The sequence below is a fragment of the Streptomyces sp. NPDC005374 genome (genome assembly GCF_042872225.1).
Lineage (GTDB): Bacteria > Actinomycetota > Actinomycetes > Streptomycetales > Streptomycetaceae > Streptomyces.
In genome coordinates, this window is record NZ_JBIAKA010000008.1 from 289,382 (window position 1) to 404,016 (window position 114,635).

The following is a 114,635-nucleotide window of genomic DNA, read 5'->3' on the forward strand; positions in this document are numbered from 1 at the left end:
ACCGCGAGGCCCGGTAGATGTGGGAGCCGTACTCGACCGGGCGGCCCGTGTCGTCGTAGGCCGTGCGCTGCATGGTCAGGACCGCCGCGCCCGCCTGTTCGTCGAGGCGGGCGGCCTCCTCCGGGGTGGCGGAGCGGGCGCCGATGGTCTGGCGGGCGCTGTGCAGGGTGATGCCCGCGGTGCGCAGCATCTTGTAGAGGCCGGTGGACTCGAGGCGGTCGCTGTCGAGGTGGAGGAGGGTGGTGGGGAGGTGGTTGCTGAGCAGGGCCACCGGCTCACCGTGGGCCAGCCGCAGTCGTTCCAGCAGCGTGACCTCGCTGTTCTCCGGGACGGACAGTGCGGCCGCCACCTCGGCGGAGGCCGGTACGGTCTCGTTGCGGACGACCCGGGTCGCCGGACCCTGCCCGGCCGCCTCCAGGTCGTCGTAGAGACTGCTGAGCTCCAGGGGGCGCTTGACCTGGCTGTGCACCACCTGGGTGCCCACTCCGCGCCGGCGTACCAGCAGGCCCTTCTCCACCAGGGACTGGATGGCCTGGCGAACGGTCGGGCGGGACAGGCCGAGGCGGACCGAGAGGTCGATCTCGTTGCCCAGGAGGTTTCCGGGGGCGAGCGCGCCGTGCTCGATCGCCTCCTCCAGCTGCCGGGCGAGCTGGTAGTACAGCGGCACCGGACTGCCCCGGTCCAGGGCGAAGTCCAGGGCGTCGAGGGCGGGGGGCGTTGCGGCACGTGACGTGTCGCGGATCTTCGCCATGGGGGTACCTCCCTCAAAGGGTCGCGGGCGGGGCGTCACAGGTGGGTGCGGCGGGCGGCGACCTGTCGGTCGTACTCCGTCCGTGCCTCCACGGCGGGCCCGCGCGACGCCGTCTGCGCGACCGGCACGTCCCACCAGGCCTCCGTCGGGGGAGCGGCCGGGTTCGTGGTGTCCGTCTCGACGTAGACGCAGGTCGGGCGGTCCGAGGCGCGGGCGGTGGCCAGGGCCTCGCGCAGCTCCCGCACGGTCTTGGCGCGCAGTACGTCCATGCCGAGGCTCGCCGCGTTGGCCGCCAGGTCGACCGGGAGGGGTGCGCCGCCGAAGGTGCCGTCGGCGGACCGGTAGCGGTAGGCGGTGCCGAAGCGCTCACCGCCCACCGACTCCGACAGACCGCCGATGGAGGCGTAGCCGTGGTTCTGGATGAGGACCAGGTTGATCGGCAGACCCTCCTGGACCGCGGTGACGAGTTCCGTCGGCATCATCAGGTACGTGCCGTCGCCGACCAGCGCCCACACCGGCGTGTCCGGGGTCGCCTGCTGGACGCCGATCGCCGCCGGGATCTCGTAGCCCATGCAGGAGTAGCCGTACTCCAGGTGGTACTGGCGCGGACTGCGGGCCCGCCACAGCTTGTGCAGGTCGCCGGGGAGCGAGCCCGCCGCGTTGATCACCACGTCCTCGTCGCCGACGACCGCGTCCAGCGCGCCGAGCAGCTGGGTCTGGGTGGGGACGGCGGTGTCGTCGGCGGCGCGGTAGGCCTCGGCCACCACCTGCTCCCAGCGCTCCTTGCCGGTGCCGTACTCGGCCTCGTAGGCCGTGCCCACACGGTGGCCCGCCAGCGCCGACGTCAGCGCCTCCAGACCTGCCCGCGCATCGCACACGAGGGTCCCCGCGGCCAGTTTGTGGGCGTCGAAGGCGGTGATGTTGAGGTTGAGGAAGCGCACGTCCGGGTTCTGGAAGAGGGTGCCGGAGGCGGTGGTGAAGTCGGAGTAGCGCGTGCCCACGCCGATGACCAGGTCCGCGGTGCGGGCGAGGTCGTCGGCGACCGCCGTGCCGGTGTGGCCGATGCCGCCCAGGTCGGCAGGGTGGTCGTGGCGCAGGGAGCCCTTGCCCGCCTGGGTGGAGGCGACCGGGATGCCGGTGGCGTCGACCAGGGCCTTCAGGGCCTCCTCGGCCTCGCTGTGGTGGATGCCGCCGCCCGCGACGACCAGCGGCCTCTCGGAAGCACGGATCGCCCGTACCGCCTCGGCCAGCTCCACCGGGTCGGGTGCCGGACGCCGTACCCGCCACACCCGTTCGGCGAAGAACTCCTCGGGCCAGTCGTAGGCCTCCGCCTGCACGTCCTGGGGGAGGGCCAGGGTGACCGCGCCGGTCTCGGCCGGGTCGGCGAGGACCCGCATGGCGTGCAGGGCGGAGGGGACGAGGGCCTCGGGGCGGTGGATGCGGTCGAACCAGCGGGAGACCGGGCGCAGGGTGTCGTTCACGGAGACGTCGGCCTCCGTCGGGTGCTCCAGCTGCTGGAGGAGCGGGTCGGCGGGGCGGGCGGCGAAGTAGTCGCCGGGCAGGAGCAGGACGGGGAGGCGGTTGATCGTCGCCAGGGCCGCGCCGGTCACCAGGTTGGTGGCGCCCGGGCCGATCGACGTCGTGACCGCCTGGGCGGACAGCCGGTTCAGCTGGCGGGCGTGGCCCACGGCCGCGTGCACCATCGCCTGCTCGTTGCGGCCCTGGTGGAACGGCATCGCGTCCTCGCCCGCCTCCAGGAGGGCCTGGCCGATGCCCGCCACATTGCCGTGCCCGAAGATCCCCCAGGTCCCGGCGATCAGCCGGTGCCGTACGCCGTCCCGCTCCGTGTACTGGACGGAGAGGAACCGCACCAGGGCTTGGGCGACGGTCAGACGGGTGGTGCTGCTCATCAGGACTTCTCCGGTGCCGTGTGGTGGTGGAGGGGGAGACGGGGGGTGCGGGGCCGCGTGTGGTCGGGGCGTCCGCGGATCGGGCGAACTCGCCTCGGCGGGGACAGGTCAGGACGGTACCGGGCGGGCGGGCGTCCGGCACCGCGGATGCCCGCGGGTGCGAGGGGTCCGGCGCCGGGCGCCGGGACCGTCGTACGGACATCCCGTGGCGGGTGCGCGAAGTCGCTGACGGGGATCAAGGCGAGGCTCCGTCCAGGAGGCTGTCGACCTGTGCCTGTGCCTGCGCCTGCGCCGGCATCACGGGAGTGCGGGCCATGTGGGCCGCGTCGGCGTACCGGAGGATCCGCTCCAACTCCCAGCCGGACAGCAGACCGTGGCACAGCGCGCCGCCGAAGGCGTCGCCCGCGCCGGGACCGTCGACCACCCCGGCGGGGACCGGCCGGACCTCGGCCGTGGTGCCGTCGCGGTGCACGGCGAGCACGCCCTCGGTGCCCTGCTTGACCACGGCCAGCGCCACGCCCGCCGCCAGCAGGGCATCGGCGCACGCCCGGGGGCCACGGGCCCCGGTGGCGGTCTCGCACTCGTCGAGAGTGCCGACGGCGACGGTCACGCGGCGCAGGGCCTCGGCGTAGTACGGGCGCACCTCGTCCGGGTTCGTCCGGGCCGTGTCGTTCCGGAGTGCCGGACGCCGGTCGAGGTCGAGGACCGTGGTGGCCGCCCTGTCGCGGCACTTGAGGGCGGCCAGCGTGGCCGACCGGCTCGGCTCGTCGCTCAGACCGGTGCCGGTGATCCAGAGGATCCGGGCCGCCCGGATGGCGAAGAAGTCGAGCTCGTCGGTGTGTATCCCGAGGTCGGGGGCCTCGGGGTGGCGGTAGGAGTGCAGCGGGAGGTCCTCCGGCGGCAACGCCCCGCAGAAGGTGACCGGGGTCGAGGAGGCCGCCACCGGTGTCACCCAGCGGTTGTCGACGCCGAACTCCGTGAGGGTCTGGTGGAGATACGTTCCGAAGGGGTCGGTGCCGGTACGGGTGATGACCGCGGCGGAGCGGCCGAGGCGGGCGACGGCGATCGCGACATTCGCGGCCGAACCCCCGAGGGACTTTCCGAAGGACCGGGCCTGCGCCGGCCGCACCCCCGTCTGCAACGGGTAGAGATCAACTCCGATTCGGCCCATACTGATCACGTCGAACTGCTGAACCGGTTCGGTCATGCGCGACGCTCCTCGATCCGACCTGGGGACGTGGGGGCCCGAAGGGCCCGCTGCACCCCCAGGTGTAGGACTCGGAGGGTGATGCTGTCAATAGTTTGTACTTACATTCGGACCTGCTCGTGAAATGATGTCTTAACAAAGTATTGACAGCGGACGCGCTCGGGGATTGGATTCCGTCCCAACGCAACTGCGTGATGTCGCGACCCCCGACCCGGAACTCCGAGGTCCCGGGCCCTGGATCCACCCCCTTTCCCGACGTTCTCCCCGTCGCACAGTGAGGTGCAAGGAAAGATGGACCGCTCTTCTCTCTCCCGATCGCGGAGATTCGCTCCCGCCGTAGCCCTGGCCGCGGCCGCGGCCCTGACGCTCGCAGGTTGCTCCAGCAGCTCCGGCGGCAAGAAGTCCGAGGAGAGCTCGGACGGCGCCTCGGCGGGCAAGGCCACCACCCCCCGGATGACCATCGCGCTGGTCACCCACCAGTCGCCCGGCGACACCTTCTGGGACATCGTCCGCAAGGGCGCCCAGGCCGCCGCCGACAAGGACAACGTCAAGCTGGTCTACTCGGCCGACCCGAGCGCGGGCGGCCAGGCCAACCTGGTGCAGAACGCCATCGACCAGAAGGTCGACGGCATCGCGATCACCCTGGCCAAGCCCGACGCCCTCAAGGACGTCGTGGGCAAGGCGAAGACGGCCGGCATACCCGTCGTCGGCCTCAACTCCGGTGTCAGCGACTGGCAGAAGCTCGGCCTGATGGAGTTCTTCGGCCAGGACGAGACGGTGGCCGGTGAGGCGCTCGGCAAGCGGCTGAACGAAGAGGGTGCCAAGAGCACCGTCTGTGTCATCCAGGAGCAGGGCAACATCGGCCTCACCCAGCGCTGCGACGGCGTCAAGAAGACCTTCAGCGGCAAGTTCCAGACGCTGAACGTCAACGGCGCCGACATGCCGTCGGTGAAGTCGACGATCACCGCCAAGCTCACGCAGGACAAGTCCATCGACTACGTCGTCGCCCTGGGTGCGCCCATCGCGCTGACCGCGTCGCAGGCGACGTCCGACGCGAGCAGCAAGGCGAAGATCGCCACCTTCGACCTCAACAAGGACCTGACGACCGCCATCAGCAAGGGCACCATCGCCTTCGCCGTAGACCAGCAGCCCTACCTCCAGGGCTACCTGGCCATCGACTCGCTGTGGCTCTACAAGAGCAACGGCAACTACATGGGCGGTGGCGAGCAGCCGGTGCTGACCGGCCCGGCCTTCGTCGACAAGTCCAACGTGGACGCGGTGGCCAAGTTCGCCGCGAAGGGCACCAGGTGATGGGTATGACCCAGCACGCCGAGCCGGCGGTGAGCTCACCGCCGGCCCCCGGCCCGGGCACGGCGAAGGACGGGCGGACCGCTGAACGGCCCCTGGCGCTGCGCCTGTTGGCCCGCCCCGATGTGGGTGTCTTCCTGGGTGCCATGGCGGTGTGGGTGTTCTTCCTGATCGCCGCGCCGCCGGTCCGTGAGGGCCACTCGATGGCGACGATCCTGTACCAGTCGTCGACGATCGGGATCATGGCCCTGCCGGTCGCGCTGCTGATGATCGGCGGGGAGTTCGACCTGTCGTCCGGCGTCGCGGTCATCACCTCGGCCCTCACGGCCAGCATGACCGCCTTCCAGCTGACCATGAACGTGTGGGTGGGCGTATTCGCGGCCCTGATCGTGTCGTTGGCGGTGGGCCTGTTCAACGGCTGGATGGTGGTCAGGACCGGCCTGCCCAGCTTCCTGGTCACCCTTGGCAGCTTCCTGATCCTGCAGGGCGCCAACCTCGCCGTCACCAAGCTCGTCACCGACAACGTCGCCACCGACGACATCAGCGACATGGACGGCTTCGGCCAGGCCAAGAAGGTCTTCGCGTCGTCCTTCGACGTGGGCGGCGTCCAGATCAAGATCACGATCGTGTACTGGCTGGTGTTCGCCGCGATCGCCACCTGGGTGCTGCTGCGCACCCGCTACGGCAACTGGGTCTTCGCGGTCGGCGGCAACAAGGACTCCGCCCGTGCGGTGGGTGTGCCGGTGACCTTCACGAAGATCTCGCTGTTCATGCTCGTCGGCCTCGGTGCCTGGTTCGTCGGCATGCACAACCTGTTCTCCTTCAACACCGTGCAGTCCGGCGAGGGCGTGGGCCAGGAGCTCATCTACATCTCCGCGGCCGTGATCGGCGGCTGTCTGCTGACCGGCGGCGCGGGCTCCGCGATCGGCCCGGTGTTCGGGGCGTTCATGTTCGGCATGGTCCAGCAGGGCATTGTCTTCGCCAACTGGAACCCGGACTGGTTCAAGGCCTTCCTCGGCGTGATGCTGCTCGGCGCCGTCCTGATCAATCTGTGGGTCAGCCGCACCGCGACCCGGAGGTAACCCAGCTATGACCACTGAAGAAACCGGCATCCACGGCGCCGTCCTGGCCGACGAGCCCCCGCGGAACGACGGGGTGATCGTCGAGCTGCGCAACGCCGGCAAGTCCTACGGCAACATCCGCGCCCTGCACGGAGTGAGCCTCGAGGTGCGCCCCAGCCAGGTCACCTGCGTGCTGGGTGACAACGGCGCCGGCAAGTCCACCCTCATCAAGATCATCTCCGGGCTGCACCAGCACACCGAGGGCGAGTTCCTCGTCGACGGCGTCCCGGTGCGCTTCTCCACCCCCCGCGAAGCCCTCGACAAGGGCATCGCCACCGTCTACCAGGACCTCGCCGTGGTCCCGCTGATGCCGGTGTGGCGCAACTTCTTCCTCGGCTCCGAGATGACCAAGGGCCCCTGGCCCGTCCGCCGTCTCGACATCGAGGCGATGAAGAAGACCGCCGACCACGAACTGCGTGAGATGGGCATCGTCCTGGACGATCTCGAACAGCCCATCGGCACCCTCTCCGGCGGCCAGCGCCAGTGCGTGGCCATCGCCCGCGCCGTCTACTTCGGCGCCCGCGTCCTCATCCTGGACGAGCCGACCGCGGCGCTCGGCGTCAAGCAGTCCGGCGTGGTCCTCAAGTACGTGGCCGCCGCCCGCGACCGCGGCCTCGGGGTCATCTTCATCACCCACAACCCGCACCACGCCTACATGGTCGGCGACCACTTCAGCGTGCTGCGCCTCGGCACCATGGAACTGTCCGCCTCCCGCGAGCAGATCACCCTGGAAGAACTCACCAACCACATGGCGGGCGGCGCCGAACTCGCCGCTCTCAAGCACGAGTTGTCCCAGGTCCGCGGTGTCGACACCCAGGCGCTCCCGGAAGAGGAGGACCTCGCCGCCCCCGTGGCCGGCGGCGGTGAGGGGAAGTCCTGACATGGCGGCCTCCCTGGACCGCATCCGTGTCGGTTCGGCCCCCGACTCCTGGGGCGTCTGGTTCCCGGACGACCCGCGGCAGGTGCCCTGGGAACGCTTCCTGGACGAGGTGGCCGAGGCGGGCTACTCCTGGATCGAGCTGGGTCCGTACGGCTATCTGCCGACCGACCCGGCCCGGCTCACCGACGAGATCGCGAGGCGACACCTCAAGGTCTCGGCGGGCACGGTCTTCACCGGCCTGCACCGCGGCCCCTCGGTCTGGGAATCCACCTGGGAGCACGTCAGCCAGGTCGCCGCGCTCACCCAGGCCATGGGCGCGCGGCACCTCGTCGTCATCCCGTCCTTCTGGCGCGACGACAGGACGGCCGAGATCCTGGAGCCGCCGGAGCTGACCCACGAGCAGTGGGCCCATCTGACCAAGGGCATGGAACGCCTCGGCCACGAGGTGAAGGAGGTGTACGGCCTGGACATCGTCGTCCACCCGCACGCCGACACCCACCTCGACACCGAGGACCACGTCGAGCACTTCCTGGACTCGACGGACTCCGACCTCGTCAACCTCTGCCTGGACACGGGCCATTACGCCTACTGCGGCGGCGACAGCGTCAAGCTCATCGAGACGTACGGCGAACGCATCGGCTACCTGCACCTCAAGCAGGTCGACCCGGGGATCCTCGCGGACGTCGTCAAGAACGAGGTCCCCTTCGGCCCGGCCGTACAGCGCGGGGTGATGTGCGAACCGCCGTCCGGCGTACCTGAGTTGGAGCCGGTCCTGGTCGCGGCCCAGCAGCTCGGCGTCGAGCTGTTCGCCATCGTCGAGCAGGACATGTACCCGTGCGAGCCGGACCGGCCGCTGCCGATCGCGGTACGCACCCGCACGTTCCTGAGGTCCTGCGGCGCCTGAAAGGACGATCATGACCGAGCGAGGCACCCTGCGCGTCGCCGTGGTCGGCACCGGCAAGATGGGTGCCGACCACGTCCGCCGTATCCACGAGACCGTCAGCGGCGCACGGGTGAGCGCTGTCGTGGACGTGGACGCGGAACGCGCCAAACAGATCGCGGCCCGCGTCGAGGGCTGCACCGCCTACACCGACCCGGCGTCCGCGATGGCGGCGGCCGACGTCGACGCCGTCCTGATCGCCTCGCCGGGCCCCGCCCACGAGGCGGCGCTCCTCGAGGCCTTCGCACACGACCTGCCGGTGCTGTGCGAGAAACCGCTCACCCCCGACGCGGCGTCCGCCCTGCGCGTCATGGCGGCCGAGCGGGAACTGGGCCACCGGCGCGCCCAGGTCGGCTTCATGCGGCGCTACGACGCCGAGTACATGAAGCTCAAAGCCCTGCTGAACACCGGTCAGTTGGGGCGGCCGCTCATGCTGCACAACCGGCACCGCAACGCCGCGAGCCCGTCCTTCTTCACCAGCTCCATGCTGATCAGCGACTCCGTGGCCCACGAGGCCGACGTGACCCGCTGGCTGCTCGGACACGAGATCACGGCGGTCACGGTACTGCGCCCGACGCCGTCGGCGAACGCCCCCGACGGCCTCCAGGACCCGCAGTTCGTCGTCTTCGAGACCGACGGCGGCGCCCTCTCCGACGTGGAGATCTTCGTCAACTGCGGCTTCGGCTACCAGGTCCGGGCCGAGGCGGTCTGCGAACGCGGCACCGCCCGCATCGGCGACGGCCACGCCCTGGTCACCGACATGGCCGGACGCTGGGGCGGCACCATCGCCCAGGACTTCGTCGAACGCTTCGCCGACGCCTACGACCGCGAGGTCCAGGCCTGGGTCGACACCACCCGCCGGGGCGAGGTCACCGGCCCGAGCGTCTGGGACGGCTACGCCGCGGCCGCCGTGTGCGAGGCGGGCGTACGCTCGCTGGACGAGGGCGGCCGGGTGACGGTGGAACTCGTCGAGCGGCCCGAGCTGTACGGCTGACTTCCGGCCGTACGGGAGGAGTTCCGCGAAGTTCCCCCATGCTCGTTACGTACAGGGGGAATCGCGGCATCGGCGTGACCCGCTGTGCAACCATGACGCGGCTGTCCCCGGCGGGGCGGCGAGGGGGTGCGTATGGGACTCGTACGGATACTGCTGCCTTTGCCGCGCGCGGCGGCCCGGTTGGCTCCGGCACAGGGCGGACCGCTGCTCGGGGCGGTGCTGCTGCACTGCGTCATGCCCGGCTGGGTTCTGCTGTGGATACCGTCGGCGGCCCGGAGGCTCGCCTGGGCCGAGGAGGCGGTCGCCGTGTACGGCTCGCTGCCCGGCCGGACCGACGGGCTCTGCCGGGCCCAGGCGCTGCGGGCCTACGCGCTCGTGCTCAACAACCGCGAGGAGGAGGCGTGCGAGGCCGCCGACGCCGCACTGGCCCTCCCGGACGCCCGGCTGTCACCGGCGCTGACCGCGTTCGTCACCCATCAGCGCGCGCAGGCGCTTCTGGGGGCCGGCCGGATCGACGAGGCCGTGACGGCCGCCCGGGAATCCGCGGAGTTGTACCGCGCCCGGTCCGCCCCGGGGCGCCGGGAGCGGTTGTTCGGCACCCTGCCCGGCGCGCTGCGGACATACGGTCTTGTGCTCGCCGCGGCGGGCCGCCGGCAGGAGTCCGTGGCCGTGTACGAGGAGTGCGCCGCGCTCCTCGCCGCCATGTCGCTGCGGGAGTCGGCACGCGTGGCGCTGGTGCGGCCGCGAGTCCTGGCCGAACTGGTCGGCGGGCTGGTGGCGTTGGAGCGATACGAGGACGCACTCGGCGTGGGCCCCGAGGCCAGGGAGGCCGCGCGGGGCGCCATCGCCTGGTCCGTGCCCGCGATCATGCTGCCGCTGCGGGTCCGGCTGCTGATCGACCTCGCCCGCTGCCACAGCGCCACCGGCGACCCGGCGGAGGCACACGCCTGCGCCGCGGAAGCGGTGGCCGAGGCCCGCAGACCGCACGGGGCGGCCGAGCTGCCGGCGGCGCTGGACTGCCTGGCCGATGTGCTCGGCCAACTGGGCCGGACGGAGAAGGAGTTGAGTGCCCGGCGCGAGCTGGCGGAGCTGCTCGAGACGTAGGTGCGTCACCTGACCGACCGCGGCCGCGGCTCGAACCCGGCCTCCCGGTAGGCGGCGTCGATCAGCGTCATCGTCGACACCGCGTCGTCCGCGTCCAGCGGCAGCGGCGCGCCCCCGCGCACCCGGTCCGCGAACGCCTCCAGCTGGTAGGTGTACGACGACCGGGTGCCGAGCCGCTCGGTGCGCTCGCCGTCCGCGGTACGCACCACGACCCGGTCGTCGCGCTGCGGCAGCACGAAGTTCGGCGCGAGCACCTCGCCCCGTGAACCGGTGATCCGGCAGCTCATCTCCAGCCGGTCGTACGCCATGTGGCAGCGCGCCGACCCGGTCGCACCGCCGGGGAAGGCCAGGTCGGCGTCCAGCCACTCGTCCACCCCCGGCGCCGCCGCCCGCTCCCCGCCGCGCGCGGCGACCAGCCGCGGTGCGCCGCCCGCCCACGGGGCCAGCATGCGCAGCGCGTGCAGGCTGTAACAGCCCAGGTCCATCACGGCACCGCCGGCCAGCGGCAGGGACCAGCGCGGGTCGGTGTCCGGTGGCGCGGGGATCGCCACCAGGGCCTCGACGTGCCGCAGTTCGCCGATCTCACCGCTCTCGAGGATCTCGTGCAGCCGCCGGGTGACCGGGTGGAACAGGTAGTGGAAGGCCTCCATGAAGACCGTCCCTGCCTTCGCGGCCGCCTCCCGCACCTCCGCGGCCTCCTCGGCGTTGCTCGCCGACGGCTTCTCGCTCAGGACGTGCTTGCCGGCGGCGAGTGCCGCCAGGTTCCACGGTCCGTGCAGACCGTTGGCGAGCGGGTTGTAGACGACCTCGACCTCGGGGTCGGCGATCAGCTCGGCGTACGACCCCGCCACCCGCTCCACACCGTGCTCCGCCGCGTAGGCCTCGGCGCGGGACCGGTCGCGCGCGGCCACCGCGACGACCCGGTGACCCGACGCCCGGGCCGGGCCGATCAGCGAGCTCTCGCTGATCCGCGCGGCTCCCAGCACTCCGATGCGCAGCGGTTCGCTCATGTCTGCGGTTCCTCCTCGATGGTGGCGGGACGGTGGTCCTGCCGGGTCAGTGTGCCCCGCACGGGCGGGAAGTGGCGGCGCGCGAGATCCTGGGCGTGGGCGACCGCGCACTCGACCAGTTCGAAGGCGGGCAGCGCGCCGACGTGGAAGGTGCGGTTACGGCCCTGCAGCGCGTCGAGCCGGTCCAGGGCCCCGTCCCTGAGGTCGTCGCCGCCGAAGTGCGGCATGAACGCCCACTCACGCCGCAGTCGCACCTCGCCCAGACGCCCGCCGAGCGCCGTGACGTCCCCCCGCAGCAGGGCGGTGGCGTCGTCGGGGCGGCCGTAGGAGTAGAAGGTCCGGGTGTCGCTGTCCGGGTAGCGGTGGTGGTACGAGACACAGTGACCGGCACTCGCGCGGCTCGCGGTGTGGCCGGCGAGGAAGTAGAAGGCGTCCTCGGGCAGGCCGGACGCGTCGGCGAGGGTGGTGCGGTACGCGTTGCTGCGGATCCGCGCGGCGAGGTCGCGCTCCTCGGCGGTGGCGTCCAGGGCGGGCAGGATCCGGTCCGGTGTGACGGCGAGGACCAGGTCGTCGGCCTCGACCGGGCCCGAGTCGGTGCACACCCGCACCCCGTCCGCGCCCCGCACGACCGACGTCACGCGCACCCCGCACCGCACGTCCTTCAGCTCCTCCGCGACCCGCCGCCACAGCGAGCCGAACCCGCCCATGACGGTGAAGTCGCCCGGGTGGCCCCGGAGTTCGGGTCCGGGGTCCAACAGCCCCGTCATCTCGACGTACTTGACGAAGTACAGAGCGGGTATGTCCTCGTCGAGGTGGCCGTATCCGGCTGCCGTGTACCCGGTGCCGAAGGAGTCGGCCATGGACGTCAGTTCATGTTCGGCGAGCCATTCGGTCACCGGAGCGGCGAGCGCCGGCGCCGAGTGGGCGAGCCCGGGTTCGGCGATACGGGGGAACTCCCGCTCGCGCAGCGCCCGGTAGCGCTGGAGGGCGCCGTCGCGCAGGAACTCCATCGACTGCCGGACCGCGCGCCCGTCGGTGTCGAGGACGCGGTAGCGGCTGGTGCGCTCCGTCTCCAGGCCCGTCTCGGTCAGCAACCGCGCGATCCGTTCGTATCTGTTGGTGCAGATATGGCCGCCGAGGTCGTAGGCGCGCCCGTCGACGTGCACGCTCTGGCACTTTCCGGCGACCGTGGCCTGCTCCTCCAGGACGGTCACCCGGTGCCCGGCCCGCTCCAGTTCACGGGCGGCGGCGAGACCGCCCGGTCCGGCGCCGACGACGGCCACGGTTCGGGGTCCGGCGGTGTCGCGTAACTCCTGCATGGTCGTGACTCCTGGATCGGTCGGGCGTGGGAGGCTCTCATGGTCGTACGGAGAGATCACGTGACCGTAAACGGGCGTCGGGGGCGGAGCGTTCACACACCTGTGTCCCGGGCCCAAGTGCGATGGCCCGGGACACAGGGCAGGGCTCAGGCGGAGCGGACCTCGGCGATCGTCACCGGGCGGTGCTCGTGCAGCGACAGCGTGCACGCCTCGGCGATCCAGCCCGCCTCCAGGGCGTCCGCGATCGTGCACGGCGAGGGCCGGGTGCCGGCCACGACCTCGGTGAACGCGGTGAGTTCGGCGCGGTAGGCGGCCGTGAAGCGGTCCATGAAGAAGTCGTGCGGGGTACCCGCGGGGAAGGTCACACCGGGCTCGACCGAGCGCAGCGGCAGCTTGTCCTCCAGGCCGACCGCGATGGAGTCCGTGAAGCCGTGGATCTCCATGCGGACGTCGTAACCCCGGGCGTTGTGGCGGGAGTTGGAGATCACCGCGATGGTGCCGTCGTCGAGGGTGAGGATCGCGCCGGTGGTGTCGGCGTCGCCCGCCTCCTTGATGAAGTCGGCGCCCCGGTTGCCGCCGACGGCGTACACCTCGACGACCTCGCGGCCGGTCACCCAGCGGATGATGTCGAAGTCGTGCACCGAGCAGTCCCGGAAGATGCCCCCGGAGGCGGCGATGTACGCGGCCGGCGGCGGAGCCGGGTCCAGCGTCGTCGAGCGCACGGTGTGCAGCTTGCCCAGCTCGCCGGACTGCACGGCGGCCCGCGCGTTGACGAAGCCGGTGTCGAAGCGGCGGTTGTAGCCGATCTGGATCGGCACGTCACTGCCCTCGACGGCCTTGAGGACCTGGACGCCCTCGCTCATGTGCTTGGCGACGGGCTTCTCGCAGAACACGGGGATGCCGGCCTCGACACCGGCCAGGATCAGCCCCGGGTGGGCGTCGGTGGCCGCCGCGACCACGATGCCGTCCACGCCGGCGGCCAGCAGGGCCTCGGGCGAGTCCACGACCTCGCCGCCGAACCGCTCGGCGGCCGACTTGGCGGCCTGCGCGAAGGGGTCGGTGAGGACGAGCGACTCGACCACGTCGAGTCCGGAGAGGGTCTCGGCGTGGAAGGCGCCGATGCGGCCGAGGCCGAGGATTCCGATGCGCATGAGGGTGCAGCTCCTAGAAAGCGGTACGTGCGAGCGGTTTTTTCGAGGGCACCCCAGTGAGCGGGGAGCGGGGAGAGCGGGGGAGGGGAGGGGTCAGTCGAGGCCGCCGAGGACGTTCTGGTCCCAGTCGATCACCGATCCGGTCACCACGCCCGACCGGTCGGACAGCAGGAGGACCACGAAGTCGGCGATCTCGTCCGGCTGGCCGAGCTTGCCCATGGGGAGTTTGGCGGCGGCCTCGTCGAGCCAGTCGTCACCGGCGCCGTGGAAGGCCTTCTGGGTGGCGTCCTCACCCTCGGTCGCCGTCCAGCCGATGTTGAGGCCGTTGATCCGCACCCGGTCCCACCGGTGCGCGTGCGCGGCGTTGCGGGTGAGCCCGATCAGGCCGGCCTTCGCGGCGACGTAGGGAGCGAGGAACGGCTGCCCGCCGTGCGCCGAGGACGTGATGATGTTGACGACCGTGCCGGGCGCCTTACGGCCGACCATGTCCGCGACCGCCGCCTGCATCGCGAAGAACGGCGCCTTCAGGTTGATCGCGATGTGCTGGTCGAACAGCTCGGGCGTGGTGTCGAGGAGCGTGCCCCGGGAGGTGAGTCCGGCGGAGTTCACCAGGCAGTCGACCCGGCCGTACGCCTCGACGACCGAGGTGACGGACGCCTTGGCCTGTTCGGCGTCGGCGAGGTCGGCGCGGACGAACAGCGCCTTGCCGCCGGCCTCCGCCAGCTCGGCCAACAGCGCCTCACCGGGCTCGGGCCGACGGCCGGTGACGGCCACGAGGGCCCCTTCACGGACGGCTGCGCGGGCGATGGCGGCACCCACGCCCTGACTGCCGCCGTTGACGAGGACGACCTTGTCGTCGAGAAGTCCCATGAATGTGCCAGTGCCTTTCGGATGGTGTGCGACTCGTGCCGGGTCAGCTCGTGCGCCGGTCGGCGCCTGCCCGCAGCGCGTCCCTGAGTACTCGCGCGTTCCAGCCCTCGGCGAGCGCGAGCCGTACGAGGTCCGCCTGCGAGGGCGGGGCCAGGCCGTCGACCGGCGGGTCGCTGTCGAGGTTGGTGGGGAAGGGGTAGCCCTCGGCGCTCGCGGCGATCACGTTGTCCAGCCACTGCGCGTCGGCGCCCTCGGCCCTGCGCCGCAGCAGCACCGGGTAGACGGCGTTGGACACCGCCTCCCGGTCCACGGTCTCCATGGCCCGCCCGAAGGCCGAGGACACCTGGAGCAGGTTGACCATGCGCCGCACGTTCGTGGTGCGGTTGGTCCCGGCCGCGTGGAACAGCGCCGGGTTGAAGAAGGCGGCGTCGCCCTTCGCGAGCGGCAGCTGGACGTGGTGCTCCTTGAAGTACGCCTGGAACTCCGGCCGCCGCCATGCCAGATAACCGGGCTCGAACATCTGCGAGAACGGCAGGTACAGCGTGGGCCCCGAGTCGACCGGCATGTCGCAGTGCGCGACGGCGCCCTGGAGCGTGAGCACGGGGGAGAGCCGGTGCACGTGCGCCGGATAGGCCGCGGCGACCTCGTCGGAGAGGAAGCCGAGGTGGTAGTCGCGGTGCACGGTCTGCGCGAGGCCGCCCGGGTTGACCACGTTGACCTGCGAGGTGACCTGGTAACCGGGGCCGAGCCAGGCCTCGCAGACCAGGGCGAGGACGGGATCGGCGTAGTAGTCGGCGAACGCCGAGGGGTCGTAGAGGGCTGCCTTCTCCAGCGCGTTCCACACCCGCTCGTTGGCGCCCGGCTTCGCGAAGTGGTCGCCGGCGGTCGTGCCCGCCGCGTACTGCTCGCGGATCAGTGAGTCGAAGACCTCGGTGAACCGGTCGACCACCCCGTGGTCGGCGAACGCCCCCCGGAAGATCACCACCCCGGGGCCGTCGGTCAGGGCCCGCACCAGCTCCTCCTGCACCTCCCGGCGGTCCTCGACACCGAGGACCCGCTCGGCGTCGTACAGCAGGACGTTCCGCTCCACGCCCGAGGCGTGCGGGTAGTCGGCGGGGTCGGCGGTCCGCTCGACGAGCGTGCGGAACGAATCGAGGTCGCAGTCCTGCGAGGACAGCCAGGCGCGGCGGTGTACGGCGGTGAAGGACATCGACGTCCTCTCGGTGACAGGGGCGACTCAGCGCTGTCATTCTTGTCATGACAAAGGCGTCGAACAACCAGCAGGCGGCCATCAAAAACCCCTCAAGGAGCACACACGTGGGACACCCGTTCCCGATCCGGGAAATCGCACGTCAGGCGGGGCTGAGCGAGGCCACCGTCGACCGGGTCCTGAACGGCAGGGGAGGCGTCCGGGAGAGCACGGCCCGCGAGGTCCAGCAGGCCATCACCGACCTGGACCGGCAGCGCACCCAGGTCCGGCTGGTCGGCCGCACCTTCATGATCGACATAGTGATGCAGACGCCGGAGCGCTTCTCCACGGCCGTGCGCGCCGCCCTGGAGGCCGAGCTGCCCGCCCTGCACCCCGCCGTCCTGCGCTCCCGCTTCCACTTCCGCGAGACGGGCCCGGTGGCGGAACTGACGAAGATCCTCGACCGGATAGCGCGCCGGGGCTCCCAGGGCGTGATCCTCAAGGCCCCGGACGTCCCCGAGGTCGCCGCGGCCGTCGGCCGCCTCGCGGAGGCGGGCATCCCCGTGGTCACCCTGGTCACCGACCTGCCCTCCACGGCCCGTCTCGCCTACGTCGGCATCGACAACCGGGCCGCCGGCGCGACGGCGGCGTATCTGACGGGCCAGTGGCTCGGCGACCGCCCCGGCAACGTCCTCACCAGCCTGAGCAGCGGCTTCTTCCGCAACGAGGAGGAGCGCGAGATGGGCTTCCGCAGCGCCATGCGTACCCGGCACCCGGATCGCACGCTCGTCGAGATCGCCGAGGGACAGGGACTGGACGCCACACAGTACGACCTCGTCCGGGCCGCCCTTGAGCGGGATCCGGAGATCCGCGCGGTGTACTCGATCGGCGGCGGCAACATCGCCACCCTCCGGGCCTTCGAGGATCTGGGCAGGGAGTGCGCGGTGTTCGTGGCCCACGACCTGGACCACGACAACGACCGGCTGCTGCGCGAACACCGGCTGTCCGCAGTGCTCCACCACGACCTGCGGCAGGACATGCGGGAGGCGTGTCACATCGTGATGCGGGCGCACGGGGCGCTGCCGCCGGCGGGGCCGACGATGGCCTCGCCGATCCAGGTGGTCACGCCGTACAACATGCCGTAGTCCACCTCGCTCCCCTCTCCGTCGGGACCGTCAGACAGACAGCTCCACCCACGAACGGCTCTCCGCGGACCGGGACATGGCGTCCAGTACGGCGGCGCTGTGTACGGCGTCCGCCAGCGTGGCCCCGTACGACGTGCCCTCGGCGACCGACCGGAGGAAGCGGTACGCCTCCACGACCTTCAGGTCGTCGTAGCCCATGGCGTTGGCCGCACCCGGCTGGAAGGCACCGAACTCGCCGTCGCCCGGGCCGACATGCACGGTGCTGACCGGCTGGTCCTGGTAGGCCGTACCGCGGCTGATGCCCAGCTCGCCCATGCGGCGGAAGTCCCAGAACACCGCGCCCTTCGTGCCGTGCACCTCGAAGCCGTAGTTGTTCTGCTCGCCGACCGAGACCCGGCAGGCCTCCAGGACGCCACGGGCGCCGGAGGCGAAGCGCAGCAGGCAGTTGACGTAGTCCTCGTTCTCCACCGGTCCGAGCTCTCCGGTCGCGAGGGTGTGCCCGGCGGTGGCTCCGGTGGGGCGGGCGCGCTCCGGCAGGAAGATCGCCGTGTCGGCCGTGAGCGAGACGATGTCACCGAGCAGGAAACGGGCCAGGTCGGCGCCGTGCGACGCGAGGTCGCCGAGCACTCCGCTGCCGCCGCGCTCCCGCTCGTAGCGCCAGGTGAGGGCGCCCTGCGGATGGGCCGCGTAGTCGCTGAACAGCCGGACGCGGACATGGGTGACGGTGCCGAGCTCGCCGGAGGCGATCAGCTCGCGAGCACTCTCCACGGCGGGCGCGTTGCGGTAGTTGAAGCCGACCGCGCTCTGTACGCCGGCCCCGGCCGCCGCGTCGGCCACCGCGCGGGCGTCCTCCGCGGTCAGACCCACCGGCTTCTCGATCCAGATGTGCTTGCCGGCCTCGGCCATCGCGACACCGATCTCGCGGTGCAGGAAGTTCGGCGCGGTGATGCTGACGGCCTGGACGCGCGGGTCGGCGGCGACCTCGCGCCAGTCGCGGGTGGCCGAGGCGAACCCGAACCGCGCGGCGGCCTCCTCGGCCCGTCCCGGCACCTCCTCGGCGACGGTCACGAGCCGCGGACGCAGGGCGAGTTCGGGGTAGTGGTGCGGAACCCGGGCGTACGCCTGGGTGTGCACCCGCCCCATCCAGCCGAATCCGACGACGGCGACACCGAGCGTATCGACCATGGGGGAGCCACCTTTTTGGACCGGTCCATATTCTGTCCAGGTCACCTTGGGTGCCGTCTCCGCTCGCTGTCAACCCTTTGACAAGCCGCACCGGCGCATGGAACGGTCCATGCTCATGAGACCGCCGACGATCCGCGATGTGGCCGGCCGGGCCGGTGTCTCGAAGTCGCTCGTCTCACTCGTGCTGCGGGGCTCCGACCAGGTGCGCCCGGAGAAGCGGGAGGCCGTGCTGCGGGCCGTGCGCGAGCTCGGCTACCGCCCGAACGCCGCCGCCCGCAGCCTCAGCGAGCAACGCACCCGCACGGTCGGTGTCCTCCTGAACGACCTGCGCAACCCCTGGTTCGTCGACCTGCTCGACGGCCTGAACTCGCTCCTGCACGACAACGGCCTGCGCATGCTCCTGGCCGACGCCCGCCTCAACCGCCGCACCGGACAGGACCCGGCGGGTCCCTTCCTCGACCTCGGCGTCGACGGCCTGGTCGTGGTCGGCACGCTGCCCGACCCCGCCGCGCTGGGCGCCGTGGCCGAGCAGCTCCCGGTGGTGGTGGCGGGCGCCCGCGAACCGGGACTGCCGGGCGTGGACATCGTCGCCAACGACGACGAGCGCGGCGCCCGTCTGGTCACCGAGCACCTGATCGGGCTCGGACACCGGCGCATCGCGCACATCGCGGGATACGGCGCGGTCGGCGAGCTGCGCCGGCACAGCTTCGAGGCGGCCATGCGGGCGCACGGTCTCGCGGGGGAGGCGGTCGTCGAACCCAGCGACACGACCGAGGAGGGCGGCTACCGCACGACGGTCCGCCTGCTCAGCCGCACGGACCGGCCGACGGCCGTCTTCGCCTTCAACGACATCGCGGCCATCGGCGCCCTGTCCGCCGCCGAGGAACTGGGCCTGAGCGTCCCGCGCGACCTCTCCGTCGTCGGCTACGACAACACGAGCATCGCCCGGCTGCGCCACGTCTGGCTCACCACCGTGGACAACGCCAGCCACGAGGTCGGCCGCCGCGCGGCACGCTGTCTGCTCGACCGGTTCGAGGGGCGCGGGGGGGCGGGCCGTACGGATCTCGCGACGCCGGTGCTGGAGATCCGGGGCACGACGGCGGGCCCGTTCACAGGTTGATCGCGTACGCCTTGCGCAGGGTCTCGTGCACCGTCCAGGTCGTACGGTCGCCTTCGCGCAGCACGGCCATGTCGCCGGGTCCCACGCGCAAGGTCTGTCCGCCCTCGATCTCGATGGTCGCCGAGCCGCTGACGACGACGAACAGCTCGTCCGCCTCCGTGTCCGTGACGACCCCCGGGGTGATCTGCCAGATGCCCCTCAGCTGTCGTCCGTCCTCCGACTCCCAGACCACCTTCCCGGTCACCTCGGGTGTTCCGGAGACGATCTGCTCCCGTGCGAGAGGCTCCGACTCGAGCTCGGCGTCGGGGATGTGGAGTACGAAACTGTGGTCCATGAGGCGACCCTAGCGGGGCGCTTCGCCTCCGGTCCGCCGACAGTGTGTGCAGTGTCGGCGCAGGTGGGAGGACATCCTGTCGTGGACTGGCGGCCTGCCGGGACACGGGTGATCGTGGTGGGCATGGCGGACACCGAGGCTGCCGCGTCCCGGCCGCACCAGCACGACACCCGTGAGGCCGTCCTCTTCGGCGGCGTCTACGGCTCGGTCCTGGCCTGCTCCATGGTCGCGGCCCTCACCCAGTACGGGCACACCTCACGGGACAGCCGCCGCTACGACGCCCTCTGGCTGCTGGTGACCGCCCTCGCCTCCGCCCTCGCGCACGGCTACGCCCACTACATCGCCGAGCGCGCCCCGCACCGCCGCTGGGACGCGCTGCGCACCCTCGCCGACGAGTGGCCCCTGGTCGCCGCGGTCCTGCCGACGGTCGCCCTGCTGGCCGGTGCCGGCTGGGGCTGGTGGCCGGCCAACGGCGTCGAGTACGCGGCCTTCGTCCTCAACATCACCCTCCTGTTCGCCCTCGGCCTGGTCACGGCCCGCTGGTCGCACCGGTCGTGGGCCGTCGCGGTGACCATCGGGGTGGTGGACGCGATGCTCGGAGTGGTGGTCGTGGTCGCGAACGCCCTGATCAAGTAGGCAGGCGTACGGAGCTGCCGTCATGCACGCCGAACGGCCGCCACCCCGAAGAAGGGTGACGGCCGTGCGACCCGGACCTACGCCTTGGCGGTGACCTCGGCGGGCTCCACCGGACCGTCGGCCGGGGCAGCCTGGGCCGCCTGCCGCTGACGCGGAATGAAGGTCGCGGCGAGGAAGGCGAGCAGCGCGGCCCCGGCACCGATCGCCATGACGACCTTGAAGCCGTTCTCCGAGGGCAGTGCGAACCCGCCGAAGTCGGTGGTCATCTGGGCCAGGATCACGCCGGCGAGGGCGCTGGCGAAGGAGGTGCCCAGGGACCGCATCAGGGTGTTGAGGCTGTTGGCGGCACCCGTCTGGGTGGGGTCGACGGCACCCATGATCAGGGCGGGCAGCGCGCCGTAGGTGAAGCCGATGCCGGCGCCGATGACGCAGGACACCAGGACCAGGTGCCAGACCTCGGACATCAGGAGGAGGTTCAGGCCGTAGCCGCCGGCCACGATCAGCGCGCCGATCATCAAGGTGACCTTCGGGCCCTTGGCCTTGGTGACCTTCGCAGACACCGCGGACATGACCATCATCACCAGGCCCTGCGGAGCCAGCACCAGACCGACGGTCAGCATGGACTTGCCCAGGCCGTAGCCGGTCTGCGAGGGCAGCTGGAGGAGCTGCGGGAGCACCAGGGACATCGCGAACATCGAGAAGCCGAGCGCGACCGAGGCCAGGTTGGTGAACAGGACCTGCGGCTTGGCGGTCGTACGGAGGTCGACCAGCGGCTGCGTGCTGCGCAGCTCCCACCAGCCCCAGCCGAGGAAGATCACGATCGCGGCGATGCCCAGGCCCAGCGTGGAGCCGCTGGTCCAGCCCCAGTCACCGCCCTTGGAGACGGCCAGCAGCAGGGAGACGAGACCGGCCGACAGACCCATGGCGCCGACGAGGTCGAAACGGCCTGGGGCGCGCACCTTCGACTCGGGGATGACCAGCAGGACGAGGGCGAAGGCGACGGTGCCGAGGCCCGCGGAGACCCAGAACAGGATGTGCCAGTCCCACTTGTCGGCGATGAACGCGGCGGCGGGCAGTCCCACCGCACCGCCGACACCGAGCGAGGCGCTCATCAGCGCGGTGGACCCGGCGAGCCGGTCGGCCGGCAGCGCGTCCCGCATGATGCTGATGCCGAGCGGTACGACCGCTGCGGCCAGGCCCTGCAGGGCACGTCCGATGATCATCGGGACGAGGGAGTCGGCGAGGCCGCAGACCACCGAGCCGGACACCAGCAGCACGATGCTGAGCAGCAGCATGCGGCGCTTGCCGAACATGTCGCCGAGCCGTCCGACGACCGGGGTGGCCACGGACGCGGCGAGCAGGGTGGCGGTGACCGCCCAGGCGGTGTCGGAGGCCTCGGCGTTCAGGAGCTTGGGGAGCTCGGGGACGATCGGGATGATCAGGGTCTGCATCAGCGAGACGACGATTCCGGCCAGGGCCAGCACCGCCACCACGGCGTTCGGCTTCGGCGGGGAGAACGACCCCGCTTCGGCGGGTCGGGCAAGGGCGTCGGACATGGCTGGGGCCTCCGTCGTGAACAAGGGATTGCTTGACTCACTCAAGTGAATCGCAATTGATTGACTTAAGCAAGTTGAATCTGATGTGCGCTGGGCTACACGGCTCGGCGGGCCGGTTCCTCCAGGCCGTACGGCAGCTCGACGACCACCTCGTAGCCGCCCTGCGGACGATGTCCCGTCCGGATCCGGCCACCGGCCGAGCGGACCCGCTCCCGCATGCCGATCAGGCCGTAGCCGTCGCCGGGGGAGAGGGGGCCGAAGCGCGCGCTGCCGTCGTTGGTGACGGATACGAGCACGCTGTCGGCGCGGTGGACGAGCCGTACCTCCGCCGTGTCGACCGCCGCGTGCTTGGTGATGTTGGTGAGGGCTTCCTGCACGATGCGGTACGCCGTGAGGTCGGTACCGGCGGACAGGGCCCCCGGCGGCCCTTCGGTGACGAGGGCGACCGTGAGCCCGGCGTGCCGGAAGGAAGCCGCGAGTTCCGGCAGCCGGGCGAGCCCCGGGGTGGGCTCCGGCGCTTTGTCGGCGTCCGTCTCACGGTCGGCGTGCTGCCGCAACAGGCCCACGGTGGCCTTGAGTTCGCGCAGTGCCGATGAGGTGGTGCCGGCCAGTTCGACGGCGATCCTCCCGGCCTCGCCCGGCCGCGCCGGCAGCATGCGGCTGACCGCGCCCGCCTGCATGTTGGCCAGGAGGAGGTGATGGGCGACCACGTCGTGCAGATCGCGGGCGATCCGTACGCGCTCGGCGGTGACCCGGTGCCGGGCCTCCTCCTCCCGGGTGCGTTCCGCGTGCTCGGCCCTGGCCCGCACGGCTTCCAGATAGGCGCCGCGCAGCCGGGCCGAGGTGCCGAGGGCGACGGGCAGCAACAGCCACGCGGTGGGACCGATCAGCTTGAGAACCAGGGGTTCGTCACCGGGGCCGGCCAGCAGGGCCGCCGACAGCAGACAGGCGATGCCCGCGAGGGCGAAGGTGTTCGCGGTCCTGCGGTTCGTGCGCAGGGCCAGGGTGTAGAGGGCGACCATGAGGGGGCCGAGCAGGAGGACGGTGACGATGTAGCCGCACGCGGACACGACGGTCGCGCAGGTGATGGCCACGGCGGCCGTGGCGCGAGGCCGGTTCCGGCGCCACAGCAGCGCGACACAGGACAGCCCGGTCAACAGCACACCCGGCCACCAGCTGACCACGGGATCCTCACCCGGCAGGGTGAGGAGACTCCCGGGCAGAGAACAGGCGAAGAGGGCGAGGAGGGACGCCGTGTCGGAGATACGGGGACGGTCGTGGGGGAGATCCTGCAGATTGTCGTTCATGGGGTGGGGGTCCCTGTCCGATGCGGTGCGCCCCCGCGCCCTCAAGGGGCGATGGGAACCGCGCGACAGGCCGCGACGGGGCCGCGGACACGCGACGGCACACCGCGGCGCTGTCGGACGTGCACCTATGCCTGATCGCCGTCAAAGGTCACGACCACCTTCTCCGCGGCCCCCGGCGTCAGCGCCAGTTCGAACGCCCGGCCCACCTCACCGAACGGCACCCGGTGGCTGATGAGCTTCGCGAACCGCTCCCGGTGCTCCACGAGTTCGGCGGTGACCTCGAAGATCTCGGTCGGATAGCCCTGCGAGGCGATCAGCGTGAGCTCGCTGCGCAGCATGCCGCCGAGGTCGACCTCCCCCTTCTTCTGCACGGCGACCATGACCAGCTTGGCGTGCCACTTGGCGTTGGCGATCACGGAGTCGAAGACCGCCGGGGCCCCTGCCGCGTCGAGGTAGATGTCCGTGCCGGCCCGCGGCTGGCCCAGCGCGTTGGCGGCCGGTCCGTGCAACTCCGTCAGCCGGGCCGTGAGGTCCTCCGTGGCGGAGTTGACGACCGCGTCGGCGCCGACCGCCAGCGCGGTCTCCAGGCGCCCGGGGATGATGTCGACCACGGTCACGTGCTCCACCCCGCGCAGCTTCAGCCAGATCGTGGCACCCAGACCGATGGGCCCGGCGCCGAACACGACCACCTTGTCCGTGGCCTTGGCCGCGGAGCGGTTGACGGCGTGCCGGGCGACCGCCATCGGCTCGTTGAGGGAGGCGACGTCGAAGGGCATGTCGTCCGGGAGGACGGCGACGCTCGTGCCGACTTCGGCGTTCTCGATGAGCAGGTACTCGTCCATGCCGCCGATGTCGCCGCCGCAGCCGATGATGCCCGAGGGCACGCCCTGCGGGTTGACGACGACGCGGTTGCCGATCTTCAGGCCCTGCACCTCGGAGCCCAGCGCGACGACCTCGCCGGCCGGCTCGTGGCCGAGCGGGATGGCCCGCATCGATCCGTCCGGGCCGGCGGGCATGCCGCCCAGATGGAGGAAGAAGGTGTCCGTGCCGCAGATCCCGCAGGCCCGGATCCGCACGAGGGCGTCCTTGGGGCCGGGTGCGGGCCGCTCGACGTCCACCACGTCGACCTTGTCCTTCGCGGCGAGGACGGACTTCATCGTGGCCATGGGGTGTCTCACTTTCTGGAGGGTGCTGCCGGATGGTGCCGACGGGCCCGGCGGCGGACAGGGGGGAGTGGTCCGTCCGCCGGGCCCGACGACCGCGCCGTTCCCCTGTCCCCACAGGTCGGGCGCGAGGGCCCGTGTCCGCTCGGCGCGGGCCCCGTCTGTGTTCGTCTTGCTTGACTTAGGCAAGCACATGCGAGTTACTTAAGTCAAGCAATCATCTGGAATTTGCTTAAGTAAGGCAACTACCTCTGAGGTGGCGCTCATGCCCGCACAGAATCCCGCGTCGGCGGCAGCCGTATCGGCGAACGTGGTCGAGATCGAGCACGTTCTCAGCCGAATGACCTACCTGGCCGGCAGGGCCCGGCAGCACGAGCGGCTGATGGCATTGGCCGGGCTGGATCTGGATCGGGCCGCGGTGGCGATCCTGCGCAACCTCGCCGCGAGCGATCCGGTGCGGCCGGGGGTGCTGGCGGTCCGGCTCACCGTGGAGGCCTCCCACGTCACCCGTCAGCTACGACAGCTGGAGCGGGGCGGGTATGTCGTGCGCGTCGCCGATCCCGAGGACCGCCGGGCCCAGCGCGTGCAGCTCACGGATGCGGGCCTGGCGGCGGTGGAACGCATACGGGAGGTGAGCCGCCGGGGCGTGGCACTCGCCCTGGCGGAGTGGACGCCGGAGGAGCTGGAGCATCTCGCCGTGCTCTTCCGGCGACTGGTCCACGACTTCCTCGTCCACACCGAGACTCCGCTCGACCTCCCGGCCCGGACGTCCGCCGTGAGCCCCATGTGACGGTCACGCCATGTACGCGAACGTCGGCGACGAACCCCGGTCGCCGGCCCGTCGGCATGTCCCGTCCGTTGTCGGTGACCTCCGCGAGACGAACAACTGCTCAGTGCGCGCCGAGCCGAGGCCGACGAGCCGGTCCGTGAGCTGACCTGACCTCGGGCCGTCCCTGGGTGTGCCGTGGGGTACCGGGTGCCGGGTGGCCGGTGGTGCGACTCGGTGATCGCGGTCCGTACCGGCCGCCGTGTGCGATGGCTGCCGATGCTTCGCCGAGCCCTCGGTGCCGCGACTTGGCGGCTGTGGCCCGGGACCGGCTCCGTGCGCGGTGCGGGACGCGCAAGCCGTACGGCACGTACAGCCCGCAGCCCCCTGGCATCACGGGGCGGTGTGTCGACGGTGCGACGGCGGCCATGCGCGGCCATGCGCGGGATACGGCGGACAAAATTGTTGACAATCTTGTTTGGCTAGTTTTAGGTTCGACAGGCACTCACTCAGGGAGGGCAACGATGCCGAAGGAAGCCCGTCCGAGCACCGGAGAGCAGGCCAAGCAGCATGCGTTCGCGCAGCTGCGGCAGGCGATCCTGCACGGCGAGATGGCGCCGGCGCAGCGGCTGGTGGAGAACGAGCTCGCCGAGCAGTTCGGTGTGACACGGGCCAGCATCCGGGCCGCGCTCATCGATCTGGAGGCCCAGGGCCTCGTGGAGCGGATCCGCAACCGGGGTTCCCGGGTGCGGGTGGTGACCGTCGAGGAGGCGGTCGCCATCACCGAGTGCCGCATGGTCCTCGAAGGACTGTGCGCGGCCAAGGCGGCGACCCTGGCCAGTGACGAGCAGCTCGCCGAGCTGACCGAACTGGGCACGGCGATGACCAAGGCCGTGGCCGACGGCGAGCCGGTGACCTACTCCGAGCTCAACCAAGCGCTGCACGCCAGGGTGCGGGAGTTCTCCGGCCAGCAGACCGCAGGGGATCTGCTGGAGCGGCTGAACGCCCAACTGGTGCGGCACCGCTTCCAGTTGGCGCTGAGGCCGGGGCGTCCGCAGCACTCCCTGAACGAGCATCTGGCGATGATCGAGACGATCAGGTCCAGGGATCCGCAGGCGGCCGAGAAGGCCGTCCGCGCCCACCTCACCAGCGTGATCGAGGCGCTGCGCGACTGAGCCGCGCGAGGCGGGCGCACATCTGTCGACGCCGAGGAGATTCGAGCAATGACGCAGTCAGGCGCGCCCGCCCGCCCACGTTCGACACTGGTCATCACCGCGCACGCCGGGGACTTCGTGTGGCGCGCCGCCGGTGCCGTCGCGCTGGCCGCCGCCCGCGGTGAGAAGGTCACCATCGCCTGTCTGACCTTCGGTGAGCGCGGGGAGTCCGCCAAGGCCTGGCGCGAGGGCAGGAAACTCGACGAGATCAAGGCGATACGCCGGGACGAGGCCGAGCGCGCCGCCGCCGCCCTCGGCGCCGAGGTCCGCTTCTTCGACGCGGGCGACTACCCGCTGGTCGCCACCGTGGAACTGACCGACAAGCTCGTCGAGGTCTACCGGGCCACCCAGCCCGACGTCGTGCTCACCCACGCGGTGGAGGACCCGTACAACGGCGACCATCCGGCCGCCAACCGTATGGCTCTGGAGGCCCGTGTCCTCGCGCAAGCCATCGGCTACCCGGGTGAGGGCGAGATCATCGGCGCCCCGCCGGTCTTCTACTTCGAGCCCCACCAGCCCGAGATGAGCGGCTTCAGGCCCGAGGTCCTCCTCGACATCACCGAGGTCTGGGACACCAAGCGCAAGGCCATGGAGTGCCTCGGTGCCCAGCAGCACCTGTGGGACTACTACACCGACCTCGCCGTGCGCCGGGGCGTCCAGCTCAAGCGCAACGCGGGCCCGAACCTGGGCCTGGCCCACAAGACCATGGCCGAGGCGTACATGCGTCCCTACCCGCAGATCGCGAAGGAGCTGGCATGAGCGGCGTGATCGTCACCAACCCGCCCAAGGCGGACCTGAAGGACGTCGACGCGCTCGCGCGGTTCGGCGTGGCCACCGTCAGCGAGGCGATGGGCCGAACGGGACTGCTGGGCCCGGACGTTCGCCCCGTCCAACAGGGCGTACGCGTCGCCGGGACCGCGGTCACCGTGATCGGCTGGCCCGGCGACAACCTCATGATCCACGCGGCCGTCGAGCAGTGCGGCGAGGGCGACATCCTGGTCGTCACCACCACATCCCCGTGCACGGACGGCCTGTTCGGCGAGCTGTTCGCGACCGCCCTGAAGCAGCGCGGGGTGCGCGGGGTCGTCACCAGCACCGGGATCCGCGACACCCAGGAGCTGCGCGAGATGGGCTTCGCCGCCTGGTCCCGCGCGGTCTCCTCGCAGGGCACCGTCAAGGCCACGGGTGGCTCGGTCAACGTGCCGATCGCCATCGACGGCCAGGGGATCCGCCCCGGCGACGTGATCCTCGCCGACGACGACGGGGTCGTGGTCGTCCCGCGTGAGCGTGCCGGCGAGACGGTGGAGCGGTCCGAGGCCCGGGAGGCGAAGGAGGCCGCCACCCGCGCCGCGTTCCTCGACGGCCAACTCGGCCTGGACCGCTACGGGTTGCGGGAGACGCTGAAGAGACTCGGTGTGGAGTACCGCACGTACGAGGAGTACGAAGGGGAGCGGCCGTGACCTCGCCACCCGAGGAGGTGCCCTGTCTGCTGATGCGGGGCGGCACCTCCAAGGGCGCCTACTTCCTCGCCGACGACCTGCCCGCCGAACCCGCCCTGCGCGACGACCTGTTGCTGCGGATCATGGGCAGCCCGGACGAGCGGCAGATCGACGGACTGGGCGGTGCGCACCCGCTCACCAGCAAGGTCGCCGTGGTCTCGGCGTCCGCCGATCCCGCGGCCGACGTGGACTATCTCTTCCTCCAAGTCGCGCTCGACCGGCCCGAGGTGAGTGACCGTCAGAACTGCGGGAACATCCTCGCCGGTGTCGGCCCGTTCGCCGTGGAACGCGGACTCGTTCCGGCGGGGGAGCAGGAGACCTCCGTCCGGATCCGCATGGTCAACACCGGGGACCACGCCACGGCGACCTTCCCGACCCCCGGCGGCCGGGTGGACTACACGGGGGACGCCGAGATCTCGGGCGTGCCGGGGACGGCCGCACCCGTGGTGATCGAGTTCCCGCCCGGTGCGGGGGAGTTGCTCCCCACCGGCAACGCCGTCGACGTCATCGCCGGCGTCGAGGTGACCTGCGTGAACAACGGCATGCCGACCGTCCTCATATCGGCCGGCTCCCTCGAGGTCACCGGCTACGAGTCGCCCCGGACCCTGGAGGAGGACGCGGCCCTGGCCGAGCGCCTGCACATCATCCGTCTGGAGGCGGGCCGCCTGATGGGCCTCGGTGACGTCTCCGAGGACACCGTCCCCAAGCTCACCCTGCTCGCCGCGCCCCGTGACGGCGGTGCTGTCACCACCCGCACCTTCATCCCGGTGCGCTGTCACACCTCCATCGGTGTCCTGGGCGCGGCCAGTGTGGCCGCGGGCCTTCGGATCGACGGCGGCGTGGGCGCCGGGCTCGCGGTGGTCGATCCAGACGACGACCGTGTCCGCATAGAACATCCCACCGGATTCCTGGACATCGAAAGCAGCCTCGGGACCACACCCGACGGTCTGCCCCGCGCCCGCCGGACCGCCGTGGTCCGTACCGCCCGCAAGATCTTCGACGGCACCGTCTTCCCCCGGGCCGCCGACCGACCCACAGGAGGTCGCTGATGACTCCGCCCCTCGGCGACATCGCCCACATCGGCCACACCCAGCTCTTCACCCCGGACCTGGACGCCAGCGTCGCCTTCTTCACCGACTTCCTCGGCCTCACGGTCAACGGCCAGGACGGCGACACGGTCTATCTGCGCACCTACGACGACTACGAGCACCACAGCCTGGTCCTCACCGCGCGCGAGCAGCCCGGCCTCGGCCGGCTCGCCCTGCGCACCTCCGCCGAGGAGGCACTTCACCGCCGTATCAAGGCAGTTGAGGAGGCGGGCGGCACCGGCAAGTGGGTCGAGGACGAACCCGGCCTCGGCAAGCTCTACGTCACCACCGACCCGGACGGCCACGAGCACGCCCTGTACTGGGAGAGCGAGTACTACCGGGCCCCCGACGAGCTGAAGCCCGCGCTGAAGAACCAGCCGCAGGCCAAGCCCAACAGGGGAGTCGGCGTACGGCGGTTGGACCACATCAACTTCCTCGCCGCCGACGTGCTCGCCAACGCCGAGTTCCAGCAGAACGTCCTCGGCGCCCGGCCCACCGAGCAGATCCGGCTGGACAGCGGGAGGATCGCGGCGCGCTGGCTGACGTACACGAACAAGTCGTACGACGTCGTCTGCACCTCGGACTGGACCGGCAGCGAGGGCCGGCTGCACCACATCGCCTTCGCGACCGACACCCGCGAGGACATCCTGCGCGCGGCCGATCTCGCCATCGACACGGGCGTGTTCATCGAGACGGGCCCGCACAAGCACGCCATCCAGCAGACGTTCTTCCTGTACGTCTACGAGCCCGGCGGCAACCGCATCGAGCTGTGCAACCCGCTCACCCGGCTGGTGCTGGCGCCCGACTGGCCGCTCGTCACCTGGACCGAGGAGGAGCGGAAGAAGGGACAGGCCTGGGGTCTGCAGACCATCGCGTCGTTCCACACGCACGGGACGCCACCGGTGGCCTGAGCTGAGCCTCGACCAGGCCTCTACCGGTTCTGTCGGGAGATCCTCGACGAGCACTTCGTCACCGACGAGATCTTCGCGGCCGCGCTCGGACACTTCGGCTTCAAGAGGCTGGTCGACTCCGTCGGCACGCTCGGCGACTTCACCGGGCCGGGGCGAACGGTGCCGACGGCGTCCACTACCCGGTACCCGGGCGAACGCGGCGCGGCCGTGGCTGTGGCCGACCCGCCTCGGAACTGGGAGTCGTCGTACCTGCCCAGAGGCGCGGGGCTCTCAGGCGACGCTCTCCCGGATCCGGCGGGCCATCAGCGCGTAGGAGACCCGGGCCTTCTCGTCGTCCTCCCCGTCATAGCCGTGGTCCGCGTCCGCGACGTCGAAGTGCTCGACCAGCGCGCCCACCGCAGACAGCCGCTCGGCATACCGGGCCCCCTCCGCGCGGAGCAGATCATGCGCCGCGGTGATCACCAGCGCGGGCGCGATCCCCGTGAGGTCGGCCGTGTCCGAGGGATGCGCGGGCGACACCAGCCGATCACCGCGCAGTCGCGCATCCGGCACGTACGAGGAGTCGAAGACGTCCGCCATCCAGGGCCGCAGCAGAGGCTTCTCGACGGCCGCCTTCTTGTCCCGCGCCCCCGTGGCCAGGTCCAGCGGCGGATAGTGCAGCACCTGGAGCGCGAGGGCGGGACCGTCCTCTTCCAGGGACTGCCGGGCCACCGCCGCCGCGAGCCCGCCGCCCGCGCTCTGCCCGCCCACGGTGAGCCGGTCGCCGTCCCAGCCCTGCTCGCCGCCGTGCTCGGCGACCCAGCGCACCACCTCGTAGGCCTGCCGGGGCGGCCCGGGGAACGGGTGCTGGGGAGCGACGACGTACTTCACGTTGACGACCACCACACCCGCCTCGGCGGCCAGGAAGCGGCACAGTCCGTCATCGATCTCCGGCATCGACATGACGTACCCGCCGCCGTGGAAGTTGACGTGGACGGGCGGGTTCGGGGCGGCGGACGCCGGCGCGTACACCGTCACGGGGGCAGGGGCCACGGACGTCGGAACCGTCAGTTCCCGGGTGTCTCGCGCGAACTCCGGGAAGCGGGCGAGGTGGTCGGCCGTCGAGCCGGGCCCGTGCGCCCGGCGGTTCGCCAGCGTGGTGGCGCGCTGCATCGTCTTGGCGGCGAGAGAGGCCACCGCGGGCCTGGCCAGGAAGGGCATGGGGCTGAACTTACTTGCGTCAGGCAAGAGAGGGACAGGCGGGTCCTGACTGGTGGGATTCAGCGGGACGTGCGCACCCCGTCGAGGGCGATGGACAGGACGCGATCGCGCTGGGCGTCGTCGTCGAACGCCGTCGCCATGATGCCGGCGACCATCCGCAGCAGGTCGACGAAGTTCATGTCGCTCCGCGCTTCCCCCGCCTCCTGGGCCCGGGTGAGCAGCGGGCCGCCCGCCGCGTACATCGACTCCCGGCAGGCGGCGAAGATCTCCGACTCGTCGTTGAGGGCCTCGCGCACGGCCCGCTTGGTGACCATGTAGTCCGCGAACTGGTCGAGCCACGCCGTCAGCGCCTGCCAGGGCTCCTGGTCGGCGACCTCCAGGGCCACCTGCACCAGGGTGTTCACCTCGTCCGCGTAGACGCTCTCGAAGAGATGGCGGCGGGTGGGGAAGTTCCGGTACAGCGTGCCGATGCCCACGCCCGCGCGCCGTGCGATGTCCTCCAGGGACGCCTCCGCGCCGTGCTCCGCGAACGCCTCACGGGCGGCGACCAGCAGGGCGTCGTAGTTGCGGGCGGCGTCCTTCCGATGCGGTCGGCGGGACGCCACGATCTCGCTGACGGGGAACGGCGACGGGGCGGTCACGACTGCCTCCCGAGGTTGAAACGGAGATGAACCTCCGGAACGAGTTGAAGCGGAGGCATGCCTCCGCTAGAGTGGAGGCGCACCTCCACTTTAGCAGTCGAGGTGCCTCCATCGCCCTTTCCGCGACCGCTTCCCCAGAGGCTCCGGCCGCACCCCGTTCGTTCGGAGAGGCTCTTCATGCCCCGCAAGTCCACCCGCCTCACCTTCGCGGTCCTCGCGACCGGTGCCGGCGTGTTCGCCATGCTGCAGTCGCTGATAGCGCCGGCCCTGCCGACCGTCCAGCACGCGTTGCACACCTCGCAGTCCACCGTGACCTGGGTGATGACCGCCTATCTGCTGTCCGCCTCGATCTTCACGCCGATCCTCGGCCGCGTCGGCGACCTGATCGGCAAGAAGCGCACGCTCGTCGGCGTCCTCGCGACGGTGGCCGTCGGCTGTCTCCTTGCCGCGCTCGCGCCGAACATCGGCGTCCTGGTCGTCGCCCGGGTGGTCCAGGGTGTCGGCGGCGCCCTGGTCCCGCTCTCCTTCGGCATCATCCGGGACGAGTTCGCCGCGTCCCGGGTGAGCGGCTCCATCAGCAACCTGTCCGCCGTGATCGCCGCCGGCGGTGGCGTCGGCATGGTCGCCGCCGGGCCCATCGTGACCGCGCTCGACTACCGCTGGCTGTTCTGGATCCCGGTCGCCATCGTGATCGCCGCCACGCTGATCGCCGTACGCTATGTGCCCGAGTCGCCCAACAGGGCGCAGGGGAACGTCAATTGGCTCGGTGCGGTCCTGCTGTCCGCGTGGCTGGTCGCGCTGCTGCTGCCGCTCAGCCAGGCCGGCCGGTGGGGCTGGGGATCGGCCCGGGTGCTCGGCCTCTTCGGCGTCGCCGTCGTGCTGTTCGCGTTGTGGCTGTACTCCGAGGCCCGCTCCCGCAGCCCGCTGGTCGACCTGCGGGTGATGCGCCTGCCGGCCGTGTGGACCACCAACACCGCGGCGCTGCTCTTCGGCGCCGGAATGTACTCGATCTGGTCCTTCCTGCCGGGCTTCGTCCAGACACCCTCGTCGGCCGGATACGGCTTCGGCGCGAGCGTCACCGCCGCCGGGCTGCTCATGCTGCCGATGCTGGTGGCGATGTTCCTCTCCGGTGTGCTCAGCGGCCGTCTGGAGCCGGTCGTCGGCGCGAAGGCCCTGCTCACCACCGGTGCCGCGCTGGGTGCGGTGGCCTGCGGGTTCCTCGCCCTCTGGCACGACGAGCGGTGGCAGATCGCCGTGGTCGCGGGCCTGTTCGGCCTCGGCATCGGGCTCGCCTTCGCCTCCATGGCCAACCTGATCGTGGGCAGCGTCCCGGCCGACCAGACCGGCGCCGCGACCGGTATGAACGCCAACATCCGCACCATCGGCGGCTCCATCGGCGCGGCGGTCACCAGCGTCCTGGTCACCGGTCACCTGCAGCCCTCGGGCCTGCCGTACGAGTCCGGATACACCCACGGCTTCACCCTGCTCGCCGTGCTGTGCCTGGCGGCGGCGCTGGCCGCCCTGCTCGTTCCGGTACGGCGGGCCGCGCGCCGGGTGGTCACCGGGGCCACGGACGTCCGCGAGACCGTCACCACCGGGGGCTGACCTCCGCCAGTCCGGCCGGCCGCGCGTGTGAGGTAGGGTTTACCTGCGCGATCACACGGAACACCCGTGGGAGACGCGGCCGGGACGTGGCGCAGCTTGGTAGCGCACTTGACTGGGGGTCAAGGGGTCGCAGGTTCAAATCCTGTCGTCCCGACTTGCATACGTGCAGGTGAGAGGCTGTTTCGAGGTGACTCGAAACAGCCTCTCGGCGTTTCAGGCCTCCGTGCGCACCAGCCCTCGGTACGCCTCGTCGAGCCTGTCGGTGATCTGCTCGACGCCGATGGTGTCAAGGCCCCTCTGACCGGCCAGGGCGGTCCTGGCAGCCGAGCGTGCGGTCGCGAACGGAGCCCATGAATCGGTCGTGTAGTCGGCCTGCTCCGGGCTGCCGATCGTCTTCAGTGCGGCACGAACCGGGCTCGTGTCGACCCGTCCGTCCACGTCGCCGGAGAGCGCGGTGAACGCGTCCAGCACGATCTTCCCGGACTTCAGGGTGAACGTCGCCGTGTGCCGTCCCTCGCGCAGGCCGCGCAGCGAGTACGTGGCCTGGCGTTTGTCGGTGGCGACGGTCCTCGCGTCCCGCGCGACCGGCCTGCCGTCCACGGAGACGTCGAGGACGGCGCTGCCGTCGTTGCCGCCGATCACGTCGATGCCCGTACCGGAGAACGGGACGGTGACGGCCGCGCCGGCTGTGGAACTGGTGGACGTCGAGCGGTACCAGTTCATCGCGTCGCCGAGGGCGGCGTTCCGGCTCCAGGTGCCGTCGTACGTGACCGTGCTGTCCATGTTGTCGGTCAGCGTGGTGGCGTACGGGGTGTATCCGGCGACCTTCTCGACCTTCAGGTTGTCGAACGCGGTCCGGTGGAAGTCGGTGCCGAGCTTGACGCGGCCCTCGGTCGCGGGCGTCGGGTCCAGGTAGGTGGCGACGGACTGTCCGTCGACGTACGCGGTGATGTTCGCGCCCTTTGCCTCGACGGCGAGGCGGTAGCCGTCGGACGCGGCGACCGTGCCGGTGCGGATCGCCGTGCCGTACTCGTAGAAGGTCCAGGTCCCGGACGGGCCGATCCCGATGCTGTACGCGGCGTCCGTCGCCGCCATGCCCTTCTGCTGGCGTACGCCCAGGGTGGCGAGGCCGCCCTGGGGGTCCGGGAAGGAGACGTCGACCGAGGCCCGGTAGTTCTCCCAACGGAAGTCGCCGACCGTGGTGTTGGGGGTGTTCCGGTTCCAGGCGCCGGTGTCCTTCATGGACTGGTCCAGGTACTGGTACAGCACGTTGTCGCCGCTCGCGTCCTTGCCGACCTCCCACGCGCCGGTCTGGTCGACCAGGTAACGGGGCTGGTTGCCACGGGACTTGAGATAGGGCTGGGACGCCTTGCGGGCGCCGTCGTCCGTGCCGACCTGGACCCGGCCCTCCTCCTCGTACCCGAAGTCGTCGGCGTACAGGACGCCGTCGCGGGTGTCGTGCCTCTTGCCGGTCGCGTCGGTGTCGAGCACCGTGCGGGCACCGGACTCGGGCAGGCGCTGCGTGGTCGCCTTGTCGTGGCTGCGGTCGAGCGTGGTGAACGTGACGATCGAGCGCGGCTGGACGGTGTAGGTGTAGAAGCCGTCGCCGTCGGGGCGGATCTGGGCAGCGAGGTGCTTGAAGTTCGCGTCGTAGGCCTGGCCGGGGTCGGCCGCGCGGGTCTCCCAGACCTCCATGGTGGGGTCGCCGCCCAGGTCCATGTTCTCGGCCTTGATGCGGTAACTCCTCGTCCGGTCACTGTCGTTGACGGCGATCGTGGAGAAGTCCTTCTTCTTCGGGTCGGCGAGCGTCATGTAGCTGGGGGCGCCGTTCGAGCCGTCGACGTTCTCGGTGCCGCTGACCCCGCTGTAGCTCGCCTCGGGCACGGTGCGCCAGATGCCGGCCGTGTTGGTGTCGTTCTCCCAGCCGGTCTTCGCGAACTGCGTGAAGTGCTGCATCACGTACACCGCGGCGTCGTAGTGGATGTTCCCGGACCACGGGTCACGGGCGCTGACCAGCTCCTTGTGGCTGTACTGGGCGCCTTCGTAGAAGGCTCCGATGGCCGGCTGGAAGATGTAGTGCGTCCGCTTGGAGTTGGCGTAGCTCTTCACGGACCGGTTGGCGATGTCGAGCGCGCTCTGTACGCCGCCGATCCCGGTGCTCGCGCCGCCCGGCCCCTCGGTGTTGGCCACCCGGTAGTCCGTCCAGCCGAAGGAGCCGACGCCCTCGCTGTACCAGACCTCCTTGTCCTGGCCGATGGCGTTGTCGCCGGTCGCCAGCTTCGTGTACGGCCGGTATGTGGCGCTGTCGGGGGCGCCGTCGAGCCGGTCGTCGGTGGTGTAGTGGTAGCCCACCGCGTCGACCATGCCGAAGAGTTCGGTGTCCGTGAGCATCGCCGGCCCGATGTTCTTGGTGGTGTTCTCGTCCGAGGCCACGATCTTGATGTCGTGGTAAGCCTTCGCGGCGGACGTCTGCTGACCCGGCGTCAGACCGTAACGGGGGTCGGCGAATTCGGTGTCGTTCGTCAGCGCCTTTTTGTACCACTTGACGAAGGAGAGGTCCGGCTTCGTGGTCTCGTTCGTGTCCGGATTCACGTAGTCGACCATGTACCCGTACTTCTCGTACGCGTCGAGGATCGTCTCCTTGTACCACTTGTACATCTCGTCGCTGCCGGTGCCCTTGTTCCACTCGGTCTGGACCCACTGGGGCATGACCCAGCGCAGGATCGACACCTTGAGGCCCGGATTCACCGTCTTGGCGTCGGCGGCGAGTTGGAAGCCGGGGGAGCGGGACGCGTCGGCGAGTTCGTCGGCCGTGCGCATGGTGGCCGGATCGGAACCGGTCGAGGTGTTCGTGTCCGAGCCCATCTCGACCTTGACGTGGTTGATGAGCGGGTTCCTGCCGCCGAACAGCACCCTCACGAGCTGCCAGTAGCGGTCGGGGTGCTCCGCCTTGTAGTCCATCAGCAGATTGCTCGTGCTGTTGCAGCTGAGCAGGCCGAGGCCCTTGTAGGTGAGGCCGTTCACGTTGTCGGCGCGTACGTCGTTCCCGTCGACCACGACCCGCACGGGGTCGTCCGCCGAGTCCGCGGAGTGGGCGGCCGGTGCCGTGACCACTCCTGCCGCCAGTGCCATCGTGGTCGCCGCGGCGAGGGACGCCCAGCCGAGTCTTCGCTGCATACCCATTCGGGGGACCGTAGGTGGCAAGCGCTTTCTACGTCAATCCCCTTGCGTCACTCGGGAATTGACGTTCCCCAGGGGCCGTCACCTGCCGGAAAACGCGTGGACTGCGCGGTCTCCGTCACGGGACACTGCCGAACTCGGACCGCAACTCCCCCGACACACAGGGTAAGAATGCAGACGCCAGAGCCACAGAAGACTTCGCCGCGCAGGGGCGCGGTGCTCCTCGCACTTCGTTACTACGGACGGGAGTTGGCCCGTCTCCGCCGACTCACCGTCCCCGCCATGCTGCTGTCGGCGCTGGGCAGCACCGGCATCTACTACATCGCGCCACTGATCGTCGCGAAGCTCGCCGGCGACATCGCCGACGGCAGTGAGTTCACCGTCGGTTCCGCGCTGCCGTACGTCCTCGGGTTCGCCGGTGTCCTGCTGCTCGCGGAGACACTGTGGCGGGTAGCCCTGCACTGTCTGAACCGGCTCGACGCCCTCGGCATCGAGCACCTCTACGTGATCGGTATGGACGAACTGTTCGCCAAGGACGCCTCGTTCTTCCACGACAACTTCGCCGGTTCGCTGACCAAGCGGGCCCTGAGCTTCGCCACCCGTTTCGAGCCGTTCGTCGACACTCTGGTGTTCCAGATCGTGGGCAGCTTCGTGCCGCTGCTGTTCGGCTCGGTGGTGCTGTGGCGCTACGAACCGCTGCTCGTCGTAGGGCTGTTGGCGATGATCGCGCTCACGGCGCTGTGTGCGGCACCGCTGATCCGGCGCCGTCAGGTGCTCGTCGCCGAGCGCGAGGCGGCGGTCGCCCGGGTGGCCGGGCACGTGGCCGACAGCCTGATGAACATGGACACGGTCCGGGCCTTCGGCGCCGAAAGGCGCGAGGCCGCCGAACACCGCTCCCGCGTCGCGGTCTCACGCCGGCTCACGCTCAGGTCCTGGGACTACGGCAACCTGCGCATCGACACCTTCGTCGCGCCGATGTCCGTACTGACCAACGCGCTCGGGCTGCTCCTCGCGGTCGCCCTCGGCGGGGGCGAGCACGGCGTCGAAGCGGTCGTGGTCGCCTTCACCTACTACTCCAACGCGACGCGGATCATGTTCGAGTTCAACCAGATCTACCGTCGCCTGGAAAGCTCGATGACGGAAGCCGCGCAGTTCACCGAACTGCTCCTGACCCCGCCGACCGTGCTCGACCCGCCGTCCCCCGAGCCACTGCTGCCCGGGGACGCCGACGTCCGCTTCGAGCGGGTGAACTTCGCGCACGCCGGCGCGGAGCCGCTTTTCGAGGGGCTCGACCTGGTCGTGCCCGGCGGGACGAAGGTGGGTCTCGTCGGCCGCTCCGGCGGTGGCAAGACCACGCTCACCCGGCTGCTGCTGCGGATGACGGACATCGACGGCGGCCGGATCATGATCGGCGGACAGGACATCAGCCGGCTGCGCCAGGCCGACCTGCGCAGCCTGATGGCCTACGTCCCGCAGGATCCGGCGATGTTCCACCGCACGCTGCGCGACAACATCGCCTTCGCCCGGCCGGACGCCACCGACGCCGAGATCCGCCGTGCGGCCGAGGCGGCGCACGTCACGGAGTTCGCCGACGCGCTGCCGGAGGGCTTCGACACCCTGGTCGGTGAGCGTGGCGTGAAACTGTCCGGAGGACAGCGCCAGCGCGTCGCGCTCGCCCGGGCGATCCTGCGTGACGCGCCGATCCTGCTGCTCGACGAGGCGACCAGCGCCCTGGACTCGGAGAGCGAGATCCTGGTCCAGGAGGCGCTGTGGCGGCTCATGGAGGGGAGGACGGCACTCGTGGTGGCGCACCGGCTGAGCACGGTCGCGGGCATGGACCAGCTCGTGGTCCTCGACCGCGGACGGATCGTCGAGCAGGGCAGTCACCAGGAACTCCTCGCGCTGGACGGCCCGTACGCGAAGCTGTGGCACCACCAGTCGGGCGGGTTCCTCGAAGACGACCCCGTGGAGGCCGAGTTGCGCTGAGCGGCCAGGATTTCTGGTCGACCTCCAGGGCTGCCGTACTGGCCCTGCGTTCAGGCCGTCGACGATGCTCCGGCCGCCCGGAGTTTCCCACCGGGAACGGTAAGGGCCGATCACGCCGGCCTCGAACGCGGCGCCACCATGTGCACGGTGATGCCGTGGGACGTCAGCGGGACCGGTGGCCCGCGGCGGCCGTCAGCTGAACTGGCGGGAACGCAAGGGCTGGTTCCACGCCCTGGCGGCTGAGCCGGCTCGACGTCCACCTCTCCACCGCGCCCACCCCGCTCCGTACGCCGACGGTGGCGCACTCGGTCGGGGGTCAAGGGGGCGCAGGTTCACATCCTGTCGTCCCGGCGGTGATGAGGGTCTTCGCAGGCGGGAGCCTGCGGGGGCCCTTTTCGTATGAGCCGTGTCCGGCCTTCGGCGGTCGGTAAGCGGTTGCCCACGAGGCCCCCTGCTGAGGCGAGTTGGACAAATCCGTCCGGCGGAGCCGCCGTACCCGGTCGCCGTCCCCGCCCCGCGGATCCCGGCTTCTTGATCGGCTGCGGCACCCGGCGGTCACCCCGCAGGACGTCATCCTGCCACCCGGGGCCCCGTCGTCGCAGGTCACGAGGCCCGCCTTCGTGGCGGGAGCACACGCCGCGGTGACGGCTCCGCTGACCCATCTCCAAATCGTAAGCACATATTCCACACATGCCCCCTTGCAGACGGGTCTCGATGGTCTAGATTGACCTTGCTGCCCATGGTGGGACACGGGGCAACAAATAGTGATCTATGGGTCTGGCGCTGCGAATACTGAGCAGAAACGTCTCGGCGGCAGGCTCGGGGGTGGTCAGTTCTTGGAACCCGAGGGGGGCTTCGGGTGCGGGGAGCATCCGGGGTTTCAGTAGGTTCCCGCGCGACTCGAGAGTCTGGCGGAAAAAAACACCTAAGTCTGCTGCTGCCAAGGCGAGTTGCTCATGCAATGTTGAAGTAGGCATGCCATGCCCGGGGGGTCGTGCCTCCCGGCGGAGGAAAAGTGCGGCGCAGGGCGGGGGGTCCTGCGAGGAACGGTGCGGGAGGCGGGGGCCTCCCGGGGGGAGGGAACGATGTCTGGCCATCACGTCGTACCACTGGGGACCGGGGGGGTTCTGTGCGGGAGGGGGGAATAGTCAAGCCCTTTCCGTCGGCGCAGGAGCGACTGACGGATGGGGCGACAAGCCAGTCGGCGAACGACTGGGAGCAGCGCTACCGCCGTACCGTGATCACCAGCGACACCGTGACCACTGCCATCGTGGTGGCGGGGATCGGCGAGTTCTTCGGGGCCCGGGACGCGGCCAACTGGCACGAGAAGTGGGGCATTCTCGCGTTCGGCACCGAACTGCTCGTGCTGGGAGCACTTGCGGTGGGCCGGGCGTGGGCACCGGCCGTGCTCGGCCAGGGTGCCGAGGAATTCCGTAGGCTCGGACGTTCACTCTTCGCGGCGACCGTCGTGCTCGCGCTCGGCGGGATCGCCCTCACCTCACGCAACATCAAGCTCTGGATCTTCGTCGCGATCCCCGCCATCGCGCTGGTCACCATGACCGCGCGCTATGTGCTCCGCCTCGGGCTGCACAAACAGCGCAAGGAAGGGCAGTGTCTGAGACCGGTGCTCGCCGCCGGGAGCCCGGCCACCGTGAGCGACCTGATCAGCCGCACCCGCAAGTTCCCCCACCTCGGTTGGCGCGTGGACGGGGTGTGCACGACGGAAGGCCGCGGGCTCGACGGTGACGAGCTGGACGGAGTGCCGGTCGTCGGCCAGCTGACGGACGTCGCCAAGTACGTGGAGAACGACGGCTACCGTGTCGTCGCGATCACACCGGACCCGTACTGGACACCGGACCGGCTGCAGCGGCTGGCCTGGAACCTCGAGGGCAGCGAGGCCGAGATGGTCGTGGCCCCCGTGCTGATGGAGGTGGCCGGCCCGCGGCTGCACGTCGACGCCGTGCTCGGGATCCCCCTGCTGCGGGTCAGCATGCCGACGTTCACCGGAGGCCGCCGGGCGATCAAGGCGGTCGCCGACCGGCTGGGCTCGGCGATCCTGCTGATCCTGTTCGCGCCGCTCATGCTCTGCGTCGGACTCCTCGTGGTGACGGACAGCCGGGGCGGGGCGTTCTACCGCCAGCGCAGGGTCGGCAAGGACGGCCGCGAGTTCACCATCCTCAAGTTCCGCACCATGACCGCAGGGGCCGACCGGGCACGTGCCGAGCTGATCGAGCTCAACGAGGGCGCGGGGCTGCTGTTCAAGATGCGCCAGGATCCGCGCGTGACCCGGGTCGGAACAGTGCTGCGCCGTTACTCGCTCGACGAACTCCCGCAGCTTTTCAACGTACTCACCGGATCGATGTCGCTCGTCGGTCCGCGCCCTCCGCTGCCGGAGGAGTCCGCCGCGTACGGCCCGGACATCCGGCGGCGACTGCTGGTCAAGCCCGGCCTCACCGGCCTGTGGCAGATCAGCGGACGCAGCGACCTGCCGTGGGAGGAGGCCGTGCGCCTCGACCTGCGGTACGTGGAGGACTGGTCGCTCGCCCTGGACGCGGTGATCTTGTGGAAGACGCTGCGCGCGGTGCTCTACGGCCAGGGGGCCTACTGATGTGCGGGGGGCGCCGGCCTGAGGGCGGGCAGACCGCAGGCCACAAGGGCCTGCCTGGGGGGAGGAACGGGTCATGAAGATCAGCGTGTTCGGGCTCGGCTACGTGGGCTGCGTGTCGGCCGCGTGCCTGGCCGGCATGGGGCACGAGGTCATCGGCGTGGACGTCAACCAGGTGAAGGTCGACCTGGTCAACGACGGCAAGGCCCCGGTGGTCGAGGAGCGGATCGGTGAGCTCACCGCGGAGGTCGTGCGGACCGGAGCGCTGCGCGCCACCACCGACGTCCGTGAGGCGATCATGGACAGCGAGGTGTCGCTGATCTGCGTGGGCACCCCGTCGGAGCCCAACGGCAGCCTGTGCACCACCTACTTGGAGCGGGTCACCGAGGAGATCGGCGCCGCGCTGGCGGAGCGGGGCGGGCGGCACACCGTGGTGTTCCGCAGCACCATGCTCCCGGGCACCTGCCTGAACCTCCTGGTACCGATCCTGGAGAAGAACATCGGCGGCACCGCCGGAGTGGACGTCGGGGTCGCGGTCAACCCGGAGTTCCTGCGCGAGGGCACCAGCGTGCGGGACTTCTTCGACCCGCCCAAGACCGTCATCGGCGAGCTCGACCCGGCCAGCGGCGACGTGGTGGCGGCGCTGTACGAGGGCCTGCCCGGCGAGGTGTTCCGGGTGCCGGTCCCGACGGCCGAGGCGATCAAGTACGCGGACAACGCGTTCCACGGCCTCAAGATCGGCTTCGCGAACGAGCTCGGCGCCGTGTGCCAGGCGTTGGGCGTGGACTCGCACCAGGTGATCGACGTGTTCCTGGCCGACCGCAAGCTGAACATCAGCCCCGCCTACCTGCGGCCCGGCTTCGCCTTCGGCGGCTCGTGCCTGCCCAAGGACCTGCGCAGCCTGGTGTACGCGGCGCAGCGGGCCGACGTCTCGGTGCCCATCCTCTCCCACGTGCTGGCCTCCAACTCCGACCATCTGCAGCGTGCGGTGGACCTGGTGGAGCGCACCGGCAAGCGCCGGGTGGGCCTGTTCGGGCTGTCCTTCAAACCCGGCACCGACGACCTCCGGGAGAGTCCGCTCGTCGAGCTGGCGGAGCGGCTCCACGGCAAGGGGTACGACCTGCGGATCCACGACGCCAACGTGAGCCTCTCCCGGCTGATGGGCGCGAACCGCGAGTACATCGAGACCCGGCTGCCGCACCTCGCGCAGCTGCTCGCGGACTCCGTCGAGGAGGTGCTCGACCATGCCGAGGTGTGCCTGGTCGGGACCAAAGACCCGGCTGTCCTCGCGGCGCTGCCTCACGGCGGCAGCCCGGTGATCGTCGACCTCATCCACCTTCCCGACGCCGAGACGCGCCGGACCGAACCGGGATACATGGGCCTTGCTTGGTAACGAAGTCAGCGGCGACGGCTCCGGCCGACGCGCGCTGATCCTGGTGGAGAACCTGTCGGTGCCGTTCGACCGACGGGTGTGGCAGGAGTGCACGACGCTGCGCGACGCGGGCTGGGAAGTGCACGTCATCTGCCCTCAGGGGGAGAAGCGGGACACGGAGCCGGAGGCGGTGATCGACGGGGTGCGGATCCACCGCTACCCGTTGAGCGCCGCCACCGGAGGACCGGCCGGCTACCTCAAGGAGTACGGAACGGCGCTCTGGCACACGGCCCGGCTGGCCCGCAAGGTCGGCCCGGTCCACGTGGTCCACGCCTGCAACCCGCCCGACCTGCTGTTCCTGTCGGCCCGTTGGCTGCGGCGGCGCGGCGCGCGGTTCGTCTTCGACCAGCACGACCTGGTGCCCGAGCTGTACCTCTCCCGCTTCGACCGCGGCAAGGACCTGCTCTACCGCGCCGTGTGCGCCGTGGAACGGCGGACCTACCGGGCCGCGGACGTCGTGCTCGCCACGAACGAGAGCTACAAGGACGTCGCCGTGAGCCGCGGCGGCAAGCGGCCCGAGGACGTCTACGTGGTGCGCAGCGCGCCCCAGATCGAGCGGTTCCAACCGGTGCCGCCCGAGCCGGAGTTGAAGCGCGGCAAGGCCCATCTGCTGTGCTACCTGGGCGTCATGGGCCCGCAGGACGGCGTCGACTACGCCCTGCGCGCCCTCGCCAAGCTGCGTGACGAGTTCGGGCGGACCGACTGGCACGCGGTGTTCGTCGGCTCCGGCGACGCCTTCGACGCGATGGTGGAGCTGTCCCGGGAGCTCGGGCTCACCGACCAGGTGGAGTTCACCGGGCGCATCCCGGACGCCGACCTGGTGCGCTACCTGTCCACCGCGGACGTGTGTCTCTCTCCCGACCCGCGTAATCCGCTCAACGACGTGTCGACCATGAACAAGGTCCTGGAGTACATGGCGATGGGCCGGCCGATCGTCTCCTTCGACCTGAAGGAGGCGCGCGTCTCCGCCGGTGACGCCGCCGTCTACGCGCCGGCCAACGACGAGGCCCGGTTCGCCGAGCTCATCACGGACTTGCTGGATGATCCGGACAAGCGGGCCCGGATGGGCAAGATCGGCCAGGAGCGCATCGGCGGGCAGCTCTCCTGGAGCAACTCGCAGGCGTCGCTGCTCGCCGCCTATACCGCCGCCTGCCGGGACCGCGAAGCGGTGTCGGCGAGCGGTCCGGTGCGCACAAGGAAGAAGAGGCAGCGCAGTTGAACGAAGACACCATCCGCCTCGTCACGATCGGGCGGATACTCCGGCGGCGGTGGCGGCTTCTGGCCGTCCTCGCAGTGGTGGGCGCACTGTTCGGTTACGGCACCTCGGTGCTGGTGTTCCCGCCGCGATACACCGCGTCGGCACCGGTACTGCTGCCAGGGGTGTGGGAGGAACGAGAGCTGCTCACCCAGGTCGACATCGTCACCAGTCTGACCGTGGTCGACCGTGCGGCCGACGCCCTGCACTGGACCGACGTCAGCCGCTCCGAGCTGCAGGACAACGTGAGCGCCACGGCCGCCGACGGGAACATCATCACGATCTCGGGTACGGCCGACACCCCGGAGCGCGCGCAGCGGCTCGCCGACGGGGTGGCCCAGCAGTTCGTGCTGTTCGCCGCGGAGGTCGCGGGCAGCGGCACCGACGCCTCGGTGGCCACGCAGACCGAGGCGCTGCGCAAGCAGGTGGCGGAGACCAACCGGCGCATCTCCGACCTGGCCAAGGCGGCCGATCCGGGACAGACCGTGGAGAGCGTGCAGTCCCGCACGGCGCTCGAGAACCTGCGCACCTCGCTGGAGGCGGCCATGAAGAAGCTGGCGGAGGCCGACCCGTCGACCAACAAGTCAGGCATGGTCGTCATGGGACAGGCCCCCCGGCCCACCGGTGAGGCGCCGCCGACGAGGATTCAGCTCATCGTCGGCGGGGCCCTGGTGTTCTTCCTGCTCGCGGTCCTCGGCCATCTCGTCGCCGCACGGATGAACCGCCGACTCCGCACCGAACCCGAGATCGCCGCGGCACTGGGCTCGACGCCGCTCGGCGCCGTGGACGTACCCGGCGAATGGCCCACGCGCACGGAAGGCGGGGGCCGGCGAGCCCGGATCCTCCGGCTCATCGGCGCCGACACCCCGTGGGACGCACCGGCCCTGCAGAAGTCCGGCGACGAGGCCGGCCGACGGCTCCGTTACCGGCGGGTGTGCGCCCGACTCCGGGAGCAGCTGCCGGCTCCCCGGCGGCTGCTGCTCGTCGTACCGGACGGCGACGAGATCGCCCGCCGGGCCGTGGGTCAGCTCCTCGCCGAGGCCAGGAACGATCCGCAACTGCGGGTGGTGGAGGTGTCGATGGACCGGCCGATCGTGCCGGACCGGGAGACGGAGAACGGTGCCGTGGTGGTCCTCAGCGCGAACAGGTGGACCACGGAGGAGCTCGCCGGCATCGCCGAGGCGTGCGCGGACGGCCGGCACGATGTCGTCGGCGTCGTCGTCGCGGGCCCGGTCCAGGCCCGCCCCACGCGTACCGCCGCCGACCTGCCGGACGATGCCACGCTGACCTTCGCGGTTCCCGGCCGCGCGACGGGAGGCCGGGCGTGACGACGAACACGACTTCAACGGAATCGGCCGCCACTCCGCTCCTGGACCTTCAGGCGCTGGTGGTATCGGTGCGCAGGCGCCGCCGCCTGTGGTGCGCCATGGCGGCCCTGGGCTTCCTGGCCGGCCTGGCAGTGGCGGTTCTGTTGCCGCCGCCGCCGAGCGCGATGACCAAGGTGCTGGTCGCCCACGCGGAGGACCAGCCGAACGACACCGGAACGCTGATCCGCACCGACGTCGCGCTGCTGCAGACCACGCGCATCGCCGACGCGGCCCTGAAGTCCCTCAAGTCCCCGGAAAAGCCCGAGGACTTCATGAAGGACTACCGGGGCACCGGCCTGACCAACAACCTGCTGCAGATCGAGGTGACGGGCGACGACGACGCGCAGGCGGTGGCCCGGGCCAAGGCGCTGGCCGACGCGTTCGTCGCGGACCACGTGCAGCGGATGAAGGCGACCGCGAAGGCCGAGTCCAAGGCCCTGCTCGACCAGCGTGACCGCACACGCGACGAGCTCGCCTCGGTCAACAAGGAGATCAACGAACGAGCCGTGACCGGCGATACGACGGGCGCGGCGACCATCGAGTCGCTCTACGCCCGCCGGGCCGAACTCAACTCGCGGATCGCCGACTTCGACCAGCGCGCCGCCGACGCCCGCACCGGCACGCCCGCGGTCGTCGCCGGCACGCAGATCGTGGACGACCCGAGCGCCGTACGGCACTCCCTGCCCAAGGCCGTTGCCACCGACGCCGGGATCGGGCTCGTCCTCGGGCTCTTCCTCGGGCTCGCGCTGGCCGCGGTCGGCGTGGTGGTCGCGGACCGCCCCGTACTGCGCCGGGACATCGCGGCGAACCTGGGTGCCTCGGTCATCTCGGAGCTGCCCCGCCGCTCCGGCAGGCCGTGGCAGCGCCGACGGACCCGGCTGGCGCGGGAACGGCTCACCGCGTCCCTGGCCCGCACCGCGCGCGGCTCCGCGGAACCGTTGTCGCTGCTGGAACTGGGCTGTGCGCGCAGCACGAGCGCGATCGCCCTGAACGTCGCCAGGGCACTGGCGGCCGACGGGCCCGTGGTCGTCGTCGACGGGCTGCCGGGCTCGGAGCTCTCCGGCCACCGCCCGAAGCCGGGGGACCCCACCGTGGTCAGCGGCCAACAGGCCACGGCCGTGCCGGATCACGGACGCCTGCTCGGCGTCGGCTCGGTGGCACCCGGCACCGCGTGGACCGACCTCCAGTACCTCGGTACCCGGACCGTGCTCGTCGTGCGCGCCGGGCACGGCAGCGCCGCCTGGCTGCACATGGTGGCGCGGCAACTCGCGGACCAGCGCATCGCGGTGGTCGGTGTGGTGCTGATCGACCCCGATCCACGGGACCGGACCGACGGCACGCTCTGGGACGGGCTGCACATCGCGCTGCGGGGACACAGCGAGCGGACGGCCCGGCAGAACGGTGGGGGTACCTCCCACGCCGTTCAGGCAGTGGGGGACGGCCAGGTGAAGACGGAGCGACAGCCGATGTGGGCCGCACGGATCCCGGACAGCGACCAGGAGGTGCGGTAGGACATGTGTGGCATCGCAGGGACGTACCGATGGCCGGACGGCAAGATCGTGACCGACCGGCTCACCGACACCCTCGCCCACCGCGGCCCGGACGGGGCGGGCCGCTACGGCCACCCCGTCGGTGACGGCGAGGTGCAGCTCGGGCACCGCCGGCTGTCCATCATCGACCTGTCCGAGACCGGCGCGCAGCCGATGGTCAAGGACAACCTCGTCCTGACGTACAACGGCGAGCTGTACAACGCGCCCGAACTGCGGGCCGAGTTGGAGGCCGCCGGGGTGCGCTTCCGCGGCACCTCCGACACCGAGGTGCTGCTCGAGGCCTGGCGGCGCTGGGGCACGGACTGCCTGCCCCGGCTGCGCGGCATGTTCGCGTTCGCCGTCTTCGACGAGCGCACCGGCGAACTGGTGCTGGTCCGCGACCAGTTGGGCATCAAGCCGCTGTTCCTGCTCCGGCGCGGCGAGGGCCTGGTGTTCGCCTCCGAGCTCAAGGCGCTCGCCGCCGCGACCGGCGGCAAGCTGGAGGTGGACCACGCGGCGCTGGTGGCCTCGCTCCTCTACTACTGGGTGCCGGACTCGCGCTGCGCCTACCGTGAGGCGGAGAAGCTGCCGCCGGGGAGCTGGCTGCGGTGCCGGCCCGACGGCCGGGTCGAGCGCGGCCGGTTCTGGAACCTGAAGGACGTCGCCGCCGAGGGCCAGGAACGAGCCCGGGCCGGTGAACGGCCGGACCTGGCCGCCATCGTCGAGGAGTCGACCCGTCAGCACCTGCTCGCCGACGTCCCCGTGGCGACCTTCCTGTCCGGCGGCCTCGACTCGAGCTGGCTGACCGCCCTCGCGGCCCGCCACCAGCCGGGGATCTCCGCCTACACGATCGGGTTCCGCGCCGAGGACGCCAAGTTCGAGGCCATGCCCGACGACCTGCGCTACGCCCGGCAGGTGGCCGAGCAGTTCGGCGTCGACCTCCACGAGATCGAGATCGCCCCGAACGTGCTCGATCTGCTGCCGCAGATGACGTACCACCTGGACGAGCCGATCGGCGACCCCGCCGCGATCAACACCTTCCTGATCTGCCAGGCAGCCCGGGAGGCCGGGGTCAAGGTGATGCTCTCGGGGATGGGCGCCGACGAACTGTTCGCCGGATACCGCAAGCACCTGGCCAACCTCCTCGCACTGCGCTACCAGCGCGTCCCGCGACCCCTGCGGCGCGGAGTGTCCGCGGCCGTGGACCGGCTGCCGGTCGCCACGTCCCGCCGGGGACTGCGCTCGGTGCGCTTCGCGAAGCGGTTCCTGTCCTTCGCCGATCTGCCGGAGGAGACCGCGTTCCGGCGCAGCTACACCATGTACGACCAGAACGAGCTGCTCGCCCTGGTCGATCCGGACCTGGCCGGGACGGTCGACGACGTGCTGACCGAGCACGCGGACACCTACCAGGACAACGAACTCGACGACTTCGTCAACCGCATGTGCCTGGGCGACGCCCGGATGTTCCTGCCGGGCCTCAACCTGGCCTACACGGACCGCTCCAGCATGGCCGCGTCGACCGAGGTGCGGGTGCCGTACGTGGACGTCGAGGTGGTCAAGGCGGCGTTCGCCGTGCCCGGTGACCGCAAGATCGTCGGACGACAGGGCAAGGCGGTCCTCAAGGAGGCGGCCACCTCGATCCTGCCCCGGGAGATCGTCTACCGGCCCAAAGGCCTGTTCAGCGCCCCGCTGCGGGCCTGGATGAGCAGGGATCTGGCACCGCTGGTGCGCGAGGTGGTCAACGACGGCGAGCTGGTGCGCTCCGGGTTCCTGCGCCGTGACGCGCTGAACCGGATGGTCGCCGAGGACGCCGCCGGACAGCAGGACTTCTCCAAGCATCTGTGGCATGTGCTGACCCTCGAGTACTGGTATCGCGACGCGACCTCCGGGTCCGGCCAGAGCACTCGGCAAACGGCTTAGGAATCAGGGGACTTCGGTGAAACAGGTCGTACAGAACTACAAGAGCGGCGAGCTGGCGGTGCTCGACGTTCCGGTCCCGGGGTGCAAGCCGGGCGGTGTGCTGGTCCGCAGTGCCTTCTCGCTGATCTCCACGGGGACCGAGCTCATGAAGGTCTCCGAGGCCGGCATGTCGATGCTGGGCAAGGCCCGCTCCCGCCCCGACCAGGTGGCCAAGGTCATGCAGAGTGTGGCCACCAACGGGGTGCCCGCCACCTACCGCAAGGTGATGGGCAAGCTGGACTCCTACACACCGCTGGGCTACTCGCTGTGCGGGGTGGTCGAGGAGGTCGGCGCCGGGGTCGACGACGTGAAGGTCGGTGACCTCGTGGCCTGCGCCGGCAACGAGCACGCGCTGCACGCCGAGCTGAACTGGGTGCCGAAGAACCTCTACGCACCGGTGCCGGACGGCCTCGCGCCCAGGCACGCGGCCTTCGGCACCGTCGGGTCGATCGCCATGCAGGGCGTCCGCCAGGGCGAGCCGCAGCTCGGCGAAGTGGCCCTCGTCATCGGCCTCGGCCTGATCGGGCAGTTGGTGGTGCAGCTCCTGGCCGCCTCGGGAGTCCGCGTCGTCGGCGCCGACCCCGACCCGGCGCGCTGCGAGCTCGCCGAGAGCCTGGGCGCCGCGGCCTGCGGCGACCCCGCCTCCGCAGCCGTGGAGAACGCCGTCGCCGAACTCACCGACGGACACGGCGTGGACCAGGTGTACCTGGCCGCCGGCGGCGGCAGCAACCAGCCCGTCGAACTGGCCGCCAAGCTGGCCCGGGACCGCGGCCGGGTCGTCGACATCGGCAAGTGCCGCCTCGACCTGCCGTGGAACGCGTACTACGAGAAGGAACTCGACGTCCGGTTCTCCCGCAGTTACGGCCCCGGGCGCTACGACCCGTCGTACGAGCTGGAGGGACGCGACTACCCGATCGGCTACGTGCGCTGGACCGAGCGCCGCAACCTGGCCTGCTTCCTCGACCTCGCCGCCCGCGGCAAGGTCGACGTGGAGCCCCTGATCTCCCACGTCGCCGACTTCGACGACGCCGTCGAGACCTACCAGCGCCTCAAGGACGGCGAGCTGAAGGCCATCACCGCGCTGTTCCGGTACCCCGGACAGGCGGGGGAAGCGAAGGCCCCTGTGGTCGCCGTGCCCGCGGTGCATGGGAAGACGAGTCCGGTCCGCGCCGTCACGACGCCGGTGAAGCTGGCGTTCGTCGGCGCCGGGAACTACGCGACGTCGATGCTGCTGCCGCACCTGGCACAGCGCGAGGGCGTCGAGTTGTCGACCGTCGTCACCACGACGGCGCTGTCCGGAGCCAACGCGCAGCGCAAGTTCGGCTTCGCCCAGGCGACCACCGACCTCGACGCCGTGCTCGGCGACAAGTCCATCGACGCGGTGTTCGTGGTCACCCGGCACAGCTCGCACGCCGAACTGACCCGGCAGGCCCTCCTGGCCGGCAAGACCGTGTTCGTGGAGAAGCCCCTGGCCCTCACCGAGGACGAACTGGCCGGCGTGCTCGCGGCGGTGGAGGAGTCCGGCAACGACCGGCTCCAGGTGGGCTTCAACCGCCGCTTCGCACCGCTGCTCCAGGAGGCCAGAACAAGGTTCGGCGCCCGGAGCGGTCCGGCGAACCTCCGCTACCTGGTCAACGCGGGCCGCCTCACGCACGGCAGCTGGTACCTCCAGCAGGGCACCGAGGGCTCGCGGTTCGCCGGCGAGGGCGGACACTTCATCGACACGGCGAGCTGGCTGCTCGACGCGGACCCGGTCTCGGTGTACGCGACCGCCACGTCCGGCAACGAGGACCTGCAGGTCGTGCTCCGCTACCCGGACGGCTCCACCGCCACCATCAGTTACGTCACCACCGGCCCGTCCGGCTTCCCCAAGGAGACGCTGGACCTGGTCGCCGACGGCCGCGCGCTGCGACTCGACGACTTCGTGCGTGCCTCGGTCTACGGCCCCAGGAAGTGGGTCAGTTCACGGCTGCCCAAGGCCCGGGACAAGGGCCAGAACGCCGAACTGGCCGCGTTCGTCAAGGCGGTTCGGACCGGCGGGCCGATGCCGGTGCCCCTGGAGTCGCTGGTCGCCACCACGGCGGCCACCCTTGCCGTGCAGGCCGGCCTGGCCGGTGGCGTGCCGGTGACATTGGCGAGGCCCTGATGACCATGAGCGTGGGCTGGTACCTCCGGCGGCTGTCCCGGATGGGGCCGCAGGAGGTCGCGGGCCGGGTGGGCGACACGGTGCGCAGACGGCGCTGGCGGTCGGCGCCGCCCGACTGCCCGAGCGTGACCGGCGCCCGGTTCACCGCCGTACTGCCCGCCGGGACGATCGCCGCCGTACCCGCCGACGCCGCGAAACGCCTCATCGCCGAGGCGGACCGGCTGATGGACGGGCACGCCGAGTTCTTCGGCGTGGTCCGCGACGACCTGGCCGACCCGGACTGGTGGCGCGACCCGAAGACCGGGCGCCGGGCCCCCTCGGGTTACGCCTTCGACGTGCCGTACCGCAGCGAGGACGCGGTCGGGGACATCAAGCAGATCTGGGAGCCGTCCCGGCACCAGTACCTCACCCAGCTCGCGGCCGCCTACGCGATCACCGGGAACGAGCGGTACGCCGAGCGCGTGGCCGAGCACCTGCGGTCGTGGTGGTCGGCCAACCCGCCGCTGCGCGGCGTCCACTGGATCAGCGGCATCGAGCTGGGCATCCGGCTGCTGTCCTGGGTGTGGGTCCGCCGACTGCTCGACGGCTGGCCGGGTGCGGCCGACCTGTTCGAGGACAACCCGGTGGCGCGGAACCAGATCTGGCACCACCAGCGCTGGCTGGCCGCCTTCCCCAGCCGGGGCTCCTCGGCGAACAACCACGTCATCGCCGAGACCGCCGGTCAGTTCGCCGCGGCCTGCGCGTTCGACTGGTTCCCGGCCTCGACGCGCTGGCGGGCCGACGCGCTGCGCTCGCTGGACCGGCAACTGCGCGGCAACACCTACGGCTCCGGCCTCAACCGCGAGCTGGCCACCGAGTACCACGGACTGGTCCTGGAGCTCGGCCTGGCCGCGCTGGCCGAGGCGGATGCCGCGGGCGTGCCGGTCCCCGCGACGACCCGTCTTGTGCTGCTGCGCATGACCGACGCGCTCGCGGCCGTCGTGGACAACCGGCTCCGGCCGCCGCGTCAGGGGGACGCGGACGACGGGCACGGACTGATCGTGGACGGCACGGGCACCGAGCGCTGGGCCTCGCTGCTGGCCACCGGGGACGCCGTGTTCGGCCGGCTCGACTGGTGGCCGCAGGTGACCGCCACCGATGTGCGCACCCCGCTGCTGGCAGCGCTCGTCAAACCCACCGAACCGTCCGTGACCCGCCCGGCGAGCCGGCCCGCCCACTTCGCCGACGCGGGCATGACGATCCTGCGCGGCCCGGAGGAGATCTGGTGCCGCTGCGACGGCGGGCCCCATGGCTTCCTGTCCATCGCCGCGCACGCCCACGCGGACGCGCTGTCCGTGGAGGTCCGGCACGACGGGGTCGACGTGCTCGCCGACCCGGGGACGTACTGCTACCACGGGCAGCCCGAGTGGCGGCAGTACTTCCGGTCGACCCTCGGCCACAACACCCTGCAGCTGGACGGCGCTGACCAGTCCGTCTCCGGCGGCCCGTTCCTGTGGACCCGGCATGCCCAGAGCAGGGTCCTGACGGCGGAGGACGCCCGCTGGAGCGCCGAACACGACGGCTACCAGGGCTCCGTGCACCGTCGGCAGGTGGAACTGACCGCCGGGGTCCAGGAGGTGAGGATCGTGGACGAGGTGAGCGGCCCGCGCCGGGAGGCACGCCTGGCGTTCCACCTCGGCCCGGCGATCACCGCCGACCTGGTCGGGAACCGGGCACAGCTCACCTGGACCCGCGACGGCGAGGACCGCTCCGCCGTACTCGACCTGCCCGAGGGGCTGTCCTGGCAGGCGCACCGCGGCGAGACCGAGCCGCCACTGGGCTGGTACTCCGCCGGATTCGGACGCAAGGAACCCGCCACCACCCTCATCGGCACCGGCCCCACCGACGGCACGGAGAGTTTCACCACCGTGCTCGGGTTCCGCGGCTAGGGGGGGCACGTGGGGATCAAGAGGCGGCCCTGGGCGCTGGCGATGGCACCGCTGGCGCTGGCCCTGCTGGCGGCGACCGGCTGTGACAGCAGCTCACCGGAAGCCGATGCGAAACCGACCGCCACGCCGACCACGTCCGGGGTCCGGTCCACGTCCGTGGCCCGGGTGTGCGCCAACCCCGCGGCCGGACCGACCAAGGCACCGGCGGGTGCGGTGACGGTCGCCCCCGGGAAGGTCGGCGACCTGGCGGCCAAGACCAAGAAACACCCCCCGAACACCACGTTCTGGCTCCGACCGGGCAAGCACCGGCTCGACCCGGACCGCTACGCCCAGGTCGTCCCCAAGAAGGGGGACCGCTACCTCGGCGCACCGGGCGCGGTCCTCGACGGCGGGAAGAAGAACCAGTACGCGTTCAGCGGCAGCGCCCCCGACGTCACCATCCGCTACCTGACCGTGCAGCGTTTCGCCGCACCGTCCGACGAGGGCGTCGTCAACCACGACTCGGCCGACGGCTGGGTGATCGAGGACTCGACGATCCAGGACAACGACGGTGCCGGGCTGATGGCCGGCGCCCGCCAGCAGGTCCGCGCCAACTGCCTGCGGAACAACGGCCAGTACGGCATGAACGCGTACAAGGGCAACGGCCGTATCACCGGCCTGGTGGTCGAGGACAACGAGATCGTCGGCAACAACACCGGCGACTGGGAGCGGCGCAAGCCGGGCTGCGGCTGCACCGGAGGCATCAAGTTCTGGGAAGTCGACGGCGCCGACGTACGCGGGAACTGGGTGCACGACAACCGGGGGACCGGGTTGTGGGCGGACACCAACAACAACGACTTCCTCATCGAGAACAACGTGATCGAGGCCAACGACGGTGCCGCGCTGATCTACGAGATCAGCTACAACGCGATCATCCGGAACAACACGATCCGGCGGAACAACTGGGTCGAGGGCCGCAAGGCGGCCGACAAGGGCGACAGCTTCCCGTTCGCGACGATCTACCTGTCCGAGTCGGGCGGCGAACCACGGGTCAAGGCCCGCACCGACAAGATCGAGGTCTACCGGAACGTGCTGGAGAACAACTGGTCAGGGATCACGCTGTGGGAGAACGCCGACCGGTTCTGCAACAGCCCGGCCAACACCTCGTCCGGTGACTGCACCTTGCTGGTGAAGAAGACCGGCAGCTGCAAGGAACCGGCGATCGCCAAGGCGCCGCTCTACGCCGACTGCCGGTGGAAGACCCAGCGGGTGGACATCCACGACAACCGCTTCGTGCTGGACATGTCCGTCGTCAAGTGCACGACCAAGTGCGACCGGATGGCGGTGCTGTCCAACTACGGCACCTATCCGGACTGGTCGCCGTACCAGGGCGAGAAGGTGGCCGACGCGATCACGCAGAAGCAGCACAACCGCTGGCACGACAACGTCTACGTCGGACCATGGAAGTTCGTCGCCCACGACCCGGCCCGCGTCCTCGACTTCACGCAATGGCAGGGCATGCCGTACCGGCAGGACACGGGCAGCACCCTCGACGCCGACCCGAAGGCCGGTGGTTGAGATGGAGGCAGAGCGCACACCGAAGATCGTCGGGGTGATCTGGGGGCTGCTGGTCCTCAACACGCTCGGCTCCGCCGGGGCGAAGACCATCGTCCCGCTGCCCCGCTCCCTCATCCAGATGGTCACCATGGGCGCGCTGGTCGCCGCGTTCACGCTGGCGCTCGCCATCAATGCCCGCTTGCGCATCCGAGCCAGCGCATACGTGTTCCTGCTCACCCTGCTCCTGGTGACGAGCGTGATCTCCAGCGCTCACCTGGAGTCCGGGTTCGGCGCGCTGTTCCGCTGCTTCCGGCTGACGCTCTTCGTCGGCACGCTGTGGCTGCTCAGCCGCTGGTGGGACGGCAGCCTGACCTTCGTACGGCACCACATCCGGATGTACTTCGCAGTGCTCGGGTCGGTGGCCCTGGGCCTTGCCGTCTCACCGGGCGCGGCCCTGCCCGACCTCTACGGCGGGCGCCTCGTCGGCGCGCTGTGGCCGCTCACCCCGCCGCAGATCGGCCAGTACGCCGCGGTGATCATCGGGCTCACCGTGCTGCTCCTCCTGGGCCGCCGGACCGACCGGACCAGCGCGGCGGTCATCATCGTGCCGTCACTCGTCCTGCTCGCGCTGACCCATACCCGTACGGCCACGCTCGGCCTGCTCCTCGGGCTGGTGCTGGCGATCGGATCGCTCCTGCTCACCAGCGCCGCGGCCCGCCGCTTCTTCACCTGGGCGGTGGCGATCGCCACGGTGGCCGCGGTGGGGTTCGCCTCCGCTCTGCAGGCGTGGTTCCTGCGCGGACAGACCAAGGACAACTTCTCCAGCCTCACCGGTCGCGCCAAGGTCTGGGACGCCCTGCTGGCCGCACCCCGGTCGACCGGGGAGAAGTGGTTCGGCGTCGGCCTGGGCGACAAGTCGTTCGGCGGGCTGCCGATCGACAACAGCTGGCTGGCCGTCTACAACGAGCAGGGTCTGATCGGCGTCGGCCTCGTCGCGGCGATCATCATCGTGCTGGGCGGCGTCGCGTTGCTGCGGCCACCGTCGCTGCAGCGGGCCTGCGCGATCTTCCTGATCAGCTACTGCGCGATCGCGTCGTACACCGAGGCCGGTCTCGGCGACGCCTCGCCGTATCTGCTGCATCTGGCCCTGGCCGTCTCGCTGTTGGCGGCACCTGCCGAGGCGAACCCCCTCGCGACGCCGGCCGTCCCGCGACCACGCGTCCCGCGCTGGGCCCAGAGATCGGAGGTGAGGTGAGCATGCACGTACTCGTGGTGCACAACCGTTACGGCTCGGCGCAGCCGAGCGGCGAGAACAAGGTCGTCGACCAGGAGGTGGAGCTGCTGCGCGAGGGCGGCCACCGGGTCGAGACGTTCGAGCGGCGCAGCGACGACATCGGCGCCATGTCCCTCCTCGCCAAGGTAGCGGTGCCCCTGCGGGTGCCGTGGAACCCGGCGGTCCGCACCGAACTCGCCACCCGGCTCCGCACCGAGCAGCCGGACGTCGTCCACGTCCACAACGTCTTCCCGCTCCTGTCGCCCGCGGTGCTCGCCGCCTGCGCCGACGCCGGCGTGCCCGCCGTGGCGACGCTGCACAACTACACCCAGGTCTGCCCGCCCGGCACCCTGCAGCGGGACGGCAGGCCGTGCACCGAATGCGTCGGATCGACGCCGCTGCCCGCCGTCCGGCACGGCTGCTACCGGGGCTCCCGCCTCGCGACCGTGCCGCTCGCGGTCAGCCTGTCGGCCAACCGGCGCCGGTGGTGGTCCGGCGTGGAGCGCTTCCTGTGCATCTCCGCGGCGCAGCGTGACGTCCTGGTGCGGGCCGGCATGCCGGCCGAGCGGCTGGCGGTGAAGCACAACTTCGTGCCCGACCCGGACGCGCGCCGAGAGGACGGGGGAGAGCATCTGCTCTATCTCGGCCGGCTCGCGGAGGCCAAGGGCGTACGGCTGCTCATGGCCGCGTGGGACGAGATCGCGGCGAGCGGCGGGGTGGGAGTACCGCTCGTGATCGCCGGCACCGGACCACTGGAGGCAGAGGTCATCGCCTGGGCGGCGGGCCGGGACGACGTGCGGTACGTCGGCCTGTACGACACGGCGGAGTGCCAGAAGGCCATCGCGCGGTCGGTCGCCGTGGTGGCTCCGTCGACGTGGCTGGAGGCGTTCGGCCTGGTGGTCGTGGAGGCGATGGCGGCCGGGGTCCCGGTCGTCGCCGCCGGCCACGGCGCCTTCGTCGAACTCGTCGAGGACGGGGTGACCGGGCTGCTGCACCGGCCGGGCGAATCCGCCTCGCTCGCGTCCTGCCTACGCCGGATCGCGGCCGAGCCGGCCCGCAACCGGGAGATGGGCGAGGCGGCCCGGCGCCGCTACGAACAGGGTTTCAGCCCGACGGTCGGCCTTGACCGCCTGGTTGACGAGTACCGCACCGCGATCGCGGGTCGGTCAGCGCTGACTCGCGGCGGGGACACCCGCGCGAGCTGGGGGGATGGGAACAGTAGATGACACGATGCCGACTGTGCGGCTCGGAAGCGATGGCGAGCGTCGTCGACCTCGGGGCGACGCCACCATGTGAGAGCTTTCTCGCCGCGGACCAACTCGACCAGCCGGAGCCCGCGTACCCGCTGCACCTGCAGGTCTGCACCGACTGCTGGCTCGCGCAGATCCCGCCGCTGATCACGCCGGAGGAGACGTTCAAGGAGTACGCGTACTTCTCCTCCTTCTCGACCTCCTGGGTGGAGCACGCGCGTACGTTCGTCGCCGACGCCGTACAGCGAGTGGGGATCGACACCGACGGATCCGACGGCTCCGACGCCTTCGTGGTCGAGGTCGCGAGCAATGACGGGTACCTGCTGAGGCATGTGGTGGACCGGGGGATCCGCTGCCTGGGCATCGAGCCGTCTGTGAACGTCGGCGCGGCGGCACGGGACAAGGGCGTACCCACACTCACCGAGTTCCTGAGCCCGGAGACCGGCGCGGCCGTCCGCGAGGAGCACGGCCCGGCGAACCTGGTCGTGGCCAACAACGTGTACGCGCACATCCCCGACGTGGTCGGCTTCACCCAGGGACTGCGCGCCCTGGTCGCCGACGACGGCTGGGTCTCCATCGAGGTGCAGCACCTGCTGACCCTGATCGAGGACAACCAGTACGACACGATCTACCACGAGCACTTCCAGTACTACACGGTCGCGTCCGCGATCCAGGCCCTGGCGAGCGGCGGACTCACGCTCGTGGACGTCGAGTTGCTGCCCACGCACGGCGGCTCCATCCGGCTGTGGTCCCGCCCGGCCGAGGTGGCCGGCGAGCCGACACAGCGGGTGGCCGACGTACTGGCCCGGGAGAAGGCCGCCGGGCTGCAGGAGCTGTCCGGCTACACCGAGTTCTCCGCCCGGGTGGCCAAGGTGCGCCGGGACCTCCTCAAGTTCCTCATCGAGGCGGCCGAGCGCGGCGAGACGGTCGTCGGCTACGGCGCCCCCGGCAAGGGCAACACCCTGCTCAACCACTGCGGCATCCGCCCCGACCTGCTCGCGTACACGGTCGACCGCAACCCCTACAAGCACGGCCGGTTCACCCCGGGCACCCGCATCCCGATCCTGCCGCCCGAGCAGATAGCCGAGGACAAGCCGGACTACGTGCTCATCCTCCCGTGGAACCTGCGGGCCGAACTCACCGAGCAGCTGTCCTTCGTGCACGAGTGGGGCGGCCGGCTTGTCTTCCCCATCCCGGAACTGAGCGTTGTCGAAGGCGCGTCCCGAAAGGTCACAGCATGAAGGTCGTTCTGTTCTGCGGCGGTTACGGGATGCGGATGCGGAGCGGTGCCGCCGACGACGTGCCCAAGCCGATGGCGATGGTCGGCCCCAGACCGCTGATCTGGCACGTCATGCGCTACTACGCGCACTTCGGGCACACGGAGTTCATCCTGTGCCTCGGCTACGGCGCCCACCACATCAAGGACTTCTTCCTCAACTACGAGGAGACGACGTCCAACGACTTCGTGCTGCGCAAGGGCCAGACCGAGCTGCTGTCCACCGACATAGCCGACTGGACGATCACGTTCGCGCAGACCGGCATCGAGTCACCGATCGGGGAGCGGCTGCGCCGGGTGCGCCACCACCTGGACGGCGACGAGATGTTCCTCGCCAACTACGCCGACGTCCTCACCGACGCCCCGCTGCCCGAGATGATCGAGAAGTTCTCCCAGCGCGACGCCGGCGCCTCGATGATGGTCGTGCCGCCCCAGTCCTCCTTCCACTGCGTGGAGTTGGGCGAGGACGGCCTGGTGGGCGGCATCACCGCGGTGAGCGACATGCCGCTGTGGGAGAACGGCGGCTACTTCGTGCTCCGCCAGGAAGTCTTCGACCACATACCGGAGAACGGTGACCTGGTGGCCGACGGATGCGGCCAACTCGCCAAGCGCGGGCGGCTGGTGGCGCACCAGCACCGCGGCTTCTGGAAGCCGACCGACACCGTGAAGGAGCGGGCCGCGCTCGACGCCGCCTACACCCTGGGCGACCGCCCGTGGGCCGTGTGGGAACGGGACGACGCCGGGGTGAGCGCGTGATCCGGCTCGGCGCCGGGCGCCCGGAGCGGATCGTCGCGGTGGGCGCGCACTGCGACGACATCGCCATCGGCGTCGGCGGCACACTGCTGACGCTGTGTCAGGCACGGCCTGGCCTCCGTGTCGACGCGCTGGTGCTCTCCGGCGGTGGCACCGACCGCGAGCAGGAGGAGCGGGCCGCGCTCGCCGCCTTCTGCCCGGGCGCCGACCTGCGGCTGACCGTGCTCAAACTGCCGGACGGCCGTATGCCCGTGCACTGGGACGAGGCCAAGGCCGCGGTCGAGGAACTGCGCGCGCAGACCGACCCGGACCTGATCCTGGCCCCCCGCACCGACGACGCGCACCAGGACCACCGCGGCCTGGCGCAGCTGATACCCACCGCCTTCCGCGACCACCTCGTGCTCGGCTACGAGATCGTCAAGTGGGACGGCGACCTCGGCCGTATGGCCGCGTACCAGCCGCTGTCGACGGAGATCGCCGAACAGAAGGTACGGCTGCTGCAGGAGCACTACGCCTCGCAGCGGCACCGGCCCTGGTACGACCGTGAGGCCTTCCTCGGCCTCGCACGGATCCGCGGCATTGAATGCCACGAGCGATACGCCGAGGCGTTCGCCGTCACCAAACTCACGCTCGACCTGGGGGCTTGAACCATGCGCGTACTACTGACCGGACACCAGGGATACCTGGGAACCGTCATGGCCCCGGTCCTCGCCGCCGCGGGGCACGAGGTCGTCGGCCTCGACGCCGGCCTGTTCGCCGACTCCGTCCTCGGCCCGACGCCCGCGGACCCGCAAGGGCACCGGGTGGACCTGCGCGACGTCACCGCCGAACACGTGGCCGGGGTGGACGCCGTGATCCACCTGGCGGCCCTGTCCAACGACCCGCTGGGCTCGCTGGCGCCTGAACTCACCTACGACATCAACCACCACGCGTCCGTCCACCTCGCCCGGTTGGCCCGCGAAGCCGGAGTGCGGCGCTTCCTGTACGCGTCCACCTGCTCGGTCTACGGCGCCGCAGGCGGCGACGACCTGGTGGGCGAGGACGCCCCGCTGCGCCCGGTGACCCCGTACGCGGAGTCCAAGGTCCGGGTGGAGGACGACCTGCACGCGCTGGCCGACGACGACTTCACCCCGGTGTACATGCGCAACGCCACCGCCTTCGGCTACTCGCCCCGGCTGCGCGCCGACATCGTGCTGAACAACCTGGTGGGCCACGCGCTGCTGTCCGGCGAGGTCCTGGTGCTCTCCGACGGGACCCCCTGGCGCCCGCTGGTGCACGCCGCCGACATCGCACGGGCCTTCACGGCCGCGCTGACCGCGCCTCGGGACGCGGTGCACGACCGGGCGTTCAACATCGGCAGCGAGACCAACAACGTCACGGTCGCCGAGATCGCCGAGCAGGTCGCCGAGACGGTGCCCGGCTCCAAGGTGAACATCACCGGGGAGAACGGCGCCGACCCGCGGTCCTACCGGGTGGACTTCTCCCGGTTCCGCGCCGCGATCCCCGGCTTCGACATCGAGTGGTCGGTCAAGCGCGGCGCGCTCGAACTCGCCGACGCCTACCGGAAGTTCGGGCTGACCAAGGAGAACTTCGAGCAGCGCTTCACCCGCCTGGCCGTGCTGCGCGCGGCGTCCGAGGCCGGCACCGTCGACGACACCCTGCGGTGGCGCGGATGACCGCGGGCGGCGAACAGCCGACGACCTCGGCCGGCGAGGAGATGTACGCGCTGGTGGAGCGGCTGTACCCGCTGTGCCGCAGCATCACCGGCGACGGTGTGCGCGCCACCCTGGACATCGTCGGCGAGTACATCCCGCTGCAGGTCCACGAGGTGCCGACCGGGACCCAGGTCCTCGACTGGACGGTGCCGCAGGAGTGGAACATCCGGGACGCGTACATCGCCGACCCCGCCGGCAACCGGGTCGTCGACTTCGCCGAGTCCAGCCTGCACGTGCTCGGATACAGCGTTCCGGTGTCGGCGACCATGCCGCTGTCCGAGTTGCGCGACCACCTGCACACCCTGCCGGACCAGCCGTCCTGGGTGCCGTACCGGACCAGCTACTACAAGCCGGAGTGGGGCTTCTGCCTGGCCCAGGACACGCTGGATGCGATGCCCGACGGCGAGTACGAGGTGCGCATCGACTCCACGCTCGCCGACGGCCACCTCACCTACGCCGAGCACGTGGTCCCCGGTCAGGTCGCCGACGAGGTGATCGTCTCCTGCCACGTCTGCCACCCGGCGCTGGCCAACGACAACATGGCCGGCGTCGCGGTGGCGGTGTTCCTCGCCAAGGCGCTGGCCGAGCAAACGCCGTACTACACCTACCGGTTCATCTTCGCGCCCGGCACCATCGGGGCGATCACCTGGCTGGCGCAGAACAGGGAGCGGGTGGAACGGGTCAAGCACGGCGTCGTGCTGGCCTGCGCCGGCGACCGGGGCCAACTGACGTACAAGCAGAGCAGGCGCGGCGACGCGGAGATCGACCGGGTGCTGCAGCACGTGCTGGCCGATTCCGAACGCCCGCACCGCGTCGCCGAGTTCACCCCGTACGGCTACGACGAGCGGCAGTACTGCTCGCCCGGGTTCAACCTCGGCGTCGGTTCGCTCACCCGGACCCCGTACGCGGGCTACCCCGAGTACCACACGTCGGCGGACAACCTGGACTTCGTCTCCCCGGAGGCGATGGCGGACACCCTCGCCGTCTGCCGCGAGGCGTTCGCCGTCCTGGACCGCAACCGGCGGTATCTCAACCTCAGCCCCTACGGCGAACCGCAGTTGGGCCGCCGCGGGTTGTACGACGCGCTCGGCGGCCGCAGCGACACCAAGCAGGCCCAGATGGCCATGCTCTGGGTGCTCAACCTCTCCGACGGCGAGCACAGTCTGCTGGACGTCGCCCAGCGGTCCGGGCTGCCGTTCGACACCGTCGCCGACGCCGCCGGGGCCCTGCACGGCGCCGGGCTGATCAAGGCCTGACGCCGATGACCACCGAGAAGGAGCAGACGACGGCGGCGGCCGGATCCGCCAAGAGGGCCCTCGTCGGCCGGCTGTCCTGGGGACTGGCCGACCAGGCGGCCTCCAGCATCAGCAACTTCGCGGTGGGCATCTACGTGGCCCGCTCGCTGGGGGTGACCGCGTTCGGCGTGTTCAGCCTGGCGTGGGTCACCTACGGCGTGGTGCTCAACGTCTCCCGCGGCCTGGCCACCGATCCGCTCATGGTGCGCTTCAGCGGCGTGCCGGAGGCCTCCTGGCGCGGGGCGGTGGCCCGGTCGACGGGTACCGCACTCGGCGTCGGTACCGCCATAGGTGCGGTGTCCGTGGTGGCCGGGCTGGCGCTCGGCGGCCGGCTGGGGCCCGCGTTCGCCTGCCTGGGCGTCATGCTGCCCGGACTGCTGCTGCAGGACGCCTGGCGGTTCTCGTTCTTCGCCGCCGGCGCCGGGCGGAAGGCCTTCGTCAACGACGTCGTATGGTGCGTGGCGCTCGTCCCGGCCCTGGTGGCGGCGGCCCACGTGGACACCGTGGCCGCCTTCGTGCTCGCCTGGGGCGCGTCCGCCGCGGTGGCCGCCGCGTACGGCTGCTACCAGTCCGGCATCCGGCCCCGGATGGCCGAGGCGCGCGGGTGGCTTCGCGAGCAGCGCGATCTCGGCTACCGGTACCTGGTCGAGAACGTCAGCCTCAGCGGCGCCAGCCAACTGCGGGCCTACGGGCTCGGCGCGATCGTCGGGGTCGGAGCGGTAGGCGCGGTGCGGGGTGCCGAGCTCCTGATGGGCCCCTTCCTCGCCGTACTGATGGGCCTGTCGCTGGTCACCGTCCCGGAGGCGGCACGGGTACTGCGGCAGGCCCCGCACCGCCTGGGCACGTTCTGCCTCCTGCTGGGCGGCGGACAGGCCGCCGCCGCTCTGCTGTGGGGCGGCTCGTTGCTGCTGCTGCCGAACCGGCTCGGCGACCTCCTGCTCGGCGGCGTCTGGCACTCCTCCTCGCATCTCATCGTGCCGATCACCCTCAGCGTCGCGGGCGCGGGCCTCGGCACCGGCGCGGCGGCCGGGCTGCGCGCCCTCGGCGCCGCCCGGCGCAGCCTGCGCTGCCAACTGTTCGCCTCCGCCTTCTACGTCAGCGGCGGGCTCGGCGGGGCGGCCCTGGCCGGCACGGTCGGCTCGGCCTGGGGCGTCGCCGCCGCGACCGTCAGCGGCTCGGCCGTGTGGTGGCTGCAACTGCGGTCCGCCCTGCGCGAGCACCGCCACAACCCCATCCCCGAAGTGAGGACCTCATGACCTCCCAACCCAGGCTGACCATCGGCCTGCCCGTGTACAACGGCGAGGAGTACCTGGCGGAATCGCTCGACGCGCTGCTCGGACAGACCTACGAGGACTTCGAACTGGTCATCTCCGACAACGCCTCCACCGACGGGACCGAGGACATCTGCCGCAAGTACGCCGCGCAGGACTCGCGCATCCGGTACGTCCGGCTGCCCCGGAACGTCGGCGCCACGCCGAACCACAACCGTGTGCTCGACGAAGCCCGCGGCGAGTTGTTCAAGTGGGCCTCGCACGACGACCTCTACGGCCGTGATCTGCTGCGGCGCTGCATCGAGGCGCTGGACGAGCGTCCGGACGTGATCCTCGCGCACACCGACCAGGCGGTCATCGACGGCGACGGCCAGGTCAAGGTCCCCTACGACTACACGCTCGCCACCGACTCGCCGCACGCTCCGGACCGCTTCCGCAGTCTGCTGTTCGAGCCCGGTGGCGACGACTTCTACGGGGTGATGCGGACCGACGTGCTGCGCCGGGTGAAACCGATGGACAGCTACCACCACGCGGACCGCACGTACGTCGCCGAGATCACCCTGCACGGGCGCTTCCACCAGGTGCCGGAGCTGCTGTACTTCCGCCGCGACCACCCCAACCGCGCCGAGCGGGCGAACCCGTCCAAGCGCTCCCGGTGCGTCAACCTGGACCCGCGCCGGGCCGGCCCGCTGCACCCGACGCCCCGGCTGCTCGCCGAGTACGTCTGGGGCTTCGCCTCGGCGATCCGGCGGGCCCCCTTGTCGCCGGCCGACCGGCGTGAGTGCTACCGCCACCTGGCCGCATGGATGACCAGCCGGGTCCGGCCGGGCGCCGGCGAGCGGGTCGAGGACCGCGCCCCGGTCGACCCGGCCAAGCTGACCGTCTCCGTCGACGCCCTCGTCGCGGGCCGTGAGGGGCGGCGGGCATGACGTCGGCGACACGCGTGGGAGTGTTCGGCCTGCTCGGCTCCGGCAACCTCGGCAACGACGGGTCACTCGAGGCCGTCCTCGGCTACCTCCGCGCCGAGCACCCGGACGCGAGCGTGGACGCACTGTGCGGCGGACCCGATGCGGTGACGGCCAGGTTCGGGATCCCCGCGACGCGGCTGCACTGGAACCGCGCGGAGTACGGGACCGCGTCCCGTGCGGGCGCCATCGCGTCGAAGGGACTCGGCAAACTCGTCGATATCTTCCGCACCGCCGCCTGGGTGCGTCGGCACGACGTGGTGATCGTGCCGGGCATGGGCGTCCTGGAGGCCACCCTGCCGCTGCGCCCGTGGGGCTTCCCATACTCGCTGTTCCTGCTCTGCGCGAGCGGCCGGCTGCTGGGGACCCGGGTCGCGCTGGTCAGCGTCGGCGCCGCCGGGATCCGCAACCGGCCCACCCGTGCCCTGGTGCGCTGGTCGGCACGGCTCGCCGCGTACCGCTCGTACCGGGACGACCAGTCCCGCGACGCGATGCGGGCGATGGGCGTGGACACCGCGCGCGACGAGGTCTACCCGGACCTCGCGTTCTCCCTGCCGGCGCCTCGGGCGAGCGAGCCCGCCCGCACACCGGGTTTAGTCTGCCTCGGCGTCATGGACTTCCACGGCAGCAACGACGACCGCGCCCGGGCCGACGAGATCTACCGGCGCTACCTCGACGGGACGATCACGTTCGTCCGCACCCTGGTCGAGGAGGGCAGACCGGTCCGGCTGCTCACCGGCGACGAGTGCGACCTGCCGGTGGTCGCAGCGATCCTCGACGCCGTCGACTCACCGATGGTCACCGCGGCCGAACCGGCCTCACTGGCCGACCTGATGAAGGAGATGGCGGCCGCCGACACCGTGGTGGCCGTCCGCTACCACAACCTGATCTGCGCGCTGAAGACCGGAACGCCCGTGCTCGCCGTCTCCTATGCGGCGAAGAGCGACGCCCTCATGGACCGGATGGGCCTCGGCGCGTACTGCCACCCGGCACGCGAGGTCGACGCCGACCGGCTGCTCGAACAGTTCCGGGACCTGGAGAAGCACGCGGTGGAGCTACGGCAGACCCTCGCCGAGCGAAACCGGGTCGCCGCACAGCAACTCGCCCAGCAGTTCACCGCCTTGACCACGACCCTGTTCCCGGCGAACTCCCACGCCCACGCCCCGCGGAAGGCCCGATGAAAGCGACCGAAGTCCCGGAGATCGCCGGCGCGTACCTGTTCGAGCCGACGCCGTACGCCGACGAACGCGGCTTCTTCTGCCGCACCTTCGACGTCGACGTGGTCCGCTCGGTGGGCCTCGATCCGCACGCCTTCGTCCAGGACAGCGTGTCCCGCTCGGTCCGGGGCGTGCTGCGCGGCCTGCACCTGCGCTCCGGCGCCGGCGAGGCCAAGCTGGTGCGATGCTCCTACGGGCAGATCTTCGACGTCGTCGTGGACCTGCGGCCCAACTCGCCGACGTACCGGAACCGGGCCTTCTTCGAGCTGTCCGGTGAGACGCAGAAGTCCGTGTACATCCCGGCGGGGTGCGCTCACGGCTTCCAGGCTCTTACCGAATTCACAGATACCTCTTACCGTATCGACAGGGAGCACGATCCTTCCGAGGACGTGACGATCGCCTTCGACGACCCGGAACTCGCCATTCCCTGGCCACTGCCCGTCACATCGATGTCCCAGCGGGACCGGGAGGCACCGAGCCTCGCCGAGGTCCTGAAGCACATGGAAAGGTGAAGTCGGCTTGCACAGCGAAGACTTCCAACTGCCCCGGTCGCGTGCGGCCAACGAACGGCTGCACACCCTGATCCCCGGGGGCGCGCACACCTACGCCAAGGGTGACGACCAGTACCCCGAGGACCTGGCCCCGGTCATCAGCCACGGCCGCGGTGCCCACGTGTGGGACGTCGACGGCAACCGGTACATCGAGTACGGCTCCGGCCTGCGGTCGGTCAGCCTCGGACACGCCCACCCACGCGTGACCGAGGCGGTCCGGCGGGAGATCGACCGCGGCAGCAACTTCGTCCGGCCGTCCATCGTGGAGGTCGAAGCCGCGGAGCGCTTCCTGGCGACGGTGCCGACCGCCGAGATGGTGAAGTTCGCGAAGAACGGCTCCGACGCCACCACCGCCGCGGTGCGCCTCGCCCGCGCCGCCACCGGGCGCCAGCGGGTGGCCCTCTGCGCCGACCATCCGTTCTTCTCCACCGACGACTGGTTCATCGGCACCACACCGATGTCCGCCGGCATTCCGTCGGCGACCAACGAGCTCACCGTGGCGTTCCCCTACGGGGACCTGGCCGCCACGGAGGAACTGCTCACCCGGTACCAGGACGAGGTCGCCTGTCTGATCCTCGAACCCGCCACCCACACCGAGCCGCCGCCCGGCTACCTCGCCGGCCTGCGCGAACTGGCCGACCGGCACGGCTGCGTACTGATCTTCGACGAGATGATCACCGGTTTCCGCTGGTCCGAGGCGGGCGCCCAGGGCCTGTACGGCGTCGTCCCCGACCTCTCCACGTTCGGCAAGGCGCTGGGCAACGGATTCGCCGTCTCCGCACTGGCCGGGCGCCGCGACCTGATGGAGCGGGGCGGGCTGCGCCACTCCGGCGACCGGGTGTTCCTGCTGTCCACCACGCACGGCGCGGAAACGCACTCCCTGGCCGCCGCGATGGCCGTGCAGGCCACCTACGCCGAAGAGGGCATCGCCGCGCGGCTGCACACCCTCGGCGAGCGCTTGGCCGCCGGTGTCCGCGACGCGGCGGCCGGCATGGGCGTCGGCGAGCACATCGTGGTCCGGGGCCGGGCCAGCAACCTGGTCTTCGCCACCCTCGACGAGAACGGGCAGCCGTCGCAGGAGTACCGCACCCTGTTCCTGCGCCGGCTCCTCGCGGGCGGGGTACTTGCCCCGTCGTTCGTGGTGAGCAGCGCGCTCAGCGACGCCGACATCGATCACACCGTCGACGTGGTGGCCCAGGCCTGTGCGGTGTACCGGAAGGCATTGGACGCCGCCGACCCCACCCCCTGGGTGGGCGGACGACCGGTGAAGCCCGTGTTCCGCCGCTCGGCGTGAGCAGACGTCAACGGCGCGCCCGCGGACCGGCGTCGGCCGACCGGTCGGTGATCCGGTCGGCGATCCGGTCGACCAGCCAGGCGGTCGCCGGTGTCACCGCCAGGGCGGTGCACCAGCCGCCGAGGGCGTCGGTCGGGTAGTGCGCCCCCAGGGCGACCTCCGCCCATCCCATCGCGGCGCCGGCGACCAGCGTCGCGGCGAGCACGAGTGACGTGCCGGCCGTGGCGCCGACGCCGAGCCGGTCGGTCGCGAGCAGCGCCGCGGCGAAGGCGAGCGCGGTGAGGAAGGCGGTGTGTCCGCTCGGGTAGGACAGGTTGTCGGCGCCGTGGATGGTGCGTCCCACCAGGTGCTTGAGCAGCGTCACCGTTCCCACGGCGAGGCCGGCGCCGGCAACCATGAGTACGGCCGCGCGAGGACGCCGAAGCAGCAGGCAGCCCGTCACGGCGGCCCCGACCACCATCACCGATCCCGCGGGTTCCCCCAGGAAGTCCAGGGTGTCGGCGACATGCCGCCACGGCGGCCGCACGCTGTCCGCCGTCGGCGGGAAGATCCACCTGTCCACCCTGCCCGGCTCGCTGTGGCCGGCGTACATGACCCCGAGTACGACGACCACCAGTGCGGCGAGGGCCGCGACCAGCCCGAGCCGCGCGCGCAGCGACGGGGGCAGCACCGCGGTCGACGGCCGGCCGGTCACATGCCCACCGCGTCCGGTCGACCCACTCTGCCCTTGATCTCGCCCGTGATCACGGACAAAACGTTATCGGAAGGTCCAGGCAGCCGTGGCCGGTCGGTCGCATCGACGGCACCGCCACGGGCGTTGTGGTGGAAACAGGCCTCATGCGCGCTCGACGAGGTGGCCGTCCCTCTCGTCGTACAGCGCACCCGACTCCGGGCACTCCCAGCCGCCCGGCTCGCCTTCCCGCCCCACCAGCCGGACGCCGGCCCGGCCGACCCAGCCGATCCGGCGCGCGGGAACACCGGCCACCAGCGCGAAGTCCGGTACGTCCCTGGTCACCACGGCGCCCGCCGCGACCAGCGCCCACCGGCCTACGCGCACCGGCGCCACACACACCGAACGGGCCCCCAGCGACGCCCCCTCGGCCACGATCACCGCCACGGCCTCCCAGTCGCCGCCACGCTTCGGCCGGCCCTGCGGGTCCACTGATCGCGGGAAGCAGTCGTTGGTGAGGACCGCGGCCGGGCCGACGAACACCCCGTCCTCGAGTACGGCGGGTTCATAGACCAGCGCGTAGTTCTGGAGCTTCACGTGATCGCCGATCCGCACCCCGGGACCGACATAGGCGCCCCGGCCCACGACGCACCCGCTCCCCAGCCGGGCGTCCTCGCGGATCTGGGCCAGATCCCAGACCGTCGTCCCGTCGCCGACCGTCGCTGTCTCGTCGACCTGAGCGGTCGGCTGCGCCTTGTAGTGCACCGGGACTCCCCCTGCATGAGAGACGGGATCAGATCACGTGCGGATCGACGTGGATCTTCGGGCCGTTGCCCGCTCCGGCCGGGCGCCCGCCCGCGAGTACGGCGCCGACCCCGTCCAGCCCCACGGTCGCGGCCACGAGCGGCCTCGGGTCGACGACCCCCTCGGCGTACGCCTCGATCGTGGCGTCGAGCCCCGGTGAGGCCGACAGGACCCCGACCGCCGTCACGTCCTTGAGGACGAGCGCGCGGGTGTCGATCCTGCTCGGTCCGGCGGCCAGACCGATGTACACGAGCCGCCCGCCGGGCTCTACCGACTCCACTGCACGGGCGGGCAGATGAACCGCGTTGGTGGCATCGACGACCGCGTCGAACGGCAGGTCCGGCAGAGTGTCCTCGCGCCAGGCGTGCGGGAAGCCCAGCGAGCGCGCGAAGGCGAGGGAGTCCTCGGTGGCGCCCATCAGATGCACCTGCGCACCGGCGGCCCGGACGAACAGCGCGACCAGCAGACCGATGGTCCCCGGCCCCAGCACCAGGACCCGGTCGCCGGGCCCCGCACCGGTGGCCCGCGCGGCCCGCAGGGCGTTGCCGCCCGGCTCGACGAGCGCGCCCAGCACCGGGTCCACGGAGTCGGGCAGGACGTGCAACGAGCCCACTGGTACGGCGAGTTGTTCGGCCAGGGCACCCGCTCGGCCACCCCGGATGCCCACCTCCTCGCGCTTCTCGCACACATGCTGCCGTCCGCGCCGACAGCGGCGGCAGGTTCCGCAGCCGAGCATGGTGTCGCCCATGACCCGGCGGCCGATCCAGACGGGATCGACACCGGCCCCGACCGTGCGGACCCGGCCGGCCCACTCGTGGCCCAGCCGCATCGGATAGGCGGCGTGTCCCTGGTGGAGATAGGTCATGGCCCCCGTGAAGAACTCCAGATCGGTGCCGCACACGCCGACCCGTTCCACCTCGACGACGACCTCACCGGGAGTGGCGACAGGTGCCGGCACCTCCCGCACCGCGAACTCGCCGGGGGCGGTGAGGACGAACGCGCGCATCAGAAGGGCTCCTTCAGGGGCCGAGCGCCTCGCGTGAGCTCGTCGAGCGCCACGCCGTCCGGATGCCGGGCGAGTTGCTTCAGCACGGCGAGCACCCGGTCCGATCCCACGAGGCGGTCACCCCCGGCGCCGTGCGGGACGGGGGCTGTCGAAGCGTGGAACGCCTGCGTAGGCTGCATCGCGTTCCGGATAGTAGACCGCCGTACCGATGACCGGAAAGAGCAGAGCGATGGGGCTTCGCAGTGCGCAGTGGTACGCGGGACAGGACCGCAACGCCTACATCCACCGGGCCTGGATGCGCCGCGGGGTACCGGACGACGCCTTCACCGGCCGGCCCCAGATCGCCATCGCCAACACCGCCTCCGACCTGACGCCCTGCAACGCGCACCTGGACGAGGTGGCGAGGTCCGTCCGCGACGGCGTGTACGAGGCGGGCGGCATCCCCCTCGACCTGCCCGTGGTATCGCTGGGCGAGACCAATGTGCGGCCCACCGCCATGCTCTGGCGCAACATGGCGGCGATGGCCACGGAGGAGATGCTGCGGGCCAACCCCATCGACGGAGTCGTCCTGCTGGGCGGCTGCGACAAGACGATCCCGTCCCTGCTCATGGCCGCCGCCTCGGTGGACCTGCCCGCCGTGGTGGTGCCCGGCGGACCGATGCTGACCGGCACCTTCCGCGGCACACCGCTGGGCTGCGGCACGGATGTGTGGCGGCTGTCGGAGGAGGTCAGGGCCGGCACCCTGTCCCAGGAGGAGTTCACCCGCTCCGAGTCCTCGATGATCCGCAGCCGCGGGCACTGCAACACCATGGGAACCGCCTCCACCATGGCCCTGGTCGCCGAGGCGCTGGGCACGGTCGTCCCCGGGGTGGCCGGCACGCCCGCTCCGGACAGCCGGCTGCTGGAGGCGGCGCACGGCACCGGACGCCTCGCCGTCGAGCTGGTGTCCGCCGAGCGGCGCCCGAGCACCCTCCTGACCAAGGGGTCCTTCCACAACGCGATCGTGGCGCTGGCCGCGATCGGCGGCTCCACCAACGCGGTCGTCCATCTCCTCGCCATCGCGGGCCGGTCGGGCATCGACCTCACCCTCGACGACTTCGACCGCATCGGCTCCCGGGTGCCCGTCCTGGTCGACCTCCAGCCCGCCGGACGCTTCCTCATGGAGGACTTCCACCGGGCCGGCGGTCTGCTCGCCGTGCTCCGCGAGGTCGCCGACCTCCTGGACCCCGAGGCGCTGACCGTCACCGGAAAACCGCTGGTGGACCATCTCGACGACGCCCCGATCTGGGACACCGAGGTGATCAGGACCCGGGCCCGGCCCCTGGTCGAGGAGGGCGGCATCGCCGTCCTGCGCGGCAGCCTCGCCCCCGACGGCGCCCTGATCAAACCCGCGGCGGCCTCACCGCACCTGCTGCGCCACCGGGGCCGGGCGGTCGTCTTCGACAGCATCGAGGACTTCCACGCCCGCGTCGACGACCCGGACCTGGACGTCGACGCAGACTCCGTCCTGGTGCTGCGCGGCTGCGGCCCCAAGGGCTACCCGGGCATGCCCGAGGTGGCCAACATGCCGCTCCCCACCAAGCTGTTGGAGCAGGGCGTGCGGGACATGGTCCGCGTCTGCGACGGCCGGATGAGCGGCACCGCGTACGGCACCGTCGTACTGCACGTGGCACCGGAAGCGGCGGCGGGCGGGCCCCTCGCGCTCGTACGGACCGGAGACGTCATCAGCCTCGACGTTGAGGCCCGCCGCATCGACCTGGAGGTGCCCGCCGAAGAACTCGCCGCGCGCACCCCGAACGCGGCCACCGTGGAGGGCTTCGCCGACCCGCGGCGGGGCTGGGAGCGGCTCTACGTCGACCACGTCCAACAGGCCGACACCGGCGCGGACCTGGACTTCCTCCTCGGCTCCAGCGGCTCGGAGGTCAGCCGCGAGTCGCACTGACCAGGGGGGCGATCGGCGGCACAGCCTGCCCGCGCACTGCCCGCCCACTGGACGCCCTCTTGACGTGTGCCCGTGGCAGATCGACACTCCAGATGGGAATCCTAGTGAACAGGTAGGGAAACATGGGGCGCCTTGAACCGGCCGTCGGCCGAGTGAGCCGTACGTCTCGGCCGTCGCCTCTTCTGACCTCCCGCCGGCACATCGATCTGCAGCGGGTCTGCAGCGCGATCAGGCCCCTGGGCTGAGCCCGGCCGCTCCCACCGTTCCGTACCCGGACCGCACGCCCTTGCCGTCGCGCACAGGGACGGCTGCCTGTTCCCGCCCGACGACGCTTCCGCCGCGCGTACGTCTGCGCACCGACATCCCGGGGAGACTCATGACCGTCACACCGCTCGCCCACGTCCCCACCACCCACCCGGCCCCCGCGTTTCGCGGCCGGATCGGCCAGGACGCGCGCAGTGGGCACTACGCCGTGCCGCTCCGCTACCGGCTCCATGTGGCCGCGGCCTGCGCCGACGGCCTGCGCATCGCCGTCGTGCACAGTCTGCTCGGTCTCGACGACGTCTGTCCCGTGACCTTCCTCGACCCGGTCCCCGACTGTCCCGACGGCGGGCACTCCGCGTTGCGCCCGCTCTACGAGGCCAGTGCGCACCGGTACACCGGCGCGGCCGTCGCGCCGGTGCTCAGCGACGCCTGGTCGGGGCGGATCGTCAGCACCCACGCCGCCGACATCACCCGCGACCTCGCCCAGCACTTCGGCGCCGGCCGGCCGGCGTTGTACCCGTGCGGGGCGGAGTCGGAGACCGAGGCCGTCGAGCGGATGTGCGCCGGCATCGAGCGGTCCGCCCAGCACGCCGGGTCCGCGGGCGGCGACGAGGCCGAGCGTGCCGCCGCGCTGGAGCAACTGCTGGACTCCCTGAGCTCGTTGGAGCGCTGGCTCATCGGACGCAAGTACCTGATCCGGGATCACGTCACCGCCGCCGACGTCGAGTTGTGGGTCACCCTGGTCCAACTCGACACCGTGCACCGCGACCACCTGGACGCCGCCGCGGTGCAGCGCATCGCCGACCACCCGACCCTGTGGGCCTACGCGCGCCGCCTCGCCGCACACCCGGCCTTCGGCACCCACCTCGACCTCGACGGCATCGCCCGCCGGCACCACGCCCACTGCCAGGGCCTGGAGGCCGCCGGAGCCGCCGTGCAGATCCTGGACTGGGCGTCGCACACCGGCCGCACGTCCTGACCTTTCAACTGATGGACCTGTTTCACCTGTTGGACCGGTATTGACATTCCTTCGGGCATTTGTCTTAACTACGGCTCAGAACGGTCATGAGTGTCAGCGACAAGCCCTGGCTTGCTGACCGGCAACCCTCGCTCCGCGGTGGGGTGCCCCAGGTGACGACCGGACCGGATCACTTTTCGGTAAGCGCGAGGGCCCAAGGGGCCGGAAGAACACGGTGACGGACATGTACGCAGCCTCCAGGACGGCCCCGCGCCGCGCCCAGAGCTGCGTACAGCCGTACACCGACGTGCTCGTGGCCGACCGGAGCGTCGATCTGCTCCGCGTCAGCAGCGCACTGTGTACCGCACCGGGCCGTGCCCGCTGTCGGGGCTGACGTTTCTCCTCTCCAGCCCCCGCGTTCCTGACGAACGCCGCGCTCGCGGTGTGCCGTCACCCGCCCAGCCCCGGTGCCCGTGCGTTCGCGTCCTACCGCCGTAGTACGCAGAGCCCGCCGTGCCCCCGGGGAACACCGACTCCGCCGGAGCCCCTCATGAGTGAGCCCCCAGGCGCCGCCGTGTCCGTCACCGAGGCACCGCCGCAAGCCGACACCCCGTCACAACCACTCGCCGCACAGCGGGTTCTGCCGCTCCGGCGGCCGGGACGCTGGATCGCCACCGCCGTCGTCCTGGTCCTGGCGGCGCAGTTCGTCCACGGTCTGGCGACCAACCCCTTCTACCAGTGGGACCGGTTCGGCTACTGGTTCCTGCGGCCGACCGTCCTCGACGGGCTCCTCATCACCCTCGAAGTCACCGCCTACAGCGCGGTGTTGGGGCTCCTGGGCGGAGTCCTGCTCGCTCTGGCCAGGCTCTCCAGGAGCCCGGTGCTGCGGGCGGTGAGCTGGACCTACGTCTGGGCGCTGCGCTCGATCCCCCTGATCGTGCTCCTGCTGTTCCTCTACAACTTCTCCGCCCTGTACCGGACGTTGAGCGTCGGCGTCCCCTTCGGGCCGGCCTTCTTCACCTTCGACGAGTCCCGGCTCGCCACCGACATGGTCATCGCGGTGATCGGCCTCAGCCTCAACGAGGCGGCGTACGCGGCCGAAGTCGTCCGCGGCGGCATCCTCTCCGTCGACCAGGGCCAGCACGAAGCGGCCGCCGCGCTCGGCCTGCCCAAGGGCTACCAGTTCCGCAGGATCGTCTTCCCGCAGGCGCTGCGCTCCATCACCCCGAACTACGTCAACCAGCTCATCGGCCTCATCAAGAGCACCTCGCTGGTCTTCTACGTCTCCCTGCTCGACCTGTTCGGCACCGTGCAGTCCATGGGCTCCACCTACCCCGGCGACATCGTGCCGCTGCTGCTGGTGGCCACCGTCTGGTACCTGATCCTGACCAGCGCCGTCTCCGTCGTCCAGTTCTACGTCGAGCGGTACTACGCCCGGGGCGCCACGCGCTCCCTGCCACCGACCCCGCTCCAGAAACTGCGGGCCGCCGTCACCGGTCTCGGGGCCCGCATCCGCAGGGAGACCGCCGTATGACCGTCACCGACATCACGCCCGTCGCGCTCGAAGTGCACGGCGTGCACAAGTGGTACGGCGCCCACCGCGTCCTGGACGGCGTCGACCTCACCGTGCGCCCCGGCGAGGTCACCGTGATCATCGGCCCGTCCGGCTCCGGGAAGTCCACCCTGCTGCGGGTCATCAACCACCTGGAGAAACCGGAGATCGGCCACGTCAGCGTCAACGACGAGCTGATCGGCGTCCGTCGGCAGGGCGACCGCCTCAAGGAGCTCAGCGAGCGCGCGATACTGACCCAGCGCAGCCGCATCGGATTCGTCTTCCAGAACTTCAACCTCTTCCCGCACCTGACCGTGCTCGACAACGTGGCAGCCGCCCCCGTGGCGACCGGGAAGCTCACCAAGGCGGCGGCCCAGGAACTGGCCCGCGAACTCCTCGACAGGGTCGGCCTCGCCGACAAGGCCACCGCCTACCCGCGCCAGTTGTCGGGCGGCCAGCAGCAACGCGTGGCCATCGCCCGGGCCCTCGCCCTGCGCCCCGGTGTGATCCTCTTCGACGAGCCGACCTCCGCCCTCGACCCCGAACTCGTCGGTGAGGTCCTCGCCGTCATCAAGGACCTGGCGACCAGCGGCACCACTCTCGTCATCGTCACCCACGAGATCGGCTTCGCCCGCGAGATCGCCGACCGGGTCGTCTTCATCGACGGCGGCCGCATCGTCGAGCAGGGCCCGCCCTCCGAGGTCCTCGACAAGCCACGGCACGAGAGGACCCGGGACTTCCTGAGCAAGGTCCTCTGAACCCCGTTCGCCCCCATCATCCCTTTCGGCCCAACTCCTAAGGACAGCCATGCCCCTTCACCCCTCCCGGCGCAGTCTGATACGCGGCATCACCGCGGCGACCGCCGTCGCCACCCTTGCCGGCGGGCTCGCCGCCTGCGGCGGTGACAGCGACGCCGCCACCCGGACGACCGACAGCGCCGGCACGGTCACCGTGGGCCAGATTTCCAACGGTGCCGCCAAGGAGACCGCCCTCAAGGTCGCCGAGGTCAAGTCCATCAGCGCCGAACTGCCCGACGCGGTCAAGAAGAGCGGCAAGCTCGTCATCGGCTCCGGCACCCTCCCCTCCGGCGCCCCGCCACTCGGCTACATAGGCAGCGACCAGAAGACCGTCACCGGCTCCGAGCCCGACCTGGCCCGCCTGGTCGCCGCCGTCCTCGGCCTCAAGCCCGAGGTCAAGCAGTTCACCTGGGAGAACCTCTTCGTCGGCATCGACAGCGGCAAGGTGAACGTCGGCTTCTCCAACATCACCGACACCGAGGAACGCAAGAAGAAGTACGAGTTCGCCTCCTACCGCAAGGACGACCTCGCCTTCGAGACGCTCAAGAGCGCGAAGTGGAGCTTCGACGGCGACTACGAGGCGCTCGCGGGCCAGACCGTCTCGGTCGGCGCCGGCACCAACCAGGAGCGGATCCTGCTGGAGTGGCAGAGCAAGCTGAAGAAAGAGGGCAAGAAGCTGACCATCAAGTACTTCCAGGACAGTGCCAGCCTCTATCTCGCCCTCAACAGCGGCAAGATCGACGCCTACTTCGGCCCCAGCCCGAACCTCTCCTACCACGCGACCCAGACCGCGAGCACGCCCAGCCCGACCAAGATCGCCGGTCAGTTCTCCGGTGCCGGAGAAACACTCCAGGGCCTGATCGCCGCGACCGCGAAGAAGGACAGCGGCCTCGCCAAGCCCCTCGCCGACGCGATCAACTACCTGATCGACAACGGCCAGTACGCCAAGTGGCTCGCCGCGTGGAACCTCTCCAACGACGCCGTCACCAAGTCGGAGGTCAACCCGCCCGGGCTGCCGCTCGACAACTCCTGACTCCCCGCCGAACAGCCCGGCCGACCCGCACGTCCATCGAGAAGGGGACTCCGCCTCAGTGGTTCAGCAGACCGAAGTCCGCAGCGGCGGAGCCCCCTTGGGGGACACCGCACCCGACACCACCGTCCTCGACACCACCGTCCTCGACAACGCCGTATGGGCCGCCCTCGACGGCCCGCACGCCCACCTCGCCGAACGTGTCGGCCGCGCCGCCCGCTACCCGAACGACGTCTACGCCTTCGCCGCGCTCGACGATCCCGGTGACCCTGCCGCGTGGGCCGACCTGCACACACTCGTCGGCCCGGGAACCACCGTACGGATCAAGCCCGTCGACACGGTCCCCGAAGGCTGGGAGATCGTCGGCGGGGGAGTGGGCGTGCAGCTCGTCGACACCGCGCTGCGCGCCGAACCGGCCCCCGAGGCGGTACGGCTCGGCCCCGACGACGTGCCCGAGATCCTGGACCTGGTCGCCCGCACCAGACCTGGCCCCTTCCTCCGACGGACCATCGCACTCGGCACCTACCTCGGCATCCGCGACGAGGGACGCCTGATCGCCCTCGCGGGCGAGCGGCTGCGGCCGCCCGGCTGGACCGAGATCAGCGCCGTCTGCACCGACCCGGCCCACCGCGGCCGGGGCCTGGCCACCCGGCTGGTCCGCGCGGTCGCCGCGGGCATCCGGGAGCGCGGCGACACGCCGTTCCTGCACGCGGCCGCGGACAACACGAACGCGATCCGGCTCTACGAGTCCCTCGGCTTCACCCTGCGCCGCCGCTCGCCGGTCCTCCTGGTCCGCAGCCCAGGAACATCCCGCGACGGTACGGCGTTGTGACTCACGACGAGATCCGCCGGGCGCTGTCGTGCGCCCAGAAGGAGGAGGTGACGGGCGTGCTCCGCACCCTGCGCTCCGCCCACCTCCACTCCCGGCCCCACATCGATCTCCAGCGTGTGTCCGCCGCGCTCTGTTGTTCCTGAACCGTCACCTGCCCCAGCAGCCGTGCCCCGCCCACCCGAGGGCCGGCCCTCTCGTACGGACTTCCAGGAAGGCACCCACTCGTGTCCCCTTCTTCTTCCCTGCATCTCGCCGTCGCCCTTGACGGCACCGGCTGGCACCCCGCCTCCTGGCGCGAGCCGGTGGCCCGGCCCGGTGAGCTGCTCACCGCCGGATACTGGGCCGATCTGGTCGCCGAGGCCGAGCGCGGCCTGCTCGACTTCGTCACCATCGAGGACGGCCTCGGCCCGCAGTCCTCCCACTTCTTCGAGCCGGACGAACGCACCGACCAGGTCCGCGGCCGCCTCGACGCCGTGCTCATCGCCTCCCGCATCGCCCCGCTCACCCGGCACATCGGCCTGGTCCCGACCGCGGTGGTCACCCACACGGAGCCCTTCCACATCTCCAAGGCCATCGCGACCCTCGACTATGTCAGCACCGGCCGGGCCGGGCTGCGCGTCCAGATCACCGCGCGCCCGAACGAGGCCGCGCACTTCGGCCGCCGCACCATCCCCCCGATCGAGGACTACGACAGCCCGGTCGTCACCGACCTCTTCGACGAGGCCGCCGACCACGTGGAGGCCATACGCCGCCTCTGGGACAGCTGGGAGGACGACGCCGAGATCCGCGACGCCGCCACCGGCCGCTTCGTCGACCGGGACAAGCTGCACTACATCGACTTCGAGGGCAAGCACTTCAGCGTCAAGGGCCCCTCCATCACACCCCGTCCGCCGCAGGGGCAGCCCCTCGTCACCGCCCTCGGCCACCAGAGCGTCCCCTACCGGCTCATCGCCCGCCAGGCCGACGTCGGCTACATCACCCCGCACGACACCGACCAGGCCCGCGCGATCGTCGCCGAGATCCGCGCCGAGCAGGCAACGGCCGGTCGTGCCGGCGAACCCCTGCACATCTTCGGTGACCTGGTGGTCTTCCTCGACGACGACCCGGCCGAGGCCGCCGCGCGCAGGGACCGCCTCGACACGCTCGCGGGGGAGCAGTACCGCAGCGACGCCCGTATCTTCACCGGCACTCCGGCCCAACTCGCCGATCTGCTCGGCGAGTTCCAGGCGGCCGGACTCAGCGGCTTCCGGCTGCGGCCCGCGGTCCTCGGCCACGACCTCCCGGCGATCACCCGAGGTCTGGTCCCCGAACTCCAGCGCCGGGGCGCCTTCCGCACCGCGTACGAGGCCGACACCCTGCGCGGTCTCCTGGGCCTCGCCCGCCCCGCCAACCGTTACGCCACCGCCTGAGCCACTGGGCCACTGGGCCATTGAGTGGCTGAGCCACTGGCCCACTGAATCAGTGGGCCAGCCACTGGGCCATTGAGTGGCTGAGCCAGTCGTCCGCTGAGCCAGTAGTCCACTGAGCCATTGGGCCACTGGCCCTCCGAGTCGTAGGAATGGACCGCAGACCATGAGTAAGCCGCTGAAGCAGATCCACCTGGCCGCCCACTTCCCCGGCGTCAACAACACCACCGTGTGGAGCGACCCCGAGGCCGGCAGCCACATCGAGTTCAGCTCCTTCGCGCACTTCGCGCGGACCGCGGAACGCGCCAAGTTCGACTTCCTGTTCCTCGCCGAGGGCCTGCGCCTGCGTGAACAGGGCGGGAAGATCTACGACCTGGACGTCGTGGGCCGCCCGGACACCTTCACGATCCTCGCCGCGCTCGCCGCCGTCACCGAGCACCTCGGCCTGACCGGCACCATCAACTCCACCTTCAACGAGCCCTACGAGGTGGCCCGCCAGTTCGCCAGCCTCGACCACCTCTCCGGCGGCCGCTCCGCGTGGAACGTCGTCACCTCCTGGGACGCCTTCACCGGTGAGAACTTCCGCCGCGGTGGCTTCCTCCCGCAGGACGAGCGCTACTCCCGCGCCAAGGAGTTCCTCGCGACGACACACGAACTCTTCGACTCCTGGCAGGGCGACGAGATCCTCGCCGACCAGGCGTCCGGGGTGTTCCTGCGGGACGCGAAGGCCGGCTCCTTCGTCCACACCGGTCGGCACTTCGACATCCACGGCCAGTTCAACGTCCCGCGCTCACCGCAGGGCCGCCCGGTGATCTTCCAGGCCGGTGACTCCGAGGAGGGCCGCGAGTTCGCCGCCTCCGGTGCCGACGCGATCTTCAGCCGGTACGCCACCCTCGAGGAGGGCCAGGCCTTCTACACCGACGTCAAGAACCGCCTCGCCAAGTACGGCCGCCGCCACGACCAGTTGCTGATCCTGCCCGCCGCTTCCTTCGCGCTCGCGGACACCGACGCCGAGGCCGAGGAACTGGCGAGGATCGTCCGACGCCAGCAGGTCAGCGGGGCCACCGCCCTCAAGCACCTGGAGTTCGTCTGGAACCGGGACCTGTCGTCGTACGACCCCGAGGGGCCGCTGCCCGACATCGACCCGGACGTCAGCGACAACCACATCTCCAAGGGCCGCGCCCAGGTCCGCATGTACCGGGACCCGCTGGCCACCGCCCGCGAATGGCGTGAACTGGCCGCCGCCAACAACTGGTCCATCCGCGACCTGGTCATCAACACGGGCAACCGACAGAACTTCGTCGGCTCGCCGGAGACGATAGCCCGCACGATCAACGAGTACGTACAGGCCGACGCGAGCGACGGCTTCATCCTCGTCCCGCACATCACCCCCACCGGACTCGACGACTTCGCCGACAAGGTCGTCCCGCTCCTCCAGGAACAGGGCGTCTTCCGCACCGAGTACGAGGGCCCGACCCTGCGCCACCAGCTCGGCCTGGCCCACCCGGACGACCTCCGGGGCGAGCAGCGGGCGGCATCGTGAAGTTCCTCGCGATCACGCTGATCGTGCACCGCCCCGATCCGGTCACGGGCGTTCAGAAATCGACGCACGACCGCTTCCACGAGGTGCTCGACAACGCCGTGCTCGCCGAGGAGTTGGGCTTCGACGGCTTCGGCGTGGGGGAGCGGCACGAACGGCCGTTCATCTCCTCCTCGCCGACCGTCGTCCTCAGTCACATCGCCGCCCTGACCAAGCGCATCCGCCTCTTCACCGCGGTCACCACCCTGAGCCTCCTCGACCCGGTGCGTGCCTACGAGGACTACGCCACCCTCGACCATCTCTCCGAGGGCCGCCTCGACCTCATCATCGGCAAGGGCAACGGCGCCGCCCAGCGTGACCTGTTCCAGGTCACGCCCGACGACCAGTGGGACCGCAACGCCGAGAGCTACGAGGTGTTCCGGCAGATCTGGCGCCAGGACAAGGTCACCGCTCGGACCCGCTTCCGGCCCTCGCTGAAGGACGCCGAGGTGTGGCCGCGGCCGTACCAGCGTCCGGTCCGGGTCTGGCACGGCAGCGCCACCAGCAAGGAGTCGGTGGACCTGGCGGCCCGCTACGGGGACCCGCTGTTCTCGGCCAACGTCACCAACCCCATAGAGCCGTATGCCGAGTTGATCCGCCACTACCGCGAGCGCTGGGAGTTCTACGGCCACGACCCCGCCGGCATCACCGTCGGCGCCGGCACGGCGGGGCTCCTGGTGACCCGCACCTCCCAGGAGGCACTCGACGCCTACCGGCCGGTCTTCGAGGCCAACCTCGCCTTCTACGAGAAGGCGGGCCTCCCCGTCGTCTTCGAGACGCTGGAGGACTTCGTCGAGCGAAGCTCCGCCCTGATCGGCAGCCCGCAGCAGATCATCGACAAGGTGCACCGCTACCACGAACAGTTCGGCCACACCGTGACCCATCTGCACGCGGACGCAAGCGGACTGACGGACCTTCAGCACCGCGACTCGCTGGAACTGTTCCAGTCCGAGGTCGCCCCCGTGCTGCGCCGCGACATCCCCGACCCGCCCTTCTCCTGGGGGCCGGTGGGGAACCGGCCCGCGGCGGACGAGCCACCACCGCAGAACCCCGGACCGCGAAACCTCGGACCGCAGAGCCCCCGACCGCAGAACCCCGGACTGGAGGAGCCGGCCCATGCCTGACATCCCCCTCGGCGTCCTCGACCTGGTGCCGATCTCCTCCGGATCCACCGCCGCCGACGCCCTGCGCAACTCCATCGACCTCGCCCAGCAGGCCGAACGCCTCGGCTACGCCCGTTACTGGTTCGCCGAGCACCACCTCAACCCCGGCGTCGCGGGTACCTCCCCCGCGGTCGTCCTCGCCCTGACCGCGTCCGCCACCTCGACGATCCGGCTCGGCTCCGGCGCGGTACAGCTCGGCCACCGCACCGCGCTGAGCACGGTCGAGGAGTTCGGTCTCCTCGACGCCCTGCACCCCGGCCGGCTCGACCTGGGCCTCGGACGTTCCGGCGGCCGCCCGCCGGGCGCGCCCAAGGCCCCGCTCCCCGACGCGACTCCGGTCGTCGACGGCCGCACCCCGAACGGCCTGCGCATCCCGCCCCGCTTCTCCTTCGCGTACCTGCTCGGCTCGCCCCGCATCGCCCTCCAGCGCAAGCTGCTCCTGCTGCCGGGCGCCGAGTCGCAGGACTACGCCGAGCAGATCGACGACGTCCTCGCCCTGCTCGCCGGCACCTACCGCTCCCCGGAGGGCGTCGAGGCGCACGTGGTGCCGGGTGAGGGCGCCGACGTCGAGGTGTGGATCCTCGGCAGCAGCGGCGGCGAGAGCGCTGAGGTCGCGGGCGCCCGCGGACTGCGCTTCACGGCGAACTACCACGTCAGTCCCGGCACCGTCCTGGAGGCCGCCGAGGGCTACCGTGCCGCCTTCAAGCCCTCCGCCATCCTCGACAAGCCGTACGTCAGCGTCTCCGCCGACATCGTCGTGGCCGAGGACGACGACACCGCCCGCGAACTCGCCACCGGCTACGGCGCCTGGGTGCGCAGCATCCGCACCGCCGAGGGCGCCATCGCGTTCCCCACCCCGCAGGAGGCCCGCGCCCACACCTGGACCGACGAGGACCGGGCCCTCGTCCAGGACCGCGTCGACACCCAGTTCGTCGGCTCGCCCGCTCAGGTCGCCGACCAACTGGAACAGCTCCAAGAGGCCACGGGCGCCGACGAGTTGCTCATCACCACCATCACCCACGACCACCGAGACCGGGTCCGTTCCTACGAACTCCTCGCCAGGGAATGGCGGAAGCGGGGTCACTCCTCCCAGTCGAGCTGATGCTCGGGCGTCCCCACCGACCGTCCGTACGCCACCGCTTCGGCGCGACCCGCCTCGTCGCCGCGCCGATAGCGGAACACCTTCCCGGCGAAGACCACCACCCGCTCGTCCCCGGCGGTGAAATCGGCGTACCAGCCGAGGTCCGGCTCCAACGCGTCGGCCAGCGCGTCCGCGAGGGCACCGATGTCCTCGCCGTCCGACTCCCACTCGACCAGCGTCCACACGGCCGGCTGCCCGCCGGCCACCGCGTCGACCCCGACCCTGCTGACCTTCCGCAACCGCAGCCCGCGCGGCTCGAACACCGCACCGGTCCGGAGGCTCTCGCCGATGACGTATCCAGTGATCACGTGCTGTCTCCCCGCAGATCGTGGCCTTTGCGGGTGACTCTACGACCGGGCCGGCGCGGGTACCGAACGGGGGTGAACGCCGTGTGGCCGGTGTTCGTCTCCCTCCCCCGAAGGTGACGAACACCGGCCATTCCCCCGGCGCCGGACAGGTGGTCCAGCCTCGCCCGTGTGCGGCCCGTATGTGCTGTCACCAGCACATGACCGCGGTTTCCCCCGAACCCCACGCGGAGTACAGGCGCACACGGACGAAGTATCGGCGGCCCTTGACGAGACGGGCCCTGATCGTTGCGTTGTGCGGAGTGCCTCCGTCGTCCCGGCCGGTGAGGTAGCGGGCTTCCCCGTCCCGCTCCTCGAAGACCACCACGACGGTGTCGCTGTCGCCGAAGGTGCCCACGGTGTACTCGCGGGTCTCCGGCGGTTCCACGGTGAAGTCGGCCTGCTCGCCCGGACCGAGCCCGAGCGGCGCGGACCGGAAGGGCACCAGCGCCGACGGCCGGGCCGACCCGGTCGGCGGATACCAGCGCAGGACGTACTCCTTGTCGGCGCCGGACAGGGTGCCGGGCGGGTTGAGGCCCGCGCGGAACTGCTCGGGCTCCAGGATCAGCCCCGCCTCGAACGGGTACTCCATGACGGACTGCGGGTCCCAGACGGAGCCGTTGACCTCGTCCGGGCCGAGCTTGCGCAGGATGTTGAAGAACGTCCGGTCCCGGCTCCAGAAGTTCGGCGGGCCCGCCAGATCGGCGTAGACGGCCTCGTCGTCCCAGTGGATACCGGCGAACGGACTCTGGTGCTCGTGCAGCATGCCGAGCGCGTGCCCGATCTCGTGCAGGGCCGTCCCGCGCTCCCCCGGCGCGGTCAGGTCCCAACCGAAGTTCATCGTGCGCTCGTTCAGACCCACCTGGAGAGCGTCCCTGCCCACGGTCGACCAGGAGCCGTCGCCCAGTTGGAAACCGATACGCAGTTCCGCCTCCGAGCGGTCACCGACCTCGGTGAACCTCACTCCGATACCGAGGTCCTGCCACTCCTTGAAACACTCGCGCACCACGTCCCGCTGCTCCTTGGCACCGACCCACGACACCTGCCGGGACTGCCCGGTCCCCGGAACAGGAATGACCGACCCGTCGGTGTCGCCGTCGAAGAAGCAGTAGTGCAGGACCGTGCCGTTGACCCACATCCGGCTTCCGCCGACGAGCGCACTCAGCCGCTCGGCGGCCAGCCCCGGGGCGAACACCGGAGCCGACTGCTGCGCGAGGGAGCAGTAGCGTGCGGTCATGGGGTTCAGCGTGCCGTCGGGCGTCTCGGGGCGCCTGAGTCGGGGGCTACTCAAGTCCCCGTGTATCAGGACTGAGTAGCGGTGCTCTTGCTTCCGTGACGACCTACGAACGGGACCCGAAGACCCTGGAGCTGCCCTGGCCCTTCGCCGGCCGGGAGGACGAACTCGCGCTGGTCCGCGGATCCGTGGCCGGGGGGCGGCACGGCATCGTGGTGACCGGTCCCGCCGGACGGGGCAAGACCCGGCTCGTCACGGAGGCCGTGCGCGGCACCGACTGCGCCAGGGTGACCGGGACGCCCGAGTCCCGCGGGCTCCCGTTCGCCGCCTTCGCACACCTCCTGCCCGACACGGTGTCCCTGCATCGCGCGGTCCAACTCCTCTCAGGCGTACGCCTTCTGCTCGTCGACGACGCCCATCTCCTGGACGACGCCTCGGCGGCCCTCGTCCACCAGCTCGCCGTGCACGGCCGTACCCGTCTCCTGGTCGTCGCCACCGACGGAGCGCGGACGCCCGGCGCTGTCAAGCGGTTGTGGACCGGCGAGCTCCTGCCGCGCCTCGCCCTGGAGCCGCTGCCCCGTGAGGAGACCGCGCACCTGCTCGCGGCCGGAGCGGGCCGCCTCGACGCCCTCACCGTGAACCGGCTCCACCGCCTGTGCCAGGGTGATCTGCGGCTGCTGCGCGAACTGGTGGGCGCGGTGCGCGAGCAGGGCCTGCTGGACCGTGTCCCGGACTCGGCGGAGTGGGAGTGGCGGGGTCCGGTGCCGGTCACCGCGACCGTGCGCGAACGCACCGCGCACCTCCTCGGCCGCACCGCTCCCGGCGAGCGGGAGACCCTGGAGCGCCTGGCCTTCGGTGAACCGCTGCCGCCGCACGCCGACAGCCTGGATCTGCACGCCCTCGAAGGCCTGGAGGCCGACGGCCTGGTGGACGTCGACGAGCACGGCACCGCACGCCTCGCCCACCCCCTCCATGGCCCGGCGCTGCGAGCGGCCGCCGGACGCCTTCGGGCCCGGCGCCTGGCCCGCACCCCGGACAGCTGCGCGGCCGCCCTGGAGGCCGAGACGGCCATGCTGGCCCGGGCGATCGGCGCGAAGGATGTGCGGGCCGTTCCGGCGCCGGTGGGGGAGTGGCTCCTGGACGAGGGCGCTGGCATCCCGGCCCGGCACGCCGCCGTGCGAGCACGGTTCGCGCGTCTGCGGGGGGAACTGCGGGAGGCCGCGGCCTGGGCGAGGCAGGGACTGCGGACCGCCACCGACGACCCGGCCTGCCGCCTCGAACTCACCCTGGCCGCGGCCCAGTCGGGAGACACGGAACTCGCGGCGACGCCGGCCGGCTCCGCCGACGACCGACCCGCCACATCCTCGGTCGGGCCCGGGAATGACCGGCCCGGCACATCCCAGGTCGGCTCCGGCGACTCCTTCTCCACCGTGGCGGTCGATCACGCAGGCGGGGGGCGGTTCGGTCACCGTCGACTTCCCGCTTGCTCGCCCGAACCCGGTCACAACGGTGCCGTGAGCGATCACGGACACACCCAACTCCCTCGGCCCACCACCGACTCCGGTACCTCCCAATCGGCCTCGCCCACACGCAACTCCGGTTCCCCCCGACCTGCCGGCGGCCCGACCCCGTCCGGCGGCGCGGCCAACTCCCGCGAGATCGCGGGCGGTTCGGCGGCCGCCTGGCGGGCCGCCGCGCGTGGTGATCTCGGCGCGGCGCTCGACACGGTCACCGAGGAGCCGTACGACGCCGTCCGACTCGGCAGGCCAGACCGGGCCGTCGGCCGGCTGACCGGTGTCTTCGCCGAGCACGCCGAGGCGCTCGCCCGTGGTGACGGCCCCGCTCTCGACCGCGCCGCACAGGCGCTGGAGGAGCGCGGTTTCCTGCTCTTCGCGGCCGAGGCGTACGCCCACGCGGCAGGGGCGCACCGCGACCCGAGCGCGGCCCGCACCTCACGCACCCGCGCCGTCGCCCTGGCCCGCCGCTGCCAGGGCGCCCGCACCCCGGCCCTGTCCGGGCTGGTCCTCGGCGAACTCACCGCCCGCCAGCGGCAGATCGTCACCCTCGCCGCCGCCGGACTGAGCAACCGCCAGATCGCGGAGAAGCTCACCCTGTCGATCCGCACCGTCGGCAACCACCTCTACGGCGCGTACGCCCGCCTCGGCGCGAGCGACCGCGACGCGCTGCCGTGTCTGCTGGAGCTGCCCGAGGCACAGCCGGCCTGAGCCGCACACCGGACCGGGGCGGTCTGACCCCCAGTATTCGGGGGAGGGGTCAGGCCGCCCCACACATCACCGACCCCTCCCGCGACACGCACGCCGCACGGATCACGCCGCCCCGAACGCCGAGAACGCCCACCCCGTCGCCCGATGCACCGAGTCCCCCGGCAGCGCGGCCCGCGCGTCACGCAGCGCCTCCGCCATCGACAGCCCCGAGCCGAGCCCCTCGTGCAGCGCGAGCATCAACGGCACCACCGCCTCGTCGTTGACCGGCGCACTGCACGCGACCACACCCGCCGTGCCGAGCGGCAGCAGCGCGGTGACCAGGCCGAGCAGTTCGTCCGCGCCGACCGAGGCGAACCGGGCCGTGTCGCAGCAGGACAGGATGATCCGGTACGGGCTGCGGTCCAGGCGCTCGAAGTCGTGGACGATGAGCGGCCCGTCGGCCATCCGCAGCGAGGAGAACAGCGGGCTGTCCGCGCGGAACGTGCCGTGCGCGGCGATATGGGCCAGTGCGGCCCCGTCCAGTTCCTCCAACACCCGTGACGCGCGGGCCTCGTCGTACTCCAGGACGGTCGCGGAGCCGTACCGTTCGGCGAGTTCGGGCACCTCGGCGCCGCCGGTCGCGAGCCCCGGCCCGCGCACCAGCACCTGTCCCGCGCCCGGCGGCGGCACGGTGTCCCGGGCGCGCAGCCAGCTGCTCGACGACGGCGACACGCTGAACACCCGCTCCCGCAACGCCGGAAGAAGCGCCCACGGCACCCGGTGCAGCCGTCCCGGCGGCACCACCACGACCGGCCCGTCGCCCAACCGGTCCGCGGCCGGCCCGAGCAGCAGCTCCTCCAGGCGCCGCCCGGCCGCCTCCACCACCGGAAGCCGCGCCTCCGCCCCGGGGTGCGCCAACCGCCGCAACCCCGCCTGGACGTGCTCCGCCTCGCGTTCCGCGTCGGCCAGCAGCCCGCCCTCGAACCGCCGCACCCGCCCCTGTCCGCACAGCAGCACCTGAACCCGCCCGTCGAGCACGGCGAGTTCGACCAGCCGTACGTCGTCACCCAGTCGTTCCAGCAGTCCGCCGGGGTCGAACCGGTAGCCGTCGCCCGGCGCGTCGCCGCGGATGCGGAGGGTGCGGGAGCGGATCTCCCGTTCCAGGCGCCGCTGGTCACGCTCCAGCGTCGGCACCGGCCGCCCCTCCATCCGGGCCGCCTCCGCGCGGGCCGCGATCTCCCGGAACGCCGTCAGCTCGCTGAGCAGCTCGGGGTCGGCCGGCGGGCGGGTCGGCGGCGCGGACAGCACGGTGGCCCGCCAGCGCTCGCTCCACACCAGCAGCCGCCGCGGACCGCCCGAGGTCAGCGAGGCCCGCGCCGCGAGACCGGCGAGCTCCGCGCCCTGCGCGGTGGCCCGCGCCCGCAACTCCGAGGCGCCCAGCGTCGTACGGTGGTCGTCGAGCACGTCCAGGCCCCGGCGGCAGGCTTCGAGGACCCCCCGGTCGGAACCCACGGCCCGCGCCCACAGCGCCCGCGCCGCCCAGCCCGTCATCCGCGCCAGCGGTGGCCCGCTGTGCCGGCTGCGGGCGGCGACCTCCAGATGCCGCTGGGCGTCCTCCCGCCAACCGAGGCCGAGCGCGATCCGGCCCGCGAGCAGCGAGGCCTCCGGGGCGGCGGGCGCCCCGAACGAGGCCAGCCGGTCGGCGACCGCGGCCGCGTCCGCGACGAGCCGGCCCGAGCCGCGCCCGGCGGCGACCCGCGCCTCGATCAGCACCAGCCGCGCGTGCGTCTCCCACCAGGTCCGCCGCTGCCCCGCGAACAGCCGTACGGCCATGTCGGCGCGCGCGATCGCGGTGTGCGCGTCGCCCGCGAGCCGGGCCGCCCGAGCGGCGGCGAGCAGCAGCTCCGCCTTGAGGGTGGACTGCCCGCCGATCCCGTCCAGCGTCCTGACGGCCGCGTCCGCCTCGGCGAGCGCCTCGGGGGCGAGCCCGGCGGCCATCAGGACCTCGCAGCGCCGGACGGTGAGCATGAACGTCGGTGTGCCGAGCTTGGCGTACCGCTCCTGGGCCTCGTCGAGCAGCCGCAGCGCGGCGGGAATGTCCCCCGACCGGTACGCGGCAAGCCCCCGGCTCTCCACCGCGTCGGCCTTGTCGTGCTCCTGGCCCGTGGTGTCCCACAGTGCCTCCGCCGCCGTGAAGTCGGCGTCCGCCCGCTCCACCGCGCCGAGCGCCAGATGCACAGTGGCCCGCAGGGTCAGCGCCCGCGCCGTCCAGATCACGTCGTCGGCCTGCCGCAACACCGGAACCGCCCGCCGTACGTCCTCCAGCGCCGCCCGGTGATGTCCGAGCACCCAGGACGCGTAGGCCCGCCGGAACAGGACGCGCGCGCGGGTGTGGCCGCTGCTGACCTCGACACCCCGCTCCAGCGCCGCGAGACCCTGCCGCGTCCGCCCCGCGTGCACCAGTGCCACCCCGAGCGCGGCCAGCACGTCCGCCTCCCGGTCGGCCGACTCCGAGCGCGCCGCGAGATCGCGGGCCCGGCGCAGATGGTCCAGGGCGATCCGCATGTCGCCCCAGTCCCGCTGCCAGATGCCGATCACCTGGTGGGCGACGGAGGCGTGCAGCGGTGAGGGATCCGAGCCGAGTACTTCCTCTGCCCTCGCCAGCGCCTGTTTGGGGGCGGCGAACACCATCGGCAGCAGTTCGAGAACCGTGTCGCTTCCCGCTGTCACTCCATGGATGGTAGTGGCCCAGGTGGCAGGCCACACCGGTTTGGCGCTGTATCAATCACCGGCCCCTCGGCTCTGACTGACGACCGCCGCCTCAGTGGGAGGAAACGCCATGGCCCCTCAGCGATTCCATGAGCAGTTCGACCAGATCCAGCGCTCCATGCCCGACGTCCCCCTCGCCCTGGGACCCGACGACGCCTCGGAGTTCATCTATGAGAAGGGTGTCGTCCTCGCCCGCGACGGCCACGACGCCGCACTCGTGGAACAGACCGTGCGCACCCACTTCACCGAGGCGACCGGCCTGACCGGCGACCACGTGCGCAGGGACAGCCCGGAGACCAACCGCTCGGGCATCACCCGGATCAAGGTCGGCGACCCGGGCCACGGCGACCGGCGCGGCGACCGCGCGGTCACCCACGCCCTGCGCGCCCTGAGCGAGCGCGAGGGACGCGCCGGACGCCGACTGGTCAGCCGCAACCACGTGGTGTCGATCGCGGTCAACTCCTGCCCCGGGGACGAGCCCGTGCCCGCCGCGCTCAGCCAGGGCACCAACCCGGCCCCCGCGGAAGCCGGTTACGACGCCGACACCGCCGTAGGGGTCCTGGTCGTCGACAACGGCCTCACCCACGACCACGGCCTGGTCCCGCTGCTCGCCCACGTCGAGGGCGACCTGCACGGCACCGAGACCGACGGGGCCGGCAACCTCCTCCAGTACGTCGGCCACGGCACGTTCATCGCCGGAGTCCTCGCGGCCGTCGCACCCAACACCGACATCACCGTCCGCAACACCCTCAACGACGCGGGCGCCATCCTGGAGTCCGAGCTCGGCGAGAAGCTCTTCGAGGCCGTCGCCGACGGCTGGCCCGACATCATCAGCCTCTCCGCGGGCACCTCCAACGGCCGCACCGACGGCCTGCTCGGCATGGACGCCTTCATGCAGGAACTGCGCGCCCACGACACCCTGTTGGTCGCGGCGGCCGGCAACAACGCCAGCGCCAGTCCGTTCTGGCCCGCCGCCTACGCCGACCTGCCCGAGTACCAGGACGTGGTGCTGTCGGTCGGCGCGCTGCGCGGCGACGGCGAGTTCGGCGCCTGCTTCAGCAACCACGGGCCCTGGGTGAAGGTCTTCGCGCCCGGCGAGCGCCTCACCAGTACCCTGACCGGCTTCGACGCGCCCGTGCCCTACGTCTACCAGCACTCCACGTACGAGGCCTGCCGGTTCGGCTTCACCTACGTGTGCACCTGCCAGTCCCCGTCCCACGTCGGCCTGTTGAGCGAGGACGGCGTCACGGTCAAGCCGGACCAGGTGATGTTCGAGGGGTACGCCCACTGGAGCGGCACCTCCTTCGCGACCCCGGTCGTCGCCGGTCTGGTCGCCGCCCACATGACCGCGAACAAGGAGACCGCCGCGCGTACCGCCCGGCAGCAACTGCTCGCCGCCACCACACAGTTCGCCGAGGTGCGTGGGGCGCACGTACCGGCGCTGAAGCCGGCCGGCTGGCACCCGGTGCCGGTCGTGCAGCGTCCTGTCGGCGCATGACGGCCGGAGTGGCTCCCTCCACGGCGTACGATGACCCTCCGTACACGAGGGGTGGGACCGTGGACCGAGCAGATGTCGGTGCGCTGGTCCAGTCCGCCGTCGACGGTGACGCGGCGGCCTGGAAGGCGCTCGTGGAGGGGCTGAGCCCACTGGTGTGGTCCGTGGTGCGCGCGCACCGGCTCTCCGACGCCGACGCGCACGAGGTGTACCAGACCGTGTGGTTCCGCTTCGCCCAGCACCTCGGGCGGATCAGGGAACCCGACAAGGCCAAGTCCTGGCTGGCGAGCACCGCCCGCCACGAATGCCTGAAGGTGCTCAAGAGCTTAAGGCGGCTGACCGTCACGGACGATCCGCATCTCCTGGACCGGATCAGCGAGGACCGTACGCCCGAGCAGTCCTTCATCGACTCCGAGGATGCCGCCGCCCAGAGCGAGCGCGTTCGGCACCTGTGGCAGGAGTTCGAGGAACTCGGCGACCGCTGCAGGCAGTTGCTGCGCATCCTGATGGCCTCGCCGAAGCCCGGCTACCAGGAGGTGTCCGCCGCCCTGGGTATCGCGGTGGGCAGCATCGGACCACTGCGCCAACGCTGCCTGAGGCGGCTGCGGGCGCGACTCGAAGCCCGGGGGGCGGTATGAGCGACATGAACGACGACCTCGGCGACGACGACGTCCTCGACTTCGGCGAAGTGGCGCTGCCGGACGAGGAGTTCGCCCTCGATCTGCTGGAGGAGGAGCTGCGGCAGGCCGCGGCCATCCTGGACCCCGTACCGCCCGCCCTGCGGCAGATCGCCGTCGAGGCGTTCGCGCTGCACGACCTGGACAGCCGGATCGCCGAGCTGACCTTCGACTCGGTGGTGGACGCCCTCCCCGTGCGGGGAGCGACGGGGGCGCCACGGATGCTCACCTTCCACGCGGGTGAGGTGACGGTCGACGTCGAACTCACCGCGCATGGCCTGATGGGGCAGGTGCTGCCGCCGTGCTCGGCCCGCATCGAGGTGCTCACCGGTCCGCAGGCGGGCTCCCCGCTCACGACCGACGACATGGGCCGCTTCACCTACGAGACGGCCCCCGCAGGACCCTTTGCCCTGCGGCTGAGGACCGGTGACGAGGTGATCGTCACCGACTGGCTGACCGTCTGATCCGGCCGCGCCCGCTCACCAGGTGACGGGCAGGGTCTGCGGCCCGCGGATCATCGTCCTCCGGCGCCAGACGACGTCGTCGGCCGACACCGCGAGCCGCAGTTCCGGCAGCCGGTCGAGCAGGGTGTCGACCAGGAGCTCGGTCTGGAGCCGGGCGAGCACCGCGCCCGTGCAGTAGTGGGCCCCGTTGCCGAAGGACAGATGCGGGTTGGGGTCCCGGTCGGGGTCGATGCGGTCCGGGTCGGGGAAGACATCCGGGTCGCGGTTGGCGGCCAGGTAGGAGACGTACACGGCGTCACCCGCACGGATGCGGAGTCCGTGCAGGTCGACGTCCTCCAGGGCAATGCGGGCGAGGCCTACCGAGGTGCGGTGCGGGATGTGCCGCAGCAGCTCGTCGAGGGCGGCGGCGCGGGCCTCGGGCTGATGGCGCATGCGTTCCATCAGCCCGGGCCGCGTCAGCAACAGGTACAGGATCTGACCGCAGTTGTGGGTGACGGCCTCGCCGCCGATCTGGAGCGGCCCGGCGAGCCCGACCGCCTCCGACTCACCGATCTCACCCCGCCGCACGGCGGCGCCGAGCAGGGAGTACACGTCGTCGCCACCGCTGTCGGCGCGGGCCCGGACGGTGTCCGTGATCCAGCCGTACAGCCCGTTCTTGGCCTTCTCGGCGGCCTCGGCCCCGCCGGAGGTCGAGATGATCTGCCGGGTCCAGCCGTGCACCCGCTCGCGATCGGCGGCGGGCACCCCCATGACCTCGCTGACCAGGGAGAGCGGAAAGGGTTCGAGGACCCGCTCGACGAGGTCCGCGGGCGGCCCGTCCTGGACGAGACCGTCGACGAGCAGGTCGAGCATCTCCTGCGCCCGGGGCCGCAGCCGCTTCATCGCCGCCACGGTGAACGCCCCGGCGACCGGCTTGCGCAGCCGGTTGTGGTCGGGCTGGTCGGCGAACGCGAGCGATCCCGGCCGGGGCTTGAAGTGCGGTGCCAGCCTGGTCACCTGACGATCCGTCACCTCGGCGCGGCTGAACCGCGGATCGTTGGTGATCGCCCTGACGTCGGCGTAGCGGGTGGCCAGCCACGCCCAGCCCTCGCCGTGCGGCAGCCGGATCCGGGTGAGCGGTCCCTCGCGCATCAGCTCCGCGAGCACCGGGTCGAACTCGGTCCCGGTCAGGTCGAGCGCGGGCCACTCCCGCACCGGGGGCGGCGCCTGCTCTGCCAGCGTGGTGGTCTCCTCGGTCATGTCACCCACCCTCACCGCCGCCCGGGCGCGTGTCGCGCGGGAGTGCTCCAGGCGGAGGTCAGGCGAGGGCGTCCACGAGAGCGGCCAGCGCGCCGGCGAGCCCGTGCAGCCCCGGCCCTGCGGACCCGCCGGGTTCCGTCATGTACGTGTCCCGCCGGATCTCCACCATCAGGGCACTCACCCGGGGATCACGGCCGTAGAACTCCAGCGGTACGTACGTCCCGCTGAACGGACTGTCCAGCCCCACGTCCCCGAACACCTCCCGGGCCGCGGCGAGCAGCTCGCGCGGAGTGTGGAAGGGGTCGGTGCCGAGGCAGACGGGCGGTCGGAACCCGTCACCGTGCAACTCATAGGGGAGCGGCTCACTGGGGTAGGAGTGCACATCGATGATCACGGCCCGCCCGGTGACGGCCAGCCGCTCGGCCACGGCTTCGGCCATGGCCCGGGCGTACGGCCGGAAGTATCGGGCGATCAGCGGCTCGGGGTCGGTGTCCGCGGGCCGCAGCGCCTCCCGGTGCGTGGTCCGCGTGTACACGGCGCCCATCCCCACGGCGAGCATCTCCTCCCGCTCGTCCGGAAACCGCTCCGGGTCGACGACCAGCCGCGAGAGCCGGTTCACGAACCGCCACGGCATCAGGTGGGCCCGCTGGGCCGCCTCCTCGGCGAGCTCCGCCGTATGCGCGTCGACGATGTGGTCGAGCTCCCGCTCCAGCGCGGAGTCGTCGAGCACGATCCGAGCCCGCACCTCGGCCGGTATCTCCCGCGCCGAGTGCGGCACATGGAGGATCACCGGCGACCTTCCGGCACCGGGCAGCAGGTCGAACGAGGGCATACGGCCGCTCCCGGGGCGTTGTCAGTGGCGTGGTGCACCATCTCAGCATGACCCTCAGCAACACGCAGGTGAGCACCCACCCGTTCCTCAAGGCGCTCTACGAGGACGCCTATTACCCGGACCACGCGGTGGACCGGGGCAAGGACATCCTGCTGCGCCTGTGCGCGCGCATCGAGGCCGAGCGGCCCGCCGACCTCGCCGCGCTGTACGTCCTGACCCACGCGGCCACAGAGGAGTTCAACGACCTCCAGGACGAGGACTTCGACATAGAGACCGTGGCCCGCGAGGAACTGGCCGAGGAGTTCTGGTTCGTGTCCCGGGCCTACGGCTTCGCGGACGCGGACGTCGAGGAGCTGATCGCCCCCCGCGACTGGTGAGACGCGCACCGCCCCGGCCGGGCACGGGCCGACCGGGGCGGTGTCGCACAGCTGGTCGCGTCAGCTCAGGGACGCGAGCGCCTCGTTCCACGTGGTGGAGGGGCGCATGACCTTCGCGGCCTTGGCCGGGTCGGGCTGGTAGTAGCCGCCGATGTCGGCCGGCTTGCCCTGGACGGCGTTCAGCTCGTCGACGATCTTCTGCTCGTTGGCGGCGAGCGTCTCTGCGAGCGGGGCGAAGGCCTTCGCCAGGTCCGCGTCGTCGGTCTGCGAGGCCAGCTCCTGCGCCCAGTACAGGGAGAGGAAGAAGTGGCTGCCGCGGTTGTCGATGCCGCCGACCCGACGGGTCGGGGACTTGTCCTCGTTGAGGAAGGTCGCCGTGGCGCGGTCCAGGGTGTCGGCGAGGACCTTGGCCTTGGGGTTGTTCGTGGCCGTCGCGTACTGCTCAAGGGACGGCACCAGCGCGAAGAACTCACCGAGGGAGTCCCAGCGCAGGTAGTCCTCCTTGACGAGCTGCTGGACGTGCTTGGGCGCGGAGCCGCCGGCGCCCGTCTCGAAGAGGCCGCCGCCCGCCATCAGCGGCACGACCGACAGCATCTTGGCGCTGGTGCCCAGCTCCAGGATGGGGAAGAGGTCGGTCAGGTAGTCGCGCAGGACGTTGCCGGTCACCGAGATGGTGTCCTCGCCGCGGCGGATGCGCTCCACCGACAGCTTGGTCGCCTCGACCGGGTTGAGGATCCGGATGTCCAGGCCCTCGGTGTCGTGCTCGGTCAGGTACGCGTTGACCTTGGCGATCAGGTTGGCGTCGTGCGCGCGGGTCTCGTCCAGCCAGAACACGGCCGGGTTCCCGGTGGCGCGGGCGCGGGTGACGGCCAGCTTCACCCAGTCCCTGATCGGCGCGTCCTTGGTCTGGCAGGCGCGGAAGATGTCACCGGCGGAGACCGCCTGCTCGATCAGCGCGTTGCCGGCCTGGTCGACGAGGCGGACCGTGCCGGTGACCGGGATCTCGAAGGTCTTGTCGTGCGAGCCGTACTCCTCGGCCTTCTGCGCCATGAGGCCGACGTTCGGCACGGAGCCCATCGTCGAGGGGTCGTAGGCGCCGTTGGCCCGGCAGTCGTCGACGACGACCTGGTACACGCCCGCGTAGCTGGAGTCCGGCAGCACCGCGAGGGTGTCCGCCTCCTGGCCGTCCGGGCCCCACATGTGGCCCGAGGTGCGGATCATGGCCGGCATCGAGGCGTCGACGATCACGTCGGACGGCACGTGCAGGTTGGTGATGCCCTTGTCGGAGTCGACCATCGCCAGGGCGGGGCCCTCGGCGAGCTCGGCGTCGAAGGATGCCTTGATCTCGGCACCCTCGGGCAGCGACTCCAGGCCCTTGTAGATGCCGCCCAGGCCGTCGTTCGGGGTGAGGCCGGCCGCGGCGAGCGCCTGGCCGTACTGCGCGAAGGTCTTCGGGAAGAACGCGCGGACCACATGGCCGAAGATGATCGGGTCGGAGACCTTCATCATCGTGGCCTTCAGGTGCACCGAGAACAGCACGTCCTCGGCCTTGGCGCGGGCGATCTGCGCGGTGAGGAACTCCCGCAGCGGGGCCACGTGCAGCACCGAGGCGTCGACGACCTCACCCTCGAGGACCGGTACGGACTCGCGCAGCACCTTGGTGGAGCCGTCGTCGCCGACCAGCTCGATCTTCAGCGAGCCGGCCTCGGAGATCACGACGGACTTCTCGGTGGAGCGGAAGTCGTCGACACCCATCGTCGCCACGTTGGTCTTGGAGTCGGCCGACCAGGCACCCATGCGGTGCGGGTGGGTCTTGGCGTAGTTCTTGACCGAGGCGGGGGCGCGGCGGTCGGAGTTGCCCTCACGCAGGACCGGGTTCACGGCGGAGCCCTTGACCTTGTCGTAGCGGGCCTGGATGTCCCGCTCCTCGTCGGTCTTCGGGTCGTCCGGGTAGTCCGGCAGCGCGTAGCCCTGGGCCTGCAGCTCGGCGACCGCGGCCTTGAGCTGCGGGATCGACGCCGAGATGTTCGGCAGCTTGATGATGTTGGCCTCGGGCGTCTTGGCCAGTTCGCCCAGCTCCTGCAGGGCGTCCGGGATCCGCTGGTCCTCGGCGAGGTACTCCGGGAACACCGCGATGAGGCGGCCGGCCAGCGAGATGTCCCGCGTCTCCACGGAGACACCCGCCTGCGAGGCGTACGCCTGGACCACCGGCAGGAACGAATACGTCGCCAGGGCCGGGGCCTCGTCAGTGTGCGTATAGATGATGGTCGAGTCAGTCACCGGGTGCTCCGCTCCACGTCTGCAACATTGCTCGACATCAAGATATCTCGTGCTCGACTCCGGCTCGACAGCGGTCCGCGCACGCTGTCCGAGAACCCGTACATCCTCCGGGGCAACTCATCCGTCCGATCTTGTGGTCATGGAGGTTGATCACACTCATCCGACGGCCGGACCCGACCACCCGGCCGCCCGAGCGAAAGCGGACCATGAGATATCGCACCAGAGTGACGGCCCCGGCGGTTCTGTTCGGCACGATGGCGGCCCTGTCCGTGGCCTCCCCGGCGCACGCGGACGCGGAGACCGGCACGCCTGGCCCGGAGACCCTGGGGGACTCCGTCTACCCCGACCTCGGCAACGACGGTTACCGCGTCTTCGCGTACCACCTGGACATCGCGTACGACGCCACGACCCGGCTCGTCGACGCGACGGCGACCCTGAAGGTCACGGCCGGCCAGGAGCTGAGCCGTCTCTCCCTGGACGCCCTGGGCCTGGACATACGCACCGTGCGCGTGGCCGGCGCGACGGCCGTCTTCGAGCAGGTCGGCGAGAAGCTGCGGATCACTCCCGCCGGCCCGCTGTCCGCCGAGGAGACGGTCACCGTCGTCGTGGCCTACTCGGCCGACCCGCGCCGCTCCCTCGCCCACACCGCCTGGGTCCCCACGCCGGACGGGTTCGCGATCTGCCCCCAGCCGAACTCCGCCCACACCGTCTTCCCGTGCAACGACCACCCCTTGGACAAGGCGGACTTCACCTTCCGCGTCACCGTCCCGGCCGGCCTCAAGGGTGTCGCGAGCGGCCACCTGGTGAGCACGGAGGACCTCGCCGACGGGCGGACCGCGTACTGCTACCGCTCCCGGGAGCCCATCGCCACGGAGCTCGTGCAGATCACCGTCGGCGACTACGTCATCAAGGACCGGGCAGGCCCGCACGGACTGCCGCTCCGGGACGTCGTCCCGGCCGCCCGGGCCACCGCCCTGGAGCCCGCGCTCGCCCTCACCCCGAACCTGGTGAGCTGGCTCGAACAGCGGCTCGGGGCCTTCCCGTTCGAGACCTACGGCCTTCTGCCCTGCAACTCCGACGACGCCAACGCCTTCGACTTCACCGGCCTGGAGACCCAGACCCTCACCCTGTACAAGCCGAACTTCCTGCTCCAGGCCGAGAAGAGCATCGGCTCGCACATGATGCACGAGCTGGTCCACTCCTATTTCGGCAACAGCGTCAGCCCCGCCAATTGGGCCGACCTGTGGCTCAACGAGGGCCACGCCGACTTCTACGGGCTGCTGTACCGCTACGAGCGCGGCTGGACCGACTCCCTCGGCCTCACCACGATGGAAGCGCGCATGAAGGACACGTACGCGCGCGGCGACCAGTGGCGCAAGTCCTCGGGCCCGGTCGCGGCGCCGAACGAGGCCAACCTCTTCGACAGCCAGCGCTACCTCGGCGGCGTCCTCGTCCTGTACGCGCTGCGCCAGCAGGTCGGCGAGACGGTCTTCAGCGCCATCGAGCTCGCCTTCCTGGAGCGCTTCCGCAACTCCTCGGCCTCGACGGACGACTACATCGCCGTCGCCTCGGAGGTCTCCGGCACGGACCAGTCCGGCTTCCTGCGGGACTGGCTCTACGGCACGAAGACCCCGCGGATGCCCGGCCACCCGGACTGGACCGTGACCCCGGTGGTGTCGACCCTGCGCACACCGCAGAGCCGGCCCAGCGGCTCCCACGACAACTCGGCGACCCTGTAAGGCCGATCCGGTCAGGCCGGTCCTGTCAGTCGAGCCGGGCGGCGGACACCTCGCCCGGCTCGATCACCGTCTCATGGCCACGCTGGTGCGGAATCGACACCGACCCCTGCTGGAGGGCAACGGTCCGCGTGGGCGCCGGAATCCGGATGCCCTCCTGGCGGTAGCGCTTGTGCAGCTGCTTGATGAACTCGTGCTTGATCCGGAACTGGTCGCTGAACTCCCCGACGCCCAGGATCACCGTGAAGCCGATCCGGGAGTCACCGAAGGTGTGGAAGCGGACCAGCGGTTCGTGCTCCGGGAGCGCGCCCTCGACCTCCGTCATGACCTCGGCGACGACCTCGCAGGTGACCCGCTCGACGTGCTCCAGATCGCTGTCGTAGGCCACCCCGACCTGCACCAGGATCGTCAACTGCTGCTCGGGACGCATGAAGTTGGTCATGTTCGTCTTGGCGAGCTCCCCGTTGGGGACGACGATCAGGTTGTTGGAGAGCGCGCGGACCGTCGTCTGACGCCAGTTGATGTCCTCGACGTAGCCCTCCTCGCCGCTGCTCAGACGGATGTAGTCGCCGGGCTGGACGGTCTTGGAGGCCAGGATGTGGATGCCCGCGAAGAGGTTCGCGAGGGTGTCCTGAAGGGCCAGCGCGACCGCCAGACCGCCGACGCCCAACGCGGTGAGCAGGGGCGCTATGGAGATGCCGAGGGTCTGGAGCACCACCAGGAAGCCGATCGCGAGGACCAGCACCCGGGTGATGTTGACGAAGATCGTGGCCGAGCCGGCGACCCCGGAGCGGGACGTGGTGACCGTCCGCACGAGACCGGCGACCAGCCGGGCCGCCGCCACCGTGACGACGAAGATCAGCAGCACGGTCAGCACCTGGTTGACGGTGTGCTGGACCCCCTTGGTCAGCGGCAGGGCCGCCGCGGCGACCGCCGCACCGCCCGCGATCGCAGCCGAGGGCACCACGGTCCGCAGAGCGGCCACCATGACGTCGTCACCGCCCCACTTGGTGCGGTCCGCGTGCTTGCCGAGCCACTTGAGCAGCATGCGCAGCAGGAACGCCGCCAAGAGGCCCGCCACCATGGCGATGCCGGCGCCGACCATGTCGTCCATGGTGAGATCCCGTTGAAATGCCGTCACGTTGCCACCTGTTCGAAAGTGCGGGAAGTGCGAGCGCGTCGGCCGTGTGAAGGTTCCGTGGCCGACGCGACCGCTCATCCTGCCGTATCCGGTACGGGAGTTCGTACCTGGCCGGGCGGCGGATCGCCGGGTTTCGGACGATGTCCTCGACGTGTTCTGCCTGCTCGCGGCCGGGTGACGGACACGGGTTTCCTCGTGTCCACCGTCACCCACGTCACAGCGGTCCGTCCGCTGGGCTCGCTTCACCGGCCCGGGTTCCACGGACCCGGCTGAAAACAATCCCCTTCGCCGGACGGCGAATGCCCCGTGCCGCCCGGTCAGATGACCTTCAGCCGGACCAGCGCGCCCAGCGTCAGCGCGCCCGGCACCAGCGGCACCCAGACCGTGATGATCCGGTAGGCGAGCACCACCGCCGTGGCCACGGCCACCGGACCGCCGGCCGCCACCAGCGCGACCACCAGAGCCGCCTCCACCGAGCCGACCCCGCCCGGCGTCGGCACGAGCGCCACCGCGCAGGTCGCCGCGAGGTAGGCGAGGGCCATGTGGACGGGCGGCACCGACAGCCCCATCGCCTGTCCCACCGCGGCAAGGCCGGCCGCCTGGAGCGCGGGGAAGGCGAGGGAACCGCCCCACAGCGCCAGCGCCCGGGACGGGCGGGTGTGCACCGAGCGGGCCTCACGCAGCGCGGTCCGCAGGAAGGAGCACAGGGCCGTCCGGACCCGGCGAACGCCGAGGAGCACGGCCACGGCCACCACCAGCACCGTGCCCAGACCCAGCAGCAGCGGACCGGCCGTCGCGTCGGGCAGCAGCGTGCCGAGCCGTAGCGCGTCGGGGAAGGCGACGAAGAGCGCGGCCAGCAGGGCGAGCCGGCCGATCGACTCCGCCAGCAGATAGAGGGCGAGGGCGGCCGAGGAGCGCGCCAGGGGAACCCCGCACACGGTCATGAAGCGCAGGTTCACCGCGCCCGCGCCGAGCCCTGTCGGCAGCAGATGGTTGGCCGCGCCCGCCGCGAACTGCGTGGCCAGCAGCCGCCGCCGGGGCAGCCGCTGCACGACGGCACCCTGCCGGGTGAAGGAGGCGGCCACCCAGGTCAGACAGGTGGTACCGACCGCCGTCAGCAGCCACGGACACTCGGCGTGCCGCAGATGCCCGAAGCCCTCGGAGAGCACGGACCGGTGCCGCACCGCGACGACGGTGACCAGCAGGAGCGGGACCAGACACAGGATCTGGCGGATTCGACGGGCGGGGAGGCGCTGGAGAGGGCGTCCCTGGGGGAGTTCTACCGCTGTCACACCCGGAGAGGTTCTCCGTACCGCGCCAACGGCGGGTTGCGGAAGCGGGGCCAGTGTCTTACGTACGGTCATCGAGTCCTTCGGTCGGGCAGTCGATGGTCGGGCATTGACCTCAACGACGCTTGAGGTCCTACGTTGTCCCCCATGAGCATGGAGACCACAGCCTGGACACAGCTTCACAGTGTCATGAACGCCGAGCAGGAACGCCGCCCCTTCGCCCGAGCGACCCTGCGCCGCATCGGCGGTTTCGCCCGCCCGCACCGCACGCGCATCGCACGCTTCGTCGTGCTCGGGGTGGCGTCCGCGCTGCTCGCCGTCGCCACGCCCGTCCTGGCCGGACACATCGTCGACGCGATCGTGTCGGGCGACGACGAGGGCACGGTCGTACGCCTGGCCCTGCTCATCGCCCTCATCGCGGTCGCGGAGGCGGCGCTCGGCATCCTCGCCAGACGCCTGTCGTCCTCGCTCGGGGAGGGCCTCATCCTCGATCTGCGCACGGCTGTGTTCGATCATGTGCAGCGCATGCCGGTCGCGTTCTTCACACGCACTCGTACGGGAGCGCTCGTCTCCCGTCTCAACAACGACGTCATCGGCGCCCAGCGCGCCTTCAGCAACACCCTGTCCGGCGTGGTCAGCAACCTGGTCACCCTGCTGCTCACCCTTGTGGTGATGCTCACCCTGTCCTGGCAGATCACCCTGCTCGCCCTCGTGCTGCTCCCGGTGTTCGTGATCCCGGCCCGCCGCATGGGCAGCCGGATGGCCCGGATGCAGCGGGAGGCGGCCACCCTCAACGCGGCCATGGGCACCCGCATGACCGAACGCTTCTCCGCGCCCGGCGCCACCCTGGTCAAGCTCTTCGGCCGCCCCGAACAGGAGTCCGTGGAGTTCGCGGCCCGGGCCCGCCAGGTGGCGGACATCGGCGTACGGACCGCCACGGCCCAGTCGGTGTTCATCACCGCCCTGACCCTGGTCTCCGCCCTTGCCCTCGCCCTGGTCTACGGCCTCGGCGGCTGGTTCGCCCTGCGCGGCAGCCTGGAACCCGGCGCGGTGGTCTCCCTGGCGCTGCTCCTGACCCGCATGTACGCCCCGCTCACCGCGCTGGCCGGAGCCCGCGTCGAGGTGATGAGTGCGCTGGTCAGTTTCGAGCGGGTCTTCGAGGTGCTGGACCTCAAACCGCTGATCGAGGACAAGCCGGACGCCCGCGAGGTCCCCGAGGGACCGGTCGCCGTCGAGTTCGCGGACGTCCGCTTCGGCTACCCCTCCGCCGACAAGGTCTCCCTGGCCTCCCTCGAGGAGGTCGCCTCACTCGACACCCGCGGCGGCGCCGAGGTCCTGCACGGCATCTCCTTCCGGGCCGAACCCGGCCAGACCATCGCACTCGTCGGCTCGTCCGGCGCGGGCAAGTCGACCGTCGCCCAGTTGCTTCCCCGCCTGTACGACGTCGACGAGGGTGCCGTCCGCATCGGCGGCGTCGACGTCCGCGACCTGAGTGCCGGTTCCCTGCGGGCGACCCTCGGGATGGTCACCCAGGACGGCCACCTCTTCCACGACACGGTCCGCGCGAACCTGCTGCTGGCCCGCCCCGAGGCCGACGAGGCAGAGCTGTGGGACGCGCTGAGCCGCTCCCGCCTCGACGGCCTCGTACGGTCCCTGCCCGACGGCCTCGACACCGTGGTCGGCGAACGCGGCTACCGGCTCTCCGGCGGCGAACGCCAGCGCATGACCATCGCCCGGCTCCTGCTGGCCCGCCAGCGCGTCGTCATCCTCGACGAGGCCACCGCCCACCTGGACAACACCTCCGAGGCCGCCGTGCAGGAGGCACTCACCGAGGCACTGGAGGGCAGGACGGCGATCGTGATCGCCCACCGGCTGTCGACGGTACGCGCGGCCGACCAGATCCTGGTGGTCGAGGACGGGCAGATCGTGGAACGCGGCACGCACGAGGAACTGCTCGTGCTCGACGGCCGGTACGCGGAGCTGTACCGGACCCAGTTCGCGTCACACGGCGACGGGCCGACGGAGATCCCGGCGGCGAGCGAGGCCGTGGCCTGAGGACACCGGCAGGTCAGGGCACGAGCCGCTGCTGGTCACCGGCACGCCATTCGACGAGCAGGACGGTGGCGTCGTCGTCCAGGCCGCCGCGGTGGTGGTCGAGGACCGCGTGCATGAGGCGACGCAGGGTCTCGTGGAGTGTCTGGCGGTCGGAGTGGTGACGGACGACGAAGTCGACGAACCGGTCGCGCCCGAACCGGCGCCCCCCGGCGTCACGGGCGTCGACGACCCCGTCGGTGTACAGCAGCAGCCGGTCGCCCGGCTCCAGCTGGTGTTGGCTGACGACGATCGGAAGGCCCAGGTCGGCGCCCATCGGCCCGGCCGGCGGGCAGGCCAGTTCGGTGGTCCAGCGGTTGCCGCGGATGACGAGCGGCAGATGGTGACCGCGGTTGATCCAGGTCAGGCGCCCGGTGTCGAGATCGAGGTCGGCGAGGATGCCGGTGATGTAGCGGCTGGTGCCGAAGTGGGCCACGAGGACGTCCTCGACGGCCCGGCTGGTCTCGGCCAGGGTGGCGCCCTGGCGGCGGGCGTTGCGGCAGGCGGCCACCGCCACGTTGGCGGTGATCCCCGCGGTGGTGTCGTGGCCCATGGCGTCCAGTACCGCCAGATGCAGGGTGCTGTCGCTGACGGCGTAGTCGAAGGCGTCACCGCCCATCTCGTACGCGGGCTCGCTCACGGCACCCACGGTCACGTCACGGCCGGCGAAGGCGGGCTGGGGCAGCAGCTTCCACTGCATCTCCGCCGCCACGTTCATCGCCTCGGTACGGACAAGCCGGGCATAGGAGTCACTGGAGGGCCGCTTGCTGAGCAGGAGCAGCGCCACCATCGAGGCAAGGTCGCGCAGATCCCGCCGTACGGCCTTCTCGTCACCGTCCTCCGAGTCGGCCCGCAGGATCCCGATGCGTTCGACTCCGTCGGTCACCGGCACCCACCACCGTCGCCGTGTCCGCGTCACGCGCTGCGGTTCGGCGACGAGGACCACCCGCTGATAGGCCCGCCCGGGCAGGGTGCCGTCGATGCGTATCCGTTCCCCGCCCGCCCCCGCGTCGAGGCCGTGGCCGGTGATCTGCCGCAGCAGCGTCTCGCGGAGGTCGACCGCGAAGACGGCCACGTCGTACAGGCCGACCGTGGCGGCATGGCCGGCGACGAGGCCGGGCAACTGCTCCAGCGCCACCGTGTGCGCGTCCTGCATCAGCCGACGCAGCATCCACCCGGTGTTCCCGGTGTTCACCATGCCACCACCCCGGTCACGCGTATCGGCGGAGGACCGGGTACCCCGGGACCGGACGCACGACTCCTGGGCCGCGGCGGTCACATCGACGCCGCGGCCCAGGAGTCGGATCGTGCCGTCGGGCAAGGGGCCGGTCAGCCGTCCTTGCCCATGGCCTTGCGTACGGCGTCCCGGGTGCGGTCGACCAGCGCGGCGACCGGTCCCAGGGCCATGTTCTTTGCCGCCGACTCGGTGCCGGGGTGGGGGTGGGTCGGGGCCATGGCCTCGGCCGCCTTCAGCGCGGTTGCCATGGAGGACAGCCGGGCCTTGTCCGCGTGACGGCGGATGTGGTTGAACTCGTAGCGTTCCTCGGCGCGGGCGTGCTTCATCACGTCCGTGCGCAGACTCTGGAGCTCGGGAAGGAACTTGGCGTCGTCCGTGTCCATCCCGTCGAGCCGCGACAGGAGTTCCTTCGCCTCCCGCTCCTCGGCCAGCCGCTCCTCCACGATCCGCGCGCCGTCCGGCACGGAGCTGCGGGTGAAGGGGTGGATGACCTCCTCCTCGGCCGTCTCGTGCACGGCGAGCAGCTGGATCAGGTTCCGGAAGGCGCTCCGGCGCTCGTCCCCGGAGGTCCGCTCCACCTCGTCGAAGAGGTTGCGGATGTCACCGTGCTGACGCATCAGCAGGGCGACGACATCGGCGTCGCTCGCGGCGATCCCGGCCATGTCAGCTCCTCTCCCGGGAGGCGACGTCCGGGTGCTCGCCCTCCGACTCGATGCGGTACTCGCGGCCGAACGTCTCCCGGTGCTGGGCCATCACCCGCTCACTGGGCGGCTCCTCGCCGCCGTGCAGCTGCTCCTGCATCTTCTGGAAGCGCTCGTGGGCGTCCCGGACATAGCCGGTGCCCAGGGTCGTCAGATCCATCTGGGTGTCCAGCAGACCCCGCACGAACTGCTTGTTCTCCTCGAAGGTCAGGACGTTCGGCAGCTCCGGCGCGAGGATCTCCTGCGGCTCGCGGCCGTCGTGACGGCGCATCAGGTCGCAGGCGATCCGCAGGTGTTCGAGCTCCATGTTCAGGTGCAGCTCCCAGATCGCCTTCACCTTGGGGTCGGGCTCCTGCTCCATGAAGGAGTGGTAGAGGTAGCACTCGTTGTACTCGTGGTTGACGAGCTGCTCCCACCACGTCTCGCCCGGGTCGACCAGGGACTCGTAGTGGGTGACGTGCTCCTCCTCGACGAGGGCGATCTCCTGGTACAGCTGGCGGGCGATCGGCTCCATGTACTGGGGACCGACGTTCAGGTAGAAGTTCAGGGTCTGCTGCTCGGCCGCCATGATGGTCAGCGCGTGCAGCCGGGAGATCGGGTCGACCGTCGTCCGGTCGTAGGGCTCGCGCACGTTGTCGGCCGGGTGCCGGTGGTGGAACTTGGTCGGCCGTCCCGGCATGACCTCGGTGAGGCCCTCGACGATCGACTCGGCCTTGCGGTGCTCGATCATCTCGTACAGGTTGGAGTACCGGTACAGGTGGTCGAAGTCCTCCAGGACGCCGAACTCGTACGCCTGCTTGAGATACGGGTCGGGCTCGTGGCGGGCGATCCAGCCCGTGAGGTCGACCGCGACCTGCTCGTAGGAGATCGTCGTCTCCAGGACCGAGGCGAGGCCGGGCAGCAGCCAGTTGACGGCCTTCTGCTGCTGCTGCTCGATGTAACGGACCTCCGCCAGCTGCCGTTTGACCTCGAGGTCGGGACAGTGACGGGCGAACTGGTGGCTGAACTGGATCGCTTCCATCTCGATGCCGTTCATCGCGATGATCCGGCACTTGGTGTACGGGTCGCCGTGGTCGGGGTCGACGGGCTCGACGTCGAGCTCCCGCCAGGTGCGCAACTGGCGGTCCAGAGGGATTCCTCGGTGTTCCAGGGGGTTGAAGCCCATGGGGGTCTCCTCGGCTGTGGGCCGGAACGGGGCCGCGCGCGGGTACCCGTGGAGATTGGGTGTAACCGGGGTGAGGGAATGGTGCGGTCGTGGAACCGGCCAGATGACGGAGGGCCGTCTCCGCCGCACGGGCCGTGTCACGGTGCCGAGTTCTCCCCAGCGGCTGCCGAGGGAGGCTCCGGCGGCGCCGTGGGAAACAGCAGGGTCGTGGCGGCCCTGGCGTGCAGGGGGTCCAGCGTCCTGATCTGCCGCCCGGCCCTTCGCAGCAACTCCTCCAGCCGGTCGGCGTCCAGACGGGAGTCCTGGGCCGACGCGGCGAGCAGACCGCGCCACAGCGCCGCCTTGCCCTGCGCGCCCAGCCGCAGCGCCTCGAGCTCGATCACCACGGCCAGGCCGGAGCGGCGCAGCAGACGGCCGTTGGGCTTGACCCGCCCGGCCTTCTCACCCAGCCACGCCCCGTACGCCTTGTACCGCCTGACGGGGACGCCGAGATCGGCCAGCACACGCAGCAGGGCCTGCCGGTCCTGCGAGATCTCCTGGCTGAGGTCCGCCAAGGTCTCGCCGTAGGGCGCATCGCGGTGCTCGTGTGCCATGCGGCGGGCGAGTTCCACCCCCGCCGTCGCGCCGGCCAGATGGTCGTTGAGATAGATCCCCAGCCGCTGCTGCCGGGTCGGACCGCCTCGAGAGGCCCGTGCCGTCATGTTCATGATCGCCCTCCGGCTGCCGGAGTCCTGTGATGCGTCGTGTCCTGACCACCGGGTGCCCCGGCCGGACCGATCGACCGCCTCGCCCTGACACCCCTGGCGTGGCCGCGGGCTCGGGTCCGTTCCGCAGCGGTGTACCAGCCCACCCCCAGCAGCACCGCCAGTCCCGCTTCCACGAGGTCGCCGCCGTAGTACATCCACCGGGACCCCTGATGCATGTCGGCGAGGGCGAAGCCGGTGCCGGGCGGCGGGCGGGTGTAGAGGGTCCGGGCCAGCACGCCGTGCGCGGCACCGGCGGCCAGTACGGTCGCGCCGCGCACGACGGGACTCCACCGTCGGCCTGCGGGCACGGGATCGAGCCCGCAGACGGCGTAGGTGAACACGAGACCCGCGATCGACATGTGCAGCTGCACCACGCCGTGCAGCAGGGGATGCCGTGCTGTCACCGCGAACAGCTCGCTGCGGTACAGCAGCCACAGACCGCCGGCGTCCAGGAGGGCCGTCAGGGGAGGGCAGAGCAGCAGACCGACGGGACCGCTGTGCGCGACGGACACGAGGAGCCGCCGTATCCGGCCGGGCGGGAGGGCGCGCAGAGCGAGGGTGAGGGGACGCGCCGCGACGAGCAGCACCGGCGCCGCCATACCGACGACCAGGTGCTGGACCACGTGCTGGGTGAACGGTCCTCCCCACAGTCCTCCCGGCGTCGCCCACGCCGTCCCCGCGCCCCCGACGGCGAACGAGACGTCCCGCCAAGGGGACCAGGCGTCCCCACGTCGGCGCAGCCGTCGTGCGGCGGCCAGATAGCCGACGGTCACCAGCAGCGCGGCTCCGGAGACGGCCGCCCCGACCGGACCCGGGTCCGGGTGGAGGTGCGCCGGCGTCATCCCGGCGGACCGCCGGTGCCGTGCCGGGCAGCGCGCACGGCGAGGCCCACGCCGATGAGCAGCAGGAGCAGGCCGGTGAGGTTCCAGGCCCAGTCGTACGGGGTGACGTCCACGCCGTAGCGGATCTGGTGCAGGCGCAGCAGCTTGTGGTCCACGACGCCGTCGAACAGTTGGAAGGCACCCATGCCCAGGAACAGTCCGGCCCGGGCGTGGGACGGTGCGAGGGAACGGCGGCGGCGAAGATCCGCGTAGAGGAAGAACCCGGCGCACAGGCCCAGCAGTTCGGCGGTGTGCAGCAGTCCGTCGGAGAGCAGGCCGACGGCGGTGGTCGAGCGGTCGTAGAAGTGGTGCCAGCCCAGGATCTGGTGGAAGACGATCTCGTCGACCGCGGCCGTCACCGCCGCCCCGATCAGCGCGCACACGGACATCGACCTGAGTGGCTCGGCACGGGCGCCCGGAGTGGTGCCGGGCCGGACGGACGCGCTCATGCGCTCATCCCTGCTCGTGGCCCTCGGCGTCCACGACGTCGCGCTTCCCGGCGTGTTTGCGCTGGTCGTGCTCCGCCGTCCGCGGGTGGTGCAGATCGAAGGCCGGCGATTCGGAGCGGATGGGCGGAAGGGAGGTGAAGTTGTGGCGCGAGGGAGGACAGGAGGTGGCCCACTCCAGGGAGCGGCCGAATCCCCATGGATCGTCCACGTCGATCCGCTCGCCCTTCTTCGCGGTCCGCCACACGTTGTAGAGGAACGGCAGCGTGGACAGGCCCAGCAGGAAGGCCCCGACGGAGGAGACGGTGTTCAGGGCGGTGAAGCCGTCGGCGGCGAGATAGTCGGCGTAACGGCGGGGCATGCCCTCGGCGCCGAGCCAGTGCTGGACCAGGAACGTGGTGTGGAAGCCGACGAACAGCGTCCAGAAGTGGATCCGCTCCAGCCGGTGGTCGAGCATGGTGCCGGTCATCTTCGGCCACCAGAAGCTGAATCCGCCGAACATCGCGAAGACGATGGTGCCGAAGAGGACGTAGTGGAAGTGCGCCACGACGAAGTAGCTGTCGGTGACGTGGAAGTCCATCGGCGGCGAAGCGAGGATCACGCCGGTCAGGCCGCCGAACAGGAACGTGACGAGGAAGCCCGCCGCCCACAGCATCGGTGGTTCGAAGGAGAGCGAGCCCTTCCACATGGTGCCGATCCAGTTGAAGAACTTGACGCCCGTCGGCACGGCGATCAGGAAGCTCATGAAGGAGAAGAACGGCAGCAGTACGGCCCCGGTGGCGAACATGTGGTGGGCCCACACGGTCACGGAGAGACCGGTGATGGCGATGGTGGCGCCGATCAGCCCCACGTAGCCGAAGATCGGCTTCCGGGAGAACACCGGGATGATCTCGCTGATCACCCCGAAGAAGGGCAGGGCGAGGATGTAGACCTCGGGATGCCCGAAGAACCAGAACAGGTGCTGCCACAGCAGCGGCCCGCCGTACTGGGCGTCGAAGACATGGGACCCGAAACGCCGGTCCGCCTCCAGCGCGAGCAGCGCGGCCGCCAGGACCGGGAAGGCCAGCAGGACGAGCACCGAGGTCAGGAGCACGTTCCAGGTGAAGATCGGCATCCGGAACATGGTCATGCCGGGGGCGCGCATGCAGATGATGGTGGTGATGAAGTTGACCGCCCCGAGGATGGTGCCGAACCCGGCCAGCGCCAGCCCCATGATCCACAGATCGGCGCCCACATAGCCGCTGCGGATGGGACCGCTGAGCGGGGTGTACGCGGTCCAGCCGAAGTCGGCGGCGCCCTGCGGGGTGAGGAAGCTGCCGAGCACGATCAGGCCGCCGAAGAGGAACAGCCAGTACGAGAACATGTTCAGCCGGGGGAAGGCGACGTCCGGCGAGCCGATCTGCAGCGGCATGACCGCGTTGGCGAACCCGGCGAAGGTCGGCGTCGCGAAGAGCAGCAGCATGATCGTGCCGTGCATCGTGAACGCCTGGTTGTACTGCTCGGTCGACATCAACTGCAGCCCCGGGCGGGCCAGTTCCGCCCGGATCGCCATCGCCAGCGCCCCACCGACCAGGAAGAACGAGAACGAGGTGATCAGGTACAGGTGACCGATCTTCTTGTGGTCGGTGGTGGTCAGCCAGGACACCACCACGCGCCCCTTGCTCCGACGCCCCGCCACGGGGACGGGGGAGACCGGTTCGGTATGCGTCGCCATCGATTCCCCCGTCCCGCCCGGAGGCGCGTGTGAAGGTGTCGTGTCGGGGGCGTGTAACCAGTCCGGCGGGAGCTAGTCATGGCAGTTCTCGACCCGGGGACGCGGGGTGCGGAAGCCTGCCCTGCTGTGGCGATGGTCACGAACGCGTCCGGGGCCGGAGCGGGGGCCCGGACCCGCAGTAAAATCCCCCCACAGCCCTTGACCTGCACGAACGCGGGCAGGGAGCCTACGTTCAGGAGTGCTCCGATGTTGCGCACCATGTTCAAGTCCAAGATCCACCGAGCCACCGTCACCCAGGCCGACCTGCACTACGTGGGATCGGTGACCATCGACGCGGACCTTCTCGACGCCGCCGACCTGCTGCCCGGTGAGCTCGTCCACATCGTCGACATCACCAACGGCGCCCGGCTGGAGACGTACGTCATCGAGGGTGAGCGAGGCTCCGGCGTGATCGGCATCAACGGTGCCGCCGCCCATCTCGTCCACCCCGGAGATCTGGTGATCATCATCAGTTACGCTCAGGTGACCGACGCCGAGGCGCGGGCACTGCGGCCCCGGGTCGTGCATGTGGACCGTGACAACCGCATCGTGGCCCTGGGTGCCGATCCGTCCGAGCCGGTGCCGGGTTCGGACCAGGAGCGCAGCCCGCAGGCGGTGCCGGCCTGACCTTGCTGCTCGACGACCTTCGGACCAGGAGCGTGCCCATGAGCGACATCGAGATCCGCGACGACCGACAGGCCGGCCGCCTGGAGGCCCTCGGTTCCGGGGGAGGCGAAGTCGTCGGCCACATCCAGTACTTCGTCCTCGAATCCCCCGGGCGCGCCCTGGTCCCGGTCCACACCATCGTGGAACCGGCCCACGAGGGAAAGGGCATCGCGGGCTCCCTGGCCCGCGAGCTCTACACCATCGCGGCTCGCGAGGGCGTTCCCGTCGCCCCCCTCTGCCCGTACGTCGTCAAGTGGGCCGAACGTCACCCGGACGAGGCCCCTGCGGCGGACCCGGAGCTTCTGCGCGCGGCGAAGGACTGGCTGAAGGCCCACCCCGAGGGTTTCTGAGCCGCGGGTGCCCGTAGCGCCCGCCGGTGCCCTCCGACCGGGTGACTGCCGTCGCCGCTCACGGGTACGCGGGGGAGTGATCCAGAGCCGACGTCGACCGACAGGCTGGAGGACACGATGACCAATCCGTATCCCGAACCGGTCCCACCGGGGCCCACGCCAGGTCCCACACCGGGCCCGACCCCGGATCCCCCCTCGCCCCCGGTACCGTCCCCGGGCCCCTACCCGGCTCCGGACCCCTCTCCCGTCCCGCCCGGCCCGGAGCCGCTGCCGACGCCGGAACCGGGTCCTCCGCTCACCTGAACGAAAAGATCGAAAAGTGGGGCGGCACGAGAGTGCCGCCCCACTCCTACTCCCTAGCGGTGCGGGGAACTGCGCGACCAGCCCTCACGCACCCTCAGAAGCCCTCTTACGAGGTCACCTCGGACCGGTCTCCACCCCACAGCGTGTGGAACGACCCCTCCTGGCCCACCTTCTGGTAGGTGTGCGCTCCGAAGAAGTCCCGCTGTCCCTGCGTGAGCGCGGCCGGCAGGCGCTCGGCGCGCAGCGCGTCGTAGTAGGCGAGCGCCGCCGAGAAGCCGGGCACCGGCACGCCCTGCCGGGTCGCCGCGATGATCACGTCACGCCAGTCGTCCTGCGCCGACGCGATCTCCTGGGCGAAGGTGTCGTCGGACAGCAGGCTCGGCAGGTCCGCGCGGGTGTCGTACGCGGCCCGGATACGGTCCAGGAAGGCCGCGCGGATGATGCAGCCGCCGCGCCAGATCGCGGACACGGCACCCAGGTCGATGTCCCAGTCGTACTCCTCGCGGGCCGCCGAGATCTCGTGGAAGCCCTGGGTGTACGACACGATCTTCGACGCGTACAGCGCCTGCTCGACGCGGTCCGCGAAGGCGCCCGCTTCGGACTCCGAGAGGGCGGACGCCTTGGGACCGGCGAGACCGCGGGACGCCTCCCGCAGGTCCGCGTGGCCGGACAGGGACCGCGCGAAGACGGCCTCCGCGATGCCCGACACCGGGACACCCAGGTCGAGGGCGATCTGGACCGTCCAGCGGCCGGTGCCCTTCTGCTCGGCCTGGTCCACCACGACGTCCACGAACGGCTTGCCCGTCGCCGCGTCCACGTGGGACAGCACCTCGGCGGTGATCTCGATCAGGTACGAGTCCAGGCGGCCCGTGTTCCAGGTGCGGAAGATGTCGGCGATCTGCGCGGGGGTGTATCCGGCCACGTCCCGCAGCAGCTGGTACGCCTCGCCGATCAGCTGCATGTCGGCGTACTCGATGCCGTTGTGGACCATCTTCACGAAGTGCCCGGCGCCGTCGGGACCGACGTGCGTCACGCAGGGCGCACCGTCCGCCGCCTTCGCGGAGATCTTCTCCAGCATCGGGCCGAGAGAGTCGTACGACTCCTTCGGGCCACCCGGCATGATGCTCGGGCCGAGAAGCGCGCCCTCCTCGCCGCCGGAGACACCCATGCCGACGAAGTGGATGCCCTGCTCGCGCAGGTCGCGCTCCCGGCGCCGGGTGTCCGCGAAGTGCGCGTTGCCACCGTCGATGATCATGTCGCCGGGCTCGAGCAGCGGCGCGAACTCCTGGATCACCGCGTCCGTCGGCTCGCCAGCCTTCACCATGATGACCAGCCGGCGCGGCCGCTCCAGGGCCGCCACGAACTCCTTGGCGGTCTCCGCCGCGACGAACTCGCCCTCGCTCCCGAACTCCTCGACCAGGGCGTGCGTGCGCGACGCGGTCCGGTTGTGCAGGGCGACCGTATAGCCGTTGCGGGCGAAGTTGCGGGCCAGGTTGCGGCCCATGACCGCGAGGCCCGTGACGCCGATCTGCGCTGTTGTGCTCATACCGCCTGCTCTCAAAAGATCCTGTGGATCGCGTTGGTCATGTAACGCTGCTGCCGGTCGTGCTTGTCAGTATCGTCCACCGGTCATCCTGGCTTGTCGGGGGACGGTTCGCACACCAGGGATACGGTTCGGGCCGCTCGTTGTGTTCAGCCGGGGGCGGCGGTTCGGTGCGCTGCCGGAGGCGGCTGGTTGCCGTCTTGTCATGGCCTGTTCGCAGCGCTTACTTTTGCCCCTCCTGGCGCATGACGCATGTCTAGGGGGAGGCCTCCATGGCCGTACGCGGCCGGCACCGCCGGTATCAGCCGAACAGGATCAACCGCGCATCGCTCACCGTCACCGCGGGCGGAGTCGGCATCGCGGTCCCGCTCATCGGCACCGGCACCGCCCACGCGGCCGACGTGGACATCTGGAACAAGGTCGCCGCGTGCGAGTCGAGCGCCAACTGGAGCATCAACACCGGGAACGGCTACTACGGCGGGCTCCAGTTCACCCGGTCCACCTGGGAGTCGTACGGGGGCACCCGGTACGCGGCGCGCGCGGATCTGGCCACCAAGGACCAGCAGATCGCCGTCGCCGAGAAGGTGCTGCGGGGGCAGGGCCCGGGCGCCTGGCCGACGTGCTCGGTGCGGGCCGGACTCACCCGCGACGGATCCGCCCCGGACATCCACCCGGCGGGGACGACGGGCACGACCAGGAAAACGACCTCCGTCCAGGACGTCCAGCCGCAGACCACACCGCAGTCACGGGCGGGAACGGCCGAGATGTACACGGTGGTCCGCGGCGACACGCTCTCGGGGATCGCCGACGCCCAGAAGGTCCGTGGCGGCTGGCACGGGCTGTACGCGGCCAACCGCCGGACCGTCGGCGCCGACCCCGACCTGATCGTGCCCGGGCAGCGGCTGAAACTGCGGGCCACCGCCGGTACGACCACCACCGCCGACACCACCTCGACGAAGAAGACCTCCTCCGACACCGGGGAGGCGACGAAGAAGGCCACGGACACGGGCCTGGTCGCCCCCGTGAACGCCTCCCTCGGCACCCCCTACCGCAAGGCGGGCGCCGTCTGGTCGAAGGGCTACCACACCGGCGTCGACTTCGCGGTGCCCACCGGGACCACGGTGAAGGCGGTGGCGGCCGGCAAGGTGGTCAGCTCGGGATGGGCCGGATCCTTCGGGTACCAGGTAGTGATCCGGCACGCCGACGGCCGCTACACGCAGTACGCCCACCTGTCCGCGATCTCCGTGAAGTCCGGCCAGACGGTGGGCGGTGGGCAGCGCATCGGCCGGTCCGGGTCCACCGGCAACAGCTCGGGCCCGCATCTGCACTTCGAGGTGCGGACGGGGCCCGGCTTCGGTACCGACATCGACCCGGTGGCCTATCTCAGGACCGGCGGCATCAGGATTTGACACGCATGCGGTGTCGGTCGAGGACCGGCATCGGGAAGTACGCGGCGCCGTAGAAGGGCCCGTAGTACACCGGAAGCTCGTCACCCGGCTCCAGGGGCTCGTCCGACGGCGTCGCCTCGGCCGCGGCGGGGGCCGGGACGAGCATGTCCTCGCGCAGGGCGGCGGTGACCTTTTCGACGAGGGCGCTGTCGCGCTGGGTCGTTTCGGCCGGTTGCTCGGCGTGGATGCCTTCGTGCTGTGCCGCGGGGATCGGCTCCTGGACGGGTGCGGGGACGAACACCTCCGCGCGGTCGGGGGCCGGGACGAGCATGTCCTCGCGCAGGGCGGCGGTGACCTTTTCGATGAGGGCGCTGTCGCGCAGGGCTGTTTCGGCCGGTTGCTCGGCGTGGATGCCTTCGCGCTGTGCCGCGGGGGTCGGGTCCTCGGCGGGCGCCGGGACGAACACCTCCGCGCTGTGGGCCGCGGCGGGCTCCTGCTCCGCGTGGGTGCGCTGGAGCCGCTCCGTCGTCAGCAGGATCAGGCCGCCCGCCGCCACCACGCCGCAGCCCAGGGCGAGCATGGTGCCCGTGGCGCCGTAGCGGAAGGTCTCGCCGAACATCGTGATGCCGACGGCGGCCGCCACCACCGGGTTCACGACCGTCAGCGTGGCCAGCGGAGCCGCGAGTCCCGCACCGCGGTAGGAGGCCTGCGACAGCATCAGTCCGGCCGTGGCCAGGACGCCGATCGCGGCCAGCGCGGGCAGGTCCGCCGCCGACACGCCGCCGCTCCAGTCGACGGCGACCGTCTTGGTGAACACCGAGGACATGCCGAACGCTATGCCGGACGCGGTCGCGAGCAGCACGCTGCGGACCACCGGGTGCCGGTGCGCGGCACGGCCCGCGATCATCAGCGATACCACCGCGGCGGCCGTCACGATCCCGGCGAACACCCGCTGGGCCGTGCTCAGCGACTGCGCGTCGGACGTGCCCACCAGGGAGAGCAGACCGGCCAGACCGACCGTCGCCATGATCGCGCCCCGCCAGGCGGTGGCCCCGGCCCTGCGGCCCACGAACAGCGCGGCCATCGGCAGCGCGAACACGATCGTCAGGGCGCCCAGCGGCTGGACCAGGCTCAGCGGGCCGTAGGCCAGCGCCACCACGTGCAGCAGTCCGCCGAGGCCGTTGAGCGCGACCGCCGCCCACCAGCTCGGCCGGCGCAGCGGAGCGTAGTGCT

General features: G+C 71.1%; 96 protein-coding genes, 1 tRNA gene, 1 pseudogene and 1 riboswitch (2 of these 99 running past the window's edge). Of the genes and pseudogenes, 61 read left to right on the forward strand and 37 right to left on the reverse strand.

Annotated features, from left to right (window positions below; genetic code table 11):
• The 3 genes from ACFYRX_RS22215 to ACFYRX_RS22225 form a co-directional block, all read right to left on the reverse strand.
• On the reverse strand, positions 1-751 hold the 5' portion of the coding sequence (locus tag ACFYRX_RS22215; RefSeq protein WP_389102257.1) for a GntR family transcriptional regulator. The gene continues 35 nt to the left of window position 1, outside the view; only the first 751 of its 786 coding nucleotides appear in the window; its start codon is at positions 749-751; its stop codon lies beyond the left edge, outside the window.
• Between the two features lie 35 nt (positions 752-786).
• Positions 787-2,661 (reverse strand): 3D-(3,5/4)-trihydroxycyclohexane-1,2-dione acylhydrolase (decyclizing), encoded by a 1,875-nt coding sequence (gene iolD / locus ACFYRX_RS22220; RefSeq protein ID WP_389102259.1) that lies wholly within the window; start codon positions 2,659-2,661, stop codon positions 787-789.
• A 235-nt stretch (positions 2,662-2,896) separates the two neighbouring features.
• Positions 2,897-3,868 (reverse strand): PfkB family carbohydrate kinase, encoded by a 972-nt coding sequence (locus tag ACFYRX_RS22225; RefSeq protein WP_389102262.1) that lies wholly within the window; start codon positions 3,866-3,868, stop codon positions 2,897-2,899.
• 291 nt (positions 3,869-4,159) lie between these two features.
• On the opposite strand from ACFYRX_RS22225, the gene ACFYRX_RS22230 reads away from it, so the two are divergent.
• The 6 genes from ACFYRX_RS22230 (at position 4,160) to ACFYRX_RS22255 (ending at position 10,215) form a co-directional block, all read left to right on the forward strand.
• A complete protein-coding gene (locus ACFYRX_RS22230; RefSeq protein WP_389102265.1) occupies positions 4,160-5,179 on the forward strand; it encodes a substrate-binding domain-containing protein in 1,020 nt (339 codons plus the stop codon).
• Entirely contained in the window at positions 5,179-6,258 is a 1,080-nt protein-coding gene (locus ACFYRX_RS22235) for an ABC transporter permease (RefSeq protein WP_389102268.1), read from the forward strand. The genes ACFYRX_RS22230 and ACFYRX_RS22235 overlap by 1 nt, the downstream gene beginning before the upstream one ends.
• Before the next feature lie 7 nt (positions 6,259-6,265).
• Positions 6,266-7,177, forward strand: coding sequence for an ATP-binding cassette domain-containing protein (locus ACFYRX_RS22240; RefSeq protein WP_389102271.1), 912 nt, complete (start codon positions 6,266-6,268; stop codon positions 7,175-7,177).
• 1 nt (position 7,178) lies between these two features.
• A complete protein-coding gene (locus tag ACFYRX_RS22245) occupies positions 7,179-8,081 on the forward strand; it encodes a sugar phosphate isomerase/epimerase family protein (RefSeq protein ID WP_389102274.1) in 903 nt (300 codons plus the stop codon).
• 10 nt (positions 8,082-8,091) lie between these two features.
• Positions 8,092-9,111 carry a Gfo/Idh/MocA family protein gene (locus ACFYRX_RS22250; protein ID WP_389102276.1) on the forward strand — a complete coding sequence of 340 codons (1,020 nt, stop codon included), beginning with the start codon at positions 8,092-8,094 and terminating at the stop codon, positions 9,109-9,111.
• Positions 9,112-9,243: 132 nt separating this feature from the next.
• Positions 9,244-10,215: a hypothetical protein gene (locus ACFYRX_RS22255; RefSeq protein WP_389102279.1), complete on the forward strand. Its 972-nt coding sequence runs from the start codon at positions 9,244-9,246 to the stop codon at positions 10,213-10,215.
• Positions 10,216-10,220: 5 nt separating this feature from the next.
• Here the strand turns inward: ACFYRX_RS22255 and ACFYRX_RS22260 are convergent, their stop codons facing one another.
• The 5 genes from ACFYRX_RS22260 to ACFYRX_RS22280 form a co-directional block, all read right to left on the reverse strand.
• Entirely contained in the window at positions 10,221-11,225 is a 1,005-nt protein-coding gene (locus tag ACFYRX_RS22260; protein WP_389102281.1) for a Gfo/Idh/MocA family protein, read from the reverse strand.
• Complete coding sequence (locus ACFYRX_RS22265) at positions 11,222-12,544, reverse strand: FAD-dependent oxidoreductase (RefSeq protein WP_389102283.1); 1,323 nt, start codon at positions 12,542-12,544, stop codon at positions 11,222-11,224. Before ACFYRX_RS22265 ends, ACFYRX_RS22260 begins: the two co-directional genes overlap by 4 nt.
• Before the next feature lie 146 nt (positions 12,545-12,690).
• On the reverse strand, positions 12,691-13,695 hold the full coding sequence (locus tag ACFYRX_RS22270) for a Gfo/Idh/MocA family oxidoreductase (RefSeq protein WP_389102286.1): 1,005 nt from the start codon (positions 13,693-13,695) through the stop codon (positions 12,691-12,693).
• Positions 13,696-13,788: 93 nt separating this feature from the next.
• The gene (locus ACFYRX_RS22275) at positions 13,789-14,565 is read right to left on the reverse strand and encodes an SDR family oxidoreductase (RefSeq protein WP_389102289.1); all 777 of its coding nucleotides are present in this window, start codon (positions 14,563-14,565) and stop codon (positions 13,789-13,791) included.
• 43 nt (positions 14,566-14,608) lie between these two features.
• A complete protein-coding gene (locus tag ACFYRX_RS22280) occupies positions 14,609-15,775 on the reverse strand; it encodes a phytanoyl-CoA dioxygenase family protein (RefSeq protein WP_389102292.1) in 1,167 nt (388 codons plus the stop codon).
• A 107-nt stretch (positions 15,776-15,882) separates the two neighbouring features.
• On the opposite strand from ACFYRX_RS22280, the gene ACFYRX_RS22285 reads away from it, so the two are divergent.
• Positions 15,883-16,899, forward strand: a complete 1,017-nt coding sequence (locus ACFYRX_RS22285) for a LacI family DNA-binding transcriptional regulator (protein ID WP_389102294.1) — start codon at positions 15,883-15,885, stop codon at positions 16,897-16,899.
• Between the two features lie 30 nt (positions 16,900-16,929).
• Here ACFYRX_RS22285 and ACFYRX_RS22290 read toward each other — a convergent pair whose 3' ends face one another.
• Positions 16,930-18,084: a Gfo/Idh/MocA family protein gene (locus ACFYRX_RS22290; protein ID WP_389102296.1), complete on the reverse strand. Its 1,155-nt coding sequence runs from the start codon at positions 18,082-18,084 to the stop codon at positions 16,930-16,932.
• Between the two features lie 115 nt (positions 18,085-18,199).
• Between ACFYRX_RS22290 and ACFYRX_RS22295 the strand changes: the two genes are divergently transcribed.
• The gene (locus ACFYRX_RS22295; protein ID WP_389102729.1) at positions 18,200-19,204 is read left to right on the forward strand and encodes a LacI family DNA-binding transcriptional regulator; all 1,005 of its coding nucleotides are present in this window, start codon (positions 18,200-18,202) and stop codon (positions 19,202-19,204) included.
• Here ACFYRX_RS22295 and ACFYRX_RS22300 read toward each other — a convergent pair.
• On the reverse strand, positions 19,194-19,538 hold the full coding sequence (locus tag ACFYRX_RS22300; RefSeq protein ID WP_389102299.1) for a cupin domain-containing protein: 345 nt from the start codon (positions 19,536-19,538) through the stop codon (positions 19,194-19,196). The two genes, ACFYRX_RS22295 and ACFYRX_RS22300, sit on opposite strands and share 11 nt — an antisense overlap.
• A gap of 123 nt (positions 19,539-19,661) precedes the next feature.
• Here ACFYRX_RS22300 and ACFYRX_RS22305 point away from each other — a divergent pair, with 123 nt between their 5' ends.
• The gene (locus ACFYRX_RS22305; RefSeq protein ID WP_389102301.1) at positions 19,662-20,174 is read left to right on the forward strand and encodes a hypothetical protein; all 513 of its coding nucleotides are present in this window, start codon (positions 19,662-19,664) and stop codon (positions 20,172-20,174) included.
• A gap of 77 nt (positions 20,175-20,251) precedes the next feature.
• Here the strand turns inward: ACFYRX_RS22305 and ACFYRX_RS22310 are convergent, their stop codons facing one another.
• From ACFYRX_RS22310 to ACFYRX_RS22320, 3 genes are all read right to left on the reverse strand, one after another.
• Positions 20,252-21,730, reverse strand: coding sequence for an MFS transporter (locus tag ACFYRX_RS22310; protein WP_389102304.1), 1,479 nt, complete (start codon positions 21,728-21,730; stop codon positions 20,252-20,254).
• Positions 21,731-21,825: 95 nt separating this feature from the next.
• Complete coding sequence (locus ACFYRX_RS22315) at positions 21,826-23,037, reverse strand: sensor histidine kinase (RefSeq protein ID WP_389102306.1); 1,212 nt, start codon at positions 23,035-23,037, stop codon at positions 21,826-21,828.
• Between the two features lie 125 nt (positions 23,038-23,162).
• Positions 23,163-24,203 carry a zinc-binding dehydrogenase gene (locus ACFYRX_RS22320; RefSeq protein WP_389102309.1) on the reverse strand — a complete coding sequence of 347 codons (1,041 nt, stop codon included), beginning with the start codon at positions 24,201-24,203 and terminating at the stop codon, positions 23,163-23,165.
• A 262-nt stretch (positions 24,204-24,465) separates the two neighbouring features.
• Between ACFYRX_RS22320 and ACFYRX_RS22325 the strand changes: the two genes are divergently transcribed.
• The 6 genes from ACFYRX_RS22325 to ACFYRX_RS22350 all read left to right on the forward strand — a co-directional run bounded on the left by ACFYRX_RS22325 (position 24,466) and on the right by ACFYRX_RS22350 (position 29,678).
• The gene (locus ACFYRX_RS22325) at positions 24,466-24,990 is read left to right on the forward strand and encodes a MarR family winged helix-turn-helix transcriptional regulator (protein ID WP_389102311.1); all 525 of its coding nucleotides are present in this window, start codon (positions 24,466-24,468) and stop codon (positions 24,988-24,990) included.
• Positions 24,991-25,490: 500 nt separating this feature from the next.
• On the forward strand, positions 25,491-26,141 hold the full coding sequence (locus ACFYRX_RS22330; RefSeq protein WP_389102314.1) for a GntR family transcriptional regulator: 651 nt from the start codon (positions 25,491-25,493) through the stop codon (positions 26,139-26,141).
• Between the two features lie 48 nt (positions 26,142-26,189).
• On the forward strand, positions 26,190-26,939 hold the full coding sequence (locus tag ACFYRX_RS22335; RefSeq protein ID WP_389102317.1) for a PIG-L deacetylase family protein: 750 nt from the start codon (positions 26,190-26,192) through the stop codon (positions 26,937-26,939).
• Positions 26,936-27,640 carry a 4-carboxy-4-hydroxy-2-oxoadipate aldolase/oxaloacetate decarboxylase gene (locus ACFYRX_RS22340; RefSeq protein WP_389102320.1) on the forward strand — a complete coding sequence of 235 codons (705 nt, stop codon included), beginning with the start codon at positions 26,936-26,938 and terminating at the stop codon, positions 27,638-27,640. Before ACFYRX_RS22335 ends, ACFYRX_RS22340 begins: the two co-directional genes overlap by 4 nt.
• Positions 27,637-28,728 (forward strand): 4-oxalomesaconate tautomerase, encoded by a 1,092-nt coding sequence (locus tag ACFYRX_RS22345; protein ID WP_389102323.1) that lies wholly within the window; start codon positions 27,637-27,639, stop codon positions 28,726-28,728. The genes ACFYRX_RS22340 and ACFYRX_RS22345 overlap by 4 nt, the downstream gene beginning before the upstream one ends.
• Positions 28,728-29,678 (forward strand): catechol 2,3-dioxygenase, encoded by a 951-nt coding sequence (locus ACFYRX_RS22350; RefSeq protein WP_389102325.1) that lies wholly within the window; start codon positions 28,728-28,730, stop codon positions 29,676-29,678. Before ACFYRX_RS22345 ends, ACFYRX_RS22350 begins: the two co-directional genes overlap by 1 nt.
• A 270-nt stretch (positions 29,679-29,948) precedes the next feature.
• On the opposite strand, the gene ACFYRX_RS22355 is transcribed toward ACFYRX_RS22350, so the two are convergent.
• Both ACFYRX_RS22355 and ACFYRX_RS22360 read right to left on the reverse strand, forming a co-directional pair.
• Positions 29,949-30,878, reverse strand: coding sequence for an alpha/beta hydrolase fold domain-containing protein (locus tag ACFYRX_RS22355; RefSeq protein ID WP_389102328.1), 930 nt, complete (start codon positions 30,876-30,878; stop codon positions 29,949-29,951).
• A 59-nt stretch (positions 30,879-30,937) separates the two neighbouring features.
• Entirely contained in the window at positions 30,938-31,519 is a 582-nt protein-coding gene (locus ACFYRX_RS22360) for a TetR/AcrR family transcriptional regulator (protein ID WP_389102331.1), read from the reverse strand.
• A gap of 177 nt (positions 31,520-31,696) precedes the next feature.
• Between ACFYRX_RS22360 and ACFYRX_RS22365 the strand changes: the two genes are divergently transcribed.
• Together ACFYRX_RS22365 and ACFYRX_RS22370 are read left to right on the forward strand one after the other, a co-directional pair.
• Positions 31,697-33,124 carry an MFS transporter gene (locus ACFYRX_RS22365; protein ID WP_389102334.1) on the forward strand — a complete coding sequence of 476 codons (1,428 nt, stop codon included), beginning with the start codon at positions 31,697-31,699 and terminating at the stop codon, positions 33,122-33,124.
• Positions 33,125-33,204: 80 nt separating this feature from the next.
• Positions 33,205-33,278, forward strand: a tRNA-Pro gene (locus tag ACFYRX_RS22370).
• 59 nt (positions 33,279-33,337) lie between these two features.
• On the opposite strand, the gene ACFYRX_RS22375 is transcribed toward ACFYRX_RS22370, so the two are convergent.
• Positions 33,338-36,307 carry a GH59 galactosidase gene (locus ACFYRX_RS22375; protein ID WP_389102337.1) on the reverse strand — a complete coding sequence of 990 codons (2,970 nt, stop codon included), beginning with the start codon at positions 36,305-36,307 and terminating at the stop codon, positions 33,338-33,340.
• A gap of 168 nt (positions 36,308-36,475) precedes the next feature.
• Between ACFYRX_RS22375 and ACFYRX_RS22380 the strand changes: the two genes are divergently transcribed.
• The 22 genes from ACFYRX_RS22380 to ACFYRX_RS22485 all read left to right on the forward strand — a co-directional run bounded on the left by ACFYRX_RS22380 (position 36,476) and on the right by ACFYRX_RS22485 (position 66,907).
• Entirely contained in the window at positions 36,476-38,290 is a 1,815-nt protein-coding gene (locus tag ACFYRX_RS22380) for an ABC transporter ATP-binding protein (protein WP_389102339.1), read from the forward strand.
• 1,237 nt (positions 38,291-39,527) lie between these two features.
• Positions 39,528-40,898 carry a sugar transferase gene (locus tag ACFYRX_RS22385; protein WP_389102342.1) on the forward strand — a complete coding sequence of 457 codons (1,371 nt, stop codon included), beginning with the start codon at positions 39,528-39,530 and terminating at the stop codon, positions 40,896-40,898.
• A 73-nt stretch (positions 40,899-40,971) separates the two neighbouring features.
• Positions 40,972-42,288: a nucleotide sugar dehydrogenase gene (locus ACFYRX_RS22390; RefSeq protein ID WP_389102345.1), complete on the forward strand. Its 1,317-nt coding sequence runs from the start codon at positions 40,972-40,974 to the stop codon at positions 42,286-42,288.
• Positions 42,278-43,546, forward strand: a complete 1,269-nt coding sequence (locus tag ACFYRX_RS22395; protein WP_389102348.1) for a glycosyltransferase family 4 protein — start codon at positions 42,278-42,280, stop codon at positions 43,544-43,546. Before ACFYRX_RS22390 ends, ACFYRX_RS22395 begins: the two co-directional genes overlap by 11 nt.
• The gene (locus ACFYRX_RS22400; protein WP_389102351.1) at positions 43,543-44,910 is read left to right on the forward strand and encodes a Wzz/FepE/Etk N-terminal domain-containing protein; all 1,368 of its coding nucleotides are present in this window, start codon (positions 43,543-43,545) and stop codon (positions 44,908-44,910) included. The genes ACFYRX_RS22395 and ACFYRX_RS22400 overlap by 4 nt, the downstream gene beginning before the upstream one ends.
• Positions 44,907-46,460: a Wzz/FepE/Etk N-terminal domain-containing protein gene (locus ACFYRX_RS22405; protein WP_389102354.1), complete on the forward strand. Its 1,554-nt coding sequence runs from the start codon at positions 44,907-44,909 to the stop codon at positions 46,458-46,460. The genes ACFYRX_RS22400 and ACFYRX_RS22405 overlap by 4 nt, the downstream gene beginning before the upstream one ends.
• Before the next feature lie 3 nt (positions 46,461-46,463).
• Positions 46,464-48,398 carry an asparagine synthase (glutamine-hydrolyzing) gene (gene asnB, locus ACFYRX_RS22410; protein ID WP_389102357.1) on the forward strand — a complete coding sequence of 645 codons (1,935 nt, stop codon included), beginning with the start codon at positions 46,464-46,466 and terminating at the stop codon, positions 48,396-48,398.
• 16 nt (positions 48,399-48,414) lie between these two features.
• Positions 48,415-50,583, forward strand: coding sequence for a bi-domain-containing oxidoreductase (locus ACFYRX_RS22415; protein ID WP_389102360.1), 2,169 nt, complete (start codon positions 48,415-48,417; stop codon positions 50,581-50,583).
• On the forward strand, positions 50,583-52,511 hold the full coding sequence (locus ACFYRX_RS22420; RefSeq protein WP_389102362.1) for an alginate lyase family protein: 1,929 nt from the start codon (positions 50,583-50,585) through the stop codon (positions 52,509-52,511). Before ACFYRX_RS22415 ends, ACFYRX_RS22420 begins: the two co-directional genes overlap by 1 nt.
• 42 nt (positions 52,512-52,553) lie before the next feature.
• Complete coding sequence (locus ACFYRX_RS22425; RefSeq protein WP_389102732.1) at positions 52,554-54,068, forward strand: right-handed parallel beta-helix repeat-containing protein; 1,515 nt, start codon at positions 52,554-52,556, stop codon at positions 54,066-54,068.
• Between the two features lies 1 nt (position 54,069).
• On the forward strand, positions 54,070-55,302 hold the full coding sequence (locus ACFYRX_RS22430; protein ID WP_389102363.1) for an O-antigen ligase domain-containing protein: 1,233 nt from the start codon (positions 54,070-54,072) through the stop codon (positions 55,300-55,302).
• Between the two features lie 2 nt (positions 55,303-55,304).
• The gene (locus ACFYRX_RS22435) at positions 55,305-56,546 is read left to right on the forward strand and encodes a glycosyltransferase (protein ID WP_389102366.1); all 1,242 of its coding nucleotides are present in this window, start codon (positions 55,305-55,307) and stop codon (positions 56,544-56,546) included.
• Positions 56,543-57,811: a class I SAM-dependent methyltransferase gene (locus ACFYRX_RS22440; RefSeq protein WP_389102368.1), complete on the forward strand. Its 1,269-nt coding sequence runs from the start codon at positions 56,543-56,545 to the stop codon at positions 57,809-57,811. The genes ACFYRX_RS22435 and ACFYRX_RS22440 overlap by 4 nt, the downstream gene beginning before the upstream one ends.
• Entirely contained in the window at positions 57,808-58,602 is a 795-nt protein-coding gene (locus tag ACFYRX_RS22445; RefSeq protein WP_389102371.1) for a glucose-1-phosphate cytidylyltransferase, read from the forward strand. Before ACFYRX_RS22440 ends, ACFYRX_RS22445 begins: the two co-directional genes overlap by 4 nt.
• Entirely contained in the window at positions 58,599-59,246 is a 648-nt protein-coding gene (locus tag ACFYRX_RS22450; protein ID WP_389102374.1) for a PIG-L deacetylase family protein, read from the forward strand. Before ACFYRX_RS22445 ends, ACFYRX_RS22450 begins: the two co-directional genes overlap by 4 nt.
• A gap of 3 nt (positions 59,247-59,249) precedes the next feature.
• A complete protein-coding gene (locus ACFYRX_RS22455; protein WP_389102377.1) occupies positions 59,250-60,275 on the forward strand; it encodes an NAD-dependent epimerase/dehydratase family protein in 1,026 nt (341 codons plus the stop codon).
• Positions 60,272-61,570, forward strand: coding sequence for a DUF4910 domain-containing protein (locus ACFYRX_RS22460; RefSeq protein WP_389102380.1), 1,299 nt, complete (start codon positions 60,272-60,274; stop codon positions 61,568-61,570). Before ACFYRX_RS22455 ends, ACFYRX_RS22460 begins: the two co-directional genes overlap by 4 nt.
• A gap of 5 nt (positions 61,571-61,575) precedes the next feature.
• Positions 61,576-62,865, forward strand: a complete 1,290-nt coding sequence (locus ACFYRX_RS22465; protein ID WP_389102382.1) for a hypothetical protein — start codon at positions 61,576-61,578, stop codon at positions 62,863-62,865.
• Positions 62,862-63,809, forward strand: coding sequence for a glycosyltransferase family 2 protein (locus tag ACFYRX_RS22470; protein ID WP_389102384.1), 948 nt, complete (start codon positions 62,862-62,864; stop codon positions 63,807-63,809). Before ACFYRX_RS22465 ends, ACFYRX_RS22470 begins: the two co-directional genes overlap by 4 nt.
• Positions 63,806-65,026 carry a polysaccharide pyruvyl transferase family protein gene (locus ACFYRX_RS22475; protein WP_389102387.1) on the forward strand — a complete coding sequence of 407 codons (1,221 nt, stop codon included), beginning with the start codon at positions 63,806-63,808 and terminating at the stop codon, positions 65,024-65,026. Before ACFYRX_RS22470 ends, ACFYRX_RS22475 begins: the two co-directional genes overlap by 4 nt.
• Positions 65,023-65,574 (forward strand): dTDP-4-dehydrorhamnose 3,5-epimerase, encoded by a 552-nt coding sequence (gene rfbC / locus ACFYRX_RS22480; RefSeq protein ID WP_389102389.1) that lies wholly within the window; start codon positions 65,023-65,025, stop codon positions 65,572-65,574. Before ACFYRX_RS22475 ends, rfbC begins: the two co-directional genes overlap by 4 nt.
• A gap of 7 nt (positions 65,575-65,581) precedes the next feature.
• Positions 65,582-66,907, forward strand: a complete 1,326-nt coding sequence (locus tag ACFYRX_RS22485; protein WP_389102391.1) for a glutamate-1-semialdehyde 2,1-aminomutase — start codon at positions 65,582-65,584, stop codon at positions 66,905-66,907.
• Between the two features lie 7 nt (positions 66,908-66,914).
• Here ACFYRX_RS22485 and ACFYRX_RS22490 read toward each other — a convergent pair whose 3' ends face one another.
• From ACFYRX_RS22490 to ACFYRX_RS22505, 4 genes and pseudogenes are all read right to left on the reverse strand, one after another.
• Entirely contained in the window at positions 66,915-67,601 is a 687-nt protein-coding gene (locus tag ACFYRX_RS22490; protein WP_389102393.1) for a phosphatase PAP2 family protein, read from the reverse strand.
• 141 nt (positions 67,602-67,742) lie between these two features.
• Entirely contained in the window at positions 67,743-68,342 is a 600-nt protein-coding gene (locus tag ACFYRX_RS22495) for an acyltransferase (protein ID WP_389102396.1), read from the reverse strand.
• A gap of 28 nt (positions 68,343-68,370) precedes the next feature.
• Positions 68,371-69,387, reverse strand: a complete 1,017-nt coding sequence (locus tag ACFYRX_RS22500) for a zinc-binding dehydrogenase (RefSeq protein WP_389102398.1) — start codon at positions 69,385-69,387, stop codon at positions 68,371-68,373.
• 29 nt (positions 69,388-69,416) lie between these two features.
• A pseudogene (locus ACFYRX_RS22505) lies at positions 69,417-69,566 on the reverse strand (IclR family transcriptional regulator); the annotation flags it as partial.
• A 50-nt stretch (positions 69,567-69,616) separates the two neighbouring features.
• Here ACFYRX_RS22505 and ACFYRX_RS22510 point away from each other — a divergent pair.
• The 12 genes from ACFYRX_RS22510 (at position 69,617) to ACFYRX_RS22565 (ending at position 82,012) form a co-directional block, all read left to right on the forward strand.
• The gene (locus ACFYRX_RS22510) at positions 69,617-71,329 is read left to right on the forward strand and encodes an IlvD/Edd family dehydratase (RefSeq protein WP_389102400.1); all 1,713 of its coding nucleotides are present in this window, start codon (positions 69,617-69,619) and stop codon (positions 71,327-71,329) included.
• A gap of 122 nt (positions 71,330-71,451) precedes the next feature.
• Entirely contained in the window at positions 71,452-71,574 is a 123-nt protein-coding gene (locus ACFYRX_RS22515) for a putative leader peptide (RefSeq protein WP_389102403.1), read from the forward strand.
• 131 nt (positions 71,575-71,705) lie between these two features.
• A complete protein-coding gene (locus ACFYRX_RS22520; protein WP_389102405.1) occupies positions 71,706-72,572 on the forward strand; it encodes a glutathione S-transferase C-terminal domain-containing protein in 867 nt (288 codons plus the stop codon).
• Between the two features lie 82 nt (positions 72,573-72,654).
• Positions 72,655-72,764: riboswitch (SAM riboswitch) on the forward strand.
• Positions 72,765-73,101: 337 nt separating this feature from the next.
• Complete coding sequence (locus tag ACFYRX_RS22525) at positions 73,102-74,085, forward strand: amino acid ABC transporter permease (protein WP_389102408.1); 984 nt, start codon at positions 73,102-73,104, stop codon at positions 74,083-74,085.
• On the forward strand, positions 74,082-74,861 hold the full coding sequence (locus ACFYRX_RS22530; RefSeq protein ID WP_389102411.1) for an amino acid ABC transporter ATP-binding protein: 780 nt from the start codon (positions 74,082-74,084) through the stop codon (positions 74,859-74,861). Before ACFYRX_RS22525 ends, ACFYRX_RS22530 begins: the two co-directional genes overlap by 4 nt.
• A 49-nt stretch (positions 74,862-74,910) precedes the next feature.
• Entirely contained in the window at positions 74,911-75,933 is a 1,023-nt protein-coding gene (locus ACFYRX_RS22535) for a transporter substrate-binding domain-containing protein (protein ID WP_389102414.1), read from the forward strand.
• A gap of 97 nt (positions 75,934-76,030) precedes the next feature.
• Complete coding sequence (locus ACFYRX_RS22540) at positions 76,031-76,762, forward strand: GNAT family N-acetyltransferase (protein ID WP_389102417.1); 732 nt, start codon at positions 76,031-76,033, stop codon at positions 76,760-76,762.
• Positions 76,759-76,905 (forward strand): putative leader peptide, encoded by a 147-nt coding sequence (locus ACFYRX_RS22545; protein ID WP_389102420.1) that lies wholly within the window; start codon positions 76,759-76,761, stop codon positions 76,903-76,905. Before ACFYRX_RS22540 ends, ACFYRX_RS22545 begins: the two co-directional genes overlap by 4 nt.
• A gap of 81 nt (positions 76,906-76,986) precedes the next feature.
• Positions 76,987-78,171: an LLM class flavin-dependent oxidoreductase gene (locus ACFYRX_RS22550; protein ID WP_389102422.1), complete on the forward strand. Its 1,185-nt coding sequence runs from the start codon at positions 76,987-76,989 to the stop codon at positions 78,169-78,171.
• Between the two features lie 163 nt (positions 78,172-78,334).
• Positions 78,335-79,711, forward strand: a complete 1,377-nt coding sequence (locus ACFYRX_RS22555) for an NtaA/DmoA family FMN-dependent monooxygenase (protein WP_389102424.1) — start codon at positions 78,335-78,337, stop codon at positions 79,709-79,711.
• The gene (locus ACFYRX_RS22560; RefSeq protein ID WP_389102427.1) at positions 79,708-80,871 is read left to right on the forward strand and encodes an LLM class flavin-dependent oxidoreductase; all 1,164 of its coding nucleotides are present in this window, start codon (positions 79,708-79,710) and stop codon (positions 80,869-80,871) included. Before ACFYRX_RS22555 ends, ACFYRX_RS22560 begins: the two co-directional genes overlap by 4 nt.
• Positions 80,864-82,012, forward strand: coding sequence for an LLM class flavin-dependent oxidoreductase (locus tag ACFYRX_RS22565; protein ID WP_389102429.1), 1,149 nt, complete (start codon positions 80,864-80,866; stop codon positions 82,010-82,012). The genes ACFYRX_RS22560 and ACFYRX_RS22565 overlap by 8 nt, the downstream gene beginning before the upstream one ends.
• Here the strand turns inward: ACFYRX_RS22565 and ACFYRX_RS22570 are convergent.
• Both ACFYRX_RS22570 and ACFYRX_RS22575 read right to left on the reverse strand, forming a co-directional pair.
• Positions 81,991-82,359, reverse strand: a complete 369-nt coding sequence (locus ACFYRX_RS22570; protein WP_389102432.1) for a hypothetical protein — start codon at positions 82,357-82,359, stop codon at positions 81,991-81,993. The two genes, ACFYRX_RS22565 and ACFYRX_RS22570, sit on opposite strands and share 22 nt — an antisense overlap.
• A gap of 187 nt (positions 82,360-82,546) precedes the next feature.
• The gene (locus tag ACFYRX_RS22575; RefSeq protein WP_389102434.1) at positions 82,547-83,632 is read right to left on the reverse strand and encodes a M12 family metallopeptidase; all 1,086 of its coding nucleotides are present in this window, start codon (positions 83,630-83,632) and stop codon (positions 82,547-82,549) included.
• Between the two features lie 95 nt (positions 83,633-83,727).
• Here ACFYRX_RS22575 and ACFYRX_RS22580 point away from each other — a divergent pair, with 95 nt between their 5' ends.
• Complete coding sequence (locus ACFYRX_RS22580) at positions 83,728-85,854, forward strand: LuxR C-terminal-related transcriptional regulator (RefSeq protein ID WP_389102435.1); 2,127 nt, start codon at positions 83,728-83,730, stop codon at positions 85,852-85,854.
• A 102-nt stretch (positions 85,855-85,956) separates the two neighbouring features.
• On the opposite strand, the gene ACFYRX_RS22585 is transcribed toward ACFYRX_RS22580, so the two are convergent.
• The gene (locus ACFYRX_RS22585; protein WP_389102734.1) at positions 85,957-88,524 is read right to left on the reverse strand and encodes a CHAT domain-containing protein; all 2,568 of its coding nucleotides are present in this window, start codon (positions 88,522-88,524) and stop codon (positions 85,957-85,959) included.
• Between the two features lie 148 nt (positions 88,525-88,672).
• Between ACFYRX_RS22585 and ACFYRX_RS22590 the strand changes: the two genes are divergently transcribed.
• The 3 genes from ACFYRX_RS22590 to ACFYRX_RS22600 are packed head-to-tail and all read left to right on the forward strand — an operon-like array spanning position 88,673 to position 91,238.
• Positions 88,673-90,100: a S8/S53 family peptidase gene (locus tag ACFYRX_RS22590; RefSeq protein ID WP_389102438.1), complete on the forward strand. Its 1,428-nt coding sequence runs from the start codon at positions 88,673-88,675 to the stop codon at positions 90,098-90,100.
• Between the two features lie 59 nt (positions 90,101-90,159).
• Positions 90,160-90,735, forward strand: a complete 576-nt coding sequence (locus tag ACFYRX_RS22595; protein ID WP_389102441.1) for an RNA polymerase sigma factor — start codon at positions 90,160-90,162, stop codon at positions 90,733-90,735.
• Positions 90,736-90,740: 5 nt separating this feature from the next.
• Positions 90,741-91,238 carry a hypothetical protein gene (locus ACFYRX_RS22600; protein ID WP_389102737.1) on the forward strand — a complete coding sequence of 166 codons (498 nt, stop codon included), beginning with the start codon at positions 90,741-90,743 and terminating at the stop codon, positions 91,236-91,238.
• Positions 91,239-91,253: 15 nt separating this feature from the next.
• Here the strand turns inward: ACFYRX_RS22600 and ACFYRX_RS22605 are convergent, their stop codons facing one another.
• Together ACFYRX_RS22605 and ACFYRX_RS22610 are read right to left on the reverse strand one after the other, a co-directional pair.
• Entirely contained in the window at positions 91,254-92,477 is a 1,224-nt protein-coding gene (locus ACFYRX_RS22605) for a cytochrome P450 (RefSeq protein WP_389102444.1), read from the reverse strand.
• A 58-nt stretch (positions 92,478-92,535) separates the two neighbouring features.
• The gene (locus ACFYRX_RS22610; protein WP_389102447.1) at positions 92,536-93,309 is read right to left on the reverse strand and encodes an N-formylglutamate amidohydrolase; all 774 of its coding nucleotides are present in this window, start codon (positions 93,307-93,309) and stop codon (positions 92,536-92,538) included.
• A 47-nt stretch (positions 93,310-93,356) separates the two neighbouring features.
• Here ACFYRX_RS22610 and ACFYRX_RS22615 point away from each other — a divergent pair, with 47 nt between their 5' ends.
• On the forward strand, positions 93,357-93,686 hold the full coding sequence (locus tag ACFYRX_RS22615) for a DUF5713 family protein (protein ID WP_389102450.1): 330 nt from the start codon (positions 93,357-93,359) through the stop codon (positions 93,684-93,686).
• Positions 93,687-93,746: 60 nt separating this feature from the next.
• Here the strand turns inward: ACFYRX_RS22615 and ACFYRX_RS22620 are convergent, their stop codons facing one another.
• Positions 93,747-95,966: an NADP-dependent isocitrate dehydrogenase gene (locus tag ACFYRX_RS22620; RefSeq protein ID WP_389102453.1), complete on the reverse strand. Its 2,220-nt coding sequence runs from the start codon at positions 95,964-95,966 to the stop codon at positions 93,747-93,749.
• A gap of 206 nt (positions 95,967-96,172) precedes the next feature.
• Here ACFYRX_RS22620 and ACFYRX_RS22625 point away from each other — a divergent pair, with 206 nt between their 5' ends.
• On the forward strand, positions 96,173-97,705 hold the full coding sequence (locus ACFYRX_RS22625; RefSeq protein ID WP_389102455.1) for a M1 family metallopeptidase: 1,533 nt from the start codon (positions 96,173-96,175) through the stop codon (positions 97,703-97,705).
• A 25-nt stretch (positions 97,706-97,730) separates the two neighbouring features.
• Here the strand turns inward: ACFYRX_RS22625 and ACFYRX_RS22630 are convergent, their stop codons facing one another.
• On the reverse strand, positions 97,731-98,816 hold the full coding sequence (locus ACFYRX_RS22630; protein ID WP_389102740.1) for a mechanosensitive ion channel family protein: 1,086 nt from the start codon (positions 98,814-98,816) through the stop codon (positions 97,731-97,733).
• Positions 98,817-99,160: 344 nt separating this feature from the next.
• Complete coding sequence (locus tag ACFYRX_RS22635; RefSeq protein WP_389102458.1) at positions 99,161-100,135, reverse strand: YbhN family protein; 975 nt, start codon at positions 100,133-100,135, stop codon at positions 99,161-99,163.
• Between the two features lie 150 nt (positions 100,136-100,285).
• Between ACFYRX_RS22635 and ACFYRX_RS22640 the strand changes: the two genes are divergently transcribed.
• On the forward strand, positions 100,286-102,187 hold the full coding sequence (locus ACFYRX_RS22640; protein WP_389102743.1) for an ABC transporter ATP-binding protein: 1,902 nt from the start codon (positions 100,286-100,288) through the stop codon (positions 102,185-102,187).
• 13 nt (positions 102,188-102,200) lie between these two features.
• Here the strand turns inward: ACFYRX_RS22640 and ACFYRX_RS22645 are convergent, their stop codons facing one another.
• From ACFYRX_RS22645 to ctaD, 7 genes are all read right to left on the reverse strand, one after another.
• Positions 102,201-103,421 carry a PP2C family protein-serine/threonine phosphatase gene (locus ACFYRX_RS22645; protein ID WP_389102461.1) on the reverse strand — a complete coding sequence of 407 codons (1,221 nt, stop codon included), beginning with the start codon at positions 103,419-103,421 and terminating at the stop codon, positions 102,201-102,203.
• 131 nt (positions 103,422-103,552) lie between these two features.
• Entirely contained in the window at positions 103,553-104,122 is a 570-nt protein-coding gene (locus tag ACFYRX_RS22650) for a hemerythrin domain-containing protein (protein WP_389102464.1), read from the reverse strand.
• A gap of 1 nt (position 104,123) precedes the next feature.
• On the reverse strand, positions 104,124-105,326 hold the full coding sequence (locus tag ACFYRX_RS22655; protein WP_389102467.1) for a hypothetical protein: 1,203 nt from the start codon (positions 105,324-105,326) through the stop codon (positions 104,124-104,126).
• 137 nt (positions 105,327-105,463) lie between these two features.
• Positions 105,464-106,033 (reverse strand): hypothetical protein, encoded by a 570-nt coding sequence (locus ACFYRX_RS22660; RefSeq protein WP_389102470.1) that lies wholly within the window; start codon positions 106,031-106,033, stop codon positions 105,464-105,466.
• On the reverse strand, positions 106,030-106,914 hold the full coding sequence (locus tag ACFYRX_RS22665; RefSeq protein ID WP_389102473.1) for a cytochrome c oxidase assembly protein: 885 nt from the start codon (positions 106,912-106,914) through the stop codon (positions 106,030-106,032). The genes ACFYRX_RS22660 and ACFYRX_RS22665 overlap by 4 nt, the downstream gene beginning before the upstream one ends.
• Positions 106,911-107,402, reverse strand: a complete 492-nt coding sequence (locus tag ACFYRX_RS22670) for a DUF2243 domain-containing protein (RefSeq protein WP_389102475.1) — start codon at positions 107,400-107,402, stop codon at positions 106,911-106,913. Before ACFYRX_RS22670 ends, ACFYRX_RS22665 begins: the two co-directional genes overlap by 4 nt.
• 4 nt (positions 107,403-107,406) lie before the next feature.
• On the reverse strand, positions 107,407-109,113 hold the full coding sequence (gene ctaD, locus ACFYRX_RS22675) for a cytochrome c oxidase subunit I (RefSeq protein WP_389102478.1): 1,707 nt from the start codon (positions 109,111-109,113) through the stop codon (positions 107,407-107,409).
• Positions 109,114-109,359: 246 nt separating this feature from the next.
• Here ctaD and panD point away from each other — a divergent pair, with 246 nt between their 5' ends.
• Together panD and ACFYRX_RS22685 are read left to right on the forward strand one after the other, a co-directional pair.
• Positions 109,360-109,779 (forward strand): aspartate 1-decarboxylase, encoded by a 420-nt coding sequence (gene panD, locus ACFYRX_RS22680; protein ID WP_389102481.1) that lies wholly within the window; start codon positions 109,360-109,362, stop codon positions 109,777-109,779.
• A gap of 38 nt (positions 109,780-109,817) precedes the next feature.
• On the forward strand, positions 109,818-110,168 hold the full coding sequence (locus ACFYRX_RS22685) for a GNAT family N-acetyltransferase (RefSeq protein WP_389102482.1): 351 nt from the start codon (positions 109,818-109,820) through the stop codon (positions 110,166-110,168).
• 409 nt (positions 110,169-110,577) lie between these two features.
• Here ACFYRX_RS22685 and gndA read toward each other — a convergent pair whose 3' ends face one another.
• Positions 110,578-112,017: an NADP-dependent phosphogluconate dehydrogenase gene (gndA, locus tag ACFYRX_RS22690; protein ID WP_389102485.1), complete on the reverse strand. Its 1,440-nt coding sequence runs from the start codon at positions 112,015-112,017 to the stop codon at positions 110,578-110,580.
• 269 nt (positions 112,018-112,286) lie between these two features.
• Between gndA and ACFYRX_RS22695 the strand changes: the two genes are divergently transcribed.
• A complete protein-coding gene (locus ACFYRX_RS22695; protein WP_389102488.1) occupies positions 112,287-113,423 on the forward strand; it encodes a transglycosylase family protein in 1,137 nt (378 codons plus the stop codon).
• Here the strand turns inward: ACFYRX_RS22695 and ACFYRX_RS22700 are convergent.
• Positions 113,413-114,635, reverse strand: partial view of a DMT family transporter gene (locus ACFYRX_RS22700; RefSeq protein WP_389102491.1) — the 3' portion only. 103 nt of this gene lie beyond the right edge of the window; only the last 1,223 of its 1,326 coding nucleotides appear in the window; its start codon lies off the right edge, out of view; the stop codon is at positions 113,413-113,415. The two genes, ACFYRX_RS22695 and ACFYRX_RS22700, sit on opposite strands and share 11 nt — an antisense overlap.

Excerpts from the sequence above, each read along its gene's own strand:
- ACFYRX_RS22245 (WP_389102274.1), top strand. The coding sequence starts at position 7,179 with ATGGCGGCCTCCCTGGACCGCATCCGTGTCGGTTCGGCCCCCGACTCC.
- ACFYRX_RS22300 (WP_389102299.1), bottom strand. The coding sequence starts at position 19,538 with ATGGACCACAGTTTCGTACTCCACATCCCCGACGCCGAGCTCGAGTCG.
- ACFYRX_RS22320 (WP_389102309.1), bottom strand. The coding sequence starts at position 24,203 with ATGGCCACGATGAAGTCCGTCCTCGCCGCGAAGGACAAGGTCGACGTG.
- iolD (WP_389102259.1), bottom strand. The coding sequence starts at position 2,661 with ATGAGCAGCACCACCCGTCTGACCGTCGCCCAAGCCCTGGTGCGGTTC.
- ACFYRX_RS22660 (WP_389102470.1), bottom strand. The coding sequence starts at position 106,033 with ATGAACATGACGGCACGGGCCTCTCGAGGCGGTCCGACCCGGCAGCAG.
- ACFYRX_RS22565 (WP_389102429.1), top strand. The coding sequence starts at position 80,864 with ATGCCTGACATCCCCCTCGGCGTCCTCGACCTGGTGCCGATCTCCTCC.
- ACFYRX_RS22475 (WP_389102387.1), top strand. The coding sequence starts at position 63,806 with ATGACGTCGGCGACACGCGTGGGAGTGTTCGGCCTGCTCGGCTCCGGC.
- ACFYRX_RS22695 (WP_389102488.1), top strand. The coding sequence starts at position 112,287 with ATGGCCGTACGCGGCCGGCACCGCCGGTATCAGCCGAACAGGATCAAC.
- ACFYRX_RS22520 (WP_389102405.1), top strand. The coding sequence starts at position 71,706 with ATGACCGTCACACCGCTCGCCCACGTCCCCACCACCCACCCGGCCCCC.
- ACFYRX_RS22340 (WP_389102320.1), top strand. The coding sequence starts at position 26,936 with ATGAGCGGCGTGATCGTCACCAACCCGCCCAAGGCGGACCTGAAGGAC.
- ACFYRX_RS22630 (WP_389102740.1), bottom strand. The coding sequence starts at position 98,816 with ATGGACGACATGGTCGGCGCCGGCATCGCCATGGTGGCGGGCCTCTTG.
- ACFYRX_RS22605 (WP_389102444.1), bottom strand. The coding sequence starts at position 92,477 with ATGACCGAGGAGACCACCACGCTGGCAGAGCAGGCGCCGCCCCCGGTG.
- ACFYRX_RS22510 (WP_389102400.1), top strand. The coding sequence starts at position 69,617 with ATGGGGCTTCGCAGTGCGCAGTGGTACGCGGGACAGGACCGCAACGCC.
- ACFYRX_RS22440 (WP_389102368.1), top strand. The coding sequence starts at position 56,543 with ATGACACGATGCCGACTGTGCGGCTCGGAAGCGATGGCGAGCGTCGTC.
- ACFYRX_RS22255 (WP_389102279.1), top strand. The coding sequence starts at position 9,244 with ATGGGACTCGTACGGATACTGCTGCCTTTGCCGCGCGCGGCGGCCCGG.
- ACFYRX_RS22460 (WP_389102380.1), top strand. The coding sequence starts at position 60,272 with ATGACCGCGGGCGGCGAACAGCCGACGACCTCGGCCGGCGAGGAGATG.
- ACFYRX_RS22335 (WP_389102317.1), top strand. The coding sequence starts at position 26,190 with ATGACGCAGTCAGGCGCGCCCGCCCGCCCACGTTCGACACTGGTCATC.
- ACFYRX_RS22530 (WP_389102411.1), top strand. The coding sequence starts at position 74,082 with ATGACCGTCACCGACATCACGCCCGTCGCGCTCGAAGTGCACGGCGTG.
- ACFYRX_RS22445 (WP_389102371.1), top strand. The coding sequence starts at position 57,808 with ATGAAGGTCGTTCTGTTCTGCGGCGGTTACGGGATGCGGATGCGGAGC.
- ACFYRX_RS22425 (WP_389102732.1), top strand. The coding sequence starts at position 52,554 with ATGGCACCGCTGGCGCTGGCCCTGCTGGCGGCGACCGGCTGTGACAGC.
- ACFYRX_RS22225 (WP_389102262.1), bottom strand. The coding sequence starts at position 3,868 with ATGACCGAACCGGTTCAGCAGTTCGACGTGATCAGTATGGGCCGAATC.
- ACFYRX_RS22250 (WP_389102276.1), top strand. The coding sequence starts at position 8,092 with ATGACCGAGCGAGGCACCCTGCGCGTCGCCGTGGTCGGCACCGGCAAG.
- ACFYRX_RS22625 (WP_389102455.1), top strand. The coding sequence starts at position 96,173 with ATGAGATATCGCACCAGAGTGACGGCCCCGGCGGTTCTGTTCGGCACG.
- asnB (WP_389102357.1), top strand. The coding sequence starts at position 46,464 with ATGTGTGGCATCGCAGGGACGTACCGATGGCCGGACGGCAAGATCGTG.
- ACFYRX_RS22350 (WP_389102325.1), top strand. The coding sequence starts at position 28,728 with ATGACTCCGCCCCTCGGCGACATCGCCCACATCGGCCACACCCAGCTC.
- ACFYRX_RS22355 (WP_389102328.1), bottom strand. The coding sequence starts at position 30,878 with ATGCCCTTCCTGGCCAGGCCCGCGGTGGCCTCTCTCGCCGCCAAGACG.
- ACFYRX_RS22670 (WP_389102475.1), bottom strand. The coding sequence starts at position 107,402 with ATGAGCGCGTCCGTCCGGCCCGGCACCACTCCGGGCGCCCGTGCCGAG.
- ACFYRX_RS22500 (WP_389102398.1), bottom strand. The coding sequence starts at position 69,387 with ATGCGCGCGTTCGTCCTCACCGCCCCCGGCGAGTTCGCGGTGCGGGAG.
- ACFYRX_RS22555 (WP_389102424.1), top strand. The coding sequence starts at position 78,335 with ATGAGTAAGCCGCTGAAGCAGATCCACCTGGCCGCCCACTTCCCCGGC.
- ACFYRX_RS22585 (WP_389102734.1), bottom strand. The coding sequence starts at position 88,524 with ATGGTGTTCGCCGCCCCCAAACAGGCGCTGGCGAGGGCAGAGGAAGTA.
- ACFYRX_RS22640 (WP_389102743.1), top strand. The coding sequence starts at position 100,286 with ATGGAGACCACAGCCTGGACACAGCTTCACAGTGTCATGAACGCCGAG.
- ACFYRX_RS22265 (WP_389102283.1), bottom strand. The coding sequence starts at position 12,544 with ATGCAGGAGTTACGCGACACCGCCGGACCCCGAACCGTGGCCGTCGTC.
- ACFYRX_RS22420 (WP_389102362.1), top strand. The coding sequence starts at position 50,583 with ATGACCATGAGCGTGGGCTGGTACCTCCGGCGGCTGTCCCGGATGGGG.
- ACFYRX_RS22270 (WP_389102286.1), bottom strand. The coding sequence starts at position 13,695 with ATGCGCATCGGAATCCTCGGCCTCGGCCGCATCGGCGCCTTCCACGCC.
- ACFYRX_RS22535 (WP_389102414.1), top strand. The coding sequence starts at position 74,911 with ATGCCCCTTCACCCCTCCCGGCGCAGTCTGATACGCGGCATCACCGCG.
- ACFYRX_RS22240 (WP_389102271.1), top strand. The coding sequence starts at position 6,266 with ATGACCACTGAAGAAACCGGCATCCACGGCGCCGTCCTGGCCGACGAG.
- ACFYRX_RS22430 (WP_389102363.1), top strand. The coding sequence starts at position 54,070 with ATGGAGGCAGAGCGCACACCGAAGATCGTCGGGGTGATCTGGGGGCTG.
- ACFYRX_RS22435 (WP_389102366.1), top strand. The coding sequence starts at position 55,305 with ATGCACGTACTCGTGGTGCACAACCGTTACGGCTCGGCGCAGCCGAGC.
- ACFYRX_RS22470 (WP_389102384.1), top strand. The coding sequence starts at position 62,862 with ATGACCTCCCAACCCAGGCTGACCATCGGCCTGCCCGTGTACAACGGC.
- ACFYRX_RS22315 (WP_389102306.1), bottom strand. The coding sequence starts at position 23,037 with ATGAACGACAATCTGCAGGATCTCCCCCACGACCGTCCCCGTATCTCC.
- ACFYRX_RS22515 (WP_389102403.1), top strand. The coding sequence starts at position 71,452 with ATGGGGCGCCTTGAACCGGCCGTCGGCCGAGTGAGCCGTACGTCTCGG.
- ACFYRX_RS22575 (WP_389102434.1), bottom strand. The coding sequence starts at position 83,632 with ATGACCGCACGCTACTGCTCCCTCGCGCAGCAGTCGGCTCCGGTGTTC.
- ACFYRX_RS22365 (WP_389102334.1), top strand. The coding sequence starts at position 31,697 with ATGCCCCGCAAGTCCACCCGCCTCACCTTCGCGGTCCTCGCGACCGGT.
- ACFYRX_RS22590 (WP_389102438.1), top strand. The coding sequence starts at position 88,673 with ATGGCCCCTCAGCGATTCCATGAGCAGTTCGACCAGATCCAGCGCTCC.
- ACFYRX_RS22610 (WP_389102447.1), bottom strand. The coding sequence starts at position 93,309 with ATGCCCTCGTTCGACCTGCTGCCCGGTGCCGGAAGGTCGCCGGTGATC.
- rfbC (WP_389102389.1), top strand. The coding sequence starts at position 65,023 with ATGAAAGCGACCGAAGTCCCGGAGATCGCCGGCGCGTACCTGTTCGAG.
- ACFYRX_RS22655 (WP_389102467.1), bottom strand. The coding sequence starts at position 105,326 with ATGGGCTTCAACCCCCTGGAACACCGAGGAATCCCTCTGGACCGCCAG.
- ACFYRX_RS22280 (WP_389102292.1), bottom strand. The coding sequence starts at position 15,775 with ATGTCCTTCACCGCCGTACACCGCCGCGCCTGGCTGTCCTCGCAGGAC.
- ACFYRX_RS22375 (WP_389102337.1), bottom strand. The coding sequence starts at position 36,307 with ATGGGTATGCAGCGAAGACTCGGCTGGGCGTCCCTCGCCGCGGCGACC.
- ACFYRX_RS22600 (WP_389102737.1), top strand. The coding sequence starts at position 90,741 with ATGAACGACGACCTCGGCGACGACGACGTCCTCGACTTCGGCGAAGTG.
- ACFYRX_RS22380 (WP_389102339.1), top strand. The coding sequence starts at position 36,476 with ATGCAGACGCCAGAGCCACAGAAGACTTCGCCGCGCAGGGGCGCGGTG.
- ACFYRX_RS22465 (WP_389102382.1), top strand. The coding sequence starts at position 61,576 with ATGACCACCGAGAAGGAGCAGACGACGGCGGCGGCCGGATCCGCCAAG.
- ACFYRX_RS22390 (WP_389102345.1), top strand. The coding sequence starts at position 40,972 with ATGAAGATCAGCGTGTTCGGGCTCGGCTACGTGGGCTGCGTGTCGGCC.
- gndA (WP_389102485.1), bottom strand. The coding sequence starts at position 112,017 with ATGAGCACAACAGCGCAGATCGGCGTCACGGGCCTCGCGGTCATGGGC.
- ACFYRX_RS22615 (WP_389102450.1), top strand. The coding sequence starts at position 93,357 with ATGACCCTCAGCAACACGCAGGTGAGCACCCACCCGTTCCTCAAGGCG.
- ACFYRX_RS22305 (WP_389102301.1), top strand. The coding sequence starts at position 19,662 with ATGGCGGACACCGAGGCTGCCGCGTCCCGGCCGCACCAGCACGACACC.
- ACFYRX_RS22230 (WP_389102265.1), top strand. The coding sequence starts at position 4,160 with ATGGACCGCTCTTCTCTCTCCCGATCGCGGAGATTCGCTCCCGCCGTA.
- panD (WP_389102481.1), top strand. The coding sequence starts at position 109,360 with ATGTTGCGCACCATGTTCAAGTCCAAGATCCACCGAGCCACCGTCACC.
- ctaD (WP_389102478.1), bottom strand. The coding sequence starts at position 109,113 with ATGGCGACGCATACCGAACCGGTCTCCCCCGTCCCCGTGGCGGGGCGT.
- ACFYRX_RS22455 (WP_389102377.1), top strand. The coding sequence starts at position 59,250 with ATGCGCGTACTACTGACCGGACACCAGGGATACCTGGGAACCGTCATG.
- ACFYRX_RS22645 (WP_389102461.1), bottom strand. The coding sequence starts at position 103,421 with ATGGTGAACACCGGGAACACCGGGTGGATGCTGCGTCGGCTGATGCAG.
- ACFYRX_RS22260 (WP_389102281.1), bottom strand. The coding sequence starts at position 11,225 with ATGAGCGAACCGCTGCGCATCGGAGTGCTGGGAGCCGCGCGGATCAGC.
- ACFYRX_RS22325 (WP_389102311.1), top strand. The coding sequence starts at position 24,466 with ATGCCCGCACAGAATCCCGCGTCGGCGGCAGCCGTATCGGCGAACGTG.
- ACFYRX_RS22235 (WP_389102268.1), top strand. The coding sequence starts at position 5,179 with ATGGGTATGACCCAGCACGCCGAGCCGGCGGTGAGCTCACCGCCGGCC.
- ACFYRX_RS22665 (WP_389102473.1), bottom strand. The coding sequence starts at position 106,914 with ATGACGCCGGCGCACCTCCACCCGGACCCGGGTCCGGTCGGGGCGGCC.
- ACFYRX_RS22525 (WP_389102408.1), top strand. The coding sequence starts at position 73,102 with ATGAGTGAGCCCCCAGGCGCCGCCGTGTCCGTCACCGAGGCACCGCCG.
- ACFYRX_RS22290 (WP_389102296.1), bottom strand. The coding sequence starts at position 18,084 with ATGGTCGATACGCTCGGTGTCGCCGTCGTCGGATTCGGCTGGATGGGG.
- ACFYRX_RS22275 (WP_389102289.1), bottom strand. The coding sequence starts at position 14,565 with ATGGGACTTCTCGACGACAAGGTCGTCCTCGTCAACGGCGGCAGTCAG.
- ACFYRX_RS22330 (WP_389102314.1), top strand. The coding sequence starts at position 25,491 with ATGCCGAAGGAAGCCCGTCCGAGCACCGGAGAGCAGGCCAAGCAGCAT.
- ACFYRX_RS22295 (WP_389102729.1), top strand. The coding sequence starts at position 18,200 with ATGAGACCGCCGACGATCCGCGATGTGGCCGGCCGGGCCGGTGTCTCG.
- ACFYRX_RS22650 (WP_389102464.1), bottom strand. The coding sequence starts at position 104,122 with ATGGCCGGGATCGCCGCGAGCGACGCCGATGTCGTCGCCCTGCTGATG.
- ACFYRX_RS22685 (WP_389102482.1), top strand. The coding sequence starts at position 109,818 with ATGAGCGACATCGAGATCCGCGACGACCGACAGGCCGGCCGCCTGGAG.
- ACFYRX_RS22310 (WP_389102304.1), bottom strand. The coding sequence starts at position 21,730 with ATGTCCGACGCCCTTGCCCGACCCGCCGAAGCGGGGTCGTTCTCCCCG.